At 63.3% G+C, this 112,626-nt stretch carries 114 protein-coding genes and 1 tRNA gene (2 of these 115 cut by a window edge); 76 read left to right on the top strand and 39 right to left on the bottom strand.

Features of this window, described 5'->3' with window-relative positions:
- The 4 genes from LDB26_RS01380 to LDB26_RS01365 all read right to left on the bottom strand — a co-directional run.
- A protein-coding gene (locus LDB26_RS01380; RefSeq protein WP_257539948.1) for an NAD(P)/FAD-dependent oxidoreductase crosses the window boundary here: on the bottom strand, positions 1–441 show its 5' portion. It extends 744 nt beyond the left edge of the window; only the first 441 of its 1,185 coding nucleotides appear in the window; its start codon is at positions 439–441; its stop codon lies off the left edge, out of view.
- Positions 442–449: 8 nt separating this feature from the next.
- Complete coding sequence (locus LDB26_RS01375; protein ID WP_257539946.1) at positions 450–878, bottom strand: TIGR01244 family sulfur transferase; 429 nt, start codon at positions 876–878, stop codon at positions 450–452.
- Between the two features lie 61 nt (positions 879–939).
- On the bottom strand, positions 940–2,712 hold the full coding sequence (recQ, locus tag LDB26_RS01370; RefSeq protein ID WP_257539944.1) for a DNA helicase RecQ: 1,773 nt from the start codon (positions 2,710–2,712) through the stop codon (positions 940–942).
- Between the two features lie 9 nt (positions 2,713–2,721).
- Entirely contained in the window at positions 2,722–3,042 is a 321-nt protein-coding gene (locus LDB26_RS01365) for a hypothetical protein (protein ID WP_257539942.1), read from the bottom strand.
- 127 nt (positions 3,043–3,169) lie between these two features.
- Here LDB26_RS01365 and LDB26_RS01360 point away from each other — a divergent pair, with 127 nt between their 5' ends.
- On the top strand, positions 3,170–4,297 hold the full coding sequence (locus LDB26_RS01360; RefSeq protein ID WP_257539940.1) for a serine hydrolase: 1,128 nt from the start codon (positions 3,170–3,172) through the stop codon (positions 4,295–4,297).
- Here LDB26_RS01360 and LDB26_RS01355 read toward each other — a convergent pair.
- Positions 4,294–5,079, bottom strand: coding sequence for a PhzF family phenazine biosynthesis protein (locus LDB26_RS01355; protein ID WP_257539938.1), 786 nt, complete (start codon positions 5,077–5,079; stop codon positions 4,294–4,296). The genes LDB26_RS01360 and LDB26_RS01355 overlap by 4 nt on opposite strands.
- A 311-nt stretch (positions 5,080–5,390) precedes the next feature.
- On the opposite strand from LDB26_RS01355, the gene LDB26_RS01350 reads away from it, so the two are divergent.
- Together LDB26_RS01350 and rarD are read left to right on the top strand one after the other, a co-directional pair.
- Complete coding sequence (locus LDB26_RS01350; protein WP_257542219.1) at positions 5,391–5,612, top strand: hypothetical protein; 222 nt, start codon at positions 5,391–5,393, stop codon at positions 5,610–5,612.
- Positions 5,609–6,520, top strand: coding sequence for an EamA family transporter RarD (rarD, locus tag LDB26_RS01345; protein WP_257539936.1), 912 nt, complete (start codon positions 5,609–5,611; stop codon positions 6,518–6,520). The genes LDB26_RS01350 and rarD overlap by 4 nt, the downstream gene beginning before the upstream one ends.
- Here rarD and LDB26_RS01340 read toward each other — a convergent pair.
- Complete coding sequence (locus LDB26_RS01340) at positions 6,517–7,848, bottom strand: dihydroorotase (protein WP_257539933.1); 1,332 nt, start codon at positions 7,846–7,848, stop codon at positions 6,517–6,519. The two genes, rarD and LDB26_RS01340, sit on opposite strands and share 4 nt — an antisense overlap.
- 119 nt (positions 7,849–7,967) lie before the next feature.
- On the opposite strand from LDB26_RS01340, the gene LDB26_RS01335 reads away from it, so the two are divergent.
- The 3 genes from LDB26_RS01335 (at position 7,968) to LDB26_RS01325 (ending at position 10,202) form a co-directional block, all read left to right on the top strand.
- Entirely contained in the window at positions 7,968–8,705 is a 738-nt protein-coding gene (locus LDB26_RS01335) for a folate-binding protein YgfZ (RefSeq protein WP_257539931.1), read from the top strand.
- The gene (locus tag LDB26_RS01330; RefSeq protein ID WP_373886153.1) at positions 8,702–9,583 is read left to right on the top strand and encodes a glutaminyl-peptide cyclotransferase; all 882 of its coding nucleotides are present in this window, start codon (positions 8,702–8,704) and stop codon (positions 9,581–9,583) included. Before LDB26_RS01335 ends, LDB26_RS01330 begins: the two co-directional genes overlap by 4 nt.
- A gap of 61 nt (positions 9,584–9,644) precedes the next feature.
- On the top strand, positions 9,645–10,202 hold the full coding sequence (locus tag LDB26_RS01325; protein ID WP_257539928.1) for a cytochrome b: 558 nt from the start codon (positions 9,645–9,647) through the stop codon (positions 10,200–10,202).
- A 7-nt stretch (positions 10,203–10,209) separates the two neighbouring features.
- On the opposite strand, the gene LDB26_RS01320 is transcribed toward LDB26_RS01325, so the two are convergent.
- From LDB26_RS01320 to coxB, 10 genes are all read right to left on the bottom strand, one after another.
- The gene (locus LDB26_RS01320; RefSeq protein WP_257539926.1) at positions 10,210–11,079 is read right to left on the bottom strand and encodes a class I SAM-dependent methyltransferase; all 870 of its coding nucleotides are present in this window, start codon (positions 11,077–11,079) and stop codon (positions 10,210–10,212) included.
- 19 nt (positions 11,080–11,098) lie between these two features.
- Positions 11,099–12,499 carry a threonine synthase gene (thrC, locus tag LDB26_RS01315; RefSeq protein WP_257539924.1) on the bottom strand — a complete coding sequence of 467 codons (1,401 nt, stop codon included), beginning with the start codon at positions 12,497–12,499 and terminating at the stop codon, positions 11,099–11,101.
- 44 nt (positions 12,500–12,543) lie between these two features.
- Positions 12,544–13,188 (bottom strand): SURF1 family cytochrome oxidase biogenesis protein, encoded by a 645-nt coding sequence (locus LDB26_RS01310; protein WP_257539922.1) that lies wholly within the window; start codon positions 13,186–13,188, stop codon positions 12,544–12,546.
- Positions 13,185–13,583: a DUF983 domain-containing protein gene (locus tag LDB26_RS01305; protein ID WP_062068456.1), complete on the bottom strand. Its 399-nt coding sequence runs from the start codon at positions 13,581–13,583 to the stop codon at positions 13,185–13,187. The genes LDB26_RS01310 and LDB26_RS01305 overlap by 4 nt, the downstream gene beginning before the upstream one ends.
- Before the next feature lie 89 nt (positions 13,584–13,672).
- Positions 13,673–14,503 carry a cytochrome c oxidase subunit 3 gene (locus LDB26_RS01300; protein ID WP_062063182.1) on the bottom strand — a complete coding sequence of 277 codons (831 nt, stop codon included), beginning with the start codon at positions 14,501–14,503 and terminating at the stop codon, positions 13,673–13,675.
- Positions 14,504–14,540: 37 nt separating this feature from the next.
- On the bottom strand, positions 14,541–15,116 hold the full coding sequence (locus tag LDB26_RS01295; RefSeq protein WP_062063180.1) for a cytochrome c oxidase assembly protein: 576 nt from the start codon (positions 15,114–15,116) through the stop codon (positions 14,541–14,543).
- Positions 15,116–15,247 carry a hypothetical protein gene (locus tag LDB26_RS01290; protein WP_257539920.1) on the bottom strand — a complete coding sequence of 44 codons (132 nt, stop codon included), beginning with the start codon at positions 15,245–15,247 and terminating at the stop codon, positions 15,116–15,118. The genes LDB26_RS01295 and LDB26_RS01290 overlap by 1 nt, the downstream gene beginning before the upstream one ends.
- On the bottom strand, positions 15,244–16,164 hold the full coding sequence (locus tag LDB26_RS01285) for a heme o synthase (protein WP_257539918.1): 921 nt from the start codon (positions 16,162–16,164) through the stop codon (positions 15,244–15,246). Before LDB26_RS01285 ends, LDB26_RS01290 begins: the two co-directional genes overlap by 4 nt.
- Before the next feature lie 116 nt (positions 16,165–16,280).
- Positions 16,281–17,948: a cytochrome c oxidase subunit I gene (gene ctaD, locus LDB26_RS01280; protein ID WP_062063175.1), complete on the bottom strand. Its 1,668-nt coding sequence runs from the start codon at positions 17,946–17,948 to the stop codon at positions 16,281–16,283.
- Positions 17,949–17,966: 18 nt separating this feature from the next.
- On the bottom strand, positions 17,967–18,962 hold the full coding sequence (gene coxB, locus LDB26_RS01275) for a cytochrome c oxidase subunit II (protein WP_062063173.1): 996 nt from the start codon (positions 18,960–18,962) through the stop codon (positions 17,967–17,969).
- A 282-nt stretch (positions 18,963–19,244) separates the two neighbouring features.
- Between coxB and pyrE the strand changes: the two genes are divergently transcribed.
- The 5 genes from pyrE to LDB26_RS01250 are packed head-to-tail and all read left to right on the top strand — an operon-like array spanning position 19,245 to position 22,999.
- Positions 19,245–19,826: an orotate phosphoribosyltransferase gene (pyrE, locus tag LDB26_RS01270; protein WP_257539916.1), complete on the top strand. Its 582-nt coding sequence runs from the start codon at positions 19,245–19,247 to the stop codon at positions 19,824–19,826.
- A 3-nt stretch (positions 19,827–19,829) separates the two neighbouring features.
- A complete protein-coding gene (locus LDB26_RS01265; protein WP_062063169.1) occupies positions 19,830–20,567 on the top strand; it encodes a pyridoxine 5'-phosphate synthase in 738 nt (245 codons plus the stop codon).
- Positions 20,564–20,998: a holo-ACP synthase gene (gene acpS, locus LDB26_RS01260; RefSeq protein ID WP_062063168.1), complete on the top strand. Its 435-nt coding sequence runs from the start codon at positions 20,564–20,566 to the stop codon at positions 20,996–20,998. The genes LDB26_RS01265 and acpS overlap by 4 nt, the downstream gene beginning before the upstream one ends.
- Positions 20,995–21,891 carry a signal peptidase I gene (gene lepB / locus LDB26_RS01255; RefSeq protein WP_257539914.1) on the top strand — a complete coding sequence of 299 codons (897 nt, stop codon included), beginning with the start codon at positions 20,995–20,997 and terminating at the stop codon, positions 21,889–21,891. The genes acpS and lepB overlap by 4 nt, the downstream gene beginning before the upstream one ends.
- 22 nt (positions 21,892–21,913) lie before the next feature.
- Complete coding sequence (locus tag LDB26_RS01250; protein ID WP_257539912.1) at positions 21,914–22,999, top strand: AI-2E family transporter; 1,086 nt, start codon at positions 21,914–21,916, stop codon at positions 22,997–22,999.
- 53 nt (positions 23,000–23,052) lie between these two features.
- On the opposite strand, the gene LDB26_RS01245 is transcribed toward LDB26_RS01250, so the two are convergent.
- Both LDB26_RS01245 and rpsU read right to left on the bottom strand, forming a co-directional pair.
- Positions 23,053–23,616: an FKBP-type peptidyl-prolyl cis-trans isomerase gene (locus tag LDB26_RS01245; protein WP_062063162.1), complete on the bottom strand. Its 564-nt coding sequence runs from the start codon at positions 23,614–23,616 to the stop codon at positions 23,053–23,055.
- A 72-nt stretch (positions 23,617–23,688) separates the two neighbouring features.
- Entirely contained in the window at positions 23,689–23,895 is a 207-nt protein-coding gene (rpsU, locus tag LDB26_RS01240) for a 30S ribosomal protein S21 (RefSeq protein WP_004208618.1), read from the bottom strand.
- Positions 23,896–24,227: 332 nt separating this feature from the next.
- Between rpsU and LDB26_RS01235 the strand changes: the two genes are divergently transcribed.
- Positions 24,228–24,593, top strand: coding sequence for a hypothetical protein (locus LDB26_RS01235; RefSeq protein ID WP_197413677.1), 366 nt, complete (start codon positions 24,228–24,230; stop codon positions 24,591–24,593).
- 60 nt (positions 24,594–24,653) lie between these two features.
- Complete coding sequence (locus LDB26_RS01230) at positions 24,654–25,118, top strand: hemerythrin domain-containing protein (RefSeq protein WP_062063160.1); 465 nt, start codon at positions 24,654–24,656, stop codon at positions 25,116–25,118.
- Between the two features lie 155 nt (positions 25,119–25,273).
- On the opposite strand, the gene LDB26_RS01225 is transcribed toward LDB26_RS01230, so the two are convergent.
- Both LDB26_RS01225 and LDB26_RS01220 read right to left on the bottom strand, forming a co-directional pair.
- Positions 25,274–26,128, bottom strand: a complete 855-nt coding sequence (locus LDB26_RS01225) for a phasin family protein (RefSeq protein WP_257539910.1) — start codon at positions 26,126–26,128, stop codon at positions 25,274–25,276.
- A gap of 132 nt (positions 26,129–26,260) precedes the next feature.
- Positions 26,261–28,006 (bottom strand): PHA/PHB synthase family protein, encoded by a 1,746-nt coding sequence (locus LDB26_RS01220; protein ID WP_373886150.1) that lies wholly within the window; start codon positions 28,004–28,006, stop codon positions 26,261–26,263.
- A gap of 135 nt (positions 28,007–28,141) precedes the next feature.
- On the opposite strand from LDB26_RS01220, the gene LDB26_RS01215 reads away from it, so the two are divergent.
- From LDB26_RS01215 to LDB26_RS01200, 4 genes are all read left to right on the top strand, one after another.
- Positions 28,142–29,350: an LL-diaminopimelate aminotransferase gene (locus LDB26_RS01215; protein WP_257539906.1), complete on the top strand. Its 1,209-nt coding sequence runs from the start codon at positions 28,142–28,144 to the stop codon at positions 29,348–29,350.
- A 128-nt stretch (positions 29,351–29,478) separates the two neighbouring features.
- Positions 29,479–29,757: a DUF2061 domain-containing protein gene (locus LDB26_RS01210; RefSeq protein ID WP_257539904.1), complete on the top strand. Its 279-nt coding sequence runs from the start codon at positions 29,479–29,481 to the stop codon at positions 29,755–29,757.
- Positions 29,754–30,239: a DUF2721 domain-containing protein gene (locus LDB26_RS01205; RefSeq protein WP_062063150.1), complete on the top strand. Its 486-nt coding sequence runs from the start codon at positions 29,754–29,756 to the stop codon at positions 30,237–30,239. Before LDB26_RS01210 ends, LDB26_RS01205 begins: the two co-directional genes overlap by 4 nt.
- Positions 30,236–30,772, top strand: coding sequence for a (2Fe-2S)-binding protein (locus LDB26_RS01200; RefSeq protein WP_062063148.1), 537 nt, complete (start codon positions 30,236–30,238; stop codon positions 30,770–30,772). The genes LDB26_RS01205 and LDB26_RS01200 overlap by 4 nt, the downstream gene beginning before the upstream one ends.
- A gap of 65 nt (positions 30,773–30,837) precedes the next feature.
- Here LDB26_RS01200 and LDB26_RS01195 read toward each other — a convergent pair whose 3' ends face one another.
- From LDB26_RS01195 to LDB26_RS01185, 3 genes are all read right to left on the bottom strand, one after another.
- Entirely contained in the window at positions 30,838–31,899 is a 1,062-nt protein-coding gene (locus LDB26_RS01195) for a class I SAM-dependent methyltransferase (protein WP_257539902.1), read from the bottom strand.
- Positions 31,900–32,113: 214 nt separating this feature from the next.
- A complete protein-coding gene (locus LDB26_RS01190) occupies positions 32,114–32,557 on the bottom strand; it encodes an NfeD family protein (RefSeq protein ID WP_257539900.1) in 444 nt (147 codons plus the stop codon).
- 12 nt (positions 32,558–32,569) lie between these two features.
- Positions 32,570–33,532 carry an SPFH domain-containing protein gene (locus tag LDB26_RS01185; RefSeq protein WP_062063142.1) on the bottom strand — a complete coding sequence of 321 codons (963 nt, stop codon included), beginning with the start codon at positions 33,530–33,532 and terminating at the stop codon, positions 32,570–32,572.
- 115 nt (positions 33,533–33,647) lie between these two features.
- Here LDB26_RS01185 and LDB26_RS01180 point away from each other — a divergent pair, with 115 nt between their 5' ends.
- Positions 33,648–34,463: a CoA ester lyase gene (locus LDB26_RS01180; RefSeq protein WP_062068453.1), complete on the top strand. Its 816-nt coding sequence runs from the start codon at positions 33,648–33,650 to the stop codon at positions 34,461–34,463.
- A 13-nt stretch (positions 34,464–34,476) separates the two neighbouring features.
- Here LDB26_RS01180 and ubiG read toward each other — a convergent pair whose 3' ends face one another.
- On the bottom strand, positions 34,477–35,232 hold the full coding sequence (gene ubiG, locus LDB26_RS01175) for a bifunctional 2-polyprenyl-6-hydroxyphenol methylase/3-demethylubiquinol 3-O-methyltransferase UbiG (protein WP_062068452.1): 756 nt from the start codon (positions 35,230–35,232) through the stop codon (positions 34,477–34,479).
- 83 nt (positions 35,233–35,315) lie between these two features.
- Here ubiG and LDB26_RS01170 point away from each other — a divergent pair, with 83 nt between their 5' ends.
- The 4 genes from LDB26_RS01170 (at position 35,316) to sugE (ending at position 39,108) form a co-directional block, all read left to right on the top strand.
- Positions 35,316–36,581: an aspartate kinase gene (locus tag LDB26_RS01170; protein ID WP_062063140.1), complete on the top strand. Its 1,266-nt coding sequence runs from the start codon at positions 35,316–35,318 to the stop codon at positions 36,579–36,581.
- Positions 36,582–36,692: 111 nt separating this feature from the next.
- Positions 36,693–37,706, top strand: coding sequence for a nitronate monooxygenase family protein (locus LDB26_RS01165; RefSeq protein WP_257539898.1), 1,014 nt, complete (start codon positions 36,693–36,695; stop codon positions 37,704–37,706).
- 133 nt (positions 37,707–37,839) lie between these two features.
- A complete protein-coding gene (locus LDB26_RS01160; protein WP_062063138.1) occupies positions 37,840–38,670 on the top strand; it encodes a hypothetical protein in 831 nt (276 codons plus the stop codon).
- Positions 38,671–38,787: 117 nt separating this feature from the next.
- Positions 38,788–39,108, top strand: a complete 321-nt coding sequence (gene sugE, locus LDB26_RS01155; RefSeq protein ID WP_062063136.1) for a quaternary ammonium compound efflux SMR transporter SugE — start codon at positions 38,788–38,790, stop codon at positions 39,106–39,108.
- On the opposite strand, the gene LDB26_RS01150 is transcribed toward sugE, so the two are convergent.
- On the bottom strand, positions 39,083–39,763 hold the full coding sequence (locus LDB26_RS01150; protein WP_231746397.1) for a winged helix-turn-helix transcriptional regulator: 681 nt from the start codon (positions 39,761–39,763) through the stop codon (positions 39,083–39,085). The two genes, sugE and LDB26_RS01150, sit on opposite strands and share 26 nt — an antisense overlap.
- A 136-nt stretch (positions 39,764–39,899) precedes the next feature.
- On the opposite strand from LDB26_RS01150, the gene LDB26_RS01145 reads away from it, so the two are divergent.
- The 11 genes from LDB26_RS01145 (at position 39,900) to ftsH (ending at position 50,257) form a co-directional block, all read left to right on the top strand.
- A complete protein-coding gene (locus LDB26_RS01145) occupies positions 39,900–40,346 on the top strand; it encodes a VOC family protein (RefSeq protein ID WP_062063133.1) in 447 nt (148 codons plus the stop codon).
- Positions 40,347–40,376: 30 nt separating this feature from the next.
- Positions 40,377–40,739 carry a DUF1428 domain-containing protein gene (locus tag LDB26_RS01140; RefSeq protein ID WP_257539896.1) on the top strand — a complete coding sequence of 121 codons (363 nt, stop codon included), beginning with the start codon at positions 40,377–40,379 and terminating at the stop codon, positions 40,737–40,739.
- 24 nt (positions 40,740–40,763) lie between these two features.
- A complete protein-coding gene (locus LDB26_RS01135; protein ID WP_257539892.1) occupies positions 40,764–41,555 on the top strand; it encodes a VOC family protein in 792 nt (263 codons plus the stop codon).
- A 15-nt stretch (positions 41,556–41,570) separates the two neighbouring features.
- The gene (locus tag LDB26_RS01130) at positions 41,571–42,062 is read left to right on the top strand and encodes a VOC family protein (protein WP_062063129.1); all 492 of its coding nucleotides are present in this window, start codon (positions 41,571–41,573) and stop codon (positions 42,060–42,062) included.
- Positions 42,059–42,526 carry an SRPBCC domain-containing protein gene (locus LDB26_RS01125; protein WP_062063128.1) on the top strand — a complete coding sequence of 156 codons (468 nt, stop codon included), beginning with the start codon at positions 42,059–42,061 and terminating at the stop codon, positions 42,524–42,526. Before LDB26_RS01130 ends, LDB26_RS01125 begins: the two co-directional genes overlap by 4 nt.
- Before the next feature lie 91 nt (positions 42,527–42,617).
- Complete coding sequence (gene ptsP, locus LDB26_RS01120; RefSeq protein WP_257539890.1) at positions 42,618–44,891, top strand: phosphoenolpyruvate--protein phosphotransferase; 2,274 nt, start codon at positions 42,618–42,620, stop codon at positions 44,889–44,891.
- Between the two features lie 74 nt (positions 44,892–44,965).
- Complete coding sequence (locus LDB26_RS01115) at positions 44,966–45,871, top strand: helix-turn-helix domain-containing protein (protein ID WP_257539888.1); 906 nt, start codon at positions 44,966–44,968, stop codon at positions 45,869–45,871.
- A gap of 196 nt (positions 45,872–46,067) precedes the next feature.
- Positions 46,068–46,967 (top strand): hypothetical protein, encoded by a 900-nt coding sequence (locus LDB26_RS01110; protein ID WP_257539886.1) that lies wholly within the window; start codon positions 46,068–46,070, stop codon positions 46,965–46,967.
- A gap of 6 nt (positions 46,968–46,973) precedes the next feature.
- Positions 46,974–47,927 carry a tRNA lysidine(34) synthetase TilS gene (gene tilS, locus LDB26_RS01105; RefSeq protein ID WP_257539884.1) on the top strand — a complete coding sequence of 318 codons (954 nt, stop codon included), beginning with the start codon at positions 46,974–46,976 and terminating at the stop codon, positions 47,925–47,927.
- 125 nt (positions 47,928–48,052) lie between these two features.
- Positions 48,053–48,244 carry a hypothetical protein gene (locus tag LDB26_RS01100; RefSeq protein ID WP_062063121.1) on the top strand — a complete coding sequence of 64 codons (192 nt, stop codon included), beginning with the start codon at positions 48,053–48,055 and terminating at the stop codon, positions 48,242–48,244.
- 63 nt (positions 48,245–48,307) lie between these two features.
- Positions 48,308–50,257, top strand: coding sequence for an ATP-dependent zinc metalloprotease FtsH (gene ftsH / locus LDB26_RS01095; RefSeq protein WP_062063120.1), 1,950 nt, complete (start codon positions 48,308–48,310; stop codon positions 50,255–50,257).
- A gap of 189 nt (positions 50,258–50,446) precedes the next feature.
- On the opposite strand, the gene LDB26_RS01090 is transcribed toward ftsH, so the two are convergent.
- From LDB26_RS01090 to LDB26_RS01080, 3 genes are all read right to left on the bottom strand, one after another.
- Positions 50,447–51,262 carry a ferredoxin--NADP reductase gene (locus LDB26_RS01090; protein ID WP_062063118.1) on the bottom strand — a complete coding sequence of 272 codons (816 nt, stop codon included), beginning with the start codon at positions 51,260–51,262 and terminating at the stop codon, positions 50,447–50,449.
- A gap of 185 nt (positions 51,263–51,447) precedes the next feature.
- The gene (locus LDB26_RS01085; protein ID WP_257539882.1) at positions 51,448–51,765 is read right to left on the bottom strand and encodes a hypothetical protein; all 318 of its coding nucleotides are present in this window, start codon (positions 51,763–51,765) and stop codon (positions 51,448–51,450) included.
- A gap of 118 nt (positions 51,766–51,883) precedes the next feature.
- A complete protein-coding gene (locus tag LDB26_RS01080; protein WP_257539880.1) occupies positions 51,884–53,482 on the bottom strand; it encodes a phosphoenolpyruvate carboxykinase in 1,599 nt (532 codons plus the stop codon).
- A gap of 283 nt (positions 53,483–53,765) precedes the next feature.
- Between LDB26_RS01080 and LDB26_RS01075 the strand changes: the two genes are divergently transcribed.
- From LDB26_RS01075 to LDB26_RS01040, 8 genes are all read left to right on the top strand, one after another.
- Positions 53,766–54,470: a response regulator transcription factor gene (locus LDB26_RS01075; protein WP_062063114.1), complete on the top strand. Its 705-nt coding sequence runs from the start codon at positions 53,766–53,768 to the stop codon at positions 54,468–54,470.
- A complete protein-coding gene (locus LDB26_RS01070; RefSeq protein WP_062063112.1) occupies positions 54,439–56,031 on the top strand; it encodes an ATP-binding protein in 1,593 nt (530 codons plus the stop codon). The genes LDB26_RS01075 and LDB26_RS01070 overlap by 32 nt, the downstream gene beginning before the upstream one ends.
- 94 nt (positions 56,032–56,125) lie before the next feature.
- The gene (locus LDB26_RS01065; RefSeq protein ID WP_062063111.1) at positions 56,126–56,560 is read left to right on the top strand and encodes an HPr kinase/phosphorylase; all 435 of its coding nucleotides are present in this window, start codon (positions 56,126–56,128) and stop codon (positions 56,558–56,560) included.
- On the top strand, positions 56,557–57,498 hold the full coding sequence (gene rapZ / locus LDB26_RS01060; RefSeq protein WP_257539878.1) for an RNase adapter RapZ: 942 nt from the start codon (positions 56,557–56,559) through the stop codon (positions 57,496–57,498). The genes LDB26_RS01065 and rapZ overlap by 4 nt, the downstream gene beginning before the upstream one ends.
- Positions 57,499–57,520: 22 nt before the next feature.
- Positions 57,521–57,925 (top strand): PTS sugar transporter subunit IIA, encoded by a 405-nt coding sequence (locus tag LDB26_RS01055; protein ID WP_062063108.1) that lies wholly within the window; start codon positions 57,521–57,523, stop codon positions 57,923–57,925.
- Positions 57,922–58,194 (top strand): HPr family phosphocarrier protein, encoded by a 273-nt coding sequence (locus LDB26_RS01050; RefSeq protein WP_062063107.1) that lies wholly within the window; start codon positions 57,922–57,924, stop codon positions 58,192–58,194. The genes LDB26_RS01055 and LDB26_RS01050 overlap by 4 nt, the downstream gene beginning before the upstream one ends.
- Positions 58,195–58,274: 80 nt before the next feature.
- Positions 58,275–59,072 carry an RNA methyltransferase gene (locus tag LDB26_RS01045; protein WP_257539876.1) on the top strand — a complete coding sequence of 266 codons (798 nt, stop codon included), beginning with the start codon at positions 58,275–58,277 and terminating at the stop codon, positions 59,070–59,072.
- 15 nt (positions 59,073–59,087) lie between these two features.
- A complete protein-coding gene (locus tag LDB26_RS01040) occupies positions 59,088–60,365 on the top strand; it encodes an MFS transporter (protein WP_257539874.1) in 1,278 nt (425 codons plus the stop codon).
- 49 nt (positions 60,366–60,414) lie between these two features.
- Here LDB26_RS01040 and LDB26_RS01035 read toward each other — a convergent pair whose 3' ends face one another.
- Entirely contained in the window at positions 60,415–60,813 is a 399-nt protein-coding gene (locus LDB26_RS01035; protein ID WP_062063103.1) for a DUF1489 family protein, read from the bottom strand.
- Positions 60,814–60,835: 22 nt separating this feature from the next.
- Positions 60,836–62,275 (bottom strand): magnesium transporter, encoded by a 1,440-nt coding sequence (mgtE, locus tag LDB26_RS01030; protein ID WP_257539872.1) that lies wholly within the window; start codon positions 62,273–62,275, stop codon positions 60,836–60,838.
- Between the two features lie 169 nt (positions 62,276–62,444).
- Here mgtE and LDB26_RS01025 point away from each other — a divergent pair, with 169 nt between their 5' ends.
- The gene (locus LDB26_RS01025) at positions 62,445–62,897 is read left to right on the top strand and encodes a peptidylprolyl isomerase (protein WP_021245180.1); all 453 of its coding nucleotides are present in this window, start codon (positions 62,445–62,447) and stop codon (positions 62,895–62,897) included.
- Here LDB26_RS01025 and LDB26_RS01020 read toward each other — a convergent pair.
- Positions 62,884–63,582 carry a hypothetical protein gene (locus LDB26_RS01020; protein WP_257539869.1) on the bottom strand — a complete coding sequence of 233 codons (699 nt, stop codon included), beginning with the start codon at positions 63,580–63,582 and terminating at the stop codon, positions 62,884–62,886. The genes LDB26_RS01025 and LDB26_RS01020 overlap by 14 nt on opposite strands.
- Positions 63,583–63,587: 5 nt before the next feature.
- Positions 63,588–64,166, bottom strand: a complete 579-nt coding sequence (locus LDB26_RS01015; protein ID WP_257539867.1) for a peptidase — start codon at positions 64,164–64,166, stop codon at positions 63,588–63,590.
- 311 nt (positions 64,167–64,477) lie between these two features.
- On the opposite strand from LDB26_RS01015, the gene LDB26_RS01010 reads away from it, so the two are divergent.
- Positions 64,478–65,032, top strand: coding sequence for an outer membrane protein (locus tag LDB26_RS01010; protein ID WP_257539865.1), 555 nt, complete (start codon positions 64,478–64,480; stop codon positions 65,030–65,032).
- Between the two features lie 119 nt (positions 65,033–65,151).
- On the opposite strand, the gene ppc is transcribed toward LDB26_RS01010, so the two are convergent.
- The gene (gene ppc / locus LDB26_RS01005) at positions 65,152–67,854 is read right to left on the bottom strand and encodes a phosphoenolpyruvate carboxylase (RefSeq protein WP_257539863.1); all 2,703 of its coding nucleotides are present in this window, start codon (positions 67,852–67,854) and stop codon (positions 65,152–65,154) included.
- 110 nt (positions 67,855–67,964) lie between these two features.
- Here ppc and LDB26_RS01000 point away from each other — a divergent pair, with 110 nt between their 5' ends.
- Both LDB26_RS01000 and LDB26_RS00995 read left to right on the top strand, forming a co-directional pair.
- The gene (locus tag LDB26_RS01000; RefSeq protein ID WP_257539861.1) at positions 67,965–69,419 is read left to right on the top strand and encodes an ATP-binding protein; all 1,455 of its coding nucleotides are present in this window, start codon (positions 67,965–67,967) and stop codon (positions 69,417–69,419) included.
- Positions 69,416–69,889, top strand: a complete 474-nt coding sequence (locus tag LDB26_RS00995; RefSeq protein WP_257539859.1) for a low molecular weight protein-tyrosine-phosphatase — start codon at positions 69,416–69,418, stop codon at positions 69,887–69,889. The genes LDB26_RS01000 and LDB26_RS00995 overlap by 4 nt, the downstream gene beginning before the upstream one ends.
- Positions 69,890–69,928: 39 nt before the next feature.
- Here LDB26_RS00995 and hutC read toward each other — a convergent pair whose 3' ends face one another.
- Positions 69,929–70,648: a histidine utilization repressor gene (gene hutC, locus LDB26_RS00990; RefSeq protein ID WP_062063095.1), complete on the bottom strand. Its 720-nt coding sequence runs from the start codon at positions 70,646–70,648 to the stop codon at positions 69,929–69,931.
- Positions 70,645–72,000, bottom strand: coding sequence for a formimidoylglutamate deiminase (locus LDB26_RS00985; protein WP_257539856.1), 1,356 nt, complete (start codon positions 71,998–72,000; stop codon positions 70,645–70,647). The genes hutC and LDB26_RS00985 overlap by 4 nt, the downstream gene beginning before the upstream one ends.
- A 114-nt stretch (positions 72,001–72,114) precedes the next feature.
- Between LDB26_RS00985 and hutI the strand changes: the two genes are divergently transcribed.
- From hutI to cobA, 13 genes are all read left to right on the top strand, one after another.
- A complete protein-coding gene (gene hutI, locus LDB26_RS00980) occupies positions 72,115–73,287 on the top strand; it encodes an imidazolonepropionase (RefSeq protein WP_373886149.1) in 1,173 nt (390 codons plus the stop codon).
- Positions 73,284–74,810: a histidine ammonia-lyase gene (gene hutH / locus LDB26_RS00975; RefSeq protein ID WP_257539852.1), complete on the top strand. Its 1,527-nt coding sequence runs from the start codon at positions 73,284–73,286 to the stop codon at positions 74,808–74,810. The genes hutI and hutH overlap by 4 nt, the downstream gene beginning before the upstream one ends.
- Entirely contained in the window at positions 74,807–75,625 is an 819-nt protein-coding gene (gene hutG / locus LDB26_RS00970; RefSeq protein ID WP_257539850.1) for an N-formylglutamate deformylase, read from the top strand. Before hutH ends, hutG begins: the two co-directional genes overlap by 4 nt.
- Positions 75,622–77,286, top strand: coding sequence for a urocanate hydratase (gene hutU, locus LDB26_RS00965; RefSeq protein ID WP_257539848.1), 1,665 nt, complete (start codon positions 75,622–75,624; stop codon positions 77,284–77,286). The genes hutG and hutU overlap by 4 nt, the downstream gene beginning before the upstream one ends.
- A 215-nt stretch (positions 77,287–77,501) precedes the next feature.
- Positions 77,502–78,698, top strand: a complete 1,197-nt coding sequence (gene nhaA, locus LDB26_RS00960) for a Na+/H+ antiporter NhaA (RefSeq protein ID WP_062063086.1) — start codon at positions 77,502–77,504, stop codon at positions 78,696–78,698.
- Between the two features lie 142 nt (positions 78,699–78,840).
- Positions 78,841–79,422 (top strand): ANTAR domain-containing response regulator, encoded by a 582-nt coding sequence (locus LDB26_RS00955; protein ID WP_257539846.1) that lies wholly within the window; start codon positions 78,841–78,843, stop codon positions 79,420–79,422.
- The gene (locus tag LDB26_RS00950) at positions 79,419–80,648 is read left to right on the top strand and encodes a CmpA/NrtA family ABC transporter substrate-binding protein (RefSeq protein ID WP_257539844.1); all 1,230 of its coding nucleotides are present in this window, start codon (positions 79,419–79,421) and stop codon (positions 80,646–80,648) included. The genes LDB26_RS00955 and LDB26_RS00950 overlap by 4 nt, the downstream gene beginning before the upstream one ends.
- Before the next feature lie 206 nt (positions 80,649–80,854).
- Positions 80,855–82,099, top strand: coding sequence for a NarK/NasA family nitrate transporter (locus LDB26_RS00945; protein WP_257539842.1), 1,245 nt, complete (start codon positions 80,855–80,857; stop codon positions 82,097–82,099).
- A gap of 81 nt (positions 82,100–82,180) precedes the next feature.
- The gene (locus tag LDB26_RS00940) at positions 82,181–83,386 is read left to right on the top strand and encodes a hypothetical protein (protein WP_257539840.1); all 1,206 of its coding nucleotides are present in this window, start codon (positions 82,181–82,183) and stop codon (positions 83,384–83,386) included.
- Between the two features lie 199 nt (positions 83,387–83,585).
- Complete coding sequence (gene nirB / locus LDB26_RS00935; protein WP_257539837.1) at positions 83,586–86,105, top strand: nitrite reductase large subunit NirB; 2,520 nt, start codon at positions 83,586–83,588, stop codon at positions 86,103–86,105.
- Positions 86,102–86,470, top strand: coding sequence for a nitrite reductase small subunit NirD (gene nirD, locus LDB26_RS00930; RefSeq protein WP_062063078.1), 369 nt, complete (start codon positions 86,102–86,104; stop codon positions 86,468–86,470). Before nirB ends, nirD begins: the two co-directional genes overlap by 4 nt.
- A 5-nt stretch (positions 86,471–86,475) precedes the next feature.
- Positions 86,476–89,085: a nitrate reductase gene (locus LDB26_RS00925; RefSeq protein ID WP_257539835.1), complete on the top strand. Its 2,610-nt coding sequence runs from the start codon at positions 86,476–86,478 to the stop codon at positions 89,083–89,085.
- Complete coding sequence (gene cobA, locus LDB26_RS00920; protein WP_257539833.1) at positions 89,072–89,857, top strand: uroporphyrinogen-III C-methyltransferase; 786 nt, start codon at positions 89,072–89,074, stop codon at positions 89,855–89,857. The genes LDB26_RS00925 and cobA overlap by 14 nt, the downstream gene beginning before the upstream one ends.
- A 52-nt stretch (positions 89,858–89,909) precedes the next feature.
- Here the strand turns inward: cobA and LDB26_RS00915 are convergent, their stop codons facing one another.
- Positions 89,910–90,527: a TetR/AcrR family transcriptional regulator gene (locus tag LDB26_RS00915; RefSeq protein ID WP_257539831.1), complete on the bottom strand. Its 618-nt coding sequence runs from the start codon at positions 90,525–90,527 to the stop codon at positions 89,910–89,912.
- Between the two features lie 149 nt (positions 90,528–90,676).
- Between LDB26_RS00915 and LDB26_RS00910 the strand changes: the two genes are divergently transcribed.
- The 4 genes from LDB26_RS00910 to LDB26_RS00895 all read left to right on the top strand — a co-directional run bounded on the left by LDB26_RS00910 (position 90,677) and on the right by LDB26_RS00895 (position 95,960).
- Positions 90,677–93,031, top strand: coding sequence for an arylsulfatase (locus LDB26_RS00910; RefSeq protein WP_257539829.1), 2,355 nt, complete (start codon positions 90,677–90,679; stop codon positions 93,029–93,031).
- Positions 93,032–93,213: 182 nt separating this feature from the next.
- Positions 93,214–94,122: a formylglycine-generating enzyme family protein gene (locus LDB26_RS00905; RefSeq protein WP_257542215.1), complete on the top strand. Its 909-nt coding sequence runs from the start codon at positions 93,214–93,216 to the stop codon at positions 94,120–94,122.
- A 131-nt stretch (positions 94,123–94,253) separates the two neighbouring features.
- On the top strand, positions 94,254–95,402 hold the full coding sequence (locus LDB26_RS00900; RefSeq protein WP_062063070.1) for a cupin domain-containing protein: 1,149 nt from the start codon (positions 94,254–94,256) through the stop codon (positions 95,400–95,402).
- Positions 95,403–95,408: 6 nt separating this feature from the next.
- On the top strand, positions 95,409–95,960 hold the full coding sequence (locus LDB26_RS00895) for an rRNA large subunit pseudouridine synthase E (protein ID WP_062063068.1): 552 nt from the start codon (positions 95,409–95,411) through the stop codon (positions 95,958–95,960).
- A 45-nt stretch (positions 95,961–96,005) separates the two neighbouring features.
- On the opposite strand, the gene LDB26_RS00890 is transcribed toward LDB26_RS00895, so the two are convergent.
- Entirely contained in the window at positions 96,006–96,521 is a 516-nt protein-coding gene (locus LDB26_RS00890; RefSeq protein ID WP_062068440.1) for an outer membrane protein assembly factor BamE, read from the bottom strand.
- Between the two features lie 163 nt (positions 96,522–96,684).
- Between LDB26_RS00890 and LDB26_RS00885 the strand changes: the two genes are divergently transcribed.
- From LDB26_RS00885 to dinB, 4 genes are read left to right on the top strand one after another with little or no spacing between them, the layout of a single operon-like run.
- Positions 96,685–97,212: a ubiquinol-cytochrome C chaperone family protein gene (locus tag LDB26_RS00885; protein WP_257539827.1), complete on the top strand. Its 528-nt coding sequence runs from the start codon at positions 96,685–96,687 to the stop codon at positions 97,210–97,212.
- Positions 97,209–97,742, top strand: coding sequence for a DUF177 domain-containing protein (locus LDB26_RS00880; protein WP_257539825.1), 534 nt, complete (start codon positions 97,209–97,211; stop codon positions 97,740–97,742). The genes LDB26_RS00885 and LDB26_RS00880 overlap by 4 nt, the downstream gene beginning before the upstream one ends.
- Entirely contained in the window at positions 97,739–98,284 is a 546-nt protein-coding gene (locus LDB26_RS00875; protein ID WP_257539823.1) for a hypothetical protein, read from the top strand. Before LDB26_RS00880 ends, LDB26_RS00875 begins: the two co-directional genes overlap by 4 nt.
- A 42-nt stretch (positions 98,285–98,326) precedes the next feature.
- Positions 98,327–99,409 (top strand): DNA polymerase IV, encoded by a 1,083-nt coding sequence (gene dinB / locus LDB26_RS00870; RefSeq protein ID WP_257539821.1) that lies wholly within the window; start codon positions 98,327–98,329, stop codon positions 99,407–99,409.
- A 7-nt stretch (positions 99,410–99,416) separates the two neighbouring features.
- Here dinB and LDB26_RS00865 read toward each other — a convergent pair whose 3' ends face one another.
- Positions 99,417–100,220, bottom strand: a complete 804-nt coding sequence (locus LDB26_RS00865) for a DUF1134 domain-containing protein (RefSeq protein WP_062063062.1) — start codon at positions 100,218–100,220, stop codon at positions 99,417–99,419.
- Between the two features lie 231 nt (positions 100,221–100,451).
- Here LDB26_RS00865 and LDB26_RS00860 point away from each other — a divergent pair.
- The 10 genes from LDB26_RS00860 to LDB26_RS00815 all read left to right on the top strand — a co-directional run bounded on the left by LDB26_RS00860 (position 100,452) and on the right by LDB26_RS00815 (position 110,318).
- A tRNA-Ser gene (locus LDB26_RS00860) sits at positions 100,452–100,543 on the top strand.
- Positions 100,544–100,803: 260 nt separating this feature from the next.
- Positions 100,804–101,586, top strand: a complete 783-nt coding sequence (locus LDB26_RS00855; protein WP_257539819.1) for a TetR/AcrR family transcriptional regulator — start codon at positions 100,804–100,806, stop codon at positions 101,584–101,586.
- 238 nt (positions 101,587–101,824) lie between these two features.
- On the top strand, positions 101,825–103,192 hold the full coding sequence (locus LDB26_RS00850; protein ID WP_257539815.1) for an aromatic ring-hydroxylating dioxygenase subunit alpha: 1,368 nt from the start codon (positions 101,825–101,827) through the stop codon (positions 103,190–103,192).
- A 29-nt stretch (positions 103,193–103,221) separates the two neighbouring features.
- Positions 103,222–103,569, top strand: a complete 348-nt coding sequence (locus tag LDB26_RS00845; RefSeq protein ID WP_257539813.1) for a hypothetical protein — start codon at positions 103,222–103,224, stop codon at positions 103,567–103,569.
- A gap of 139 nt (positions 103,570–103,708) precedes the next feature.
- On the top strand, positions 103,709–106,135 hold the full coding sequence (locus LDB26_RS00840) for a TonB-dependent receptor (protein WP_257539811.1): 2,427 nt from the start codon (positions 103,709–103,711) through the stop codon (positions 106,133–106,135).
- A gap of 104 nt (positions 106,136–106,239) precedes the next feature.
- Entirely contained in the window at positions 106,240–106,656 is a 417-nt protein-coding gene (locus LDB26_RS00835; protein ID WP_062063055.1) for a limonene-1,2-epoxide hydrolase family protein, read from the top strand.
- A 100-nt stretch (positions 106,657–106,756) separates the two neighbouring features.
- Positions 106,757–107,131, top strand: a complete 375-nt coding sequence (locus LDB26_RS00830) for a hypothetical protein (RefSeq protein ID WP_257539809.1) — start codon at positions 106,757–106,759, stop codon at positions 107,129–107,131.
- 78 nt (positions 107,132–107,209) lie between these two features.
- Positions 107,210–108,568, top strand: coding sequence for a phosphotransferase family protein (locus LDB26_RS00825; protein ID WP_257539807.1), 1,359 nt, complete (start codon positions 107,210–107,212; stop codon positions 108,566–108,568).
- 152 nt (positions 108,569–108,720) lie between these two features.
- Complete coding sequence (locus LDB26_RS00820) at positions 108,721–109,272, top strand: hypothetical protein (protein ID WP_257539805.1); 552 nt, start codon at positions 108,721–108,723, stop codon at positions 109,270–109,272.
- A 98-nt stretch (positions 109,273–109,370) separates the two neighbouring features.
- Positions 109,371–110,318 carry an NADP-dependent oxidoreductase gene (locus tag LDB26_RS00815; protein WP_257539803.1) on the top strand — a complete coding sequence of 316 codons (948 nt, stop codon included), beginning with the start codon at positions 109,371–109,373 and terminating at the stop codon, positions 110,316–110,318.
- Positions 110,319–110,335: 17 nt separating this feature from the next.
- Here LDB26_RS00815 and LDB26_RS00810 read toward each other — a convergent pair whose 3' ends face one another.
- Positions 110,336–112,626: the 3' portion of a membrane-bound PQQ-dependent dehydrogenase, glucose/quinate/shikimate family gene (locus tag LDB26_RS00810; protein WP_257539801.1), read on the bottom strand. 58 nt of this gene lie beyond the right edge of the window; the window shows 2,291 of its 2,349 coding nt (coding positions 59–2,349); the start codon falls outside the window, past its right edge — the gene reads right to left on this strand; its stop codon occupies positions 110,336–110,338.

The following is a 112,626-nucleotide window of genomic DNA, read 5'->3' as shown; positions in this document are numbered from 1 at the left end:
GACGCGATATCGGGCGTCGGCATGGTCTATGGCGGTGATGGGGTGGTCGACGCGGATGTCGACGCCGCCCGCCGCGCATTCGTCCAGCAGCATCGCCACCACCTGCCGCGCGGAGCCGTCGCAGAATAGCTGGCCCAGCGTCTTTTCGTGCCAGGCGATCCTGTGGCGTTCGATGAGGGCGAGGAAATCGGACGGGGTGTAGCGGCCCAGCGCCGACTTGGCGAAATGGGGATTGGCGGAGATATAGCGGTCCGGCGCGGTGTGGATGTTGGTGAAGTTGCAGCGGCCGCCGCCGGAGATGACGATCTTCCTGCCCGCTTCGGGCGCGTGATCGATCAGCAGCACGCGCCTGCCCCGCTGGCCCGCGGTGGCGGCGCATAGCAGCCCGGCCCCGCCCGCGCCGAGGACGATCACGTCATAATGGGTGTCGCTTTGGGGCAATCGGCGGGTCAGTTCGCGGCGAGCGCGTCCATGATCTGGAGCACCGGCGTCACGTCATAGCCCGCATTGGCGGCCTGTTCGGTGAGGGCGGCGGGGTGGTCGCCCGCGCGGGCGCGGGTCAGCGCCCAAAGCAGCGTGCTGCGCGTGCCGGAGCGGCAATAAGCGAGGATCTTGCCTTCGCCCGCCTGCGCGAGGGCGGCGGCCATACCGTCAAGCTGCCACGGGGCGAAGCCGCCATGGGCGACGGGGACGGCGGCGTAGGCGATGCCGGCGGCCTTGGCGGCGGCTTCGATCTCCGCGCCGTTCACCTGGCCCGGCTCCTCGTCATCGGGGCGGTTGTTGATGATGACGGTCACGCCCTGCGCCCTGGCCTGTTCGACATCCGCCACGCTGATCTGCGGCGAAACGAGAATGCTGGGGGTAAGCTGGCGGAACATCGGCGGGACTCCTTTGCGGCCTTCCTTGCGCTTTGGGGCTGCGGGATTCAAGAGGGAAGGATCAGGCGAAGGGTCGGATGGCGGCCAGGAAGGCGTCGCCATAGGCGTCGAGCTTGCGCTGGCCGACGCCGCTGATGTGGCCAAGTTCGGCCAGGGTGGTGGGGCGCTGCTCCGCCATTTCGCGCAGGGTGGAATCGTGGAAGATGACATAGGGCGGCACGCCCGCTTCCTGCGCCAGTTCGCGGCGGCAGGCGCGCAGGGCGTCGAACAGCGGATCGCCCACCGGGTTGGCTTCGCTGCCGTTGCGGGCGTTGCGCTTGCGGCGTTCGCGGCGCGGGGGGAGGATGATGCGGACTTCTTCCTCGCCGCGCAGGATGGGGCGGGCGTTGGGGCCGAGCATCAGGCCGCCATGCTCGGTGGTTTCGAGCGCGTCGCGGACCAGCAAGGCGCGGGAGACGGGGCGGAGGAGCGCCGTCTCATCCCCCTCGACGATGCCGTAGACGGAAATCCTGTCATGGCCGCGCTCGCGGATTTTGTCCGTCGCCGCGCCCGTCAGGACCGATTCGATATGGCCCGCGCCGAAGCTCTGGCCGGTGCGGTAGACGGCGGAGAGGAATTTCTGCGCGGTCTGGGTCGCGTCGATGCTGGCGGGCGGGCTCATGCAATTGTCGCAATTGCCGCAGGTCGCGGGTGGGCTTTCGCCGAAATGGCGGAGCAGGATGGCGCGGCGGCAGGTGCCGGTTTCGACCAGCGCGCCCAGCGCCGCGATGCGGGCGCGCTCGCCCTGCTGGCGGGTGGGATCGAGTTCGGCGATGCGCTGGCGGGCGCGGGCGAAATCCTCCGCGCCCCAATAGAGATGCGCCTGCGCCGGTTCGCCGTCGCGGCCTGCGCGGCCCGATTCCTGATAATAGCCCTCGATCGATTTAGGCAGGCCTGCATGGGCGACGAAGCGCACGTCGGGCTTGTCGATGCCCATGCCGAAGGCGATGGTGGCGACCATCACCATGTCCTCGCTGGCGATGAAGGCGGCCTGGTTGGCGGCGCGGACCTGCGGGTCGAGGCCAGCGTGATAGACGCGGACGGCGCGCCCGGTCCTGGCGAGGCCGTCGGCCAGCTTCTCCGTCGCCGCGCGGGTGGGGGCGTAGACGATGCCGGGGCCGGGATTGGCGGCGGCGAGATCGGCCAACTGGCGCGGCAGGCCGTCGCGGGCGTGGACGGCGTATCGGATATTGGGACGGTCGAAACCCGCGATGATCATGCCTTCGCGCGGGATGCCGAGTTGGACGAGGATGTCTTCCCGCGTGTGCGCGTCGGCGGTGGCGGTGAGCGCGAGGCGGGGAACCGCGGCGAACTCGTCCAGCAGCGGGCGCAGCAGGCGATAGTCGGGGCGGAAATCATGGCCCCATTCGGAGACGCAATGCGCTTCGTCTATGGCGAAGAGGGCGATCTTCGCCAAACGGAGCAGGCTGCGGAAGCCTTCGCCGCTGGCGCGTTCGGGGGCGACGTAGAGCAGGTCGAGATCGCCGCCCCGAAGCCGCTCCTGCGTCTCGCGCCAGTCCGTATCGACGCTGGTGAGGCTGGCGGCGCGGATGCCGACCGCCTGCGCGGCGCGAAGCTGGTCGTGCATGAGGGCGATCAGCGGGGATATGACGACGCAGCAGCCCTCCAGCGCGACGGAGGGCAATTGATAGCAGAGCGACTTGCCCGCGCCGGTCGGCATGATGGCGAGCGTAGCCTGCCCGTCCATGACACGGCCCACCACCTGTTCCTGCACCCCGCGAAAGCCGGGAAAGCCGAATATGTCGTGCAGCAGCGTGGGGATGTCGGGACGCATGGAGACGCCTTAGCGGACGGGGTCGAGCAGGCAACCCCAGCCGGGACGATAGCGGGCGGTGCGCGTCGCGATGAGCGGCACGCTGGCGCTGACGGCGCGCGCATCGGGATGGTCGGTGAGCGCCACCATGCCCGTGCCCGGTTCCTTGTCGCCCTGACAGCTTGGCATGTCGCGCCGCTCAACATAGCGGCAGGAGCAGGCGACGCGCGCGCCATAGGCCGCGCCCAGCGCCGCGCGGGCGTTCAGGGACCGCCAATTCCACGCCAGCAGGGCGAGCAGGACCGCGATGAGGCCCCCCAACCCGTAAATCCATTTGCGGCGCGCGGACATGCTCCCCTTTCCCAAAAACCGTGCAGAGCATTTTCGAGCCACCCATTCATGGGCGGCGACCCGGAAAATGCGGCAAACAAAAATCAGAGCGTTTTCACCGGAAGGGAAAACGCTCTATGCGCGGCTTATGAAGCTCCGTGGGATAAGCGTAAAGCGCCTTGGCGCAGGGGTGGCCTTTTTGTCGCTGATCGGCGTGGCGGGGGCGTGGGCCGTGCGCGCGCAGAACGCCGTCGCGCCGGTCTATAGCGTCGCCAGCGACGACGATGTGAGCGAGGCCATGATCCGATCCGCCGTCGATCCGCTGTTCGAGGATGGCGCGATGGGCGAGACGCGGGCGCTGGTGGTGATGCACCGGGGGCGGATCGTCGCGGAACGCTATGCGCCCGGGTTCGGGCCGGAGACGAAGCTGCTGTCCTGGTCCATCGCCAAGAGCGTGACGGCGGTGCTGGTCGGCCTGATGGTGTCGGACGGACGGCTGGGCATCGATTCGCCGGTGCCGGTCGAGGCATGGGGCCAGCCGGGCGATCCGCGCGGACGAATCACGCTGCGCCAGTTGCTGACCATGACGTCGGGCCTTGACCATGTGGAGGAAATGAAGCCGATCGAGCGCGGCGACACGCCCCGGATGCTGTTCACCGACGGGGCGCAGGACATGGCCGCCTATGCCGAGGCGAAGCCGCTGGCCCATGCGCCCGGTTCGGCCTTTTCCTACAGCACCGGCAGCACGACGATATTGTCGGAACTGATGGCGCAGATGCTGACCAACAGCCGCGATCCCGACGCGCGGCGGCGGGCGATGCAGACATTCATCGACGGCAGGCTGAAGGCGCCCGCGCGGCTGAAGAGCCTGACCGTCGAATATGACCCGGCGGGAACGATGATCGGCGGCAGCTTCCTGCACATGACGGCGCGGGATTATGCGCGCTTCGGGGAATTGCTCCGCAACCATGGCCGGGGCGTGGGCGGGCACCAGATCGTGCCGGAAAAATGGATCGACTTCATGCGCCGCCCTTCGCCGCGCAATCCGGCCTATGGCGCGCATCTGTGGATCAACCGGGCGAGCGAGGAAAGCCCGCTGATGCCGGGGATCGCGCCCGACAGCCTGTTCGGCTGCGTCGGGCATAACGGACAATATATCCTCGTGTCGCCGGGGCAGAAGCTGACCGTGGTGCGGATCGGCATGTCGCCGCGCACGCAGCAGCGGGAGGCGTTGAAGGCGGGGCTGGCCAGGCTGATCGGCCTGTTTCCGGGTTAGAGGGAAAAGCGGCCCTCTATCACCGTGCGGCACGCGCCGGTCAGGATCACGCGGTCGCCCTCCAGCGCGCAGCCGATGCGACCGCCACGCGCCGACGCCTGATGAGCGCTGATCCGATTTCGGCCCAGCCGATTTGCCCAGAAGGGGGTGAGCAGGCCATGCGCCGATCCGGTGACGGGATCTTCATCGACGCCGCCGCCGGGGACGAATACGCGGCTGACGATGTCGCTTTCCTCACCCGCTGCCGTGGCGATCAGCATGATGTCGCCCAATGCCCTGAGGCGCGCGAAATCGGGGGAGAGCGCCCGAACGGCGGCGGCATCGGGGAAGAGGAACAGGCTGTAGCCACCCTCGCGCCAGTGACTTTCGAGCGGCGCGCCGCCAAGGCCCGCCGCCAGATCAGGCAGCGGGCGCGGCTCCATGGTCCATGCCGGCAGCGACAGCGCATAGCCCTGCTCCGTCCGCGACACGGTGAGTATGCCGGCATGGCGCGTGCGGAAGCGGACGCTGTCCCGCTCCATCAGCACATGGCCGCTCGCCAGCGTGGCATGGCCGCATAGCTTCACCTCGACCGCCGGGGTGAACCAGCGCAGGGCATAATCGGCATCCGGATCGTCGGGCGTCGGCACGGTGAAGGCGGTTTCAGACAGGTTGTTTTCCGCGGCGATAGCTTGCAGCACATCGTGGGCAAGCCATTGGCCGAGCGGCATCACCGCGGCGGGATTGCCGGTGAAGGGCGCATCGGCAAAGGCATCGACCTGAACGAAAGGCAGGCTGGTCATGGGTTTCTCCTTGTCGCGCCCGTTTGCCCGGTTGGCGCGCGAGGGGACAGGGCCGGCCGTCAGGGATTGGCTTTTCCCGAGCGGGCGCGGAGAGAATCTATGGTTGAGATGGGCGGGGAACGGAGGGTCTGCTATTCCCATCTCCGTTCGCCCTGAGGTGGGGTGGCGGCTATTGGCCGCTTTCGGTCATCGCCAAGCCTGGTGTTTACAAGCGGCGTGATGCCCGATTCTCTCGGCGATCAGGCCAGTTGCGTTGTAATGGCATGGCCGGGGCGCTTGCCCTGACGCGGCGGAAGGGCCATTTGACGGCCATGCTCAACATTCTGTCAGCCCTGATCGGCCTTGTCACCCTGATCCTGATGATCCCCGCCGTGCTGCCCCTGCTGGGCGCGCTGAACTGGATATTGGTGCCGATGGCGCTGGTCGGTGCGTTCATCGGCATGCTTTCGTCCAAAAATGGTGGACGCAATTTCTGCCTGATCGTCGCGGCCTTCGGCGCTCTGCGGCTATTCATGGGCGGCGGGTTGCTTTGAACGCCGGCCAGCAGCCGGCCGATGAGATACGCAGCGGCCTGCTGGCGGCGCTGGCGGCTTATGGCCTGTGGGGCCTGCTTCCCATCTTCTTCAAGCTGCTTCACCATGTCGGCCCGTTCGAACTGGTGGCGCAGCGGGTCATCTGGTCGCTGGTCCTGATTCTGATATTGCTGGCGGCGCGCCGGGCGCTCGGTCCGCTGTGGGCGGCGCTTTCGACGCCGCGCCTGCTGCTGCCGCTCACGGCCAGTTCGCTCTTCATCGCGATCAACTGGACGACCTATATCTGGGCGGTCAACGACGATCATGTGATCGCCGCGAGCCTGGGCTATTTCCTCAACCCGCTTGTCAATGTCGCGCTGGGCGTGCTGGTGCTCAAGGAAAGGCTGCGGCGGGGGCAGATGCTGGCGATCGGCGTGGCCGCCATCGGCGTCGCGATCATGGCGGCGGCGGCGCTGACGACGCTCTGGATCAGCATCATGCTGGCGCTTTCCTTCGCCTTTTATGGGCTGGTCCGCAAGCTGACGCCGGTTGCGCCGATGGCGGGCCTTGGCGCGGAAACGCTGATCCTGACGCCCGTTGCGCTCGCCTATCTCGGCTGGCTTTCGGGGCATGGTGGGCTGGCGTTCGGTCAGGACAACTTCACCACCGTCATGCTGGTGGTGAGCGGCGCGATGACGACGGTGCCGCTGGTGCTGTTCGCCGTGGCCGCGCATCGCCTGCCCATGGCGACGCTGGGCCTGCTGCAATTCGTCGCGCCGTTATTGCAGTTCCTGTGCGGCGTGCTGCTGTTCGGCGAGACGCTGAGCCATGGCCAGATAGTGAGCTTCGCGCTGATCTGGCTGGGCCTCATCCTGTTCGCCAGCGACAGCATGGCCGCCGCCCGCCGTAACCGGCCGGCGACGGCTTAGGAAAATTCCGTCGCTTCGAAACGGACCGGCTCGCCCACGGCTTCGTTGGCGAGGGCGTCTTCCCACATCACGCGATGGCCGCGAATGATCGTCCCGACCGCCTTGCCGGTGAGGTCCATGCCCTCGAAAGGCGACCAGTCGCAGCGCGAGGCGAGCCAGTCGCTCCCGACCGTCCACCGTTTCTTGAGGTCGACCACGGTGAAGTCGGCGTCATAGCCGAGCGCGATCCGGCCCTTGCCCACCAGCCCGAACACGCGCTGCGGTCCGGAAGAAGTGAGTTCGATGAAGCGACGCAGCGTGAGCCGCCCCTCCGCCACATGGTTGAGCAGCAGCGGCACGAGCGTCTGAACGCCCGGCATCCCGCTGGGCGAGGCGGGATAGACCTTCGCTTTTTCCTCAATGGTATGGGGCGCATGGTCGCTGCCCAGCACATCGGGCACGCCCTGATTGAGCCAGCGCCAGAGACCCTCGCGGTGCGCGCCGGACCGGATCGGCGGGTTCATCTGGGCATGGGTGCCAAGGCGCGGATAGGCATCCTCCGCCGCCAGCGTCAGATGCTGCGGCGTCACCTCGCAGGTCGCGATGTCCTTGTTCTGGCCGATATATTCCAGTTCGGCGGGCGTCGTCACATGCAATATGTGGATGCGCCGCCGCGCCTTGCGGGCAAGGGCGATGATGCGCTTCGTGGCGATCATCGCGCTTTCATCGTCGCGCCAGACGGGATGGGAGGACGGATCGCCCTCGACGCGCAGATCCTTGCGGGCATTCATCCGCGCCTCGTCCTCGGCATGGATGGCGACGCGGCGCCAGCCGCTCGCCAGCACGCGGGAAAGCGCATCGTCGTCGTCCACCAGCAGGCTGCCGGTCGATGCGCCCATGAAGATCTTCACCCCCGCCGTGCCGGGGATGCGCTCCAGTTCCTTCAATTGCTCGGCATTGTCCGCCGTCGCGCCGACATAGAAGGCATGGTCGCACCACATGCGATGATGGGCGCGAGCCAGCTTGTCGCGCACCCGGTCCTCGCTGTCGGTATTGGGATTGGTGTTGGGCATTTCGAACACGGCCGTGACGCCGCCCAACACCGCCGCGCGGCTGCCCGATTCGAGGTCTTCCTTATATTCCAGGCCCGGCTCGCGGAAATGCACCTGGCTGTCGATGCAGCCGGGCAGCACGTCCAGCCCCGCGCAGTCGATCACCTCGCCCGCGTCGCCCAGCGACGTGCCGATGGCGGCGATCCGCCCGCCCCGCACGCCCACATCCACGCTTTCCGCGCCGCCCGGCGTATGCACGGTGCCGTTCTTGAGGATCAGGTCGAAAGTCTGGGGCATGGCGTGATTCCGTTCCATGAAGTCCATGAGGTCGGGCCTTCGCCAAGTTCAGGCGCTGGCTTCGACAAGCTCAGCCCGAACGGGTTGGTAATCGGGCGGAACTGTCCTACCTAAAGCCGATGACCGGCACCACCCTTCGCGACCGCGCGATCTTGAGAATTTCGGGCGAGGACGCCCGCTCCTTCCTTCAGGGGCTGCTGACCCGCGACGTTCTGGGCCTGAAAGAGGGCGAGCCGCGCTGGACCGGCCTGCTGACGCCGCAGGGGAAGGCGCTGTTCGACTTCATCCTGTGGGCGGACGGCGATGATGTGCTGATCGACTGCGAAGGAAGCCAGGCCGACGCGCTGGCGAAACGCCTCACCCTCTACCGCCTGCGCCGCAAGGTGACGATCGCGCGGGAGGAGGGCCTTGCCGTGCATTGGTCGCTCGATGCCGCCGACAGGCCGCTCGATCCGCGCCTGCCCGCGCTCGGCCATCGCTGGCTGGCCGCGCCGGAGGAAGGCGACGCCTCCCCCGCCTTCCGCGCCCATCGGCTGTCGCTGGGCGTGTTCGAGGGCGCGGCGGAACTGGGGCAGGACCAGACGCTCTGGCTGGAAACCAATGCGGAGGACCTGCGCGGCGTCGACTATGACAAGGGCTGCTATGTCGGGCAGGAAAACACCGCGCGGATGCATTACCGCAACAAGGTGAACCGCCGCCTCGTCGCCGTGCCGCTGGGGGAGGCCGACGAAAAGCGCCAGCGCGCCGCCCTGCCGGACCTGGGCCTTTCCATCGAACTGCGGCGGGTGGAGGATCTGGACCCCGCCGCGCTCCCCGACTGGCTTGCCGCCGCCATCGCTGAGCAGGCGGCCGAATGAGCGATGCCATATTCGCTGCCATCCGTTCGTTTCGAGCGCAGTCGATAAACGGATATGTCGCGCCAGCGTGGCTCGACATAGTTTATCCTGAGCACCTGCCGCAGGCGGACAGTCGAAGGGCTCGACACGAACGGAGCCTGTCATGGCTACTGGCTGCGATTCTTTTCCTGCTCGCGTCCCCCGCCCATGCCGATACGCCGTGGAAGCTGGTCAAAAGCTACCCCCATGACCCCACCGCTTTTACGGAGGGCCTCTTCTTCCACGATGGCGCGCTCTATGAGAGCACAGGCCTGGCCGGCCAGTCGGAAATCCGCAAGCTGCGCCTGAAGGACGGCAAGGTTCTCCAACGCCGCGTCATTGAGCGGCCCTATTTCGGCGAAGGCATCGTCAATTGGAAGGACCGGCTCATCAGCCTGACCTGGCAGCATGAACGCGGGTTCGTGTGGAAGCTCGACGATTTTTCGCCCGTTTCCAGCTTCGACTATAAAGGCGAAGGCTGGGGGCTGACGCAGGATGACCGCCACCTCATCATGAGCGACGGGAGCGCGCAGTTACGTTTCCTCGATCCCGATACGCTGGCGGAGGAGCGGCGCATCACCGTCACCTGGAACGGCCGTCCGGTCGAACGGCTCAACGAACTGGAATGGGTGAAGGGGGAGATCTGGGCGAACATCTGGTATGACACCCATATCGCCCGCATCGATCCGCGCACCGGCAGCGTCATCGACTGGATCGACATCGCGCCCTTGCGGAAGGCGGCGGGCGTGCGCGACAGCGAAGCGGTGGCGAACGGCATCGCCTATGACGCGGCGGGCGACCGGCTGTTCGTGACGGGCAAGAACTGGCCGAAACTGTTCGAGATCCGGGTGGAACGATAAGAGCGCGCAACGGGATGGGGCCGGGCGCGTTCTTCCCCCATCGGCACAGGGAGGATGACAGATGCGCGAAGACAGAAGCCGCTATTCCACGGTCTCGATCCTGCTCCACTGGACGATTTTCGTCCTGATCCTTGCCAATGCGACCTTTGGCGGGTGGATGGAGGATGCGACGACGCCTGCCGATGGACTGCGCTATTTCGCCCTTCATAAATCGGTCGGCATCACGATCCTGCTGCTCAGCCTCATCCGGCTCGGCTGGCGTTTCGCGCATCCCTGGCCGCCTTTTCCCGGTGGGATGGCCCAGTGGGAACGCATATTGGCGCGGGGCACGCATATCCTGTTCTATGTGCTGATGATCGGCGCGCCCTTGCTGGGCTGGGCCGCAGCCTCAGCCGGAGGCGCGCCGGAAGTGCCGCTCTATGGCGCGGTGCCTGCACCCAACCTGCCCATCGCGCAGGGCAAGGAACTGTCCGAAGCGCTGGGCGGCGTGCACAAATTGATGGTGAAGGCGATCTATGTCGTGCTGGCCCTGCATGTGCTGGGGGGGCTCAAGCATCATTTTCTGGACCGGGACGAGGTGCTGAGCCGGATGCTGCCGCTTTTCCGCCCGCGCCGCTGAGGCTGTATCAGCGGCTCCAGCGCGCCCAGATGGCCGTCGGCAGCAGCAGGCCGCGCGTTTCCTCCCGCACGGCCAGTTCGCCCGCTTCGACCGTGCCGGGCAGATCGGCAAAGGCCTGTTTCAGGAGTTCCCCGATCGCCAGCGCCGACATCCGCACGGCATAAACGGTCAGGAACAGAAAGCGGCTGTCGGCATCCAGCAACTGCCGGCAATGGGCGATCAGACCGGGCAGATCTTCCTCCAGCCGCCACACTTCGCCATCGGGCCCACGCCCATATTTGGGCGGGTCGAGCAATATGCCGTCATAGCGCCGCCCACGCCGCACCTCGCGCGCCACGAATTTGGCGGCATCGTCCACGATCCAGCGGACGGGACGGTCATCCAGCCCGGAAAGCGCTGCATTGGACCGCGCCTGCGCCACGGATTTCTTGGAAGCGTCGACATGCACCATCTTCGCACCCGCCGCCGCCATCGCCAGCGTGCCCACGCCAGTATAGCCGAACAGGTTCATGACATCGGCTTCGGCCTTGTCCGCCGTCCGCTCGCGCATCCAGTCCCACACCGGCGCCATGTCGGGAAAGAAGCCCAGGTGGCGAAAGGGCGTGCAACTGGACTGGAACGTCACCTCATTCCATGTGAGCGGCCACCCTTCGGCAGGCACCGGACGCTCATAATACCAGCGTCCGCCGCCTTCCTCGTCAGAGCCGGGAACGAACTCCCCATCGGCGCGCCAGTCGTCGGTCGCGGGCGCCCACATCGCCTGCGGTTCAGGACGGATGAAGCGAAAACGGCCATAGCGTTCGAGCTTGCGGCCATGGCCGGAATCGATCAGCCTATAATCGGCCCACGGCTCGCCAACGAGTGTGTGGAGTTCCAAGCCAGCCTCCGCGCTTATTCTATCCCCGGGGCGTCGCACGTTCCGCGACATAGGCGGTCACGGCCTCGAACGTGCCGGGCAGCTTGGCATAGCTTTCCTCGCGCGCGAACAGGTCGCCCACCCGCGCTGGCAAGGGCGGTCGCGTGCCCGTCGCCCGCTCCACCGCGTCGCGAAACTTGGCGGCATGGGCCGTCGCCAGCGTGACCACCGGAATCGACGGATCAAGCTCCATCGTTCGCGCCGCAGCCAGACCGACCGCGCTGTGCGGATCAATCACCTGCCCCGCCGCGTCCAGCGCCCAGCGCATCGCCATGGTCATGCTGTCGGCATCCACGCGCGCCGAGGTGAACAGCTTCGATGCGCCATCCCGCTGGGCGTTGGTGAGGCGCATTGCCCTGCTCGCTTCGAAACCGCGCATCTGATCGGCCAGCGCCTTGCCATCGCGCCCGCCCGCGTCGAACAGCAGCCGCTCGAAATTGGAGCTGACCTGAATGTCCATGCTGGGCGTCACGGTCGGCACCACCTGTCCCTGGCTGTAGTCGCCCTCCGACAGAGCGCGGTGCAGAATGTCGTTGACGTTGGTCGCAACCATCAGCTTCGCGACGGGCAACCCCATCTGCGCCGCTACATAGCCCGCGAACACGTCGCCGAAATTGCCGGTGGGGACGGAGAAGGCGACTTCCCGGTCCGGTGCGCCCAGACGGACGGCGGCGTAGAAATAATAAACCACCTGCGCCATCAGCCGCGCCCAGTTGATGCTGTTGACGGCGGACAGGTTGAAGCGGCGCGAGAAATCCGCGTCGTTGAACATCGCCTTCACCAGCGCCTGCGCGTCATCGAAGCTGCCTTCAATGGCGATATTATAGACATTGGGCGCGCGCACCGTCGTCATCTGCCGCCGCTGAACGTCCGATACGCGGCCATCGGGATGCAGCATGAAGATGTCGATCTTTTCCCGGCCAGCGACCGCATCGATCGCCGCCGACCCGGTGTCGCCCGAGGTCGCGCCGACGATGGTGAGATGATCGTCGCGGCGCGACAGGAAGCGCTCGAACAATTGACCGAGCAATTGCAGCGCCACATCCTTGAACGCCAGCGTGGGACCGTGGAACAGCTCCAGCAGCCAGTTGCGATGATCGAGCTGCACCAGCGGAGTCACGGCATCATGGCTGAACCGGCCATAGGCGGCTTCGCACAGTTCGCGCAGTTCCTCTTCGGAGAGCGATCCGGCCACGAAGGGGGCCATGACGCGCACCGCCGTTTCCACATAGGACAGGCCAGCGAGGGCGCGAATCTGGTCGGGCGAGAAGCTGGGCCAGCTTTCCGGGACATATAGTCCCCCATCGGACGCCAGCCCCGCCAGCGTCACATCTTCAAAACCCAGCGCAGGCGCGCTCCCTCTGGTGCTCACATATTGCATGATGGAGAAGCGCGGTAACGGCGCGCGGCCTTTGGAGCAAGCCTTTACGACGGATCGGCGGGCGGCCTGGCCCGACGCCGAAGCGCAAGAAGGTAGATCGCCACCGCCACCGCCGCGAAGAAGAACCATTGCACCGCATAGGCCAGATGGTTGTTGGGCACGTCCGCGACATTGGGCGGCGCAACCGGTTTCAGGCCTGCCGGTGCTGCGCGGGCGATCAGCATGGGACGAAGCGGCGATACGCGGCGGTCGAGTCGCGACAGGAGCGAGCGATGATCCGGCTCCTCGGAAATCCAGCCCGCGATCTGGCCCCCGTTCCATTGCGGCTTGACGTCGGGACGCTGGCCCACGCCCAGCGCCACTAGGACGCCCGGCCCTTCGGCTCCGGTCGCGCATTGGGCGATATGGCGGTAGCCGGTGGAACCGTCCGCCGCGCGCCCGGCTTCGGTTTGCCAGCCGACGACCCGCAGGCAGTGGACGGAAGATGGGCGAAAGAGGATTTCCGGCGGCACCGGCGGCAGGACAGGAAAGGCGACCGCGGCCCTGGCGGGATTGGCGGCCGCCAGCGCCAGCATCGCCTCCTTTTCATGCCGCCGCTCAAGTTGCCACATGCCAAGGGCGATCATCGCCAGCACGGCGAGGGCGACGATGATCGTTGGGACCAGCGGCAAGGGACGCCGATCGCTCATGCGTCGGACTTGTCCATGATGCGCCCCTCACGCGCCTTGTTGCGATATTCGAGGATCAGCAGCGCCCCCTTCGCAAGGCGCAGGCTTCCCATGACCGCCAGCACAATGAGCGGCGTCCACAGCAGGACATGCAGCCAGAGCGGTGGGTGAACCTTCAGCTCCAGCACCAGCGCAAGCGTGACAATGACCGCGCCCACGATCAGGGTGAGGAAGGCCGCCGGTCCGTCGCCGACGTTGAACTGTTCATAATCCAGCCCGCACTGCCGACAGGAAGACGCAAAACGGACCGGGCCGGCAAAGATGGTGGACGCAGAGCAGCGCGGACACGCTCCTTTGGCCGCCGCTTGCAGGAGCGGCATGGGCAGCGCGGAAGGGGGATCGTTCTGCGTCGTCATGAGCAACCGGCATAGCGCCCGGCGCGGCAAAAGAAAACGGCCGGGAAATGATCCCCGGCCGTTTATTTCGCTGGAAAGGATCGGAACCCTCAGCCGCCGTGAATCGGCGCGCCCCAGCCGCCCCACACATAGATGGCGACGAAGAGGAACAGCCAGACGACGTCTACGAAGTGCCAATACCATGCGGCCGCTTCGAAACCGAAATGCTGCCGGGGCGTGAAGTCGCCCTTATAGGAACGCACCAGATTGACGATCAGGAAGATCGTGCCGACCAGAACGTGGAAGCCGTGGAAGCCGGTCGCCATGTAGAAGGCCGAGCTATAGGGGCTGCCGCCGAACGGGAACGGCGCATGGGCATATTCATAGGCCTGGATCGACGAGAAGAGCAGGCCCAGGATCACGGTGCACCACAGACCCTTCTTGAGGCCCTCGCGGTCGCCGTGGATCAGCGCGTGGTGCGCCCAGGTGACGGTGGTGCCCGAGCAGAGCAGGATCAGCGTGTTGAGCAGCGGAAGCTCGAACGCGTTCATCACCTCAATACCCTTGGACGGGAACAGGCCATCGATCGGGGCAAGCTGGCTGGGGAAAAGCGAGAAGTCGAAAAAGGCCCAGAACCAGCCGACGAAGAACATCACTTCCGACGCGATGAACAGGATCATGCCGTAACGCAGGTGCAATTGCACAACCGGCGTGTGATCCCCCGCATGGGCTTCCCGAATCACGTCGCTCCACCAGCTGAACATGGTGAAGAGAACGCCCGCGACGCCGATGAGGAATACCCAGCCACCGCCCGCGGGCAGCGCATCGGGATGCATCCACATGATCGCCCCGAACGCCATGACCAGCGCCGACAGCGAGCCGAACATCGGCCAGATGCTGGGCGGGAGAATGTGATAATCGTGATTCTTGGCGCCTGCCATGACCTACTCTTCCCTGTTCGCGTTATTGCCTGTTGCCTTAGCTTGGCTTCTTGTCCTGCTCAACAGGATAGAAGGTGTAGCTCAGCGTTATTTCCTGCGTGTCCTTGTTGTCGGGGTCCGACAGGATTTTCGGATCGACATAATAAAGAACCGGCATCCGCACTTCTTCGCCGGGTTTCAGCGTCTGCTGCGTGAAGCAGAAGCATTGGATCTTCGTGAAATAGGCGCCCGCCTGGGTTGGCGTGACGTTGAAACTGGCCGTGCCCGTGACCGGCTTGTCCGACATGTTCTTGGCAATGAAGATCGCCATGTCGCGCGCGCCCACCGTCACGGTGTCGGTCGGATGCTCGGGATAGAATTTCCAGGGCATGCCGGGCTGCACGTTGGAATCGAAGCGGATGGACAGGGTATGACCGACAGCCGCTTTCACCTGGACGTCGGCGGATGCGCGCTGCGTCGTGCCGCCAAAGCCCGTCTGCTGACAGAAAATGCGGTATAGGGGAACCGATGCGAAGCCCAGCCCCAGCATCGCCAGCCCGACGATGGCCATCGTGATGAGCGTCCGCTGGTTACGGCGATCACGATCGAAGGGGGAGGGAGGAAGGCTTGCCATCAATTGCCTCCGCCGATCTTTACGATAGTGATCGCGTAAAAGAGCACCACCAGCGCAGCCAGCAGCACGCCGGTGACAAGGGCGCGGGATTTCTGCCGCGCGCGAATCTGACGGTCTTCCTCGGGCGTCATGCCATCAACCAGCGGTCGACCACGACCGCTCCGAACAGCAGGAACAGATAGAGGATGGAATATTTGAAAAGGCGGCGTTCCGGCCCCATCCGGCTCGGATCGCTTTCCCGGCGGCGGAACACCTGAAAGGCAAAAAACGCGAAGAGCGCCGTCCCCAGCAGCGCCGTGGTGCCGTAAACGGGGCCCGTCAGGCCAAGCAGCACCGGCGCCATGGCGGCCGCCGCCATGATCGCGGTATAGAACCAGATCTGGCGCCGGGTCGCGACCTCGCCCGACACCACGGGCAGCATCGGAATACCGGCGGCGGCATAGTCCGTCTTCACGAACAGGGCCAAGGCCCAGAAATGCGGGGGCGTCCAGAAGAAGATCAGCATGAAGAGCGCAACGGGCAAGGCCGAAATATCGCCCGTGACCGCCGCCCAGCCGATGACGGGCGGAAAAGCGCCGGCCGCCCCACCAATGACGATATTCTGCGCCGTGCGGGGCTTCAGCCAAATAGTGTAGATAAAGACATAGAACAGGATCGATACCGCCAGCACGCCTGCCGCAAGCCAGTTGGTCGCAATCCCCATCAGCAGGACCGAAAAGACGGACAGGCCGACACCGAAATGCAAAGCGGACTGCGGGTCCATGCGGCCTGCGGGAAGCGGGCGATTGGCCGTCCGCTTCATCAGGCCGTCAATATCCTTCTCATACCATTGGTTGAGCGTGGCGGCAGCCCCCGCCCCCAAGGCGATGCACAGGATCGCCGTGAAGGCGAGAACCGGATGAATATGCCCCGGCGCGGCCAACAGTCCGCACAGGCCCGTAAAGACAACGAGCGTCATCACTCTGGGCTTGGTCAACGCCACAAAGTCCCGCCAATGGGCTGGCAAGGTGGGCGAGATGGCCCCGGACATGATCGGCGAACTTGCCATAAACTCCTCATGCGTCAGCCCGGCGCCGATGCAGCGCCGGGACTGAACCCAAGGCCAGGGCTCCAAAGCCCTGCCCATCAGCGCCCCGCCAATTCGGAGCGCTACTTCATCAAGCGTCAGTCGACGACTGGCAGCGTTTCGAACTGGTGGTAGGGCGGCGGGCTGGACAGCGTCCATTCCAGCGTCGTCGCGCCTTCACCCCAAGGATTGTCCGCCGCCTTCTTGCCGGCAGCGAGCGACCAGATCAGGTTGATGAAGAAGATCACCATGCCCGCCGCCATGATTTCATAGCCGTGGCTGGCAACCTGGTTCCAGTAGGCGAAGGCTTCCGGATAATCGGGGTAGCGGCGCGGCATGCCCGACAATCCCAGGAAGTGCATCGGGAAGAACAGCATGTTCACGCCGATGAAGAACACCCAGAAGTGCAGATGGCCGAGGAACTCGTTGTACATCTTCCCCGACATCTTCGGGAACCAGTAATAGAAACCGGCGAACAAGCCGAACACCGCTCCCAGCGAAAGCACATAGTGGAAGTGCGCGACCACATAATAAGTGTCGTGCAGCACGTCGTCCACGCCGCCATTCGCCAGCACGACGCCGGTGACGCCGCCCACGGTGAACAGGAAGATGAAACCCAGCGCCCAGACCATCGGGGTCTTGAAGCTGATCGAACCGCCCCAGATCGTCGCGATCCACGAGAAGATCTTGATACCGGTGGGAACGGCGATGACCATCGTCGCGGCGGTGAAATACATCTTCACGTTGACCGACATGCCCGTGGTGAACATGTGGTGCGCCCAGACGACGAAGCCGACGACGCCGATCGCGACCATGGCATAGGCCATGCCGAGATAGCCGAAGACGGGCTTGCGGCTGAAGGTCGAGACGATCTGACTGATCATACCGAAACCCGGCAGGATCATGATGTAGACTTCAGGGTGGCCGAAGAACCAGAAGAGGTGCTGATACAGCTCGGGATCACCGCCACCAGCGGCGTCATAGAAGGTCGTGCCGAAATTGCGGTCCGTGAGCAGCATGGTGATCGCCGCGGCCAGAACCGGCAAAGCGAGCAGCAGCAGGAAGGCCGTGACCAGCACCGACCAGACGAACAGCGGCATCTTGTGCAGGGTCATGCCCGGCGCGCGCATGTTCAGGATGGTGGTGATGAAGTTGATCGCACCCAGGATCGAGCTGGCGCCCGCGATGTGGAGCGACAGGATCGCCATATCCACCGCCGGGCCCGCCGAACCGCTGGTCGACAGCGGCGCATAGACCGTCCAGCCCGTGCCCGCGCCGTTGCCGGTGCCGCCGGGGACGAAGGTCGACCCGAGCAGCAACGCGAAGGCGGGGATCAACAGCCAGAAGCTGATGTTGTTCATGCGCGGGAAGGCCATGTCCGGCGCGCCGATCATGATCGGCACGAACCAGTTGCCAAAGCCGCCGATCATCGCGGGCATCACCATGAAGAAAACCATGATGAGGCCGTGGGCGGTGATGAGCACGTTCCACAGGTGATAGGCCTGATCCAGCGTAGCCGAGGGACCGTCGCTATACTGCGCCCATGCATGAAGATACTGAATGCCCGGCTGCGCCAGTTCGGCGCGCATCAGACCGGAAATCGCGCCGCCGATGATGCCGGCGATGATGGCGAAGATCAGGTAGAGAGTGCCGATGTCCTTGTGGTTCGTGGACATGAACCAACGCTGGAAAAAGGCCGGTTTGTGATCGGCGTCGTGATGCTCGTGAGCATGATCGCCGTGATGGTCTGCGGTAATGGTGGTCATGGCGTATCTGCCCTTACATCAAATCTTGGCCGGAGCGGCGGCGGGCGCGGGGGCCTCCGCCGTCGCCGGGGCGCCTGCGGCCTTGAGCTTGCCGCCTTGCGATTGCACCCACTGGTCGAACTGCGCGGGAGGCAGCGCCTCGATCGCGATCGGCATGAAGCCGTGACGCGCGCCGCAAAGTTCCGAACACTGGCCGTAATAGACGCCCGGCTTCTCGATGGTGAAGCTCTTCTCATTGAGACGGCCCGGCACGGCGTCCATCTTCACCCAGAGCGAAGGAACCGCAAAGCTGTGGATCACGTCAGCGCCGGTGATGATGAGCTTGATCGGACGGCCCACGGGCAGGACCAGGCGATTGTCGGGCGCCAGCAGATAAGGCTCGCCATTTTCGGCCGCCTTTTCCTTGGTCAGCATGTTCGACACGAATTCGGGGATTTCGTTGTCGGGATATTCATAGCCCCAATACCACTGATAGCCGGTCACCTTGACGGTGATCGCATCCTTGGGCGCGGGCTTATACTGGTCGGCGAGCAAGCCGATCGACGGCACCGCGATCACCAGCAGGATCACGACCGGCACCACCGTCCAGACCACTTCGATCAGGGTATGGTGCGAGGTCTTGGACGGATTCGGGTTCGCGCTGCGGCGGAACCGGAACATCACATAAAGCATGAGGATCAGTACGAAGATCGAAATGATCGTGATGATCGGCAGAAGCATCTTGTCATGCAACCAGCGGGCGGAGTGTCCGGTGGACGTAAACTGCTCCTGAAGGGTGATTTCGCCCGGACGGGGCATGCCGATGCCTTCGGTCGGCTTCATGCGCGGCGGCGCCGCGACCTTGGCGGCGGGCGCCGCTTCGGCGGCATTGGCAACCGATTCGACCGGCGCGGCGGCATTTGCAGCGGCCGGCGCCGCGACGGCATTATCCTGCGCCAGCGCCGGACTGCCCATCGCCAAAGCTGGCGCAAAGGCCAGCATCCCGGCGAGAATGAGCGATTTCACCTTGTTCATAGCGTCTTCTTACCCCGTAACCCCTTCGCGCCCCTGCGGCAAAGACGCACGCGCACATGCTTCGTCCTCGCCCGGTCGGTCTGCGGCGGCTTATAGGCATGGTTTTTTTCAGCCTCAAGCATCCAGGAGCAGATTTTCTTCTCTGTTGCAACGCCTCCCTTGCCCGCCTATTCCGCTCCCGCGCATAGGGGCGCTGTTTCATGGGGCGCGACATGCCCTTTAATAAAGGAGTGTGACGGGCGGGCTTGCCCCGCATTCGCCACGCGAATGGATCTGTATCGAATGACCGACGAGGAAGTATTGGCGGAGTTTCGGGCGGCGGGAGCGCTGCTCGAAGGACATTTCATCCTGTCATCGGGACGCCGCAGCGGCAATTATCTGCAATGCGCGCGCGTGCTGATGAATGCGGAGCGGGCCGGACGGCTCGCCCGGGCGATAGTGCAGCAACTTCCGCGCGAATTGCGGCAGGAAATCGATCTGGTGGTTTCCCCGGCAATGGGAGGCCTTATCATCGGCCATGAGGTCGGCCGGGCGCTCGACAAGGACGCCATCTTCCTGGAACGGCCCGAAGGGACGTTCGAACTGCGGCGCGGCTTTGCCATTGCGCCGGGGCAGAAAGTGCTGATGGTGGAGGATGTGGTCACGACGGGCCTGTCTTCGCGCCAGGCGATCGAGGCCGTGGCGGCGGAAGGCGGCATCGTGATCGCGGAAGCGGCGCTGGTGGACCGTTCGGCGGGCGAGGTCGATCTGGGCGTGCCCTTCTATCCCCTCGTCAGTATCAATTTCCCCGTTTATGAAGCAAATGAGGTGCCGCCCGAACTGGCGGCCATCCCCGCCGAAAAGCCGGGCAGCCGGAAACAGTAGCCAATGACGTCCCCTCCCGCGCATCTTCGCCTTGGCGTCAACATCGACCATGTGGCGACCATCCGCAACGCGCGCGGAGGCGAGCATCCCGACCCGGTGAAAGCCGCCCTTCTGGCGGTCAAGGCCGGGGCGGACGGCATCACGGCGCATCTGCGCGAGGATCGCCGCCATATCCGGGATGAGGATATAGCGACGCTGATCGGCGCGCTCTCCGTGCCGCTGAATCTGGAAATGGCGGCGACGCGGGAAATGCTCGACATTGCGCTCAGGCATCGGCCGCACGCCGCCTGCATCGTGCCCGAAAAGCGCGAGGAACGGACGACCGAGGGCGGGCTGGATGCAGCGGGGCAGATCGAAGCCCTGCGCCCCATCGTTGACACGTTGGGCGAAGCGGGCGTGCGCGTCAGTCTGTTCATCGAACCCGACCCCGCCCAGATCGAAGCAGCCATCCGCCTCGGCGCGCCAGTGGTCGAATTCCATACCGGCCGCTACGCCCATCTGGCCGGCGCGGAACGGACGCAGGAATTGCGGCGCCTGTCGGACGCGGCGGCGCTCGCTGCGAAAAACGGCATAGAACCCCATGCGGGCCACGGCCTGACCTTCGACAATGTGGGGCCGATTGCCGCCATTCCTCAGGTCGCGGAACTCAATATCGGCCATTTCCTGATCGGCGAGGCGATCTTCGGAGGCCTGGAAAACGCCATTCGCGAAATGCGGCGGCAGATGGACCTCGTGCGTTGATCATCGGCCTCGGTTCCGACCTGTGCAATATCGAACGAATCGAAAATTCGCTCAACCGCTTCGGCGACCGTTTCGAACAGCGGGTCTTCACCGATGTTGAACGCGCCAAGGCCAATCGCCGCCCCTTCACCAAGGCCGGGACGCTCGCCAAGCGGTTCGCCGCCAAGGAAGCCTTTTCCAAGGCCGTGGGCACGGGCTTCAAGCGCGGCGTGTTCATGAAGGACATCGGCGTCGTCAACGCGCCCAGCGGAGCGCCGACGCTGGCGCTGACGGGCGGCGCGCTCGCCCGGCTTCAATCGCTGGTTCCGACAGGCTACAAGCCGGTCATTCACCTGACGCTCACGGACGATCATCCATGGGCGCAGGCGTTCGTCATCATCGAAATCCTGCCGCAGGACGTTGCGGCGCCAGAGGCCCGCCCCCACCCATGACGGCACCCGACATGACCGAAAACAGCCCGCCCCCCGCAGACCAGAACCCTGCGCCGCCGGAAGCCGACGCCCGCTCCGGCCCGGTCAACTGGTGGCATGAAGTGCGGAGCATCGCGCTGCTCATTCTGGCGGTGCTGGCCTTTCACAGCTTCGTCGCGAAGCCTTTTTACATTCCGTCGGAGTCGATGATGCCGGTATTGCTGAAAGGCGACCGGCTGGTGGTCAGCAAATTTCCCTATGGCTGGTCCTATGTCTCGCCCAGCTTCCACCCGCTGCCCTTTCTGAAAGGGCGTGTGTTCGGCCATATGCCCCAGCGCGGCGACATCGTGATCGTATCCCCGCAGAACCGGCGGGAGGACTATATCAAGCGCGTGATCGGCCTGCCCGGCGACATATTGGAAGTGCGCGGCGGGCAGATCATCCTGAACGACAGGCCAGTGCCCCAAAAGACACTGAAGCCCGTTCGCGTCCCCATCGACGGCAACGCGCCCTGCCCACCGCTGCAATTCCCCGGCGCGCGGCGGACAGGCCCAGACGGCAAGAGCTATTGCGAACTGCCCGTGAAGCAGGAAGTACTGCCAAACGGCAAAACCTATGTCACCATCGACATGGGGCCGAGCGCGCTGGACTGGTATGGTCCCGTCCGCATACCGCCGCACCATGTCTTCCTGATGGGCGACAATCGCGACAACAGCGCCGACAGCCGCGCACCGCTGGAGGAAAACGGTCTGGGCGGACCGGTGCCATGGGAAGCGATCGGCGGGCGGGCCGAGTTCATCACCTTCTCGCTGGACGGCGACGCCACCTGGAACCCCGTGAGCTGGCTCCATGCCCTGCGGAGCGGGCGCGCCGGGAACAGCCTGCGCCCCCGGAGCGTTACCGTGCCACAATAGACGATTTATCAGGGAGCCGGGTTTGAGCGACAAGCAGATCCATATCGAAGAGCCCGGCCCCAGCGAATATCGCAGTCTTCTTGTCCAGCATGAAATGAAACGCGCCAGCGTGTGGATCGCGATGGGCATCGCGGTTGCGCTGGTCGTGCTGCTGGCCCAGCCCATCATGCTGATCCTGGGCGCGCTGGTCCTGACGACGATGATGGATGGGGGAACCCGCCTGCTGGGCCGCGTGCTGCCCATTGGGCGGGGCTGGCGGCTCGCCATCGTGCTGCTCGCCGCGCTGGCCTTCCTGATCTACACCTTCTTTCTCACCGGATCGAGCCTCGCCGCGCAGGCGCAGGCCATGCGGGTCATCGTCGAGACGCAGGTGACGCGGATCGGCGGATGGATGCAGCAACTCGGGATCACGACGACGCCCGAGGACTTCAAGAACCTGGCGAGCCAGGCGATGAGTTCGCTGGGCCGCGTCACGGCGGCGGTCGGAACGATGGTGGGCGCGCTGACCAGCGGGGTCATGATGCTGGTGCTGGCGATCTTCATCGCCGTCGAGCCGAAGCTCTACGAGCGCGGCGTCGCCTGGATGCTGCCAATGGAAAAGCGCGCGCGTTTCTACAGGATCGCGGACAAGATGGGCTGGACGCTGCGCCGGCTGATGTTCGGGCGGCTGATCGGCATGGCGGTGGAGGGCGTGGGCACATGGCTGCTGCTATGGGCGGGCGGCGTGCCGATGGCGGGTCTGCTCGGCATCTTGACCGGCCTGTTCGCCTTTCTGCCCAATATCGGGTCGATCATATCGGGCATATTGATCGTTCTGGTCGGTTTTTCGGCAGGAGTGGACGCCGGGCTCTATGCTTTTGGCGTTTATCTGGTCGTGCAGATCGTGGACGGCTATCTGATCGTGCCGATGGTCGCCAAGCGCGCGACGGACCTCGCTCCTGCGCTGGTGCTGGCGGCGCAGATCCTGTTCGGCGCGCTGTTCGGCATATTGGGCCTGTTCCTGGCCGACCCGATCGTCGCCATGCTCAAAGTCTATCTGGAGGAACGGTCGAAGGCGCTGGAGGCCGAACGGACGGAAGGCCCCGCCATCCTTCAGGACGCTTCATAAGCAAAGAGGCCCGCAATGGGGCCTCTTCCTTGATCCTGCGATGAGCGCGGCGATCAGTTGCCGGGCAAGGCCTGCGGGGCGCCGCCCTGCTGCTGCATCATCTGCTGCATCTGCATGATTTCCGCGCGTGACTTGAAGTCATGGAGCTGGACGTCGAACACCAGGACCGAATTGGCCGGGATCGGGCCGGCGGCCTGCTCGCCATAGCCAAGCTGCGGCGGAATCCACAGGCGGTATTTGCCGCCCTTCTTCATCTTCTGCAGGCCTTCGGAAAAGCCCGGCACGACGCCATCCACCGGCATTGCCGTCTGCGGGTTCTCATCGAACACCGTGCCATCGAGCAGCGCGCCCTTGTAGCCGACCAGCGCCACATCCTGCCCGGTCGGGCTGGGGCCGGCGCCTTCTTCCAGCACCTTGAACTGCAAGCCCGATTGCGTCGTCTCCACGCCGTCCGCGTTCGCATTCTGCGTCAGGAAGGTCGCGGGCGACGGTTCCAGATTGCGCTGCCCGGCCCAGGCGAGCCCTCCCGCCGCCAGCGCAATCGCGGCGACGCCGATCCAGAGCCGCGTCAGCGACCCCTTGGCGATGGGATGAAGGGGAACAGCCGTCGTGGACATGGGCGCGCGCCTTGCAGTTGGATAAAGACTTTGAAGGAAAAGGCGGCCCTTCGACCGCCCCGTCAGATATGTTTACCGGACGCCGTCACGCTCGGCGCGCTTGCGCTCCAGCTTGCGCGCACGGCGGACCGCCGCAGCCTTTTCACGGGCGCGCTTTTCCGACGGCTTTTCATAATGACGGCGCAGCTTCATCTCGCGATAAACGCCTTCACGCTGGAGCTTCTTCTTGAGCGCGCGAAGAGCCTGATCCACATTGTTATCGCGAACGATGATTTGCATAAGCCAGTCAATCTCCAATCGAAAACGGGCGGTTCGCCAGGAATGAAAAACCCATTCCCGGCGGGCCTCCCGAATATAAATCCATGAGTCGCCGCAAGTCACCCTGCGCCGTGTGGGGCGCGCCCTACCAGCAGAGTCGCGCAAATTCAACCCTAAAGCCGCCCTGTCCCGGCCATTCACCGCATGAATCGCCGTCATCCGGCGAAGCGGAGGGCACACCACCGCTGACCTCCAGCCACGCGGCGGACGATTTTCCGCCCTTTCCCTGCTCTTTGCGGTTGATCGGCGTGGCACTTCATGGTTTTCTTACCCCGGCCGAACGCAAGGGAGGGATGAGGTTGGCAACAATATGGAACAATCACGCCGCGAAGAATGGCCGGGATGCCTCCTTTGCCAAGCGGATCAGTTCGCACCTTGCCGCCGCCCTTGTCGTCTTTTGCCTGCTTCAGATCTTCATCGTCGCAAAAATGGGCGGATCGCTGGTCCTGCATCTGGGCGTGATCATCGCCATTGGCGGCTTTGCGGTGGCCGCGCGAGGGTTGGAACGGCGCTGGCAGATGATCGAACATGCGGGGCTGTCGCATAGCGGGCTGGCGCTGCGGTTCCGACGCGATGTGCTGCAATTGTGGGCGGCCAGCCTGATCGGCGCCCTGCTGTGGATTCCGGTAGCGATCGTCTATCACGCCCTGTTCGGCTGATCCGGGCGGAGCCAAAGCGATCCCTACTTCGTTTCTTCCCGATTGCAGGAGGAACGACCCATGGCCGACGCCACGATTTTCAACCGATTGAAACAGGATCACGACGCCCACCGCCAGTTGCTGGACAAGATCAGCGACGCCAAGAGCGAACCGGACCGGCTGGACAAGCTGTTCGAGCAATTCAAGATCGAGGTGACCGCCCATGCGGCGGCCGAAGAGGAAACGCTCTACGCCACGATGCTGGCGCGACCGGATCTGCGGGAAGACGCCCAGCACAGCGTGTCGGAACATAAGGAAATCGACGATTATCTGGAGGAATTGAGCGAACTTAAGTTCAATGGTGAAGCGTGGAAACGCAAGTTCGCCGAGATGCGAAAACGCTATCTCCACCATATCGACGAGGAGGAAGAGGAGATGTTCCCCGACGCCGCCAAGGAACTGACCGCAGACGAGGAAGAACGGCTCGCGGCCCTTTTCGCCCACCGCAAACCTGCGGAACTCAAGCGGGCCGAAGCGGAGAATTAAAGCAGGGCGATCATATATTATCTGGCGGTGTCAGGCTGCCTGACCTGAACGCGGCGATGTGAAAGAGCCGGATGGTTGCAAACAGCATCCCCAAAAAAAAGGCGCCCCTTCCAATGGAAGGCGCGCCTTTTTTTTGGGTTCTGACCCTGTGCCGCTTAGCGGGCCAGCGTCTTCACCTTGTCGGTGACGATCGATACGCGCGCCGCGAGCGGCTGGGCCACGTCGCCTGCCAGCTTCAGCAGGGTTTCGCTGCCCTTGGCGGCTTCCTTGGCGAAGTCGTCGAAGCTGGTCGCGAAAAGCTGGCTCTGGAGCTGGAAGAACTCGGTCGGGGTCTTCACGGTCGAGAAGCTCTTGAAAGAGGCAGTCGCCTTTTCAAAGCTCTTGCGGCTGTAGTCGACGGCTTCCTGGCCCAAGGTTTCGACACCCTTGGCCGCGATCTTGCCCGATTCGACCAGCGCTTCGACATTGCCCTTGGCAAGGTCGCTGATCTCTTCCATCGCCTTGGTCGACTTTTCAACGCCGGCCTTCGCCTTCTCGTTGAAATCGGCATAGGCGGTTTCGATCTTCGCCTTGGCGTCTTCGGCGAACTTCTTTCCGTTTTCGATAATCTCGTTCATCGTCGCATTTCCTTCCGTAACAGGCAGCAGCTTAGGCGTTTTTTTCACACCGGCAGTCGAAGACGCATCCCTTAGCTTGCCAAAGGTTTCGGCCCCTTCGCTGTTCGGTTCGGGCGCGGCGTCCACTGCCATGACGGCAGCGGCCACAACGGCCGGAGCGGCGTCAGACGCCGGAGTTGCCGGCCTGGTCACGGGCTTCCGCGACGGGGCAGGCTTTGCGGCGGCGGGCTTTGCCGCCGCAGTTGTGGGAGCGGCAGCCTTGGGCGTGGCGCTCCGGGGTTTTTCGCCGATCGCGGTTTCCGCCGCTTTCAGCACGTCCGCGGCGGAAAGGGTCTTGTCGCCGCTTTTCTTGGCGCGCGGCGCGGCACGCCTTGTCCTTGGGGTAACGGCCATCGCCTCTGCCTCCATTTGCTGCATTGCACAATAAGCATTTCCGGGACGCATTGCAAGAGAATTTGTGCACTGCAACAAAAGTGACATGGAGGCGGCCGGGGCACCCGCCCCGCCGGAGAAAATTGCCTTTTACTATCGGGACTTTACATAGGCTCCGGGTGCGTTTTCGATGGCCTTGAGCTTGCCCCCGCCGGGCTTGCGCGCGCCACGCACGGTCACATTTTTTTCGCCATGGCCGCGAATCCATTCGATCCAGTCCGGCCACCAGCTTCCCTTGGTTTCCGTAGCGGCGGCGATGAAATCGTCCAGCGTCGGCTGTGGCGTGTCACAGGACCAATATTGATATTTACCGGCGGCCGGCGGATTGATGACGCCCGCAATATGACCCGAACCCGCGAGCAGGAAGCGCACGGGGCCGGACAGATGCCCCACTATCTTCCACACGCTTTCCACCGGCGCGATATGATCTTCGCGCCCCGCCTGAACATAAGCGGGCGTTTCGATCCGGCTAAGATCGATCGGCGTGCCGTCGATGCTGATCGCGCCGGGCTGGATCAGCAGATTGTCGCGATAGAGCCGCGTCAGATATTCCTTGTGCCAGCGTGCGGGCAGGTTGGTGGTGTCGCCATTCCAGTAGAGCAGGTCGAAGGGCGGATAATCCTGTCCCAGCAGGTAATTGTTGACGACATAGTTCCAGATGAGGTCGCGCCCGCGCAGAAAATTGAAGGTCGCGGCCATGTAGCGCCCGTCCAGATAGCCGCCCGCCGAAAGCTGATCCACCAGCTTCAATTGCTCATCGTCGATGAAGAGGCAGAGGTCGCCCGCCTTGCTGAAATCGACCTGCGCGGTGAAGAAGGTGGCGCTGGCGACCTTGTCCGCTTCGCCGCGCGCGGTGAGCAGGGCCAGCGTGGCCGCCAGCGTCGTGCCCGCGACGCAATAGCCGATGGCGTGGACATGCTTCACGCCGAGAAGGTCGCGCACCGTGTCGATCGCGTCGACCTGCCCTTGCAGGATATAATCGTCCCAGACGAGATCCTTCATGGAAGCGTCAGCGGATTTCCACGAGACCAGAAACACGCTGAGCCCCTGCTCCACCGCCCATTTGACGAAGCTTTTTTCCGGCGCGAGGTCGAGGATGTAGAAACGATTGATCCACGGCGGGAAGATGATGAGGGGCGTTTCCAGCACCTTGTCCGTCGTCGGCTCATAATGGATGAGCTGGTAAAGGGGCGTTTCCTTGATGACCTTGCCGGGCGTGGCGGCGATGTTGCGGCCGACCTCGAACGCGGTGCCGTCGGTGTGGGTGAGCTGGCCCTTTTCCATGTCCGCCAGCATGTGCTGGAGGCCTTTCACCAGATTCTCACCGCCGCTCTGCAACGTCTTTTCCACCACGGTCGGGTTGGTCAGGGGGAAATTGCTGGGCGCAAGGGCGTCAAGGATGCCGCTGGCGGCGAAACGCAGCCTGGCCTTCTGCTTTGGGTCAACGCCGTCCACCGCATCGGTCAGCCGCATCAGATAGTCCGACACCAGGAGATAGCTCTGGCGGATGAGGTCGTAAAAGGGGTGGCTGGTCCAGGCCGGATCGGCGAAGCGGCGATCCTTGCGGGCGGCGGGGCTACCCTCCGGCGCGGGGACAGGCTGGTTACGCAGCATCCCGCCGGTGTCGAGGAAACGCTGCCACAGCGCCATCCCTTCCTTGGCGAAGCTGCTCTGGACATCAGCGACGGTTTGCGGATCGAAGGGCAGATGGCGGCCGGTCGCGCCCGCCGCCTGCTCCAGCATCAATTGCTGTGCGCGGCCGATCACCTGTGTCCATTGCTGCATGTCCTCCAGGCTGGGCATATGAGGTTCGATATTTTCGAGTCTATCCATAGCCATTCTCCTCATCCTGGCCTTGCCGTTCCGCTGCGCTTTTTGTGGCGCGGCGCCGTAGGCCGGTATATAGCCGGGACGGCTCCGCGACGAAGCGCGGCGGCCACTATCCTCCACGGAGCGATTTCAGGAAAGTCTATAATGTCCGAAGAATTCTATCGCATGAAGCGCCTGCCCCCCTATGTCATCGCCGAAGTCAACGCGATGCGGGCCGCGGCGCGCGCGGCAGGAGAGGACATTATCGACCTTGGCATGGGCAATCCCGACCTGCCGCCACCCGACCATGTCATCGCCAAGCTGTGCGAAGTGGCTCAGAAGCCGAGCGCGCACGGCTATTCGCAGTCCATGGGGATTCCCGGCCTCCGCAAAGCGCAGGCGAATTATTATGGCCGCCGCTTCGGGGTCGACCTCGACCCGGAGAGCGAAGTCGTCGTGACCATGGGGTCGAAGGAGGGCCTCGCCAGCCTCGCCACCGCGATCACCGCGCCGGGCGACGTCGTGCTGGCGCCCAATCCAAGCTATCCGATCCACATGTTCGGCTTCATCATCGCGGGAGCGACGATTCGTTCCGTGCCGACGACGCCGGACGAGCATTATTGGCAGGCGCTGGACCGGGCGATGGCCTTCACCGTGCCGCGCCCGTCGATTCTCGTCGTGGGCTATCCCAGCAATCCGACGGCGGAGACGGTGGACCTCGCCTTTTATGAGCGGCTGGTCGCCTGGGCGAAGGAGAACAAGGTCTGGGTGCTGAGCGACCTTGCCTATTCCGAACTCTATTATGACGGAAACCCCACGCCCTCCATCCTTCAGGTGCCCGGCGCCAAGGATGTGGCGGTGGAGTTCACGTCGCTTTCCAAGACCTATAGCATGGCTGGCTGGCGCATCGGCTTCGCGGTCGGCAACCGGCAGTTGATCACGGCGTTGAAGCGCGTCAAAAGCTATCTCGACTATGGCGCGTTCACGCCGATCCAGGCGGCCGCCTGCGCGGCATTGAACGGGCCGCAGGACATCGTGCAGAAGAATCGCGAACTGTATCACAAGCGCCGCGACGTGATGGTGGAAGCCTTCGGCCGCGCCGGGTGGGACATTCCCGCGCCCAAGGCGTCGATGTTCGCCTGGGCGCCCCTGCCCCCCGCGCTCAAGGACATGGGGAGCCTGGAATTTTCCAAGCAGCTCCTGACCCATGCCAAGGTCGCGGTCGCGCCGGGCGTCGGCTATGGCGAGGACGGCGAAGGCTATGTCCGCATCGCCATGGTGGAAAATGAACAGCGGCTGCGGCAGGCGGCACGCAACATCAAGCAATATCTCAAGTCCATGGGCGTCAATACGCCCGCCAAGGGCGCGGCCTGATCCGCCCTTTTCCGCGACGGGGCTGGCATCGGCACGATGGCTGGCCCTTGCCCGCGCGGCAATGATGGTGGATATGCGGGCGCAGCGTCCGGGGGCTGGCGCAGGTTTCGAGGGGATGTGACCGGAATATGCTGTTGTTTCGCGGCAAGGAGTCCAATCCCCGATCGCTGATGAAAGCGATAAGCTGGCGCACACTGGGCAGCATCGACACTTTTGTGCTGGGCCTTCTCTTCACGCACGACGTGAAGGCGGCTGGCGCGATCGCGTCGACCGAGGTGGTCACCAAGATCCTGCTTTATTATTTCCACGAACGCGCATGGGCCCAGGTTGGCTGGGGCCTGCCAAAGGCGGAGCCGGAGGAAGATAAGGGGGACGTGCTGCCCCAACAGGACAGCATACCCACATGATCCCCCTGCCGCAGGTTTCGCAGGTCGCGCAGACGATCCAGCTCGCGCTGGCGCCGGTGTTCCTGCTGGCGGGCATCGGCGCGTTCCTGAACGTGTGCGTGGGACGGCTGGCGCGCATCATCGACCGGGCGCGGATGGTGGAAAAGCTGGTGCTGTCCACGCGCGGCCAGGAACATGACCGGATGGTGAGCGAAATCCGGGTGCTCGACCGGCGGATGAGCGTCGTCAACATCGCGATTTTCCTATCGGTCGCCAGTGCCTGCGCCATCTGCCTGGTCGTCATCCTGCTGTTCGCGGCGGAACTGTTCGACGCGCATCTGGGCAGGATCATCGCGATCCTGTTCAGCCTGGCGATGGTCTTGCTGGCGGCTGCCTTCGCCACTTTCATCCAGGAAATCCGGCTGGCGTCGCGCACCATCCATATTCGCAACGAAGTGCTTTATCACAAGGCCGAGGATGAAGAGGCGGCGGAGGGACAATGACGCGCTTCACAGTGAATGACCGGCCAGTGCAATATCGCATGGACCCCGCCACGCCGCTGCTCTGGGCGCTGCGCGACGCGTCGAACCTGACAGGCACCAAATATGGATGCGGCACCGGCGATTGCGGGGCCTGCACGGTCGACATAGATGGGGAAGCCGTGCGGTCCTGCCAGGTCAGCATCGCCCAAACCGAAGGCCGATTTGTCACCACCATCGAAGCACTTTCGCCCGATCGGGGGCATCCGGTGCAACAGGCTTTCGCGGCGGAGAATGTATCGCAATGCGGATATTGCATTCCCGGCATGGTGATGGCGGCGTCCGTGCTGCTGCGGCGGAACAGCGATCCGAGCGACGAGGAGATCGACGCGGCGATCACCAACCTCTGCCGCTGCGGCATCTATCCCCGGCTGCGCGGCGCGATCCAGCGCGCGGGGCGGATCATGCGCGGCGAAGAACAGGTCGCCGCTGCGCCGCCGCCGGGCATCACGCCGGAAGAAGCCGCGCGCACCGTGCCTGCCCTGCGGAAACCTTGATTCGGCGAAATGGACTTCAAGTTGACGAGGTCATCGCGTCACGTCCACAAAAGCAGAAACCAGCTCTACCGCGCCTCCAGCACCATGTTGAATGGCCCTTCCGCCGCGCGCCGGACATTTTCGAAACCGCCCTCGCGGACGATCTGCGACAACCGGGCTTCCCCGGCCTGCGCGCCCAATGCTTCACCCACTTCCTGATCGAGCGACGTCGGCACGCAGATCATCGTGGACGCATTATAATATAAGCGCCCGACCGGATTGAGATTTTCCTCCGGCCGGTCCCCGGCCACCGGCTCGACGATCATCCAGCTTCCCCCCGGCGCCAATATCCGCCGCATATGAGCCGCGCAGCCGCGCGGGTCGCCCATGTCGTGCAAACAGTCATACATGGTGACAAGGTCGAAATCCCGCCCCGCCACATCCTTCGCGGTCGACACCTCGAAACGCACCCGGTCGCCCAAGCCATGCGCCTGTGCATGACGCCGCGCTTCCTCAATGGACGGTTCGTGGAAATCATAGCCGGTGAAGCGGCTTTGTGGATAAGCCTGCGCCATCAGCAGCGTCGAAAAGCCCACGCCGCACCCGACATCAGCGACCTTCGCGCCTTCCCGCAGCCTCGCTTCCACGCCATCGAGCGCGGGAATCCACGTCTGGACGATATTATTGAGGTAACCGGGCCGGAAGAAAGCGCCCGTCGCGCAGAACAGGCATCCCGCATGATCGCCCCAGCGCACGCCGGTTCCGTGACGGAAACATTCCTCCACCTTAGGCTCCGCCTCGATCATCGCGGCCACCATCTCGAACGCCGCGATCAGATAGACGGGGCTATCGGGATCATGGAACACCATCGCCTGTTCGGGCGACAGGCTAAACTGTTCCGTGGCCGGGTCATAATCGACATAGCCGTTCGCCGCCTGCGCCAGCGCCCATTCTCGCACATAGCGCTCATGCAGGCCGCCCGCTCGCCGCGCCAGTTCAGCAGCGGTGGCGGGTGCCTGCGCCAGCGCATCGAACAGCCCCAGCCGCGCACCCAGCCGCACCGTCGGCACGCTCATCGCGCCACCCAGATCGCCCAGCATCTTTCCGACAAAGGCGTGAAGTTTCGTTTCGTCGATCGGTGCGGACATGGCTGCGCTCCTCTCGTCACGTCCGACTCTGGCGGCCGGGCGATGGCGGCGGGAAAATAGCATATCGCGCGCGCACCCGCGATGGCCGCATTCCTACAGCGGTAGCGTCATGCCCGTATCCGTCCGGCTCTTTGGTATAGTCGGCCCTCGCGTCTCATCCGAAAGTCGCATAGAATCGGGGCCACGCGAATTATACGAAATGAACCGCTGCTGCTCAGGCCAGTTCCACCTGAAGCACGGAGGCGTCCGCGCCGACGATCCTTACCCGCGCTCCCGCTGGCGCTTCCGGGCCACGGCACGACCATACGCCGTCCCCCACCTTCACGCGCCCTCGCCCGTTGTCGATCGCTTCGACCACGATCACGACCTCTCCGATCAGCCGGGCGGTGCGGTCATTGAGCAACGGGTCTTCCGACGACACTGGATTGGCCGCATACCATCGCCGTCCGCCCCACACCGCAATCAGGCAAAGCAGCGCGAAAATCAGGAACTGCAACGGCACCCCGATCGGCAGTGCCAGCGCCGCCAGCCCCGTGATCGCCGCCGCGATTGCGATCCAGATCAGGAACACGCCGGGCAACAACACCTCGCCGATACCCAGCAGCGCGGCGAAGATCAGCCACCACCAATGGTCCTCCAGCATCGCCAACATATCCATCGGCTCCGCTCCTTATTCGAACGGCCCGCGGCGCGGCGCGGGCGGAGGCGGCGGAGGGGGCGTCCTGTCACCGCCCAGCGCGTCGCGCGCCAGTTCGCCGATTCCGCCCAGCGTTCCGATCAACTGCGTGGCTTCGACCGGGAACAGGATCGTCTTGGCATTGGGTGACGTGGCGAACTGGCCGACCGCTTCCACATATTTCTGGGCGATGAAATAGTTGATTGCCTGTGCGTTGCCATTGGCGATGGCGTCGGACACCATCTGCGTCGCCTTGGCCTCCGCTTCAGCCTCGCGCTCGCGGGCCTCGGCATCGCGGAAAGCGGCTTCGCGGCGGCCTTCGGCCTCAAGGATCTGGCTTTGCTTCTGTCCCTCCGCTTTCAGGATCTCCGACGCGCGCAAGCCTTCCGATTCCAGGATGAGGGCGCGCTTCTCGCGCTCGGCCTTCATCTGCCGGCCCATGGCGTTGACGATATCGGCGGGGGGGCGAATGTCCTTGAGTTCCACTCGGGTGATCTTGATGCCCCAGGCGTTAGTCGCATGATCGACCACGGACAGCAGCCGCGCATTGATCTCGTCACGTTTGGAGAGGGTCTCATCCAGGTCCATCGACCCCATGACGGTCCGCAAATTGGTCGTCGCAAGCTGCATGATCGCGACATAGAGTTCGGACACTTCATAGGCTGCCTTGGCCGCGTCCAGCACCTGAAAGAACACCACCCCGTCAACCGACACCATGGCGTTATCCTTGGTGATGATCTCCTGCCCTGGAATGTCGACGACCTGCTCCATCATGTTGATCTTGCGACCGACAGCGTAAAAGAAGGCGGGATAGAAATTAAGACCGGGCTTCGCCACCTCGGTGAAACGGCCAAAGCGTTCGATCGTATATTGATAGCCCTGCCGCACTACCTTGATACTGGCCGCCAGATAGAACAGCACCAGCAAGGTTACCGTGAGCGCGAATGTCGTCACCATAGGTCCTCCCCTCAAACCCGAACAAAATTGACTATGACGTGAAAAGATTAACGGGGGAAGCCAATCCGGCTAAACCCGCCGCAAGAACCGTTCTTCCATGGAGTCGATTGCCGCCATGTTGCTTCGCCACGCCCGCTCGCTGCTGTTTCTGCCTGCGTCCAATGCTCGCGCCATTGCCAAGGTCCGGACCTTGCCCTGCGATCTCGTGATCCTGGACCTGGAGGACGCAGTGCCCGGCGACAGAAAGGCAGAGGCGCGCGCCGGCGCTCTGGAAGCCTTGGCGGAGGGGTTCGGAAATCGGCTGACGGCGCTGCGGATCAATGTCGAGGGCACGCCCTGGCACGGCATGGAAATGATCGCCGCCAAGCAGTCCGGCGTCGACTATGTCGTGCTGCCCAAGGTGGAAAATTCCAAACAGGTGAAGGACGTATTCAGCGTCACGCAAAAGCCGGTCATCGCCATGATCGAAAGCGCCAAGGGCGTACTGGCCGCGTCCCAAATCGCGGCGGGGGAAGGCACGGCAGCACTGTTCATGGGCACCAACGACCTGCGGCAAGACATCGGCATCCCCGCATCGGCGAACCGCGAGGGGCTCGCGCTGGCCCTGCAATCCGTAATTCTCGCTGCCCGCGCGGCCGGGATCGCCGTGTTCGATGGCGTGTTCAACCGACTGGACGACGAAGCGGGGTTCGAGGCGGAATGCGTCGCGGGTCATACCCTGGGGTTCGACGGCAAGACGCTGATCCATCCCAGCCAGGTGCCAGTCGCCAATCAGGTGTTCGGCCCGGACGCACAGGCCGTCGCAGACGCCCGCCGCCTGATCGAAGCGGCGACCGGCGGCGCCGAACGCTTCGAAGGGCGCATGATCGAATCCATGCATGTGGCGGAGGCGAAGGCCTTGGTCGCCCGCGCCGAAGCGGTAGGGTTGTAGCCCCTCCCGTTTCTCAGCCGTTCTCCTGACGGTGACGGGCGGTCAGCAGATAGTTGATCGCCTTGTTCTCCGTCAGCACAAAGCCCTTACGCGGATCGAAGCTGAGGCCGCTCGAATCGATCACCTCCAGCCCGACATCTTCCAGCAGCGCGGTCAGCTCGTCGGGCGTGAGGAACCTGTTCCAGTCATGCGTGCCCTTGGGAATGCCGCCAACGCTTTCGCCGATGGTAATCATGGCGACGCGGGAAAGGGGCGTGCGATTGGGCGTCGAAAGGATCATCAGGCCATCGGGCGCCAGCTTGTCCGCCACCGCTTCCACAAACACGGCGGGATCGGCCACATGTTCGATCACTTCCATGGAGGTGACGAGATCGAATCCGCCCTCCGCCAATTGCTCCACCGGAGTCGCGCGATAGTCGATGGAAAGACCCTGCGGCTGTGCATGGGCTATTGCCGCGGCGATATTTTCCTCGGCCGCATCCAGCGCCGTCACCGCCCCGCCCATGCGTGCCAACGGCTCCGCCAGCAGACCCGCACCGCACCCCACATCCAGCACCCGTTTGCCAGCAAGCGGCTGAAAAGAATGATCCTTTCCCGGCCAATGCCGGTCGATGGCTTCCCGGATATAGCGCAACCGCACCGGGTTCAGCTTGTGCAGCATGGCGCTACTGCCATTCGGATCCCACCACTCGGCAGCCATCGCGCCGAAATGCGCGGCCTCCTTCGGATCGATTGTCCCGTTGATCGCTGTGTCTGGGCTGCTTGCCATATCCGTATCCGCTGCTAAGAGAAGCGCCGTTTCGCCCTTTTGGGACATTTTCTTTCTTACCAGCAGGCAGGCTCGACAAGCAAATGGCGCGCATCGTGATGAAGTTCGGCGGCACCTCCATGGCGGGGATGGAGCGGATTCGCAATGTGGCCGCCCGCGTCAAGCATGTGGTCGAGCAGGGAAATGAAGTCGCGGTCGTCGTTTCCGCCATGGCGGGCGAGACTGACCGGCTGGTCGGCTTCTGCAAGGAAGCCTCGGCGCTTTACGATCCGGCAGAATATGACGTGGTCGTCGCCAGCGGCGAGCAGGTGACGAGCGGCCTGCTGGCCATGACGCTCAAAGCCATGGGCGTGAACGCGCGCAGTTGGCTCGGCTGGCAGCTTCCGATCCGCACGAACGAAGCGCATAGCAAGGCGCGGATCGGGGAAATCGACACCAGCGATCTCCTGGCGTCCATGGGTTCGGGCACGGTCGCGGTGATCCCCGGCTTTCAGGGCATGATGGAAGATGGCCGCATCTCCACGCTGGGCCGTGGCGGGTCCGACACCTCGGCGGTCGCGGTGGCCGCGGCGCTCAAGGCCGATCGCTGCGACATCTACACCGATGTGGACGGCGTCTACACCACCGACCCCCGCATCGTGGCGCGGGCGCGCAAGCTCGATCTCGTCACCTATGAGGAAATGCTGGAACTGGCGTCGGTCGGCGCCAAGGTGCTCCAGACCCGCTCAGTCGGCCTCGCCATGAAGGAAGGCGTGGTCGTGCAGGTGCTTTCCTCCTTCGATGATCCCACCCAGGAAGACCTCCCCGGCACGCTGATCGTCAGCGAGGAGGAACTGGAAGCCAAGCTCAAGGAAAACCAGATGGAACGTCAGCTCATCACCGGCATCGCCCATGACAAGAATGAGGCGAAGGTCACCATCACCCGCGTGCCCGATCGTCCCGGCGCGGTGGCCCATATCTTCGGCCCGCTGGCCGAAGCGGCGATCAATGTAGACATGATCATCCAGAATGTCGGCCGCGACAAGGGGGAGACGGATGTGACCTTCACCGTGCCGGGCGCTGACCTTGCGCGGGCGCTGGACGTACTGGAAAGCCAGAAGGAAACCATCGGTTTCAATCGCATCATTCCCGATACGAAGGTTACGAAGATCAGTGTCGTGGGCGTTGGCATGAAGAGCCACGCTGGTGTGGCTTCCACCATGTTCCAGTCGCTGGCAGATCGCGGCATCAACATCCTCGCCATCTCCACCAGCGAGATCAAGGTCAGCGTGCTGATCGACGAGGACGAGACGGAGCTGGCAGTGCGCGTGCTGCACACGGCCTACGGTCTTGATGCGCCGGTAGCTTGACCGGAGGATTTCTCCGCTTCAGAGAATATCAACCGGTGACGGCTTTGGGTCGTTGCCATCCCAAACCCCTCCCTTCACACGGGAGGGGCTTTTGATTCGATGGAACACGATATGACGAACGCCAAGCTCCAGTCCCTCATGGCACGCGGCACCGAATTTCTGGGCTGTGAAACCGCAATCCTTTGCGGAGCGATGAGCTGGGTGTCCGAACGCCATCTCGTTTCGGCCATTTCCAATGCAGGCGGCTTTGGCGTGATCGCCTGTGGCGCGATGACGCCCGACCTGCTCGACAAGGAAATCGCGGCGACCAAGGCGCTGACGGACAAGCCTTTCGGCGTGAACCTCATAACCATGCATCCCCAGCTTTTCGAACTGATCGAGGTTTGTTCGAAGTATGATGTGGGGCATGTCGTGCTGGCCGGCGGCCTGCCACCCAAAGGCAGCATCGAGGCGATCAAGGCCAAGGGCGCGAAGCTGCTCTGCTTTGCCCCCGCCTTGTCGCTGGCGAAGAAGCTGGCGCGCTCGGGCGTCGATGCGCTCATCATCGAGGGGATGGAGGCGGGTGGCCATATCGGCCCGGTCGCGACCAGCGTGCTGGCACAGGAGATATTGCCGGAAATGTCGCCGCAACTTCCCGTGTTCGTCGCTGGCGGCATCGGCCGGGGCGAAGCGATTGCGGGCTATCTGGAAATGGGCGCGGCTGGCGTGCAGCTTGGCACCCGCTTCGCCTGCGCGAGCGAGAGCATCGCCCATCCCGCGTTCAAGAAGGCTTTCTTCCGCGCCTCCGCCCGCGACGCCATCGCCAGCGTCCAGATCGACGCGCGCCTGCCGGTCATCCCGGTGCGCGCGCTCAAAAATGCGGGCACCGAAGCCTTCACCGCCAAGCAGCGGGAAGTCGCCAACCTGCTGGATAGCGGCGCGGTCGATATGAATGAGGCGCAGTTGCAGATCGAGCATTACTGGGCCGGTGCGCTCCGCCGCGCCGTGATCGATGGCGATGTGGAGGGCGGATCGCTAATGGCCGGTCAGTCGGTCGGCATGGTCAGCAAGGAAGAACCGGTCGCCGCCATTATCGCGCAATTGATGGAAGAAGCGGCCTTCGCGCTCGAACGTCGGGCGGCCTGACACCGCCTGCCAATCCAAACGGGACGAACCGAATCCCTTTCTGGACGAAGCGAGTCCGGCGCAGTCGTCAGGAACTCCAGCATTTGGCATGAGTTTCTGCTGTCTGGATAATATAGGGAAAAAGGGGATACGGGTGCCGCCGCGTACCGCATTTCGTCGCTTCTGTTCAGTGGCGTCCCTGACGACGCTCGCGCTGATCGCGGGCTGTGCCACCCCGAAGAAGGAGGTCGTGACCCCGCCTCCGGTCATTGAAACCATAAGGCCCGTTCCGCCGATGGGCGCGGTGGCTGGCATGAGCGTGCCGGATGTCGGGCCAGACGGGAAGCGGCTGACGCCCAATCGCGGCGTCACGTCCAACACGGCTTTGTGGCATGTTCGCATGGCGCTGAATGTCGCGGCTCTTTCCTGTCATGGGGCGGGCGATCTGGCGCGGATGCAATATAATCAGATGCTGCATGTCCATAAAGCGGCATTGGGCGCGGCGAACGCCGCTGTCGACCGCAACTACCAGTTCGAATATGGCAGCACCGGGATCGCCCGGCGCGAACAGCTCAACACCGTCGTCTATAATTTCTTCTCGCTGCCGCCAGTGCAACCCACCTTCTGCAAAGCAGCCGTCGAAGTCGGGGCGAAGATGCTGTCCATGCCTTCCGCTTCGCTGCTGACCTATGCGCCAGAGGCATTGGCGGCGTTGGAAAAGCCGTTCCAGGATTTTTACGAAGCCTATGCCGACTATCTGCGGCGACTGGCGGAATGGCAGGCCCGTTTTGGCGCGAGCGTGACGGTGGTCGTGTCGCCCACTCCCCTGCCGCCTCCGCCGGTGCCGCCGGGCGAAGCGCCGCCACCGGGTTTCAAGCCGACCCTGCCCGCTGTGGCGGCTCCGGCACCTCGCATCGCGACGCCACCCGCGCCGTCGGCATCGCCCGTGCCCGTCGTGCCGACCCTGCCTTCCGGACAACGCTGACCTTGCCCATCCGGAGCGGCGGGCCTATCTGAGCGGCAAGCGAGGCCAGGTCCTCCCCCGCCTGACGCGGGCATAAGTCCGGGACGGCCCGGCTCTCTTTGCGAAAGGAGGGCCTTTATGGCCTGGGTATATTTGGTCGCCGCCGGTCTGCTGGAAATCGTCTGGGCTTTTGCGATGAAGCAGTCCCAGGGCTTTTCGCGCCTCACGCCCACCATCATCACTCTGGTCGCGATGATCGGCAGTTTCGCCCTGCTGTCCGTATCGATGAAAAGCCTGCCACTCGGCACGGCCTATACGATCTGGACCGGGATCGGTGCGGTCGGCGCGTTTCTGGTCGGCATCGCCGTTCTGGGAGAAGCCGCGTCGGCCATGCGTCTGGTCGCAGCCGCGCTGATCCTTGGCGGCCTCCTCCTCATGAAGCTGTCGTCTCCGGCGTAACGGTCGAGGGGGCCTTGGGTGGCAGGGGAAACAGCCGGATGAAGCGTTCGGCAAGTTCCCTGTCGCCCTCCACCGTCAGGACGTCCGCCACATCCTCGAACCGCGCACCGCCGTAAACCACCGCGACGAGCGCATTCTGGTCGCCGGAGAAGATGACGTCGGCATCCTCCGTTTCGCCCCGATGGATGATGAAATCCCCGCTCTTCAAGGTGGCGCGGAACACCTCCTCGCCGAAGCGCATACCGATGGCGGCATCCATGTCGCCGATCCGGCCGCGGTCGATCATGGTCCGCATCGACAGGATCACCGACACATTGCTCATCGGCTGACCCGGCTGCATCGTGGGAGAGCGGCACGCCCAGCGGCCCAGCACCTGAAACAGGATTTCCGACTCGCGGCCCCAATCGGTCAACTCATAGATCTGGCTGGCGGCGGGCGGGGGCAGGCGGCGGCGGATCAATATGCTGGCCGCTTCCAGTTCCTCCAGCCGCTGCGTCAGCACATTGGCGCTGATTCCGGGCAGGCTGGCGCGCAGATCGGTAAAGCGCTTCGGTCCCAGCATCAATTCCCGCATGATCGGCATGGCCCAGCGATCTCCGATGATGTCGAGCGCATGGGCAACCGCGCATCCGTCCAGATAGGCTCGTTTTTTCACGTTTGAGAATCCATAGTTATATTTTATAACTTGTCTGTTGCATAACATAAGCTATGAGTGCAAAAAGTTCAAGTCGGCGATTCGCCTGTTCAGGTCAGATGCGATGCCGGACCAGATAATCCCGAGGAGATATGTGATGTCGAATGCCCCTGCTCCCAAGATGATATTCGTGAACCTGCCGGTGAAGAATCTTTCCGCCTCGATAGCCTTTTATGAGGCGGTCGGCGCGGTCCGGAACAATGATTTTGCCGATGATAACGCGCAGATGATGAGCTTTTCCGACACGATCCACGCCATGCTGCTGACGCATGAGCGGTTTAGCAGCTTTACACCGCGCAAAATTCCCGATGCCCATGAAACCGCGCAGATGCTGCTGGCGCTCAGCGAAGCGAACCGCCCGGATGTCGATGCGACTGTGGAAAGGGCGCTTGCCGCGGGCGGAACGGAGCCTAATCCAAAGCAAGATCATGGTTTCATGTATGGCCGCAATTTTGCGGATCTGGACGGCCATATCTGGGAGGTGACGTGGATGGATATGGAGGCCGCCCTGGCGACCGGACAGGGCGAGCCTGCGGCTGCCTGAGACCCGCACAGGGCAATTAGGAGAGAGACGATGAGCTATATGGACGGTTTCGTGGTGCCTGTGCCAAAAGAGAACAAGCAGGCCTACAAGGACGCGGCGGCCTATGCCGCGCCGATCTTCATCGAACATGGCGCGACCCGCGTGGTCGAATGCTGGGGCGATGACATCAAGGAAGGGAAGATCAACGATTTCCGAACCTGCGTCATTGCGGAGCAGAATGAGGAAGTCGTCTTTTCCTGGATCGAATGGCCTTCGAAGGAGGCTCGCGTCGCGGGCATGGCGAAAGTGATGGCCGATGAGCGCATGAAGCCACAGGAGGGACAGGACATGCCCTTTTCTGGCGCCCGGATGGTCTATGGCGGCTTTTCGGTGCTGCTGGACGAGCGCGCCTGACGGCCCGCAATCAGGAGACGGACGATGACCAATCTGACTGGCCAATTCTTCTGGTATGAACTGATGACCAGCGATCCGCAGGCAGCCCTTGCCTTTTACGGCGACGTGGTTGGGTGGAGCGCGCAGGCATTCGAAGGCGGCGATCACAGCTATCATGTGATTTCGGGCAGCACCGGGCCGCTGGGCGGGATCATGGCGATCCCGGCGGAAGCAGGGGCGTGCGGCATGAGTCCCTGGTGGGGCGGCTATATCGGGTCGGCGGACGTCGATGCCGATGCGAGGCGCCTTTCGGAAGCGGGCGCCAAGGTGCAGCGCGCGCCGGAGGATATTCCGGGCGTGGGACGCTTTGCGGTGATGGGCGATCCCGGCGGCGCGACCTTCCTGCTGCTCAAAGGCTCCAGCCCTGAAGGGATGGATGCCTCCTCATCCATGGCAAAAGGTCATGTCGGCTGGCATGAACTCTATTCCGGCGATTTCGACGCGGACCTTGCCTTCTACACATCCCAGTTCGGATGGGGAAAGGGCGACGCCATGGATATGGGCGAGATGGGCAGCTATCAGCTTTTTTCCCTGTCCGGCGGCACGGATTTCAACAACATGTCCGGCGGCATGATGAAGAAGCCCGCGGAAATGCCGCAGCCGCTCTGGCTGTTCTACTTCGTGGTAGGCGACATCGACGAGGCAGTGGACAAGGTGAAGGCGGGCGGCGGAACCCTGCTCAACGGCCCGATGGAGGTGCCCGGCGGCGCGTGGATCATCCAGGCGACAGACCCGCAGGGCGCGATGTTCGCGCTGGTCGGCATGCGCGCAAGCTGAGGGAGGTGGATCATCATGTCGAAGATTTCCCCATGCCTGTGGTTCGACGGACAGGCCGAGGAAGCCGCGCGCTTCTATGTTTCCGTTTTCGGCGGATCGGTGGACGGCATCAGCTATTATCCGCCCGGCACATCATCACCCTCCCCCTTCAAGGAAGGGGATGTTCTGGTGGCGGAGTTCACTGTGTTCGGCCAGAGCTATCAGGCGCTGAACGGCGGGCCGCATTTCCGCTTCAACGAAGCGGTTTCGCTGTCCGTATCCTGCAAGGATCAGGCGGAAGTAGACCGCTGGCATGAAGCGCTGACGGCGGACGGCGGGGAGCCGGGGCCATGCGGCTGGCTCAAAGACAAATATGGTCTTTCCTGGCAGATCGTGCCGGAGGAGATACTTGCCCTGCAAAAGAGCGACGACACGCAGGCGGTCGGTCGCATGATGGGCGCGCTCATGACCATGGGCAAGCTGGACATCGCTGCGCTGAAAGCCGCTTTCAAGGGAGAAACCGTATGAGCGGCGCGGAACATGAGCTTTCAGTGACGCGGCATGTGAATGCGCCGCGCGGAATTGCCTGGAAAGTGTGGGTCGACCTCAAGGACGAATGGTTCTGTCCCAAGCCCTGGCGCGCCGAGGTGGTGGAGGAAGATCTGCGCCCCGGCGGCCGCAGCGCCGTCCGCATGTATGGCCCGGACGGAGAGGATACCGGCCCGATGGAGGGCATATTCCTGGAAGTCGTGCCGCATGAGCGGATCGTCACCACCGATGCCTATGCCGTTGGCTGGGTGCCGCAAACCCCCTTCATGACCGCGATCTGGAGCTTTGCCGACGAAGGAGAAGGCACGCGCTTTACTGCGACGGCGCGCCACTGGGACGCGGAAACGCTCAACAAACATCTGGAAATGGGCTTCCATCCCGGCTGGGACCAGATGGCGGATCAGTTCAAGGCGCTTTGCGAAACCTCCGCCGCGAGCGCCTGACGACAGTGCGCGGCGGCGGCGAAAACGGCTTTGTCGGTTTCAATACGAAATCGCATTGGACGTGGCCTGTCTATCTGATAGCGCATAGCTTATGTCCAGCACGCCCGCCGCCGCCGCCCGCATGATCCTCACCAGTTTGCAAGAGGTCATGGCAGCGCGTTCGAGCGCACAGGCCAAGCTGAACAAGGTGGTCGACATCATCGGCCAGTCCCTGTCGAGCGAAGTTTGCTCCATCTATCTGGTGCGCGAAGGCGTGCTCGAACTTTTCGCGACGCGCGGCCTCAAGCAGGACGCGGTCCATGTCACCCGCATGGCGATGGGGGAAGGACTGGTCGGCCTTATCGCCACCAATGTCGAAACGCTGAACCTGGATGAGGCGGCATCGCATCCCGACTATGCCTATCGCCCCGAAACCGGCGAAGAATTGTTCCACAGCTTCGCGGGCGTGCCCATTGTCCGGCGTGAGCGCGCCATCGGCGTGCTGTGCGTCCAGCATGTCGAACCGCGCCGGTATGAAGAGGTGGAGATAGAGGCGCTTCAGACCGTCGCCATGGTGCTGGCGGAACTGATCGCCAATGCGGAACTGGCTGATGATGGCCCCGTCGACCAGCGCGAGCAGGAAACCGGCACGGTCGTCCTGCACGGCCTGCAACTGGTGATGGGCATGGCACGCGGCCATGCGGTATTCCACCAGCCCCGCGTCCATATCGAACATACCGTCGCGGAAGATGTGGAGGCCGAGCGCCAGCGCCTTCTTTCCGCCTTCGCGAAGATGCGCGAGCAGGTCGACCGCATGACCGGGGCAATCGATTTCGGCATGGAGGGCGAGCATCAGGAGGTTCTCGAAACCTACAAGATGTTCGCCTATGACGAAGGCTGGATTCGCCGGATCAACGAAGCGATCGACAGCGGCCTCACCGCCGAAGCCGCTATCGAGCGGGTGCAGCAGCGCACCCGGATGCGGATGCGCCAGATCGACGATCCGTTGTTGCAGGACCGGATGCACGATCTGGAGGACCTGTCCAACCGCCTGTTGCGGATCGTGTCGGGTCAGCTTGGCACGGCGGCGCAACTGGGCCTGCGGCAGGACGCCATCCTGATCGCCCGCAATCTCGGCCCGGCCGAACTGCTAGAATATGACCGGCGACGGCTGAAAGGGGTGATCCTGGAGGAAGGATCGCTGACCGCCCATGTCACCATTGTCGCGCGCGCCATGGGCGTGCCGGTGCTGGGCCGGGTGCGCGACATCCGGCATCAGGTGAACGAAGGCGACCTGTTGCTCATGGACGTGGCCGCCAACGCGCTGCTCATCCGCCCGACGCCCGACATGGACGAGGGGTTCGAGAACAAGCTGCATATCACGCAGAAACGCCGCGCCGAATTTGCCGCCATGCGCGATCTGCCTTCCGTCACGCAGGACGGGGCGCGGATCGAATTGATGGTCAATGCCGGCTTGCGCGACGACGCGCAGGCGCTCGATGTGGTGGGGGCGGACGGCATCGGCCTGTTCCGCACGGAATTCCAGTTTCTCGTGTCCTCCACCCTGCCGCAGCGGGAAAAGCAGCAGCGGCTCTATAAGGATGTGCTGGACGCGGCGGGTGATCGCCCCGTCATTTTCCGCACCGTCGACATCGGTGGGGACAAGGCGCTGCCTTATATGCAGCGGGCCGATGAGGAGTTGGAGGATAATCCGGCGATGGGCTGGCGCGCCCTGCGATTGGCTCTGGACCGCGATGGGCTGATGAAGGCGCAGGCCCGCGCCCTGCTGGAGGCGGCGGCTGGCAAGGTGCTGCACATCATGTTCCCGATGGTGTCGGAGCCCTGGGAATATGAACAGGCCCGCATTCTGGTCGAACATCAGCGCGAATGGCTGGTGAAGCAGCGCAAGAAGATGCCGATCGCCGTTCGCTACGGCGCGATGCTGGAGGTTCCCGCGCTTGCCGAAGTGCTGGACCTGCTGCTGCCGCGCATCGACTTCCTGTCCATAGGCACCAATGACCTGACGCAATTCCTGTTCGCGGCGGACCGGGCCCATCCTCGGCTGGCGGAACGCTATGACTGGCTCAGCATCGCCATCGTCCGCTTCCTCGACCGGGTCGTGCGCGCCTGCGACGCGCATAAAGTGCCCGTCGGCGTATGTGGTGAGATGGGCGGGCGCACGCTGGAGGCCATGGCCCTGATCGGCCTTGGCGTGCGGCGTCTGTCGATCACCCCGGCGTCCGTTGGTCCGGTGAAAGCGATGATCCGATCCGTCGATGTCGGCGAATTGCAGGCGTTCATGCGGAACGTGCTGGAACGCGCCGTCGTCGACATTCGCGGCAGCCTCAGCCAGTGGGCAGCGGACAAGGGCGTGGAACTGAGCTGAACTATTCGTCCCGGCGTTGACAATCCCCGTCCCACAATGAGACAAGGCCGACCCATCCTAGGTCGCGGAGCAGCATGGCAGAAGAACCGGAAATCGAAACCGGCGCGGTCGACGCGCAGGAGAGCCAATCCGCCACACCCGGCGCGAAGCTGCGTGCTGCACGAGAAGCGCAGGGGCTTTCGATACAGGATGTGGCGACTCGCACGCGTATCGCCCAACGCCAGCTCGAAGCCATTGAAAAGGATGATTATACCGCGCTTCCGGGCATTCCCTACGCCGTGGGGTTCGCCCGCGCCTATGCCCGCGCGATTGACATGGACGAGGTGGCTATTGCCGCCGAGGTACGCCACGCCGTCCATAATTCCGATCTGGGCTCAAACCGCTATGAAGTGTTCGAGCCGGTCGATCCAACCCGCGTGCCATCCCGGGCGCTGGCCTGGACAGCCGCAGTCATCGCCATTTTGGTGGTGGTCGGTTTCGCGCTGTGGCGTTCGCAGCTCCTAACGCCGCCCACGACCGAGGAAATCGCGCAGCAAGAGGGTGCCGCTCTCACCGCGCCGCAGCAACCGGCGAGCGCAGCGCCCGCCGCGCCGGTCAATCAGACCGTGGTCTTCACGGCGAATGACGATGTCTGGCTGCGTATCTATGACGAAGCGGGCGAGCGTTTGAAGGATGGCCTGATGAAGAAGGGTGAAAGCTTCACCCTGCCCGCCGACGCGCATAATCCGATGATCCTGACCGGGCGTCCACAGGCGCTGACCGTGACGGTGGGCGGCAAGCCCGTTCCGCCCCTTGGCGCCGCCGACCGCACCATCGCGGACGTGCCCGTCAGCGCAGAAGCGCTGTTGTCGCGCGCCGCGCCTTCGTCCGTTTCCACAATTCCGGTGCCGGCCGCCGCTCCGCCCTCCGCTCAAGGGGGAGGCGGCGTTGCTCCGGCCCCTGTCCCCGCACCGTCGCCGGCAGAGGCGCCCGGTACATAGAGCGAGTTCGAACCGGACGGCATCATCCGGGTCGCCCGAAAATCGCTGGAGGCAAACAGGAGTAGGCCATGATCCGATTCCAACCGGTCGGATGATGCTCCAGCCTGGGACACACGGCTCAGGCCGATGAAAGTCGCGCTTTACGGCGCGGAATATCGCCTTATGGTTAAGGCGAAGGATTTAGTCGGGGATAATCATGCGTAACGCCTTTTTTGCGACCTCCGCATTGGCTTTGGGGGCGTCGGCATCGATGCTCTTTGCCATGCCCGCGGCCGCCCAATCCGTGTCGCTCGACACGCGAGTGGACCGCATCGAAAAGGAACTGCGCGCCGTCCAGCGCAAGGTGTTCCCTGCCGGCACGCCCGTCGAGCCGGAAATCACCCGGCCCGCCACCACGACGCCGCCGCCGGGAACCCCGTCCTCCGCACCCATCGCGGACCTGACCGCGCGGGTGGGAGCATTGGAATCGCAGCTTGCGTCCATCACGGGGCAGGTGGAGGAGAACAGCTACAAGCTGAAGCAGCTTGAGGAAGCGTTCAACAAATATAAAGCGGAGCAGACGAACGTCGCCGCCCCCGCCGCTCCACCGGCCGCCAGATCCACGGTATCCGCGCCCGCCGCCGGAACCCGGCCCGCGGCACCGGCGGCTGAGGCGAGCGACACGCGCAAGGCGGCTGTCGCGGCGATCGAACGGCCCGAGACGGGAGATGCCGCCGGGGATGCCTATACATATGGCTTCCGCCTGTGGGACGCGAAATTCTACCCGGAGGCGCAGGCACAGCTTAAAGCCACGGTGGACAAATATAGCGACACGTCCGTCGCCAGCCGCGCGCAGAACCTGCTGGGCCGCGCCTATCTGGACGACGGCAAACCCGCATTGGCATCGGTCGCCCTGTATGAAAATTACCAGAAGCGGCCGCGCGGGGACCGGGCGCCCGACAGCCTGGCCTATCTGGGTGAAGCTTTGATCCAGCTCAAGAAGCCTGCCGACGCTTGCAAGGTCTATGCGGAACTGGAACAGGTCTATGGCGCGACCCTGTCCGCCGGCCTGCGCGGCATGATGGAAAAGGGCCGGACCAAAGCCAAATGTAGCTGATCGGCGATGGCTGAACCCTTGACGGATGCGACCGCGCTGGAGACGTCTCTGCGCGAGGCGGTCAAGGGGCTGGCGGTGGACATCGACCAGGCCCGCTTCGGGATTGCCGTATCGGGCGGACCGGACAGCATGGCGCTGCTGCATGTGTCGGCCTGCGCCTTTCCGGGGCGGGTGGAGGCGGCTACGGTTGATCACGGCCTGCGCCCCGAATCCGCCGATGAAGCGGCCATGGTCGCACGGTGGTGCGCGGCGCACGGTATCGCGCATGCCATCCTGCACCCGGTCGCGCCAAGGACGGGCAACCTGCATGATTGGGGCCGCACCCAACGCTACACGCTATTGGAAGCATGGCGTGTGGAGCGGAAGCTGGATTGGCTGTTTACCGCGCATCATGCCGACGATCAGCTTGAAACGATGCTGATGCGGCTCAACCGGGGAGCGGGCATTGGCGGGCTGGCAGGCGTCCGGCCCCAGATGGGCCATGTGCTGCGCCCGCTGCTGGGCGTGCGGAAGTCCGTGCTTCAAGCATTGGTCGACACGGAAGGATTGCCACATGTGCAAGACCCATCCAATGCCGACCCCCGTTTCGACCGATCGCTGATGCGGTCGGCTCTGGCAGATGCAAATTGGCTTGATCCGCTGGCGGCGGCGCGGAGCGCGGCGGCGTTGGGGGAGGCCGAGGAAGCGCTGGGCTGGACAGTCGATTCGCTGGCGGATCGCCATCTGCGGCGCGAAGGGAATGGCTGGCGGCTGGAGAAAAGCGACTTTCCCCATGAATTGCAGCGTCGCCTTCTGCTGCGGATGCTCGCGCAGGCAGCGCCCGCTGCGTCGCCGCCGCGGGGCGATTCGGTCGATCGTGCCATCGCCGCTGCCATGACAGGGCAAAAGGCGAGTTTGGGAGACTGGCTGCTGATCGGCGGTGCGGAATGGATACTGATTCCGGCACCTCCGCGCCGATAGGGCTGGCAAGGTTCCACAGATTGGCCCGTCCCTTCCACGGCCTGTCGCTTTGGTGCGATGCAATGACCTTTTCTTAACGGCCATCATGGTTAATCCCCGCCTCTTCATGGCAGGATTATCGAGATATGATGGAATTTGCGGCGCTGACCTACGGCTTGCTGGCCAGCGTCATTCTTTCGGCGGCGCAGCGTAACCGCAAGCTGGCGCGCCCCCATCCGCCGTTGCTGCTGTATGTCGGTTATCTGCTCTGCGGCGTGTCGACGGGCATCGCGCTGGTGCTTGCCTATATGGCACTCACCCTCCTCACTGGAGGCTGAGCGGTCGAGGCCGCTTGCGATTTTACCCGCGCACCTTATCTTGCAGGGGGAAAGTGAGTATCGATGAACGACGAGAAAGACCCGCAGGGCAATCCCTGGATCAAAAGCGCCATGATTTGGGCGGGGGTGATTATCGCCCTGCTGCTTTTCGTCTCCATGTTCGACAGCCGCACGGCATCGACCGCGGGCACTGGCATCGCCTATTCCGAATTCCGTTCCAAGGTGCAGGAAGGCCAGGTGAAGGATGTCGCCATCGCCCCTGACCGCATCAGCGGCACCTTGTCGAGCGGACAGAAGTTCAACACTGTCCCGGTCAACGATCCGGGTCTTACCGGCTTGCTGGACGACTATAACGTCAAATATTCCGGTCAGCCGGAGGAGCAACCGAGCTTCTGGCTGATCCTCGTCTACCAGTCGCTCCCGTTCCTGCTGATCCTGGGCATCGCCTTCTTCGTGCTGCGCCAGATGCAGAAGGGCGGCGGCGCGGGCGGCGCCATGGGCTTTGGCAAGTCCAAGGCGAAGCTGCTCACCGAAAAACATGGCAAGGTGACGTTCGATGATGTCGCCGGCATCGACGAAGCGCGCGAGGAATTGCAGGAAATCGTCGAATTCCTGAAAGACCCGACCAAGTTCGCGCGTCTGGGCGGCAAGATTCCCAAGGGCGCGCTGCTGGTCGGTTCGCCCGGCACCGGCAAGACGCTGCTCGCCCGCGCCATCGCGGGGGAGGCGGGCGTGCCCTTCTTCACCATTTCCGGTTCGGACTTCGTGGAAATGTTTGTCGGCGTCGGCGCGAGCCGCGTGCGCGACATGTTCGAGCAGGCGAAGAAGAACGCCCCCTGCATCGTCTTTATCGACGAAATCGATGCGGTCGGCCGCCATCGCGGCGCGGGCCTGGGCAACGGCAATGACGAGCGCGAACAGACGCTGAACCAGCTTCTGGTCGAAATGGACGGCTTCGAATCGAACGAGGGCATCATCATCGTTGCGGCCACCAACCGTCCCGACGTGCTCGATCCCGCGCTGCTGCGTCCGGGCCGCTTCGATCGGCAGGTCGTGGTGCCGCGCCCCGACATTGAGGGCCGCGAGAAGATCCTGGCCGTGCACATGAAGAAGGTGCCGCTGGCCCCCGATGTAAACCCGCGCACCATCGCGCGCGGCACACCGGGTTTCTCAGGCGCGGATCTCGCCAACCTCGTCAACGAAGCCGCGCTGATGGCGGCGCGCCGGGGCAAGCGCCTGGTCGCCATGGACGAGTTCGAAGCGGCGAAGGACAAGGTCATGATGGGCAGCGAGCGCCGCTCCATGGTCATGACCGAGGACGAGAAGAAGATGACCGCCTATCATGAGGCGGGCCATGCCATCGTCGCGGTCCATGAACCCGCGTCCGATCCGATCCACAAGGCGACGATCATCCCGCGCGGCCGTGCGCTAGGCATGGTGATGCGCTTGCCGGAACGGGACAGCTACAGCTATCACCGCGACAAGATGCACGCGAACATGGCCGTCGCCATGGGCGGCCGCGTCGCTGAGGAGATCATCTTCGGCTATGACAAGGTGTCGTCGGGCGCTTCGGGCGACATCCAGTACGCCACCAAGCTGGCGCGCGACATGGTCACCCAGTGGGGCATGTCGGACAAGTTGGGGCCACTGCAATATGAGGAGCAGCAGGGCGAAACCTTCCTCGGCTATTCGCAGAGCCAGCGCGTCCATATGTCGGACGAGACGGCAAAGCTGATCGACAAGGAAATTCGCGGGCTGGTCGAGCAGGGCTATGCCCGGGCGCAGGAAGTGCTGCAAACCCATGAGGACCAGCTGCACCTGCTCGCCAATGCGATGCTGGAATATGAGACGCTCTCCGGCGAGGAAATCAAGACGCTGCTCGACAAGGGCGAGATCACCCGCGACGACGGGACGACGATCAAGCCATCCGTCATTCCGGCGGCAGGATCGTCGATTCCTAAGACGCGCAAGCGCAAGGGCCCCTTCGGCGACCCTGCTCCCGCAGGCGCCTGACCGGGATCAACAAGATGATGAGAAGGAGAGGCGCGGTATCTTCCGCGCCTTTCTTTTATCGATGCGAGTTTGGTAGATTGGCGGTCAAAGGATGGCCGCAATGCCGCCGTCATCCATTTTCTGGGCAATATTATCGCCACAAAAAAGGGCCGCGCGAGCGACCCTTTCCTTGAACGGATGCGTATTCGATCAACCCACGAAGGCGCGTTCGATCACATAGGCGCCAGGCGCGGCGTTGGAGCCTTCGGCAAAGCCGTTCTCCTCGAACCAGGCACCGAATTGCTTGATCATCTCCATGCTGCCACACATCATGATCCGGTCAGTCTCCGGGTCGAACTTCGGCGCGCCGGCAATGCCCTCGAACAGCTTGCCATTCTCAATCAGCGCATCGATGCGGACATTGTTACGGAAAGCCTCGCGCGTGACGGTCGGCACATAATGGAACTGCTTGGCCGCTTGCTCGGCGACCAGCGGGTCATCAGCCAGCTTGCCCGTCAGTTCGTCATGGAACGCAAGATCGCTGACTCGTCGAACCGAATGGACGATCACCACTTCCTCATAGAATTCGTAGACGTCCGGATCGCGCGACAGGCTGAGAAAGGGCGCAAGGCCCGTGCCGGTGGACAACATGAAAAGGCGCTTGCCCGGCAACAACGCATCGGTGACGAGCGTGCCGGTCGGTTTGCGGCCAAGATAGATCTGGTCGCCCGGCTGGATCAGCTGGAGCCTGGACGTGAGCGGGCCGTCCTGCACTTTGATCGACAGGAATTCCAGTTCCTCGTCCCAGGACGGGCTGGCGACCGAATAGGCCCGCAGCAGCGGCTTGCCATTGTCGCCCTGAAGCCCGATCATCACGAATTCGCCGGAGCGGAAGCGGAAGCTGGCGGGCCGCGTGATACGGAAGCTGAAAAGATGTTCGTTCCAGTGCCGCACCGACAGCACCGTTTCCACGCTCAGCGCGCCCGTCGGTTCCAACACCGGCTTTTCGATCGTCACTTCGCTCAAGACCTTTATCCTTGCCAATCCATGCCAAAAGCCAGCGCACAATGACGCCAGTTGCATATCGTTCGCAATAAATGATGCGTCTGCGAAATGGCGCGTGCGGGCCGCGATGGCAAGGCCAAAAAAACTTTTGGCGGGGAAAGCTGGTGCAGGGGATGCCAAACGCCTGACCAGCTTTTTTGCCTGCCCTAGCCGAACAGCCCCTTGGCGATGCTGCCCAGTTCACCGAGTGGATTGCCATCACCGTCACGATCGAAGAGGCCACCCAGCTTGCCGAGAATCGCTTCGGGGCCGCCGAACTGTCCAAGCAGTTCCTGCAGCTTGTCGGCCGATACGCCATGTTCCGCCGCCGTTTCCGCGAGCGCGGACACGCTGGTTTCGCCTCCGCCTATCTTACCGCCAATCTCGGTCATCAGGGCCTGCATCTGTTCAGGCGAGACGCCGATTTTTGCGGCAATGGCTTCCAGCCCGCCCACACTGCCTAGAAGTTCATCAAACATGCCCATGTACGACTCCCGCTATAAATCAAATCCAGATTAGCATCTCTATGAGGCCGCAGAAAGCAAAAGAGCCGGGAAAGGTCTCCCCTTCCCGGCTCTTTCGCGAATCTGTCGCGGGCGCCTGTCAGACGGCGGCGGTCAGCGCCGCGCCGCGCACGGATTCATCGACATGATCCTCGAACTGCGCGAAGTTGTCGACGAACTGCTTGACCAGCTTGCCAGCCGTTTCGTCATAGGCTGCCTTGTCGGCCCAGGTCGCACGCGGATCGAGGATCGCGGTTTCCACACCTGGTACGGCGACCGGCACTTCAAAGCCGAAATTCGGATCGGTGCGGAATTCGGCATTGTTGAGGCTGCCGTCGAGCGCGGCGTTGAGCAGCGCCCGCGTGACCTTGATCGGCATACGCTTGCCCACGCCATATTTACCGCCGGTCCAGCCGGTGTTGACCAGCCAGCAGGTGACGCCGCCCTTGTTGATCCGTTCCTTCAGCAGATTGCCGTAGACCGACGGATGACGGGGCATGAAAGGCGCGCCGAAGCAGGTGGAGAAGGTGGCGGAAGGCTCCGTCACGCCGATTTCCGTGCCCGCAACGCGCGCGGTGTAGCCGGACAGGAAGTGATACATCGCCTGATCCGGGGTCAGCCGCGCGATCGGAGGCAGCACGCCATAGGCGTCGGCGGTCAGGAAGATGATGTTCTTGGGCACCGGCCCCAGATTGTCCTTCGACGCATTGGGGATGAAGTCGATGGGATAGGAACCGCGGCTGTTTTCCGCGAGACTGTTGTCGTCCAGGTCGATGACGCGGGTTTCCTCGTCGATCACGACATTTTCCAGCACCGTGCCGAATCGCTTGGTGGTGGCGAAGATCTCCGGCTCCGCCTCGGCCGACAGGTTGATCATCTTGGCGTAGCAGCCGCCCTCGAAATTGAAGACAGCGGTGTCCGACCAGCCATGCTCGTCATCGCCGATCAACGTGCGGCTGGCGTCGGCTGACAGGGTGGTCTTGCCGGTCCCCGACAGGCCGAAGAACACAGCAGTGTCGCCGTTCGGGCCGATATTGGCCGAACAATGCATCGGCATCACGCCCTTGGTCGGAAGCAGATAGTTGAGGATGCCGAAAACCGACTTCTTCATCTCGCCGGCATAGGCGGTGCCGCCGATCAGGATCAGCTTTTCGGTGAAGTTGACCGCGATCACGGTTTCGCTGCGGCTGCCGTGACGGGCCGGATCGGCGCGGAAGGTCGGCAGATCGATGATGGTGTATTCGGGCGCAAAGCCGGCCAGTTCCTCCGCCGTCGGGCGGACCAGCAGGGTGCGGATGAACAGGTTGTGCCAGGCGCGTTCGTTGATGACGCGGACATTGACGCGATGTTCAGCCTGCGAGCCGCCATAGAGGTCAGCGACGTAAAGCGTCGCCTTTTCGCCCAGCGCCTTGAAGAAATCAGCCTTTAATGCGGCAAAATGTTCCGGCGTCATGGGGACATTGGTCTTGCCCCACCAAACGGTGTTTTCCGTTTCCGCATCCTTGACGATGAACTTGTCGTTCGCACTGCGGCCAGTGTGCTTGCCGGTCTTGACGACCAAAGGGCCGTCCTTTGACAGGACGCCTTCGCCATTGCGGATGGCGGCTTCCACCAGCGGCGCGGTGCCGAGATTCCAGAATTGCGTTGCGTTTGTTGAAATACCTTGTTTTTCCAAGGTGATAGCGGATTTGGCCTGCACGCCTTTGCTCCTGAATATAAGTCCATGCCACCGTCATCATGTGGAGGCGGCCGATCCTCTCCGCTCAGGCGCACCGATCACTGCCGGCAGACGTCCCTCGTGGTGGATGGAGTCGGCATTAGGCGGTCGGATAGAAACCGTCAAACCCCCGAAAGGCTGAGTTTGTCCCGAAAATCGACGGTCATGCCGCATAATGATGGGATATGGCGACTTCCTTGCAGCCGGGGCAGGCATCGTCTAACGATTGCGCCCATTGCCCTTTGCGCCATTACCGGGATGATGCATGACCGCCACCATCGCCCTTGTGGATGATGACAAGAATATTCTGACCTCCGTGTCGATCGCGCTTCAGGCCGAAGGCTTCGTGACGCGCATCTATTCGGACCCGGACGCCGCGTTGAAGGCCCTGCTCGACAATCCGGCGGACCTGGCGGTGTTCGATATCAAGATGCCGCAGATGGACGGGCTGGAACTGCTGCGGCGGCTGCGGGAAAGGAACCAGATGCCCGTCATCTTCCTGACGTCCAAGGTGGATGAGCTGGACGAGGCACTGGGTCTTGCGATGGGGGCGGACGACTATATCGCCAAGCCCTTTTCCCAGCGGCTGCTGATCGCGCGCATCCGCGCCATATTGCGCCGCGCGGAAGTCAGCCGCACGCCCCCTGCCGCCGACGAGCCAGCGATCGACCCGATCGTGCGCGGGCGGCTGGAGATGGACCCGGCCCGCCATCGCGTCAAATGGGACGGGAAGGATGTGACGCTGACCGTCACCGAATTCCTGATCCTGGAAACGCTGGCCGCGCGCCCCGGCGTGGTCAAGAACCGCAATCAGTTGATGGACGCTGCCTATCAGGACGATGTCTATGTCGACGACCGAACGATCGACAGCCATATCAAGAGGCTGCGTCGCAAATTCCGCGAGGTGGATTCCGATTTCAACGCAATCGATACGCTCTATGGCGCCGGATACCGATTCTCGGAAGAATGACGCACCGCTGGCGGTGCGCTGGTCGGGCCGCATCAGCCTGACGCTGCGTATCCTGGCGGTGAATGTCTTTGCGCTGGCGCTGCTGGCGGGGGGATTCTTCTATCTCGACAGCTATCGCACACGGATCGTCGACGACCGGCTGGAACAGTCCGCGCGCGAGTTGAAATTGCTTGCCATCGGCCTCGAAAACGCGCCGCCCGAGCTGCATGACAGGCTGATCGCGGCCTATGCGCGACAGACCGATGATCGGGTGCGCCGCTATGCGCCCGACGGGCGGCTGGTCGCCGACAGCTTCACCATGGATGCGCCGCGCTATCGCCTGCGCCTGCCGTCCGAAGAGGAATTGAAGCGGCATGTCGCCCGCTTCCTCGACAAGATGATGGACCGCATCGTGTTCGCCGACCGGCCGCCCAATTTCGAGGAACCGGCGGTCGACCGGGCGCAGGCATGGCCCGAAATCATATTGGCCGACCGGACCGGCAAGCCGCAGGCAACCAACCGCTACGCGCCCGACCGCACTTTCATGATTTCCGCCGCCGTGAAGATGAAGGACGGCACCAGCCTGCTGTCCACAGAGAACGCTCGCGACATCACGCGCATCGTCCGCGCCGAGCGTTTGCGGCTGGGCATCGTGCTGGCCGCCGCGGTGCTGGCTTCGGTGCTGCTGTCGCTGTTTCTGGCGCGCACGATCGTGCAGCCCATCCAGAGCCTTGCCCGCGCCGCCGTGCGCGTGCGCCTGGGCCGGGCGCGGGAGGTGATGGTGCCTCGCCTGCCCGAACGGCGGGACGAGATCGGGATGTTGGCCCGCGCCCTTTCCGACATGAGCCATGCGCTGCGTCAGCGGATCGACGCCACCGACGCCTTCGCGGCCGATGTGAGTCATGAGCTGAAAAACCCCATCGCTTCGCTCCGCTCCGCGCTGGACGCGCTGGACCGGGTGGAGCAGCCCAACCTGCGCGAACAGCTCATGGACATCTGCAGGGAGGATGTGCGGCGGCTGGACCGGCTTGTCACCGACATCGCCGAAGCTTCCCGCATCGACGCCCAGCTTTCGCGCACACGCTTCGAGCCGATTGACCTGGGGCTGCTGATCGAGAGGATGGTGATCGCCCGCGAGGCGCGCGGCGTGCCGCGTGGCGTGCGCCTCGCCTTCGCCCGCCCGCGCAAGGACGTGGCCGTAGTGCTGGGCGAGGAACAGCGGCTGATCCGCGTGCTCGACAATCTGATCGACAATGCCGTGTCTTTTTCACCCGAAGGCGGGCTGGTCCAGATCATCGCGACCGTGGCCGACAATGAAGTGCTGGTCAGCGTCGAGGATGAAGGGCCGGGCGTGCCGGAATCGGAGCGCGAGCATGTGTTCCGCCGCTTCCATAGCGTGCGGCCCGAAAACGAAGCCTTCGGAAAACATTCCGGTCTTGGCCTCGCCATCGCCCGATCCATCGTGGAAGGGCATCAGGGCAAGGTCAGCATCGCCGACCGCGAGGACGCGCAGACCGGCGCGCGCTTCATCGTCCGCCTGCCCATGGCGGTGGAGCGCGATCCCGGCCTCGTATCGGAATAGCGCCTCTACGTCCCCTCTCGGGACAGTTTTTGGGCGCGCGGGCCTTTCCTTCGTATCTTCCCTTCGCGACTGGGGTTAGAAGGGTGACAGGATCATGACGGGCGCGACTTCACATCAGACACTTCATGCAACGAGCGTCGCCATCGGCGGGCGCGCCGTCCTGCTCCATGGGCCGAGCGGTGCGGGGAAATCCGACCTTGCTCTGCGCCTGATCGACCGGGGGGCTGTGCTGGTGAGCGATGATTATACGATCCTGACGGCAGAGGGCGGCCAGTTGATCGCCACCGCACCCGCCACCATCGCAGACAAGATGGAAGTGCGCGGCATCGGGGTCGTCGACATGCCTCACGCCGATAGCGTGCCGGTCGCGCTGATCGCGCATCTGGGCGATGTAACGGAACGGCTGCCCGCCGAAGGAGCAAGCCGCCGGATCGCCGGCATCGATATTCCGCTGGTCCGCATCGCGCCGCTGGAAGCCTCCGCCCCGATCAAGGTCGAACTCGCGCTCAGGGAACTGGGCCGGACATGACATCCACTCCTGCGCCCAAGACGATCCTGCTGGTGTCGGGCCTCTCCGGCGCTGGCAAGACGACCGCGCTCAAGACGCTGGAGGATATGGGCTGGGAAGTGGTGGACAACCTGCCGCTGGTCCTGCTCGACCGGCTGCTCGACACGCCTTTGCCCGCCGGGCACAGCGATGCGGACGAACGCCCGCTCGCCATTGGCATCGACGCGCGCACGCGGGGTTTCGACGCCAACGCCATCGTCCGCCGGATCAAGGCTTTGCGCGAAAAGCATGGCCATGATGTCGAAACGCTGTTCCTCGATTGTTCGGGCAGCGAGTTGGAGCGGCGTTTTGCCGAGACGCGGCGGCGGCATCCGCTGGCGCTCGACCGCCCCGCCGCCGACGGCATATCGCGGGAACGGGAATTGACCGAGCCACTGCGCCGCTGGGCCAGCCAGGTCATCGACACGACAGCGTTCAGCAGCAATGCGCTGCAACAGGAAATCCGCAATCGCTACACGCGCGAACGGTTGTCCGACCCGGTGCTGACGATCCTGTCCTTCGGCTTTTCGCGCGGCATGCCCCGCAATGCCGACCTGATGTTCGACATGCGCTATCTGCGTAACCCGCATTGGGACGACGCGCTGCGGCCCAAGACCGGCCTTGATCCCGATGTCGCCGCCTATATCGCGCAAGACCCGGCCTATGAGGATACGGTGAGCCGGATCGAGGCGCTGCTCACCACCCTGCTGCCGCGCTATGCGGAGGGCGGGAAAACATACATCACCGTGGCGTTCGGCTGCACCGGCGGGCGGCACAGATCAGTGCATGTGGCCGAGCGTGTCGCCAGATACTTGCAAGATGCGGGCTTTTCGCCCACGGTCAGCCACAGAAACATGGAATCAGCGCCCCAGGACGCCCTGGAGAAGCGCAGACCGGGAGGCCCGAAAGCACAATCATGAAACAGGTGGGCCGTTAGCGCAGATGATTGGACTCGTACTCGTCACTCATGGGTCGCTGGCGACGGAATTCGTCGTCGCGATGGAGCATGTCGTGGGGCCGCAGCAGCAGATCGAAACGATCTGCATCGGGCCGGAAGATGACATGGAATTGCGCCGCGCGGACATCTCCGCCGCGGTCGAGCGCGTGAACGACGGGTCGGGCGTGATCCTGCTGACGGACCTGTTCGGGGGCACCCCGTCTAACCTGGCCATATCTCTGCTGCGTGCGGGTGAAATCGAAGTGATCGCAGGCATCAACCTGCCCATGCTCATCCGCCTGGAAAGCGCCCGCAAGGTGATGGACGTGCGGTCCGCCGTCGCCGCCGCGCGCGAGGCAGGCCAGAAATATATCAGCGTAGCGTCGGAACTGTTGGGTAGCACTCCATGAACGAAATCAGCCAGGAAGTCCGGATCAGCAACAAGCGCGGCCTCCACGCCCGCGCCAGCGCCAAGTTCGTCACCCTGGCCAGCGGTCTTCCTTCGCAGATCACCGTCAGGAAAGACGGCAATGAAGTCACCGGCACGTCGATCATGGGCCTGATGATGCTGGGCGCGGCAATGGGCGATTCGATCGTCATCAGCGCAGCAGGGCCGGAAGCGCAGGATTCGCTGATCCAGCTGGTGACGCTGGTGGAGGACAAGTTCGGGGAGGATTAGGGCAAAATACAGCCCTACCCTTTTCCGCATTGCCCCTATAGAGAAGCCGCTTCATTCGCTTTCGAAGAACAGGCACGGGCGTGGCACGCGAGATCACCGGATTTTCCAACCCTCTGGTCAAGCGCGTCCGGTCCCTGCGTGAGAAGAAATTCCGCAAGGCCGAAGGACTGTTCCTTGCCGAAGGGCTTCGTATCCTGACCGAAGCGCGTGAGGAAGGCGTGCTGCCCGAAATGCTGTTCCATGCCGGGTCCACACATCCGCTGGCCATGGACCTGATCGCGGCGATGGAGGCGGCGGGCGGCGACGTTATCGAGACTACGCCGGACATTCTTTCCAAGATTTCGGGCAAGGACAATCCGCAGGCCGTGGTCGGCGTCTATCGCGACCGGCTGGTGCCGCTGGCGAAACTCGACAGGACGAAGGCCGACATCTGGATCGTCGCGCAGTCGCTGCGCGATCCGGGCAATCTGGGGACGATCCTGCGGACGGGCGACGCGGTCGGCGCAGGCGGATTGATCCTGATCGACGATTGCGTGGACCCTTTTTCCGTCGAAGCGGTGCGGGCGAGCATGGGGGCGCTCTTCACCCAGTCGATCACGCAGGCGCGCTGGGGCGAGTTCATGACATGGTTGCGCGCCGGTCCCGGCGAACTGATCGGCACCAGCCTGAAAGCCACGCAGGATTATCAGGAACCGCGCTACCACAGCCCGTCCTTCCTCCTCGTCGGAAACGAGGCGCAGGGATTGCCGGAAGCCTATGAAGCCGAGTGCGACTTGCTGGTGAAGATGCCGATGCTGGGCAAGGCGGACAGCCTGAACGCCGCCGTCGCCTGCGCGGTGATGGCCTATGAATTGCTGAACCAGAAGCGGAAAAGATAAACGGGGGGAGCGGAAATGGGGAATGAAAACGGCATCGGCGCGATCTGGCGCAATCGGCGGGTGCTAGGGGCCAGCCTGGTCGGCACGGCGGTCGAATTTTACGACTTCTACATTTATGCGACGGCGGCGAGCCTGATCTTTCCCGCGCTGTTCTTCCCGGCATCCTCTCCCACGGCGCAGCTTATGGCGTCCTATGGCAGCCTATCGCTCGCCTTCTTCGCGCGCCCCCTGGGCGCGGCGGTGTTCGGCCATTATGGCGACCGCATCGGGCGCAAGGTGACGCTGGTCATATCGCTGATGCTGATGGGCGGATCGACGCTCGCCATCGGGTTCCTGCCGACTTACCAGATGATCGGCTGGTGGGCGCCGCTGATCCTGTGCATCCTGCGGTTCGGCCAAGGCCTGGGCCTTGGCGGGGAATGGGGCGGCGCGGCCTTGCTGGCGGTGGAGAATGCGCCGCCGGGATGGCGTGCCCGCTTCGGCATGTTCCCACAGCTGGGCGCACCGGTCGGTTTCCTCGCCGCCAACGGCATGTTCCTGCTGCTGGGGTTGTGGCTGAGCGACGAGGAGTTTTTCGCCTGGGGCTGGCGCCTGCCGTTCCTGGGCAGCGCGGTGCTGGTGTTCGTTGGCCTGTGGGTTCGTCTTAAGCTCACCGAAACGCCGGAATTTGCCGCCGCGCAGGCGGAAGCGCCACCGCCCGCCGTACCGCTCGCCACGCTATTTCAAAGCCATTTGGGCGCGGCAATTGCGGGCACCTTCGCCGTGGTTGCCTGCTTTGCCATTTATTATATCGCGACCGCCTTTGCGCTGGGCTATGGCACGACGATATTGAAGATCGACCGTGAGATATTCCTCTCGGTCCAGTTGGGCGCGATCATCTTCATGGCGATCAGCATCGTCCTGGCCGGATGGTGGGCTGACAAGACCAGCCCGACGCGCGTGCTGGTCGTGGGGTGCATCGGCACCGTGCTGATGGGCGTCGCCTTCGGGCCCGCTATGGGCACGGGCGCATTGCTGCCGATCTTCCTGATCCTGAGCCTTGCCCTCTTCATGATGGGTTTTGTCTACGGGCCGCTGGGCGCCTATCTGCCCGCCCTGTTCCCGGTCCAGCTACGCTATACCGGCGCGTCCTTCTCCTTCAATCTGGGCGGGATCATTGGCGGCGCGCTGGCCCCCATCGTCGCGACATGGCTGATCGCGGCGCAGGGCGTGGAACTGGTCGGCCTCTACATGGCGGCAGCGGCGGCGATCAGCCTGCTAGGCCTGTGGTGGACCAGCCGCCACGGATACTGATGCCGCCAAGGCCGGCAGAGAGGTTGGTTCGCCTGCCGGGCAAACAGGATCACACCAGTCCCAGTTTCGACAATTCCCCCAGCAGCGCGGGCGGCATGGCGTCGAGATCGTCCGCTTCCCCCGATCCGAGGTCGGGCGGAGCATCCTTTGCTTCCAGATAGCGCCAGCCCTGATGGGGGCGCTTGGGCATAGCGCGCACGGGGATGAGACGCGGTTCCAGACGTATCCAGAAACGACCCTGCCCTGTTTCCTCAAAACCCAATATCGCGCTGCGCCCTACAAGCTGGCTGCTGTGTATCCAGTAAAGGGAGCCGCCCGCCAGTTCCTCGAAACGCTTGGGCATGTAACGGGTGCTGGTCCGCGCTTCGTCTGCCTGGCTTTCCAGCCAGGCGCGCAGGGTGGCGGGACTTTCAGCGCCAAAGGCGATCTTGGTGAGGTGAAGGGACATATCGTCAAGATGGGCGCGAAACTCAGCCCGTCAATCCCGCTGCCGTCGCCAGGCCCAGGAAAGCGAGAAAGCCCATCGAATCAGTAATCATGGTGACAAAGATGGAGGATGCCACCGCCGGATCGAGGTTCATCCGGTCGAAGGCCAAAGGCACCGCAGCCCCAGCAAAACCCGCCGTCAATATGTTGGTCATCATCGCCGCCGCGATCACGCCCCCCAGATGGACGTTTTGGAACACCAGCGCGACGCCGATGCCCAGCACGACCGCCACGGTCGCGCCATTGAGCAGCGCCACGCGGATCTCGCGCAATATGGTGCGGCGCGTGTTGGTCCCGGTGATCTGGTTGGTGGCGAGCGCGCGGACGGTAACGGCCATGGTCTGGCTGCCCGCATTGCCGCCCACGCCCGCGACGATCGGCATCAGCGTGGCGAGCGCCACCATCTTTTCGATCGTGCCTTCGAAAATGCCGATGATGGTGGAGGCGACCAGCGCGGTCAGCAGATTGGTGAGCAGCCAGCGCACTCTAGCGCGATAGCTGTCCATCACGGGCTCGTTGATGTCGCCTTCGCCCGCGCCCGACAGGCGCAGGATGTCCTCGCCCGCTTCCTCGGAAATGATGTGGACGATGTCATCGACCGTTATCATGCCCACCAGCCGTCCGCTGCCATCCACCACCGCGGCGGAGATCAGCGCATATTTCTGGAAGCGCAGGGCGACTTCCTCCTGATCCATGTCGACCGGGATCAGCGTCTGTTCCCGCTTCATGAGGTCGGCCATGGCGACGGAACGCGGGCAGGTGAGAATCCACGAAAGCTGGCAAGTGCCGATAGGCTTGTGCTGCTCGTCCACCACGAAGATTTCCCAGAAATCGGTGGTGAGGTCGCTATTGTCGCGGAGGTAGTCGATCACCTGCCCGACCGTCATATGCTCGGGCACCGCGATCAGGTCGCGCTGCATCAGGCGACCGGCTGATTCCTCCGGATAGGAAAGCGCGTTTTCGATGGCGGCGCGATCTTCGGGATCGAGCGCGTCGAGGACGGCCTGCTGATCGGCGTCGTCCATGTCCTCGATGATGGCGACGGCGTCGTCGGTATCCAGTTCGGACGCAAATTCGGCGACCTGTTCGGGCGCGAGCGAATCGAGCAGATCGTCGCGCACATAGTCGTTGAGCTCGGAAAGCACCTCCGCGCCGACAAGGTCGCCCAGCGCTGCGGCGACTTCCCCGCGCCGTTCGGAGGGGGTGAGTTCCAGAAGGTCGGCAATATCGGCCGGGTGCAGCGGCGAAACGAGTTCGCGCGCGCGTTCGCTCTCGCCCTCCTCCACCGCGTCGAGCACGGCGGATACGAAGTCGGTTTTCAGCCGGTCATCCTCGTCATGACGGGAATCCGCCTGATCGACGGTCGTTTCGTCAATAGGCTGCTCGTCCGGCCGGGGTTCGGCCACGTCGCCGTGCTCGCTCATCGCGTCCCCTACTGTCCGGTTCCTGTAACATCCGGCCGCTTTCGCTCATGCGGAATCGAATTGCAATGGGGTTCGGGGGAGGAACGGAGCGTCATGTCCCTAAATGCTTCCATCCCGGTCCCAAGCCTTTATATGACGGCCATCGACCCTTCCCTACAAAGAGGACATCATGGCCGACGAAACGCTTACCCTCACCCTCGACAGCGGCGGCGACGTCGTCATCAAGCTGCGCCCCGATCTGGCCCCGGGCCATGTGGAGCGCATCACGTCGCTCGCCAAGGACGGCTTTTACGACGGCGTGGTGTTCCACCGCGTCATCCCCGGCTTCATGGCGCAGGGCGGCGATCCGACCGGCACCGGCATGGGCGGGTCCAAGCTGCCCGACATCAAGGCCGAGTTCAGCCGTGAACCGCATGTTCGCGGCGTTTGCTCCATGGCCCGCGCGACGAACCCGAACAGCGCCAACAGCCAGTTCTTCATCTGCTTCGACGACGCGACCTTCCTCGACGGGCAATATACCGTCTGGGGCGAAGTCACGTCCGGCATGGAGCATGTCGACGCCCTGCCCAAGGGCGAACCGCCGGCAACCCCCGGCAAGATCGTGAAGGCTACGGTTTCCTGACCATGCCGTCGGTGGGGGAGATGGCGTTGGCCGCCGCTTCCCCCGCCGGTTCTTCGGGCGCAGTATAAGGCCCGATCGATTCGATGTGCCAGCGGCGGTCGGCTTCCGACGATCCGGGCACGTCGTTGACGCGGCGCAGCGTCACCTGCCGCAAGGTATACCAGGGCTTGCCGGTGGCGGCGACGCGGCCATAGACCTGCACCGGGACCGTCACATAGAGGGAGCCTGCCGCGCCCTCCGCTTCGCCGGGCGCGCCGACATTGGCATGAATTTCGCTAAATCCCCGGAAGCGGGCAGCGAAAAGAACATCTTCCTCCGATCCGATCGCGCCGTTCTCGTTCCAGAGATCCTGCGCGTCATTATACCGCTTTTCCTCCAGCAGGCCGTAATAGCCCTGCACGACCTGCGCTGCGCCCTGCGCGCTGTCGGGATCGATGGCGTCCTCGTCGATCGGCGGTTCCGAGAGGACGGGAAGGCCGCCGGGTGATCCGGGCAGCGGCGGGGCCAGCGGTTCCATCAGCGCCTGCGCTTCAGCCCTTACATTATTCTGCACCTGCGCCGCATTGGCGCCGTTCGCCAGATTGTCGATCGCGCTTTCCTCACGCCCGTCACAGGCGGCCAGCGCCATAACTCCCAGAAAAAGAACCGTTCCCTTTTGCCATCCCATCAGTCCGTCGCTCTCCATATTATTCAGTTCGGATTCTGCCTTCTTCCGGCACGCGGCTGGCGTTGGCCTCCATCGGAGCGGGGCACCCGCGCTTCCGGACGCGCTTGCGGCCGGGGCGAGGTTACGGCATCCCGGCCGCCGCGCCAACGGCCTCGATCGCCGTCATTCGTTTGCGGGCGCGTGGTCTGCGGGCGTTGGGGCCGATTGTTCCAGTTACCATCCCGACGCCCGTCATGGTCGCGATTCTGCCAACGATCCCGGTTGCCCCCCTGCCAGCGATCGCGATCCTGGCCACGCCACCGGTCATCGTTGCGATGCTCAGCATGGCGCTTTTCCCAATAGCGGCGCTGTCCGTCATTCCAGCGGTGGCGCTTGCCGCCGCGATCATAGACATAATAGCCGCTGCCCGGATAATAATAGCCGTCATTCCAGCCATATCCATAGCCTGAGCCATAATAACCGGAATCCCAATAGTCGCCGCCATAATAGCCACTGCCGACACCGACGCCGCCATAATAGCCATCATCATAGGCACAGCCAGCCACCATGAGGGCTCCGGCAAGGCTCATCGCCGCGAGCAAAGGCCGTTTAAACAAGGCCATCGCCTTTCTCCTTAAACAATATTGCCAACACCCTAACGCGCGTTGGTTGAATTGGTTGTGAATGGGCCGGCAGATCGAAGAGTTATTTATCGGAGGTTCAGAAAAACCGCACTCCGTTCACCGGGCTGACAGAAACCGTTGTATTTGTGCCGCAATTTCGGTGGATCGACCGGATTTTGCGTTTGTTCAGGAAACTTTCAAGGCCTCTGGCGGATTTCCTTATGTGCCCTTGGCCGCTTTGAGCGCACCGGGCACGACGGGGGTCCAAACCCCGGACGCGATTTTTTCACCAACAACAAAAAGGGTCACCCATGAACAAACTGCTTTTCGCGGCGGTCGCCGCTGCGTCCTTCATTCCCGCTGCCGCCATGGCGCAGGACGAGGCAGGCTCCACCCGCCGCATCGAACCCTATGTCGGCGTAATGGGCGGCGTGGATAACTATGACAGCGAAACCGGCAAAGAGGGCATTCCGCCCGTCGGCTATAAGGGCCGGATGGTCGAAGGCGTCGCGGGCGTGAACTATAATGTCGCCGGGCCGATCGTCATCGGCGTCGAAGGCACGGCGTCCAAGGGCGTCAGCGGCGATGTCGACTGGGAATATGGCGTGGCCGGCCGCGCAGGCGTGAAGGCGGGCAAGGACAGTCTGATCTTCGGCAAGGTCGGCTATCGCTGGGTCAATTTCGACGCACTGGGTTCCGACAGCCCGGACTTCCACGGCACCACCTATGGCGCGGGCGTGGAGTTGTCGGCCGCCGACCTTGGCAGCACGGCGGCGAGCAGCCCCATCCGCCTGCGTTTTCAGGCCGACACTCTGGGGAATTTCCGTTCCATCCGTCCGATGGCGGGCGTGGTCGCCAAATTCTGACCTGAACAGCGCATAAGGTTTGGGCGGACATTCCCTTGCGTCCGCCCACCCCCTTCCTCTCCGGAGGAGTTGAGGACGGGTCAGCCATTTGGACTGCAGGCTGGCTCGTCCTCTTCATATCAACCGCTGTTGCGGAGCGCGGTCGCGATGGCGTTGATCGACAATTCGATGCCTTCCCTGATGCGGGGATCTTCTTCGCCGGCGCGATGGCGTTTCAGCAGTTCTACCTGAAGCAGGTTCAGCGGCTCGATATAAGGCAGGCGTAGACGGATGGATTCGTCAAGCTTCGGATTCTTTTCCAGCAGACGCGACTGACCGGTGGCAGCGAGCAGGCCGTCATGGGTCATAGCCCAGCCATCGCGGATGCGGGCGAAAATCGCCTCGGCCCTTGCCTGATCCTCGACCAGCGGCAGATAGCGCGCGGCGATGCCGAGATCGGATTTCGCCAGCACCATCTCCAGATTGTCGAAAGCGGAATCGAGGAAAGACCAGCTTTGCGCCATATCGGCGAGCAGCGCCTTGTCCTCGAACGCGGCAAGCGCGTGACCGACGCCATACCAGCCCGGCAGCATCACCCGCGCCTGCGACCAGCTGAACACCCAGGGGATGGCGCGCAGATCCTCGATCCGCGTGCTCTGGGTGCGGCTGGCAGGGCGGGAGCCGATCTTGAGCCCGGAGATTTCCTGAATGGGCGTCAGCTCGCGGAAAAATTCCTTGAACCCCTCTGTTTTGTAAACAAGGTCACGATAGGCGGTGAAAGCCATCTGCGACAGTTCGTCCATCGCGGCAGCGAAGCGGGCTGCATCGCGCCGGGAAATGCCCTCCGGCTCCAGGCTGGCAAGCAGGGTCGCGCTGGTCATCGCCTCCAGATTGGCCATGGCGACGTCGCGCGTGCCATATTTGGCGGCAATCACCTCGCCTTGTTCGGTGATGCGGATGCGGCCCTGCACCGTGCCCCTGGGCTGGGCCTGAATGGCGGCGAAGGAGGAGCCGCCACCGCGCCCGACCGCGCCGCCCCGGCCATGGAATAGCTGCATCGCCGCGCCTGCCTCGGCAAAGACCGGCTCCAGCGCCTTGCTCGCCTTGAACAGGCCCCAGGTGGAGGTGATGTAGCCGCCGTCCTTGTTGCTGTCCGAATAGCCGATCATCACTTCCTGATGGCCGCGCGCCTGCACCACGCCGGAAATCTCCGGCAGACCGAAATAGGCGGACATGATCTTAGGCGCGGCTTCAAGGTCGGCGATGGTTTCGAACAACGGCACCGCCATGATGGCGGCCTGTGGGGGATCACCGTCCGCGCCCACGCGCCAGAGGCCCGCCTCCTTCAGGAGGATATTGACCTCCAGCAGGTCCGAAACGCTTTCCGCCTTGGAAATGATATAGTGGGTGATGCATTGCGGGCCGTAGATGCGGTGCGCCTCCGCCGCCGCCTCCACGATGGCGAGTTCGGAAGCGGTTTCCTCCGAATAGTCGGAAAAGCGGGTGCCGAGCGGACGGTTGCTCGCCAGTTCCCGGCGCAAGAGGGCGATGCGCGCAAATTCGTCGAGATTTCCATAGTCGTCCTCGACGCCCGCCTTCTTCAACAATTCCGCGACGACGCGCTGATGCACGTCGCTATTCTGCCGCATGTCGAGCGTGGCGAGGTGGAAGCCGAACGTCTCGACCGCCCGGATCAGGCGGCCCAGCGCACCGCCGGTCGCCAGCGCGCCATCGCCTTCGCTCGCAAGGCCCTGCGCGACGGTGACGAGATCGCGGCGCAGTTCGGCAGGACTGGCATAGGGATCGCCGCTCAGCGTCGAAGGGCGCGGCGGCGCATGACCCATATGCGCGGCATAGGTCGCGGCAAGACGAGCATAGATGCCGGAAATAGCGCGGCGATAGGGTTCATCTTGCCGGCTGGGGGAATCGTCGCCGCTCGCTTGCGCCAGGTCCAGCACCGGCTGGGGCACATGGGCGAGTTCAGTGGAGAGCGAGAGTTCCGCGCCCAACGCATGCATGGCTTCCAGATAATAGCCCAGCGCCGCCTGGCAGGCGCGCGACAGGGCGAAGCGAAGCTGCGGCGCCTGAACGAAGGGATTACCGTCGCGGTCGCCGCCGATCCACGATCCCACGCGCAGGAAACTGTGCGGACGCCCCTCCAGCACCCGCTCCCACCGGGCGTAGAGCGCTGGCAAGGTGGGAAGGAAGATGTCGCGCAGATAGGTCAGGACATTTTCGATCTCGTCCGCGACGAACAGCTTTTCCCGGCGCAGCGGACGCGTCTGCCACAGCAGGGCGATCTGGCGGAAGATCGCCTCATCCAGATTTTCGCCCTCGTCGGTTTCGGCGCGCCCCGCGTCGCGCAGGCGCATGAGGTCGGCGATGCGGTTGCGATGGTCGATCATGCTCTTGCGCCGCACCTCGGTCGGATGCGCGGTCAGCACCGGCACGACCAGCGCATGATCCAGCAGCTTCATCACGGCATCATGGCCGATGCCCTCGCTTTCCAGCCGCTTGAGGGCGGAGGCGACATCCGCGCCCGGCTCTGCGGCGACGCCCTGCCTGTCCTCTGCCAGATTGGCGAGCATCGAAAACAGCATGAAACCGCGCACGAAGGAGAGCGTATCGTCCAGGCTCAAGGCATCGAGGCCGGTGTCGGTGACATCCGCGCCCTGAATCCCCCGCGCCCGGTCCACCGAGGCGGAGCGGATATATTCGGTCTGCTTGTAAAGCTTGTCCCCGCCATAAGCGCGGATGACATCGCCCAGCAAACGGCCAAGATAGCGGATATCGGGGTTTTGCGTGATCGCCGGAGCGCCCGTCGAAGATACAGGAGTCGCCATGGAAGGGATGCTGCATCGCACCATGGGGCGGGTCAAGGGAAACATCCCTTTATGTCCCTTCGATGCGGCAGGGCTTGCGCCGGGGACGCAGGCTGGGCCAAAGGACATGCGTGACCGCCAGTATCAGCATAGGAACAGACGGCTCGGGAAACCCCGTGCTGGTCGATGTGGAAGAATTGCTCGCCACCCGCCTGCTCGTGCAAGGCAATTCGGGGTCGGGCAAGTCGCATCTGCTGCGTCGGCTGCTGGAGGAAAGCGCCCCGCTGGTGCAGCAGGTGGTGATCGATCCGGAGGGCGATTTCGTCACGCTGGCCGATGAATATGGCCATGTGGTGATCGATGCGGGCGACTATAATGAGCGCGAGATCGTCACGATGGCGACCCGGATTCGCGAACATCGCGCTTCCGTCGTGCTCAGTCTCGAATCGCTGGAACTGGAAGCGCAGATGAAATGCGCCGCGACATTCCTGTCCACCCTGTTCGACGCGCCGCGCGATCACTGGTATCCCGCGCTCGTCGTGGTCGATGAAGCGCAGATGTTCGCGCCGGTGGCCGCAGGCGACGTATCGGACGAGGCGCGGCGACTGTCGCTGGCGGCGATGACAAACCTCATGTGCCGGGGGCGCAAGCGCGGGCTGGCTGGCGTGATCGCGACGCAGCGGCTGGCGAAGCTCGCCAAGAATGTGGCGGCCGAAGCGTCGAACTTCCTGATGGGGCGCACCTTCCTCGACATCGACATGGCGCGCGCCGCCGACCTGCTCGGCATGGAGCGGCGGCAGGCGGAGCAGATTCGTGATCTGGAACGCGGACGGTTTCTCGCGCTGGGTCCGGCGATCTGCCGCCGTCCGGTCGCAGTCAAGATCGGTTCGGTCAAGACCAGCACGCGCGGCGGCACGCACAAGCTGATGCCGCCGCCCGCCGCCGCGACCGGCGACATGCAGGAATTGTTGTTCGCACAGGTGGAGGAGGAGAGCGCGCTACCCCCGCCGCCGTCCCGGCCCGAACCCGTGCCGCTGCCCGCCGAAGAGGTGATGCGCGCCCTTGCCGCCGCGCCTTCCGCCAAGCCGGTGGAGCCGGAGTTCGACATGGGCGAATCCGACGGCGTCATCGTCGCGGTGCTGGAGGATATCGTCGCCGACCTTGGGGAAGCGCAGCCAAGCGTGTCGACGCTCTATCAGGACTTCACCGTGCGCTGCCGGATGAAGGGACTGAAGCGCGCGCCCATCGATCTGCCCGCCTTCCGCAAGCGCTTCGCCATGGCGCAGGCGGGGATGGCCGATGCCGCCGACCCACGCTGGGAGGATGCGCTGCGGGCGGCCGACCCTCTGCCGGAGGATATGCTGGCCCCCTTCCTGCTGATCGCGCGTGCGGCGATGCAGGGGCTACCCTGCCCCGATGACGCGGAGCTGGCGCGAGCCTATGGCACCAGTTCGCCGGGTCGGGTGCGGCGGCTGATCGACTATATGGAGAAGCTGGGCGTGATCGTGGCGCGGACGGATTTTGGCGGGCGGCGGTCCATCGGCGTGCCGCAACTCGGACTTTCGACAGCGGCGGCGGAAGGATGAGCAAGCCTTCCGTCCTGTTCGTGTGCCTTGGCAATATCTGCCGTTCGCCGCTTGCCGAAGCCGCGTTCCGCGAACAGGCAGCACTGGCGCGGCTGGCGGCGGAGGCGGATTCGGCTGGGACAGGCGACTGGCATATTGGGTCGCCCCCTGATCCGCGCGCGCAGGCGGTGGCGCTGCGTCATGGGATCGACATCAGCACCTATCGCGGGCGGCAGGTGCAGGCAGAGGATTTCCATCGCTTCGAGCATATTTTCGCGCTCGACGGAGAAAATCTACGCGACCTGCGCCGCATTCGCCCGGCGGACGGAACGGCGCATCTAGCGCTGTTGATGGACCTTGTGCCGGGGCGGGAGGGGACGAACGTAACCGATCCCTATTTCGGCGATGCGGAGGGGTTCGATGTGACGTGGAGCGATGTGACGATAGCAGCGGCCAACTTGGTGGAAAAGCTGCTGGAACGTCAAGATTGACGTACCCTGTTCCCGCGAAAGCAGGAGCACAGGAAAATGTTATGCCCGAAAATGTGCAACCAGCGCATAGCGTTCGCCTGGATAAACCTGTCGCGCATAGGTAATCCGTTCATCCCCGCGCCACGTCCAGCGTTCGAGCGAGATGCAGGCGTGGCCCGTGGCGACACCCAGTTGCGCGGCAGCGGCGGCATCCACGTTGATCGCGGTGATGCGATGTTCGGCCTCCGTCCACGGGACATGGCCCAGCAGCCACGAACCGGGCGGTTCAGTGGAAAAATCGACTCCAGCCGCCTCGGGCACGGCATCAAGGTTGATGAGGCGATGTTCCAACGCATAGGGTTGGTCATCCGCGAAATGGCGACATTTTATGGCGAGGATGTCGCCGCCTGAAACCTGAAGCAGCGCCTTGTCCCCGTCATCGGCATGACGGCGCTCGCAGCGGATGAGTTCGATGCGATAGGCCAATCCCTGCTCAGCCACTTCAGCGCGGATGTCGGGAATTTCGAGCGCGGCGCGGTGGAAGCGGGGCGCCGCGACAAAAGTGCCCGCGCGTCTGCGGCTTTCCAGCAGCCCCGCCTGGACCAGCGAGCGCAGCGCCTTGTTCACCGTCATACGGGAACAACCGTAAAGCGCCATCCACTCATGTTCATAAGGAATGCGGTGGCCCGGGCGCCATTCACCCGACATGATGCGCGTTTCGATATCCTGCCGGATACGGCTGTGGATCGCTTGCGCGCTTTTGTTCTTCTGCTCCGTCAATCCAGATAGGCCCCCAATGTCCGGCGATAGCGTGCCTCGATCGCGGAGCGCGCCAGGTGGCGGCCTTCGCTAACGCGCCTGCGGCCATGACGCCAGACGCTATCGACCAGCGCCTTCCCGCCCGCAAAAATCCAGCTGTCGAGGATCGCATCCTCGCGGCGTTCCACCAACACACTATGGTCCGGCCGGAAGGCGACGATGTCGGCGGGCGCGCCCACCGCCAGTCCATGCGGCTGTTGCCCGCTGGCCTGTGCTCCGCCGCCTTGAACGGCGCGAAAGAGGCTGCCGCCGGTGGACTGGCCCGGCCCTCCCGCCAGAAGGTTGCGGCCCCGATGCTGGAGGCGCTGGCCATATTCGAGCAGGCGTAGTTCCGCTGCCGCATCGATCTCCACATTGGAATCGGAGCCAACGCCGATCCGCCCGCCCTTGTTTAGGAAGGCGCGTGCGGGAAAGATGCCATCGCCCAGATTGGCCTCGGTAATGGGACACAGACCGACGACCGCTTGCCTATCGGCGATCCGGCCCAGTTCTTCGGGCGTAACATGGGTTGCGTGGACAAGGCACCAGCGCCTGTCCACCGATGCATGGTCGAACAGCCATTCCACCGGACGCTGGCCGCTCCACGCAAGGCAGTCGTCCACCTCCGCCATCTGCTCGGCGATGTGGATGTGGACCGGGCCTTGCAGAAGCAGCGCCGTAATCTGGGAGAGTTCCTCCGGCAGGACGGCGCGCAGGCTATGCGGCGCGACGCCCAGCACCGCGCCTTCAAGGTCAGCGATCACCTTACCCGCCGCCTCCAGCAGGGTGGCATAGCCGTCGAGGTCGTGGACGAAGCGCCTCTGCCCCTGCGTGGGCGGCGTCCCGCCAAACCCTGCATGCGCGTAGAATACGGGGAGCAGCGTCAGCGCAATGCCGCTTTCGCGCGCCGCCTCGGCGATGGCGCAGGACATGGCTGCACGGTCGGCATAGCGTTGGCCGTCGCGATCATGGTGCAGATAATGGAACTCGCCAACACGGGTGAAGCCGCTTTCCAGCATCTCGACATAGGCAAGAGCAGCGATGGCGCGCAGCCCTTCCGGATCGAGCCGGTCGACGAAGCGATACATGGCCTCCCGCCATGTCCAGAAACTGTCGGAGCCGCTTCCCGCCCGCTCGGTCAGACCCGCGATGCCGCGCTGGAAAGCATGGCTGTGCAGATTGGCAAGGCCAGGAATCGCTGGGCCATGGCGTTCGTCATCTGGAGCCGGGAGCGTGTCCGGCAAAACCTGCACGATCAGGCCGTCCGCCACCGTGACCCGGACATGATCCCGCCACCCTTCAGGCAACAGGGCCGCTTCGAACCAAAGCCGCATTCTTTCCCTTCCGTCTGGACAAGCGCCGACTTGTCCAATTAAGTATATACATTATTGAGTCGGCGCCAGAGGCAAAAGGACCGGGCCGTGCTATGTGACAGGATCTGGACCAACATGCGGATCGCGACATTGCGCGCGGACGCACCGGGCCTGGGCTGCATCGAGCGCGGCGCGGTGGGCGCGGTCGAAGGAAACATCGACTTTGTAGGGCCTGCCGCCGACGCGCCGGACGCAAAGGAGATCATCGACTGCCACGGCCGCTGGGCCACGCCGGGATTGATCGACTGCCACACGCACCTGATCCACGGCGGCAATCGCGCGCGTGAGTTCGAAATGCGGCTGGAAGGCGCGTCTTATGAGGAGATCGCGCGGGCAGGCGGCGGCATTATCTCCACCATGAAGGCGACGCGGGCGGCAAGCGAGGCGGAGTTGGTGGCGTCCGCCCTCCCCCGGCTGGATGCGCTGATAGCCGAGGGCGTGACCACGATCGAGGTGAAGTCGGGATATGGTCTCGACCCCGGAACGGAGATCCGGATGCTGCGCGCGGCGCGGCGACTGGGTGCGGAAAGGCTGGTCCGGGTCGAGACGAGCTTTCTGGGCGCTCATGCGCTGCCGCCGGAATTTGCAGGCGATGCGGACGGCTATATCGCCATGCTGTGCGAGGAAGTGATACCGCAAGTGGCTGCGAGTGGACTGGCCGACGCGGTGGACGCCTTTTGCGAGAGCATCGGTTTCACGCCGGAGCAGACGCGGCGGCTGTTCGAGGCGGCCACGCGGTTCGAACTGCCGGTGAAGCTTCATGCCGAGCAGCTTTCCAACCTGCACGGCGCGGCGCTGGCGGCGGCGTTCGGCGCGCTGTCCGCCGATCATCTGGAATATCTGGATGAGAATGGAATCGCGGCGATGGCGCAGGCCGGAACGGTCGCCACTCTACTGCCCGGCGCTTATTATTTCATGCGGGAGACGAAGCTGCCGCCGATTGAAGGACTGCGCCGGGCGGGCGTACCGATCGCGCTGGCGACGGACTGCAATCCGGGCACCTCGCCACTCACCTCGCTGCTGCTGGTCATGAATATGGGGGCGACGCTGTTCCGGCTGACGGTCGCGGAATGTCTGGCGGGCGTCACCCGCAACGCCGCCCGGGCATTGGGGCTGGGCGACCGGATCGGCACCATCGAGGTCGGCAAGAGTTGCGACCTTGCCATCTGGGACATCGAAAGCCCCGCCGAACTTGTCTATCGCATGGGGTTCAACCCCCTCCATGCCCGCATCTGGAGTGGCCAATGATCGACGTCCTGCTTTGCCCCGGCGACGTAGCCCTGGCGGAATGGCGCGCAATCTATCGCGGCGCGGCGGTGCGGCTCGACCCGGCCCATGCCGAGCGCGTGGCAGAAAGCGCGGCGGCGGTGGCGCGCATATTGGCGAAGGGCGATCCCGTCTACGGCATCAACACCGGCTTTGGAAAGCTCGCCAGCGTCCGCATCGGCGACGACGATCTGGCGAGGTTACAGCGTAATATCGTGCTGAGCCATGCGGCGGGCGTGGGCGCGCCCGCGCCTGTGCCGGTGGTGCGGCTGATGATGGCGCTGAAGCTCGCCAGTCTGGCGCAGGGCGCTTCGGGCGTGCGACCGGAAACGGTCGCGCTGCTGGAGGCTATGCTGGCCCAGGGACTGACGCCGGTAATTCCCGCGCAGGGTTCGGTGGGGGCAAGCGGCGACCTTGCGCCGCTGGCGCATATGGCCGCGACGATGATCGGCGTGGGCGAGATTTTCGCCGATGGCGTTCGGATGCCTGCTTCCGACGCCTTGAGGCAGGCAGGGCTCTCACCAGTCGAACTGGGGCCGAAGGAGGGGCTGGCGCTGCTCAATGGGACGCAGTTTTCGTGCAGCCTTGCGCTGGCCGGACTGTTCGAGGCGGAACGGCTGTTCCAGTCCGCGCTGGTGACAGGCGCGCTTTCGACCGAGGCGGCCAGGGGTTCCGACACGCCTTTCGACCCGCGCATCCATGATCTTCGTCGACACAGGGGACAGATTGAGGTCGCCGCGACCCTGCGTGCGCTGATGGCCGGATCGCCGATCCGCGCGAGCCATCTGGAAGGCGATGCGCGGGTGCAGGACCCCTATTGCCTGCGCTGCCAGCCGCAGGTGATGGGCGCGGCACTGGATATGCTGCGGCAGGCGGCGGCCACGCTGGAGATCGAAGCGAACGGCGTTTCGGACAATCCGCTGATCTTCCCCGATACCGATGAGGCGCTATCGGGCGGCAATTTCCATGCCGAGCCGGTCGCTTTCGCCGCCGACATGATCGCGCTGGCGATCTGCGAGATCGGCTCCATCGCGGAGCGGCGCATCGCCATGCTGGTGGACCCGGCACTGTCGGGCCTGCCTGCTTTCCTGACGCCCAGACCCGGCCTCAATTCGGGTTTCATGATCCCGCAGGTGACGGCGGCTGCCCTCGTTTCCGAGAACAAGCAGCGCGCCACTCCTGCCAGCGTCGATTCCATCCCGACATCGGCCAATCAGGAGGATCATGTATCCATGGCCGCCCATGGCGCGCGCCGCCTGCTGGACATGACGGAGAATGCGATGGCGGTGATCGGGATCGAATGGCTCGCCGCCGCGCAGGGCGTGGATTTCCATGCGCCGCTGGCATCAAGCGAACCGTTGGAAGCCGCTCGCGCCTGCTTGCGAAACGAGGTGCCGCCGCTGACCGACGACCGGCATTTCCATCCGGACATGGAGCGGGCCAACGCGCTGATCCGATCAGGCGCGCTGCTTGCCGTCGTCCATGATTTGCCGGGGGTTGCATGACTGACTGGCTGGAAATCACGCGGGGCGACGCGCCGCTGATCGTCGCCTTTCCCCATACAGGTATGGAATTGGCCGATGTGGAGGGAGCTTTCCGGTCGCCATGGCTGGCGCGGCGGGATGCCGACTGGTGGGTGGACCGGCTTTACGGCTTTGCGCGGGGATTGGGCGCGACGACCGTTCGCAGCCGCATTTCCCGCAGCGTGATCGACCTCAATCGCGACCCTTCCGGCGTCTCGCTTTATCCGGGACAGACGACGACAGAGCTTTGCCCGACCTCGACCTTCGACGGCGATCCGCTTTATACCGGCACGACGCCCGGCGATGCGGAGATCGCGCGGCGCAGGGCCATCTGGTTCGCCCCCTATCATGCGGCACTGGAAGGAGAAATCGTTCGGCTGCGAACGCTGCATCCGCGCATCGTCCTCTATGACGCCCATTCGGTCCGCAGCCATGTCCCGCGCCTGTTCGACGGCGAATTGCCACAATTCAATATCGGCACCAATGGCGGCGTCACCTGCGATCCGGCGCTGGAGGCAGCGGTGACGGGCATTTGCGCGGAAGGCCCCTTCAGCCATGTGCTGAACGGGCGTTTCCGGGGCGGGTGGACGACGCGCCATTATGGCCGCCCCGAAAACAGCGTCCACGCGATCCAGATGGAACTGGCCATGCGCGGCTACATGGATGAGCCGGATATTCTCGATGAGGGCAATTGGCCGCCCCCTTTCAATCCGGCGCGCGCCGCCGCTATCGTCCCGATCCTCACCCGCATATTGCAGGCCTGCATCACCTTCGCCCGGCAGGAATCCAGATCATGACCCGCATCGACAACAGCCGCATCATCAAGGCTCCGACCGGTATGGCGCTTTCCGCCAAAAGCTGGCTGACCGAAGCACCGCTGCGGATGCTGATGAACAACCTCCATCCCGACGTGGCGGAACGGCCGGAGGAACTGGTCGTCTATGGCGGCATCGGCCGGGCCGCACGCGACTGGGAGAGTTATGACCGGATTATCGAGACTCTGAAGCGGCTGGAGGACGACCAGACCCTGCTCATCCAGTCAGGCAAGCCCGTGGGCGTGTTCCGCACGCATGAAGATGCGCCCCGCGTCCTCATCGCCAACTCCAACCTCGTCCCGCACTGGGCGAATTGGGAGCATTTCAACGAACTCGATAAGCGCGGCCTCGCCATGTACGGACAGATGACGGCAGGCTCATGGATTTATATCGGCACGCAGGGCATCGTGCAGGGCACCTATGAAACTTTCGTCGAGATGGGCCGCCAGCATTATGGCGGCGACCTTGGCGGCAAATGGTTGCTGACGGCGGGTCTGGGCGGCATGGGCGGCGCACAACCGCTCGCCGCCGTGATGGCCGGTGCATCCTGCCTGGCCATCGAATGCCAGCCGAGCCGGATCGATATGCGCCTGCGGACGGGCTATCTGGATGTCGCCGCCTCCACCATTGAGGAAGCGATGGCGATCATCGGGAAAAGCTGCGCCGACAGGAAGCCGGTGTCGGTCGGCCTGCTAGGCAATGCAGCGGAAATCCTGCCGGAGCTTTACCGGCGCGGTATCCGGCCGGACCTGCTCACCGACCAGACCAGCGCGCATGATCCGGTGAACGGCTACCTCCCTATCGGCTGGACCGTCGCGCAATGGATCGAGCGGCGCGAGCGCGAGCCCGCAGCCGTGGCGAAGGCGGCGAAAGCCTCCATGGCCGTTCATGTCCGCGCCATGCTCGACTTCCAGGCGGCGGGCGTGCCGACCACCGACTATGGCAACAACATCCGGCAGATGGCGAAGGATGAGGGGGTGGAGAATGCCTTCGACTTTCCCGGCTTCGTGCCCGCCTATATCCGGCCGCTATTCTGCCGGGGCATAGGGCCTTTTCGCTGGGCGGCCCTGTCAGGCGATCCGGAGGATATCTATCGAACCGACGCCAGGGTGAAGGAATTGCTGCCCGACAATACCCATCTCCACAACTGGCTCGACATGGCGCGAGAGAAAATCCGGTTTCAGGGCCTACCCGCGCGCATTTGCTGGGTGGGGCTGGGCGACCGGCACCGGCTGGGCCTCGCCTTCAACGAGATGGTGGCGAAGGGGGAGTTGAAGGCGCCGGTGGTCATCGGACGCGACCATCTGGACAGCGGATCGGTCGCTTCCCCCAATCGCGAAACGGAAGCGATGAAGGACGGTAGCGACGCCGTCAGCGACTGGCCGCTACTCAACGCATTGCTCAACACCGCTTCGGGCGCGACCTGGGTATCGGTGCACCATGGCGGAGGCGTGGGGATGGGTTTTTCCCAACATAGCGGCATGGTCATCGTTGCCGACGGCACGGCGAAAACGGCAGAGCGGCTGGAGCGGGTGTTGTGGAACGATCCGGCGACGGGCGTGATGCGGCACGCTGATGCGGGGTATGAAATCGCACGCGATTGTGCGGTGGACAAGGGACTGGACCTGCCGGCCATCCTGTAGGAACGGGAAAGGCGGACTATTCGCGCTCAATATCCATCCACGGCGGCGCACGCCGTGGATTTATTCATACAAGGATGGAAAAGTCCCTGTATATCGTTACAAAAAGGGGCTTCCCCTCCTCTTCCCGGTAACGTGGACATGCCTGACAAATCACTTCCTTCCATCGGCCCGTCATTTCGCGCGCCCTTCCCAGCCGTCACGACGGGCACTCGGCCATGAGGGTCACGCGCCCTTCGGCACTGCGGAATTTCCTTCAGAGCGAAGCTGCCGGAGGCATCATCCTGATGGCGGCGGCGGCATTGGCGATGATCGTGGCCAACAGCCCGCTTGCCGACGGCTATTTCCATGTCCTGCATGTCAAGATCGGCCCGATGTCCGTGCTGCACTGGATCAATGACGGGCTGATGATGCTTTTTTTCCTGCTCGTCGGGCTGGAGATCAAGCGGGAATTTGTCGACGGGCATCTGGCAAGCTGGTCGGACCGGGCGCTTCCCGCCATCGCGGCTGCGGGCGGCATGGCGGTACCGGCTCTGGTCTATCTAGCCTTTGCCGGGTCGACGCCGGGCCTGGCGAGAGGCTGGGCCATACCGGCGGCCACAGATATAGCCTTCGCCATCGGTGTCATGGCCCTGCTGGGATCACGGGTTCCCACCTCGCTCAAGCTGTTCCTGACCACCGTCGCCATAGTGGACGACATGGGCGCCGTGGCGATCATAGCGCTCGCCTATACAAATGAGATCCGGGGCCTTGCCCTGCTTTCGGCCGCTCTCGTCATGGGGGCCATGTTCATTCTCAACCGGGTGGGGGTAAAACAGCTCTGGCCCTATCTGATACTGGCTTTCCTGTTGTGGCTAGCGGTGCTGCTGTCCGGCGTTCATGCCACCATCGCCGGGGTGCTGGCCGCCGCCCTCATCCCGATCCGCGCCACGCCTGGCGCCCCGGACGCCGCCGATTCCCCGCTTCACCGGCTGGAACACGGGCTGCATCCTTATGTCGCTTATGGCATCATTCCCTTGTTCGGCTTTGCCAATGCGGGCGTTGCGTTCGCGGGTCTTGGCATGGGCGACCTGATAGCGCCCTTGCCTCTCGGCGTTGCCGCAGGACTGTTCTTGGGCAAGCAGGCAGGGGTCTTTGCCGCCCTCTGGCTATGCGTTCGTTCCGGGCTGGCTGGCAAGCCAAGCGGCGCGAACTGGACGCAGATCTATGGCGTATGCGTCCTGTGCGGCATCGGTTTCACCATGAGCCTGTTCATTGGCGGACTGGCCTTTCCCGATCCCATATTGATGGATGAAGTGAAAATCGGCGTGCTCGGTGGATCGCTCCTGTCCGCACTGGCAGGCTATGCGCTGCTACTGAGCGCGGGAAAGCGCAAGGAGCGCGAACAGCTATCCGGGATGGCCGCCGGGAACTAGACGGTCCATCGCGGTCGTTCGGGCCTGTCATGCCATCGCTGCGCCCCGCACGCCTACATGAATGTTCCGGTAACAATCGCGGGGCATTGACGGGGGGAGGACTGTCGGCAATGGCGTGACAGGGGCGACAGGGTGTGGCTGGATGAGAATCGTCATCATCGATGACAGCGGGTTGCGGGCCACGGTCCTGGAGGAAGGACTGCGCGAAGCGGGCTATGACGACATTCACATCGTCCCACCGCGCGGCGCTTTTGTCGCGCGTCTTGAACGCATGGCGCCCGATGTTGTCCTGATGGATCTTGGCAGCCCGAGCCGCGATACGCTGGAGGAGATGTTGACGGTCAGCCGCGCGCTCGCCCGTCCTATCGCCATGTTCGTGGACCAATCGGACGAAGCAATGATCGGCGCGGCCATCGATGCTGGCATATCCGCCTATGTGGTCGACGGGCTTCGGAAGGAACGGGTGAAGCCGGTGTTGGAACTGGCGGTCCGGCGCTTCAACGCCTTTGCTCGCATACAGACCGAGTTGGAGGAAGCACGCACCGCCCTGTCCGACCGCAAGATCATCGACCGGGCCAAATCCATATTGATGCACCAACGCGGCCTCAGCGAACCGGATGCCTATGCACTGCTGCGGACCAGCGCGATGAATCAGGGGAAGAAGATCGTGGATGTCGCCCAGGCTCTCGTCACCGCCAGCGACCTGCTCGGGGGACCGGCATGATGACGACGCTGCGTATCGCATTCCTGCCCCTGACCGATGTCGCCGTGCTGGCGGTCGCGCGGGAACGGGGCTTTGCCGAAGAAGAAGGCATTTCGCTCGACCTCGTCCGCACGACCAGCTGGGCAACATTGCGCGACCGGCTGATCTTCGGCCAGGTGCAGGCGGCGCATATGCTGGCTCCGCTGGCCGTGGCGGTGACATTGGGCCTCAGCCAGCAGGGCGCATCTCTGGCCGCGCCCTATAAACTCAGCGTCAACGGCAACATGCTGGTGATGGCACGCGATTTCGCGCAGGCGCTGGACCCGGACATCGCCCGGCGTCTCCACGATCCGCTGGGCACCGCCCATGATTTTGCCGCCGCCATCGGCCTTTGGCGGCGCAAACCGGTGATCGGCGTCGTCCACCGCTTTTCCAGTCATGCGATCATGCTCCGCTATTGGCTGGCGAGCGCGGGCGTGGACCCGGATCGCGATGTCATATTGCGGGTGCTGCCGCCGTCGCTGACGACTGAAGCGATGAGAGCCGGGGAAATTGACGGCTTTATCGCCGGTGAGCCATGGGGCAGCGCGGCGGTCGAGGTTGGTCTGGCTGAAGCGGTGGCCGTGGGCGAACGTATCTGGCAGCGGGGCGTGGAGAAAGTGCTGACCTTCCGCACGGATTGGCTGGAGGCAAATCCCTCCATCGCGGATCGGCTGCTGCGTGCGCTCGCAAGGTCGGCCGCCTGGTGCGACGACGCCTCCAATCACGCGGCGCTGGCGCATCTGCTGTCCGATCCGCGCTATGTCGATCAGCCTGCGGAGCTGATCCAGCGCGCCATGTCCGGGCAAATTGTCGCCCGGATGGGCATGGCGCCGCTTTCCATGCCCGATTTCATGCTCTTTTCGCGGGAAGCGACTGCCTTTCCATGGCGCAGTCAGGCGCTGTGGATCTATTCCCAGCTGGTGCGCTGGAAGATGGTCGACCACAGCCCCGCCAACATGGCGAACGCGGCGGGCGTTTTCCGCCCGGACGTCTTCCGCCGTGCGCTGGCGGACAGCGACGTCGCCTTGCCCGGCGCCAGCATGAAGGTCGAAGGGGCGGTCAATACGCCGTTAGCGGTGGGATCGAAGCGCGGGGAACTGACTCTGGGGCCGGACCGCTTCTTTGATGGGCGCGTCTTCGACCCGGAACGAATCGACGATTTTCTCGCCGGTTTTGATGCGGCGCGGCAAGATTTCGCCCCGTAAATTGTGCCTTGCAACATGGTTGCAATCGCGAGATAAGATAAGAGTCGCGCGACGAAGCGCGTTTTTACAGGACGAGCCCTCCCAACGCCGGGACTAAGCTCTCCCCCTAATATTTTGCAGCAAAGCCGCTGGCCGGACTTCGGAAAAAACGAGGTTCGGAGAGCGGCTTTTTTCGTGTCCATTTCACAAGATTGAAGGACGTCATCATGGCAACTGCTTATTGGGATCGCCCGTCCGACGGCGAAGGGGAAGCCAGCCCGACCAGCTTCTGGAAAGCTGGTCATACGCCGACCTTGATCGCCGCCTTTCTCTATTTCGACCTGGCTTTCATGGTCTGGGTGCTGCTGGGACCGCTTGCTCCCTCCATCGCCAGTGCGCTGGCGCTGACCCCCGCCGAAAAGGGGCTGATGGTCGCGACGCCCACGCTGATGGGCGCGCTTCTGCGTGTCGTGAACGGCCTGCTGGTCGATCGGATCGGGCCGAAACGGTCGGGCGCGATCAGCCAGATCATCGTCATCGCCGGACTGTTTACCGCCTGGATGATGGGCGTCAACAGCTTCGGCGGCACGCTGGCGCTGGGTGTGATCCTTGGCTTTGCGGGAGCAAGCTTCGCCATCGCGCTGCCGCTGGCGAGCCGCTGGTATCCGCCCGAACATCAGGGCAAGGCGATGGGCCTTGCCGGCATGGGCAATTCGGGCACGGTGCTCGCCTCGCTCTTCGCGCCGGGGCTGGCCAAGCTGTTCGGCTGGAACGCGGTGCTGGGGCTTGCCTGCATCCCGCTTTCGATCGTGTTCGTGGTGTATATGCTGATGGCGAAAGACGCGCCCAACGCACCGCCGCCCAAGCGGCTGGCCGATTATTTCCATCCCCTCAAAACCGCCGACGCCTGGTGGCTGATGGCCTTCTATGCCGTCACATTCGGCGGTTTCGTGGGTTTGGCCGCATCGCTGCCGATCTATTTCACCGACCAGTTCGGATTGAGCCCCGTCACCGCTGGATATTGCACCGCAGCATGCGTTTTCGCGGGATCGCTGGTGCGGCCCATGGGCGGCGCGCTGGCCGACCGGATCGGCGGAGTGCGGGCTTTGATGATCGTCTATCTGGTCGCGGCGCTGGCGCTGTCCGCCGTCGCTTATGCTTCGACATTGGCGGCCGCGCTTTGCTTCTTCGTGGCGGCGATGCTGGCGCTGGGCGTGGGCAACGGCGCGGTGTTCCAGCTCGTCCCGCAGCGGTTCCAGGAGGAAATCGGCGTCATGACCGGCCTTGTCGGCATGGCGGGCGGGATAGGCGGTTTCTATCTTGCTTCGTCGCTCGGCATCGCCAAGCAGATGACGGGCAGTTTCGCGGCGGGTTTTCTGATCTTCGCAGCGTTGGCCGTGCTGGCTTTCCTCGGCATCGCCATGGTGCGCGGCCGCTGGCGCGCGACCTGGAGCAGCGGCGCGCGAATCTGAAATGGGAGAGGGAAAGGCGGCGGCCCATGAGGGCAGCCGCCCTTCCCATGCATCACATCGTCCGAAGGGGGACAATCTTCCATGAAACTGTTTCTTGCATCGGCGGCCGCGCTGGCCGTCGCAGGCCCCGCTTGCGCCCAGCAACTGACGCTGAGGCCCATCGCCGAAGCCCGGCTGCGTTATGAGCATGTCGATCAGGACGACCTTGCCAGACAAGCAGACGCGCTCACTATCCGCGCGCGGGCAGGACTGGCCGCCCGCAGCGGCGCGATCAGCGCGACAATAGTCGGGCAGGGAACGCTGGCCATGATCGACCATTATTATGACGGGTTGAACGGCGCTCCAACCCGGCCGCTGGTGGCCGATCCGCAGAATGTTGCGCTCGTCATCGCGCAGCTTCAATATGCGACGAAAGACCTGACATTGACCGCCGGACGGCAGAAGATCGCTCTGGATGATGAACGCTTCGTCGGCAATGTTCCCTTCCGCGACAATGCCCAGACCTTCGATGCCATCCGAGTCGAACTCATGCCTCTGCCGAAACTGAAGCTGGATGTCGCCTATGCCTGGAGCGTGCGGTCGATCTGGGGCATTGACGGCAATGGGGCGCGGCAACAGGCGGTGAGCGGCGATAATATCCTTGCCAACCTGTCCTATGTCACGCCGGTCGGCACGCTGACGGGCTTTGCCTATCTGATCGATCAGGATGAAGCGGCGGTGCAGGGTTTTCGCCTGTCCAGCCAGACTTACGGCGCGCGGCTGGCGGGAAGCCGCGCCCTCTCAAGCATCGCAAAGATCGGCTATCAGTTCAGCTATGCGCGGCAATCCGACTATCGCGCCAATCCCAGTCGCTATGCGGCGGATTATTGGCTGGCCGACGCGACGCTGGACGTAAAGGGATGGAAACTCAACGTCGGATATGAGGTGCTGGGCGCCGACAGGGGCGCGGCGCTCACCAGTTTCCAGACGCCGCTCGGCAGCAACTTCAAATTTCAGGGCTGGGCGGACAAGTTGCTGACGACTCCGCCTAACGGCGTGCGCGATTTCCATGTTGGCGGCGGCTATGGCTGGAAACAGCTGGGGCCGCTTTCCGCCGTGGCGCTGCAAGCAACATGGCATCGGTTCGACAGTGACCGGCTAAGCCTGCATTATGGCGATGAGATCAATCTTCTCGCATCCGCGAAGATCGAAAAGACCGCGTTTTCGATCCGCTACGCACATTATGAGGCCGATGATCTGGCTAGCGATACCGACAAATTCTGGTTCCAGGTCGACTGGAGTCTCTAAGGCGCAGGAATCGCTTGACCGCAAAGCGATTCGGCATATGCTGCGATGCAAAGGACAGGGTAGTCCTCTTATTTCATAGCCAAAGCGGTCCATCGGCGGGCCGTCCAGGCGCGAATGATGGCAAGGCCGCCATCCAGACTTCGGGTTTCAAATCCCGGGGTCCGGATGGCGGCCTTTTTCTTTTCTGGAGAAACCGGGGATGGAATTTCAGGACGGGATCAGTCCGGCGGCGGAGAATGAAGAAAACATCTTCATGCCGCCGCATGATGATCGGGAACATCTGGTCGTCGTGGGCAACGGCATGGCCGGTTGCCGCGCGGTCGAGGAACTGCTGGCGCGGGATGCGGGGCGTTATCGCGTCACCATCTTCGGCGCAGAGCCTTATGTGAACTATAACCGGATCATGCTTTCGCCGGTTCTGGCGGGCGAAAAGACGTTCGACGACATCATTATCAACAGCCGCCAATGGTATGATGACAATGGCATCGAACTGATCGCGGGCGATCCGGTGATGGCCATCGACCGCACCGGCAGGACCGTCACCAGCCAGTCGGGCCGCGCCGTCGGCTATGACAAGCTGCTGATCGCTACCGGATCGGACCCCTTCATCATCCCGGTGCCGGGGAAGGATCTGCCCGGCGTCATCAGCTTCCGCGACATGAAGGATGTCGACACCATGCTGGAAGCCGCTGCGAATGGCGGCGGCGCGGTGGTGATCGGCGGCGGCCTGCTCGGCCTTGAAGCGGCGCACGGCCTGACGCTGCGCGGCATGAAGGTGACGGTCATCCATTTGATGCCCACGCTGATGGAGCGCCAGTTGGACGAGGCGGCGGGCTGGTTGCTCAAGACCGCGCTGGAAGAACGCGGCCAGACCATCCTGACCGGCGCGGATACCGCTGAAATCTATGGCGACGGCAAGGTCGAGGGCGTTCGCCTGAAGGACGGCCGCGAAATCCCGGCAAATCTGGTGGTGATGGCGGTGGGCATCCGTCCCTCGGTCGCTCTGGCGCGTGAGGCGGGGCTCGATATCGGGCGCGGCATCAAGGTCGACGATCATATGGTGACGAGCGACCCCGACATCCTCGCCGTCGGCGAATGCGTTGAACATGACGGCAATGTCTACGGCCTTGTCGCGCCGCTGTGGGACATGTGCCGCAGCCTCGCCGACGGCCTGACCGATCAGCACACGGGCTATAAGGGTTCGGTCACGTCGACCAAGCTGAAGGTCGCAGGCCTCGACGTTTTCTCCGCTGGCGACTTCTCCGGCGGGGAAGGCTGCGAGGATATCGTCCTGCGCGACGCTTCGCGCGGGGTCTATAAGCGGGTCATCGTCAGGGACGACCGGATCGTGGGGGCGGTGCTCTATGGCGACACGGCGGACGGCGGTTGGTATTTCGACCTGCTCAGGAAAGGCGATGACGTCTCCGAAATTCGCGACCTGCTGATCTTCGGTCAGGCTTTCGCCTCCGGGGGTGGGCAGGCGGACCCTAAGGCGGCCGTTGCGGCGCTCTCGGATGATGCCGAGATCTGCGGCTGCAACGGCGTCAGCAAGGGGCAAGTCGTCGCCTGCGTCGAGGCGGGCAATGGCACGCTGGACGCGGTGCGCGCAACCTGCAAGGCATCTGCAAGCTGCGGCTCCTGCACCGGCCTTGTCGAAACCCTGCTCGCGGTGACGCTGGGCGACGATTATTCGGGGGAGCGCGCCACCAGGACGGTCTGTAAATGCACCAGCTTCGGCCATGACGATGTCCGCCGCGAAATCGTCGCGCAGGGCATGAAGTCGATCCCGGAAATCATGCAGAAGCTGCATTGGTCGACGCCCGATGGCTGCTCCTCCTGCCGTCCAGCGCTCAATTACTATCTGCTCTGCGCGCTGCCCGGCGATTATGAGGACGACCAGCAGAGCCGCTTCGTCAATGAACGGATGCACGCCAATATCCAAAAGGATGGCACCTATTCGGTCGTGCCGCGCATGTGGGGCGGTCTCACCAACCCTCGCGAGTTGCGCGCGATCGCCGATGTAGTTGAGAAATATAACGCCCCCATGGTGAAAGTGACCGGCGGCCAGCGGCTCGACATTTTCGGCATCAGGAAGGAAGACCTGCCCGCCGTCTGGGCCGATCTCAATGCCGCGGGCATGGTGTCGGGCCATGCCTATGGCAAGTCGCTCCGCACGGTGAAGACGTGCGTGGGCAGTGAATGGTGCCGCTTCGGCACGCAGGATTCGACCGGCCTTGGCGTCAAGATCGAGCGGATGACCTGGGGTTCGTGGATGCCCCACAAGTTCAAGATCGCGGCATCGGGCTGCCCTCGCAACTGCGCGGAGGCGACGATCAAGGACTTCGGCGTGGTCTGCGTGGATAGCGGCTATGAACTGCATGTCGGCGGCAATGGCGGCATCCATGTCCGCGCCACCGACCTGCTCTGCAAGGTCGCGACCGAGCAGGAGGCGCTCGATTACTGCGCCGCCTTCATCCAGCTCTACCGCGAGGAAGCGCGTTACCTCGAACGCACCGCGCCGTGGATCGAACGCGTCGGCGTCGACTATGTAAAGAGCCGCATCGTCGATGACGAGGAAGGCCGCGAGGCGCTTCGTGCCCGCTTCCTCTTCTCCCAAAGCTTCAGTCAGGAAGACCCCTGGGCGCGCCGCGCCGCGGGCGAAGACGCCGAACTGCATCAACACCTCGCCGAAGTGCGCCCCATGGAGTTTGCCGCATGACCGTCTCGAACAATGTCGGAGATTGGCTGGATATCGGCCCGGTGAGCCAGATTTCGCCCGGCAACGCCCGGACCCTGCCGGTGCGCGGCGGGGAGGAGATCGCGATATTCCACACGCTGGACAACCAATTTTATGCGCTGGTCAACAAATGCCCGCACAAACAGGGACCGCTGAGCCAGGGCATCGTCCATGGCAATGTCGTCGCCTGTCCGCTGCACAACTGGAACATCTCGCTCAAAACCGGCGAGGCGCTGGGCAGCGACGAAGGGTGCGTGCCGACCATCCCGCTCAAGGTCGACGCTGGCCGCATCTACCTGCTGCGCGATGCGGTGATACCGGCCCGGACGACGAGGAAGGCGGCCTGAAGACGATGGGGCAACCGATCCGCACCACTTGCGCCTATTGCGGTGTCGGCTGCGGCATATCGGCCACGCCGACCGGCCCGCGGTCCGTGCAGATCAAGGGGGATGAAGCGCATCCGGCCAATGCCGGGCGGCTATGTTCCAAGGGCACGCATCTGGGCGAAACGGTGAGCCTGCAAGGCCGCCTGCTCCATCCGATGATCGGCCAAAGGCGGGCAAGCTGGGACAAGGCGCTGGACCTTGTGGCTAAACGCTTTCGCGAAACGATCGACCGCCACGGCCCCGACAGCGTGGCCTTCTATGTCTCCGGCCAGTTGCTGACCGAGGATTATTATGTCGCCAACAAGCTGATGAAGGGCTTCATCGGCTCGGCTAATATCGACACCAATTCGCGCTTGTGCATGTCGAGCGCAGTCGCGGGCCATACCCGCGCTTTCGGCGAGGATGTCGTGCCCGCCAGCTATGGCGATCTGGCGGAAGCGGACCTGATCGTCCTGGTCGGCTCCAACACCGCATGGTGCCATCCGATCGTCTATCAGCGCATCCAGGCCGCCCGCGCCGCGCGTGGCACGAAACTGGTGGTGATCGACCCGCGCCGTACCGAAACCTGCGAAGGCGCGGACCTGCATCTGCCCGTGAAGCCCGGCACCGATGTGGCGCTGATGAACGGGCTGCTCGCCTGGGTGGATCAGGCGGGCGTCACCGACCCCGCTTTCCTGGCCGGGCATGTCAACGCGCCGGAGGGCTTCTGGGAACATATCCGCACCGGCCACGATCTGTGGACCGTCGCGAAAACCTGCGACATCGCCCCTGCTCTGCTCCAGCAGTTTTTCGAGCTGTTCGCCGCGACCCCGCGCACCGTCACCCTGTTCAGCCAGGGCATCAACCAGTCGATCCGCGGCACCGATCAGGTCAATGCGATCATCAACGTCCACCTCGCCACGGGACGCATCGGCAAGCCTGGCGCGGCGCCATTTTCGATCACCGGACAGCCCAACGCCATGGGCGGGCGCGAAGTCGGGGGCCTCGCATCGACATTGGCGGCGCATATGGACTTCGCGCCGGAGAATGTGGAACGGGTGGGCCGTTTCTGGGCCGCGCCCGCCATGGCGGCCAAGCCGGGCCTGAAAGCCGTCGACCTGTTCCGTGCGATGGGCGAGGGCCGGATCAAGGCGCTCTGGGTGATGGCGACCAATCCCGCCGTCTCGCTTCCCGATGCAGGTCGCGTGCGCGATGCGATGGAAGCGTGCCCCTTCGTCGTCGTTTCGGATGTGATCGCCGACACGGACAGCGCCGCTTATGCCCATGTTCGCCTGCCCGCCGCCGCATGGGGGGAAAAGGACGGGACCGTCACCAATTCGGATCGCACCGTCAGCCGCCAGCGTGCGCTCCTCCCGCTCCCCGGCGAAACCAGACCCGACTGGTGGATCATCAAGGAGGTCGCCCGCCGCATGGGTTGGCGCAATGCTTTCGCCTATGACCGGCCAGCCGAAATCTGGCGCGAACATGCGCGCCTGACCGCTTATCAGAATGACGGCGCGCGCGTGCTGAACCTGCGATCCCATGCCACCATCGGCAATGATGCCTATGAAGCGATGGAACCGTTCCGCTGGGGCGGCGCAGCTTTCGCCGATGGCCTCTTTCCCACGGCCGACGGCAAGGCGCGGCTGGTGCCGGTCAGGCAGATGGAGGTGCAGGCGCCGCTCAAGGACTGGCCGATGACGCTCAACACCGGGCGCTATCGCGATCAATGGCACACGATGACCCGCACCGGCCTTTCCCCCAAATTGGCCCGGCATCGGGAAGAACCGCTGGTCGAAATCCATCCGCGGGACGCACGGGCGCTCGAACTGGAGGAAGGCGACCTCGCTCGTGTTTCCACGCCGCAAGGCGACAGCCTGTTTCGCGTGATGTTCAACGAAGGCCAGCGACCCGGAGAGATATTCACGCCGATCCACTGGACCGATCAGACATCGACCGGCGGCCGCACCGGCCTGTTGCCGCGCCCACTCACCGACCCTCATTCCGGCCAGCCCGGCTTCAAGTCGACGCCTGCCCGCGTCGAACGGCAAGCGGTGGAATGGAAAGGCTTCCTCATCCTTCGCGGCACAGACCCGGTGCGCCTCCCCTGCCTCTGGGCGACGCGCGTCACCGTGCCATCCGGTGCGCTATACGAGGTCGCGGGCAATGGCGATCCCTCGCGGTTGGAGGCATGCCTGCCCAAAGGCGACAGGGTGGAGGCCATCGACGTTACGCGCGGCACCCGCCGTGTGGCCATTATCAGCGATGGCCAACTGGCTGGCGTGCTGTTCGTCACGCGCAGCGGCATCCTCCCTTCGCGCGACTGGCTGATCGACCAGCTTCAGGCGCCCGCCGTCGGCGCTTCGGTCCTCGCCGCGCGGGGGCCGGGGAACCAGCCGGACAAGGGCGCAACCATCTGCGTCTGTTTCGACATCGGCCTTAATCAGATCGTGGCGGCCATCCGCGAACAGCAGCTGGTCGATGTGCCCGCGATCGGCAAAGCGTTGGGCGCGGGGACCAATTGCGGCTCCTGCCGTCCGGCGCTCGCCAGCATCCTCGCCCAGAGCAAGCAGGAGACGCTCCATGCAGCAGAATGAGCTTATCGCCCCCGGTGAGGTCTGGCTGGTCGGCGCCGGACCGGGCGACCCGGACCTGCTCACCCGAAAAGCCGAAAAGCTGATCGTGGCGGCGGAGATTGTCTTTTACGACGCGCTGGTGGGACCGGGTGTGCTGGACCTCGTACCGGACGGCACGGAAGTGGTGAGCGTCGGCAAGCGCTCCGGCCGCCACAGCAAGGCACAGGAAAGCATCAATGACCTGCTGCTCGTCGCGGCGAAAGCGGGCAAGCGCGTCGTGCGCCTCAAGGGCGGCGATCCATCGGTCTTCGGACGATCGGCGGAAGAAATGGCATATTTGGCAGAGGAAGGGATTCCAGTCCGCATCTGTCCCGGCATCACCACCGCCAGCGCGGCGGCGGCAAGCGGCAACGCCTCGCTTACCTTGCGGGGTGTGGCGCGCGGACTGACGCTGGTGACGGCGCATCTCAAGGCGGGCCAACCGCTGCAACTCGACTGGGACGTGCTGGCGCGCGCCGGCGGCACGCTGGGCATCTATATGGGCCGCGCGGCCGCGAGCGAGATCAGCCGTTCCCTGATCGCCGCCGGACGCGATCCCGAAACGCCAGTGATGGTGGCAGTCAATGTGTCGCTACCCAATGAACGGCTTATCCGGGGCAAGCTCTCGGCGCTTGCCTTCCTCGTCGCGACGATCAGCGATGAAGATCCAACGCTGCTTCTGATCGGCGAAGCCGTTGCGGGCTTCGCGCAGGAGCATGAGGTGGGCAAGCACCTATATTGCACAACCGAATGAGAGCTGCGGCCAAGAACCGCTGAAACCACGAAATGCCGGGGAATCCGCTAACTCAAGGGGCTCCCAGCGCGGCGGCGGCCATGCGTACCGCATCCATGAATTTCGCTTCAAAGGCGCGGGCGTCGCATCCATCCTCGTCGGCCAGATATATGGCTTGCAGCATCAATATATTCACGAGCTGGAGCCGGAAAACGAGCTTTTCCTTGCTCAGCGCCGGGCAAAGCCGGGCTTGTTCCTGGGTGATTTCCGCCACGGAAGGCACGAGCGAGCGCACCTCCGTCCAGTGATGGGCCGACCGCTTGTCGTTGACGATCTGCGCCAGGAAACGCGCATAGCTGCGACGCCCATTTTCGTCGACTTCTTCGATGATGGGCCGAAAGGTCGCCTCGATCAGCTTTTCCAGATCAAAACCAGCAGGCCGGGCTTCTTCCAGCATGCGCCGGCGACGGTTTTCCACAAAGGGAAGGCGCCGTTCGAATATCGCCCGGATCAGCCCGTCCTTGTCGCCGAAATGATATTGGACGGCGAAATTGTTCACCTGGCTGGCGGCGGTCGCGATGTGACGCAACGATATGGAGGACACCCCCTCCTCACCGAAGAGGCGTTCCGCCGCGCGGATGATATCATCCGCCGCGCTGCCGCTTTTTTTCTTAAGGGGCAAACGGGCCATATGTCTCTCAGCGCCTATCCAGCAATGCTTGACTCTTCCTGATCCCAATATTAGCAGACTGTCAATTAATAAGGCATGTGCCTGAAAAAATAGACGGTCGATTGATTTGCTGATCAGATGAAAAATCGCCGTCATAAGGGAGGATAGCAATGATGCGAACGTCGATGCTGGCGATGGCAATGACCCTGGCGAGCGCGCCGGGCATGGTAGGCACGGCCCATGCCACCTCATCAGATACGGCGTCGCGCGATATCCTGCCTGTTCCCGTCCCGTCCTTCAGCGGGACCATGGAACCTTCGCTCAGGGAATCGAAACCGGTCTGGGCGGAAAAGGTCAAGGCGCCCGCAGGCGCGCCCAATATCCTGTTGGTGCTGACCGACGATGTCGGTTTCGGCGCGTCCAGTACCTTCGGCGGGCCGATTCCGACCCCCAATCTCGACCGGCTGGCGAAACAAGGCGCGCGTTATAATAATTTCCATACCACCGCCATGTGCTCGCCGACGCGCGCGGCGTTGCTGACGGGACGCAATCATCATGGCGTGGGCACTGGCGCGTTGACCGACATCGCCATGGGCTTTCCGGGTTATAATGGCGAACTGCCTGCGACCTCCGCCACGATTGGCCGCATATTGCAAGGCAATGGTTACAGCACGGCCTGGTTTGGCAAGCACCACAATGTGCCGGGCGACGAATCGGGCGAAACCGGCCCCTTCACGCGCTGGCCGACGGGCCTGGGTTTCGAGGAGTTTTATGGCTTCGTGGGACCAGAGACGGACCAATTCCGCCCGACGCTCTATCACGGAACCCAACCGGTCAGCCTGGAAGGCCGCGATCCGACGATGCTGCTGGACCGGGATTTGATCGACCATGCGATCGGCTGGCTGCACAGCCAACAGGCCGCCACGCCCGACAAGCCCTTCTTTCTCTATTATGCACCCGGTTCCGCCCACGCGCCTCATCAGGCGCCTCCCGAATGGATGGCCCGGTTCAAGGGCAAGTTCAACGATGGCTGGGATGCAGAACGCGCCAGAACGGTCGCGCGGCAGCAAGAGATGGGCATCATTCCCAAGGGGACGGCGGTGTCACCCCGCCCTCAGGCGCTGCCAGCATGGGACAGTCTCGACGCCGATCATCAGCGCCTCTATGGCCGCTATATGGAAGCCTATGCGGCCATGCTGGCCTATCAGGACCATGAATTTGGGCGATTGCTGGACGAATTGGAGCGCACCGGCACGCTTGCCAATACATTGATCATCTTCATCGAGGGCGACAATGGAGCCAGCGGCGAAGGCGGCCCCGAAGGCAGCGTCAACGAACTCGCCAAGCTGACCGGACAGCCGGACCAGAGCTTCGAGGAACAGCTCCGCAATATCGACAAGCTTGGAGGCCCCGACAGCTATCAGGTCTATCCGGCCGGCTGGGCTTGGGCCATGAACGCCCCCTTCCCCCTGTTCAAGCAGATCGCTTCCCATCTGGGCGGCACGCGCAATGGACTGGTCGTTGCATGGCCCAATCATATCGGCCAGCCGCAGCAAATGCGCGAGCAGTTCCATCACGTCAACGACATCCTGCCGACCGTGCTGGAGGCTACCGGCATACCGGCGCCGAAATTCGTCGACGGCGCCCCTCAGCATAGCCTGGACGGGGTAAGCATGGCCTACAGCTTTACGGGCCCCTCCCTCCCCAGCCGCCATGCCGTCCAATATTTCGAACTATTGGGCAATCGCGCAATCTATCGTGACGGATGGCTGGCTGCGACCAATCCGGGCCGGATGCCTTGGCAGCAGAAATCGGCAACCGAACCGCAAGACTTCACATGGTCGCTCTATAATCTCAAAAGCGATTTCGCGCAGGCAAAGGACCTGGCGGCAACCGAACCGAAGCGGCTGGCCGAGATGCAGGCGCTGTTCGATGCGGAAGCGCGTCGCAACAATGTCTATCCCTTGCGCGCCAATCTGGACCCGGTCGAATCCGCGCGCATGCGGCGGCCGGAAACCCCAAGATTGAACTATGTCTTCTGGGGAGAGCTGAGTCTGCCCTGGGCAAAGCAACCGATGCTGGCCCGCGGCTTCACGATCGACTGCGATGTCACGCTGTCCAACGCTTCCAATGGCGCGCTTGTCGCCACCGGCAGCAACCTGGGCGGTTGGTCCTTTGGCCTGGACAAGGGCATCCCCTTCGCCATCCACGCCGCATCCAGCGCGGAAGCGGACCAGTATCATATCACTGCCACCTCTCCTCTCCCGGCCGGAAAGCAGACCCTGACATTCTCTTTCGTGCCGGATGCGCCCAGGCCGGGAGCCCCCGGCCTTCTCACCATCGCCGCCAATGGCCGCACTATCGGCCAGGGCCGGATCGACCGGGTCGGCATGATGCCCGCTGGCCCCGGTGAAACCTTCGATGTGGGTGACGATCGTGGCCGCCCGGTAACCGATTATGCAGGAACACCGCATTTTGACGGACGCATTGAACGCATCGGCATCACTCTGGGCATGAAGCAGTGAATCGGGAGCGGCGTCCAAGAACAGGGTCAGCCTTTGGGATGGGTGGCGGCGCCTGTTCCAGGATAGATTGCCCAATGCGGCGGTTCTGACCTACGGTTGCATCAGCCCCACTTATGCGAAAGCCTGTGACGGAATGAATAATGCCTGTTCAAATTGAGCCGCAAGCCAACGACAGGCCCGGCATGACCTTCATTGCGGGGGACGCCTTTTGGATGGGCTCGGACGAACATTATCCTGAAGAGGCGCCCGCCCGTCAGGTTCGCGTCGATGATTTCTGGATCGACACCCTGCCTGTGACCAATCGGCAGTTCAAGCAATTCGTGGCGACCACAGGCTATGTAACGCTCGCGGAAATGGCCCCCGACCCAGCGGATTATCCTGATGCCCCACCCCATATGCTGCGGGCCGGCTCATCGCTATTCGTTCCTCCTGAAAAAAAGGTAAGCTTATCCAACAGCCTGCAATGGTGGACCTTTTGCTTTGGCGCGGATTGGCGGCATCCCGCTGGACCGGACAGTTCGATCGACGCATTGCTCGACCATCCGGTCGTCCATATCGCCTATGCCGATGCCAGCGCCTATGCGACATGGGTGGGTAAGGATCTGCCAACTGAGGCCGAATGGGAATTTGCCGCCCGTGGCGGGCTGGATCGCGCGGCTTTTGCCTGGGGCGACGCACTGACGCCGGACGGAAAGATGATGGCCAATTATTGGCAAGGGGCCTTTCCAACGGAAAATCTCATGACCGATGGCTATGCCGGGACATCTCCGGTGGGCGCCTTTCCACCCAATGGCTATGGGCTTTACGACATGATCGGCAATGTCTGGGAATGGACAGCCGACTGGTACAGCGCCGGCGCCAAGGGAAAGGATTCGCCATCCTGTTGCATTCCCAGCAACCCGCGCGGTGGGGATGAAAGGGGCAGCCATGATCCTTCCGATCCCGGAGCAGCCTTTCCCCGCAAAACCCTCAAGGGCGGGTCGCATCTCTGCGCGGAAAATTATTGCCAGCGTTATCGCCCTGCGGCGCGCTATCCCCAGACAATCGACACGTCTACGTCTCATATCGGATTCCGATGCGTAGTGCGTTGAGAAAGCTGGAAAATATCTGGTCTTGAAATCGGGAAGGAACAGGCCGCGCCGCGCGCCCTGGCAGTTCTGGTCGCCCCCCGGGAAAGCGATAGATTTTTGACAGCGGACGCCTATGGGCGCATGGGCGAGGCATGCAAATTGCCGATTTCGACGTCGACCTGTTCCTGCGCGACCATTGGCAGAAACGCCCGCTGCTGATCCGCAACCCATGGAAAGAGTGGCGTAATCCGCTCGACCCGGACGAATTGGCGGGCCTCGCCTGCGAAGAGGGCGTGGAATCACGCCTCATCACACGCGACGCAGGCCGTCTGGCGGCGGAAAGCGGTCCGCTGGCCGAAACCCGCTTCGGCGAACTCGACAGCAACCCCTGGACGCTGCTGGTGCAGGCCGTGGACCATCATGCGCCCGAGGTAGCCGAACTGGTCGAACCGTTCCGTTTCGTGCCTGACTGGCGCATCGACGATGTGATGGTCAGCTATGCCACGGACGGAGGCGGGGTCGGGCCGCATTACGACCAATATGACGTGTTTCTGGTGCAGGGACTGGGCAAGCGGCGATGGCGCGTAGGACCGCGATGCGATTCCGCGACGCCGCTGCTGCCGCACGACGACCTGCGCCTGATTGCCGATTTCGAAGCGACGGGCGACTGGATACTCGAACCCGGCGATATTCTCTATGTCCCGCCCTGTTTCGCACATGAAGGGGTGGCGGTCAGCGACGATTGCATGACCTATTCAATCGGTTTTCGCGCACCGTCGCGCGCCGAGCTGATCGAAAGCTGGTGCGAGCATCAGGCCGACGGATTGCCGGATGAGGATCGCTATACCGATCCCGACCTGACGCTACAGGCCAATCCCGGCGAAATCGCCACGTCGGCCATCGACCGTCTGCACGAAATGGTGATGGAGGCTCTGTCCGATCGCGATGCCTTCGCCCGTTGGTTCGGGCTTTACAACAGCCTGCCCAAATATGCCGAAACGGACTGGCGGCCGGAAGAGGCGATCGGGCAGCAGGCCGTGCGCGCGCTGCTGGCCGAAAGCGTACCGCTCAGCCGCAACCCGGCCAGCCGCTTTTCCTTCATCCGGCAGAAGGAAGAAACGCTCCTGCTATTCGTGGACGGCCATTGCTTCGACTGCGCGGGCGATACGGCCTTGCTGGCCGAACGGTTATGCGCGGGATCGACCATAATGGACCCGGCCCTTGCCGCATCGGCTCCTGCCGCTGTGCTGATTGCGGCCCTGATCGACCAGGGCAGCCTGGCGTTTGATGACGAGGACTGAGGCGCGATGACGCTCATCCTGTTCAACAAGCCCTATGGCGTGTTGTGCCAGTTCACCGACGAAAGCACCGGCCCGCCCCGTCCGACGCTGGCCGCGTTCATCGACATGCCGGGCGTCTATCCCGCCGGGCGGCTGGACCTCGACAGCGAAGGGTTGTTGCTGCTGACCGACGATGGCCGGTTACAGGCGCGGATCGCCGATCCCCGCTTCAAGGTGCCGAAAACCTATCTGGTGCAGGTTGAAGGTGATCCCGACAAGGCTGCGCTGGAATCATTGCGGGGCGGCCTGCGCCTCAAGGATGGCCCGACTTTGCCAGCTCAGGTCGAACGCATCGAAGAACCGGCGCTCTGGCCGCGCGATCCACCGGTTCGGTTTCGCAAGACCGTGCCGGATTGCTGGCTGCGACTGACGATCCGCGAAGGGCGCAACCGGCAAGTGCGGCGCATGACGGCAGCAGTCGGGCATCCGACGCTGCGGCTGGTGCGCTGGCGTATCGGCGACTGGACGCTCGATGGAATTGGACAGGGCCAATGGCGCGAAGCGGAAAAGATCGGCTAGGCGCGCGAACGATGCCTGTCATGATGGCATCGAGGCCGCGGCAGCTCAGCTACCGTTAGGGCCACCGCCCGGACTGGTCGCGCCACCGCCGCCGCCCATGCCGCCAGCGCCCACCGCCCCGATATTGCCGAAGATTTCCTGGAACAGGCTGCGATGACGGCCCAGCGTCGGGGTCTTTTCACCCCAGGGCTTCACCTTCGCCACATCTTCAAGGCCCATGCGGTCGACCGCCACGACGTTGCCGGCCGGGTCGAATCGCACATGCAGGACGGTCTGCGCCACAGGCTTGGGGTTGGAAAAGGCCAGCGACCGCATGTCGCGGGACACATAATACCAGTCCTGATCGCCGAACTGTGCCGCGAAACTGGGGCGGCCCAACGTGCCTTCCACCGATGCGCGGTTGTCGATGCCCGGCTGCACCGAATCGACCAGCAGTTTGTCAACCTGATACCCCTGATGCGTACGAATCCGCGTGCAGCCCGACGTGCCCAGAAGCAGCGCGCAAAGGCCGACCGCGAGCATGATCCGCCCGCTGCGGGATTGGCGGCTGAACTGGCGCATGAACTTCTCCTGCGGGGATCGGCCCCCAAACCCAAGAAACATCAAGCCGCCATTGCATCGGGCGGCGCGCCGATCAATATGGAAATGCATGGGCCTCGGCAAGGGGCCGCAGCACGGGCGGCTAAAAACCGCCTTTCAACCGATCGTGAAAAGCAGGCAGATCATGTCCATACCCGCCCCGTCCTTCCTCCAGCGCCTGTTCGGGCGGCGCGATCCCAAAGAAGGGCTGATGCCGCTTTATCACGCCGTCGTGGCGGAGGGCCGCCAGCCGCACTGGTATGCGAAAGGCGCGGTTCCCGATACGCTGGACGGACGTTTCGATATGATCGTCGCCATATTGGCGCAGGTGCTGATCCGGCTGGAGCAGCAGGGGGCCAAGCAGGAAAGCGTGTGGCTGACCGAATTGTTCGTGGACGACATGGACGGCCAGCTCCGGCAGGAAGGGATAGGCGACGTCGTCGTCGGCAAGCATATCGGTCGCATGGTGAGCGCGCTGGGTGGGCGCCTGGCGGCCTATCGCGCCGCGTTGGAAGGGGACGGCGACCTTGGCGAAGCGTTGCGCCGCAACCTCTATCGCGGGGCCGAGCCTTCGACCGATGCCCTCGCCCATGTCGAGGGCACATTGCGCGAACGCTGGATACGGCTGGGCTGCCTGTCCCGCGATGCGCTGCTAACGGGAGACCTTGGATGAACGACAACACGGCACCTGAATTTTCGCGGCCCGTGCGGCTCGATCAGCTTGGCCGCCACGCCGATCCCACGGCCATCGTCGCGAACGAGGCGGAACGCGAAGCATTGGCGCGCCGTTTCAACCTGCTCGCGCTCGACCGGCTGCAAGCGGATTATGCGCTGGCGCAAGAGGATGGCGCGATCATCGCGCGGGGCCATGTGAAGGCCGATCTGGCCCAGCCCTGCGTCGCCACTGGCGTGCCCGTGCCAGAGACGATCGACAGCGATTTCCTGCTGCGCTTCGTGGCCGAGGACCAGATGCAGCCCGAAGGCGAGGAACTGGAACTCGATGCGGAGGATTGCGACACCATCGGCTATACCGGCAACGTCATCGACATGGGCGAAGCAGTCGCGGAAACGGTGGCGCTGGCGATGACGCCCTATCCCCGCTCACCGCAGGCAGACATCCATCTGCGCGAAGCGGGTGTCATGTCGGAGGAGCAGGCCAGTCCCTTCGCGGCCCTTCTTTCGATCAAGGGCGCCAAGGAATGAAGGCGTTCCTTTCTGCGGCCCTGTTCCTGCCCGGCTTCACGCTGCCCGCTCTGGCCGCCGAACCGTCCACCTTGATCGGCGAAAGGCGCGCGCGCGTCGAATGGGCGAAAGCGGAAAACCGCAAGGACTGCGCCCCGCTGGCGCTGGCGGCATCGAGCCAGCCGGAAGGCGCTCCACGCTCCGCTTATTTCGGTGGGGGCTGGGGTGTCGCCTTCGACCTGCCAGACCAGCGTAGCGCCTATGGCTTCGCCGGTACGGGCCTTTTGCCGGACGATGACGCGGACGTGGCTGTCCAGCGGGACAGGCTCTATCGCCAGTGGCCCTATTTCCGCGACCTCGCGCAATTTCCCGGCGCTTCCTTCGCGGGCTATGGACAGGAAGGGGCGGAACCTTATCCCGCCGCAAACCGCGAAGGCGTGGCCCTGCAATCGCTTGCCTATGTGCGGATCGCGGGGCAGCGGTGCACCTATAATGTGTGGAGCCGGATCAGCCGCGCTCATCTCGAATGGATGCTCGACAATTTGCGGGTCGTGACCGACTGACTCTGTTTCCCTTTCGTTCCCGGCATGGCATAAGGTCGCGCCATGGAATCCTCGCCGCCACAGCCGCGCAAGATCATCCATATCGACATGGATGCCTTTTACGCGTCGGTTGAACAGCGCGACGATCCCACGCTCCGGGGAAAGCCGATCGCGGTCGGCGGAGGCGGGCCGCGCGGCGTGGTGGCAACCGCCAGCTATGAAGCGCGAACCTTCGGCGTGCGCTCCGCCATGCCTGGCGCGCGGGCGCGGCGGCTATGCCCCGGTCTCATTTTCGTGCCGCCCCGTTTCGAAGCCTATCGCGCCGTTTCCGCGCAGGTGCGGGACATATTTTTCCGCTTCACCGACGTCGTCCAGCCGCTTTCGCTGGACGAAGCCTATCTGGACGTCACCGCGAACAAGCCGGGCATCACCTCCGCCACCCGCGTTGCGGAGGAAATCCGCCGCATCATCCGCGAGGAAACCGGCCTTACCGCTTCGGCGGGCGTGTCCTACAACAAGTTGATCGCCAAGCTCGCGTCGGATCAGAACAAGCCCGATGGCCTGTGCGTGGTCCGTCCGCAGGAGGGCGCGGCCTTTATCGCGAAGATGCCGGTCCGGCGAATACACGGCATCGGCCCGGTCACGGCCCGGCGGATGCAGGCGCTGGGCATCGAAACCGGCGCGGACCTGCGGGCGCGCGACCTTGCTTTCCTTCAGGCGCATTTCGGCAGCGCGGCGCTGTTCTATTATCGGGCGGCGCGCGGTCAGGACGACCGTCCAGTCCATGAACGGCAGGGACGCAAGTCCATCAGCGTCGAGGACACCTTCTTCGACGATCTGACAGAGGAAGCGCGGCTGATCGAGGAGATGGATCGGATCGCGGTCAATCTCTGGAGCCGGGTCGAGAAATCCGGCGGTTATGGCCGGACCGTGGTGCTCAAGATCAAATTCGCCGATTTCCGCATCATCACCCGGTCCCGCAGCTTTCCGTCTGCCCTGCGCTCGGCGGACCTGCTGGCGGAAACGGGGCGCATGTTGCTGCGCGCCCAGCTCCCGCTACGAATGGGCGCGCGTTTGCTGGGGCTGGGCGTGCATAATCTGGAAGGCGATGCGGAAGAGGGCGATCAGCTCGCCCTCGCCCTTTGAAACCCGTTCAGAAGGGCAGCCAATTCCGCTTTTCCGTGAACTTCATATAGCCCGCGTTGATGCCCAGCCGGTATCCCACGCCCATGCGGATCGGGATCAGCACGACGCTGCCCCAGCGCAGATAGCTGGCATTGAAACCCCCGACCAGATAGGCCGTACCTTCGGCCGCGGGGAAGCGGTGGTAAAGGTCCTGCGTGTCGTAGAGATTATAGACCAGCACGAAGGTGTTACCCGCATTGCCGCCGACATCGAAGCCGATCGACGGCCCGGTCCAGTAAACTTCCCGCTTGCCCTCGATCTTGTGATTGAGCGTGCCTGATCCATAGCGCAGCCCGACCACCAGCGCGCCCGACGCTTCGCGCCCTGCGATATAGGCATTGGGGCGGCCCTGATCCTTCAGGATTTTTTCGATGAGTCCAGCCAACCCTTCGGCGCCCTTGCCGAAAACGCCCTCGGCCGCGCCGATCAGGTCATCCTCCTGATAGGAATCGCTGGGCGAAGGCGCGGGTGGAGGAGAATTGGCCGTGACAGGGGCGCCCGTCGCGGTGGCGGCGGTGGTGGAGGCGTTGCCGCCGGTCTGGTCGTTATAGACGCCGCTGTCGGGGGCGACCGTGGTGTCCACGCCCGGATCGGTCGGCGCGTTGCTGGCCGGGGGCGGCGGGGCGAGATCGGCATCGATCGCCGTGTTGGGGTCCACAGTGCGGATCTGTGCCTGCGCGGCAAGCGGCGTCAGCGCCATACCCGCCATTGCCGCGACAAGCGTGCCGCCGCGCGCAAAGCGGGTCACGACCCGCGCCAAAGTCCCGATCATGCCTTAAGGCTCCCCGCATTCCCGCATTTATCCATTCCGCAGATTATCAGCATCGAAGCTGAAACGGCAATGAACGAACGCCCACCTGAGTCGATTCTGCGCCGGAACGAATCCGGCCCGTTTTTCTGATCGCGGGGATCGCAAATATGGCCGTTGCCACAAGGCTGGAGCATCGCTATAGGCCGGTTCCAGCCAAGCCACTGCCCGCCTTTTTGCGGTGGGCATGATTGCGGAGACGTGGGTGAGTGGCTGAAACCAGCGGTTTGCTAAACCGTCGTGCCCTGAATGGGGCACCCCGGGTTCGAATCCCGGCGTCTCCGCCAAGCTCTTCGAAAAGAGCCGTAATCCTCCCTATCTCTAGACTGGCCCAATGCCGGGCTAAGGCCACGACGGCACGGACAAAGGCGTCTGCCGCGAACTTTGATGCCCCCGCTAGATCGGAAGAGAAGAAATCGCGGGAGAACGGAAATAGCTTTTTCGTACTGCTGGAAGGCAGAAATTTTCTTGTGACGACCTACAGGCACGAATTCCTTGCCAGCAAAGGCAGATCTTCCCGCCTGCAAGCCTGCCCTCGCAAAGCATTATGGTTGCGTCCTCAATTCGCGTGAACGGGTTAGATCCATATTTCCCGTTCTCATACCGAGCGCCACATGGAGTTGACCGCGACATCAATGGACTTGGCACGTACAGGAAATGGCAGCATGACGTTCTCATGCTCAAAAGTCTCGAAACCTATAGCAAGGGTGGACAGCGCCTGCTCGTCACTGCCGAAAAGCTCTTTGGGCAACATGGCTTGGATGGAGTTTCGCTTCGCCAGATTTCGGTTGCCGCAAGACATGCAAACAGTTCGGCGGTGCATCATCATTTCGGATCTAAGGCTGGTTTGATACAGGCTGTCTACGAAATGCGTCTGCCCATGATCGAAGCGGCCCGGAAGGCGCATCTGGACCGCCTCCTGATACAGCCTCAAATCAGCTTTGAAGATCTGATAGGCGCCCTGTTATTGCCCATCATCCTCATGCCTGAACTGGAGCGCGAAACCTATTCGCGGTTCATGCTGGCCCTGATGCCGCTACCTCTCGCCGAACAGCCCTTCTTTATCACCCAGTTCAACTCGCCGGCATCGGCCGAGATAAACCGCCGCATTATGAATTTCTGGCCCGACATGCCTGCGGATGTCATCGAACGGCGCTTTCGGCTAGCCGCGAATATATTTCTGATAGCGGTGGCCTATCCGGAACCGCCCAAAGTTCGCCAGCACCCGCCCTATGATGCCGGATCCATTTATTGGCAGGATATATTGCAGGCGGTTGTCGCCATCTTCCTCATGCCCTACCCTCCCCGGCAAATCGCATTGAATCCTTGAAGTTGCTGGCCCGCAACCATGCCGACCTCACGCTCATCGGAATCGCTAGATGGCCGCGCACGCGATTTTGCGCGCCAGATGAGAGACATGCCGCCGCTATCGGCTTTTCCTCACACCCCTTGGGTCAAGCGTCCCCCGGGCACAGAACTGTCACAAACACCCATAAGCGCGACGAACCACGACCTGCCGGGATTTTCATATGTGAACTGTATCAGGCCGCAACGCCTTGGAGCAAAGCTTGACATTGCCTGGGTTGCACCATATCGCCGACCTAGATAATTCATATGAATTACATGCGTTGGGGAATGCCGTGAGATCCTTCGACGAACCCTTGCTATCTCCTTTCGACATCGGCTTCGGCCCAACCTTACCAAAGCGCGAGACGGTGGAGAACGGCATCGCGCCGGCTGACGTCTATTTCTCCCCCGAACGCTTCGATGCAGAGCGCGAAATTTTCAGCAAGGTGTGGCTATTTGCGGGTCGGGTGGAAGAGGTCGCCCAGCCGGGGGACTGGTTCGTCAAGGATGTGGAAATTTGCGATGCATCCGTGATCATCGTCAATGATCGAAGCGAAGGCATCAAAGCATTTCACAATGTCTGCCTGCATCGCGGAATGAAGCTCCTGTGGGAACCGCGCGGCCATAACGGACTGTTCACCTGCCCTTATCACGCCTGGAGTTTTGCCACCGATGGCACCCTCAAGGCACTGCCCGATGAGGAGAATTTCCCGCAAGTCTGCAAACGCGAACAAAAGCTGAAACCGGTCAGCGTCGACAGTTGGGCCGGTTTTCTCTTCATCAACCTGGATCCGCACCCGCAGCAGACGCTGGAGCAGTTTCTCGGCCCTATTTCGAACAAGCTGATCGATGCGCCATTCGACGCATATCCGCGCTCGGCATCCCTCACTTCACCAATGGACGCGAACTGGAAGCTCGGCAATGAAGCTTCGGGCGAAGGTTATCATGTCTCGTCCCTCCACCGGAAATCCGCCAAGGGTTGGGCATTGCCGGAGGACAATCCCCATTCGCATTCCCTCGGTTGGGAACAGGTGGGCCCGCACCTCATCACGACGCTGCCGTCCAACCCCGATTTCACGGTCGATCTGACCGCGCGTCCGGTCCAGGCATTCGCATTCATGAATCAGGCGCAGATCACGTCCAATTCGGACGATGCGCCGGATCAGGAAGCGCAACCCAGCTTTAGCGACCACCCCGATCTCAATCGGCCAAAGGCGAAGAATTGGGGCGGCGACGGCTTTTTTCTTTTCCCTACGGGCCAGATTGGCGTGTTCCCCAATGGCTGGTGGTTTAACAGCTACTGGCCAGTGGCAGTCGACAAATCCCGCTGGTACGCACGATGGTATTTCTGTGCGCCGAAAACGCGTCGTCAGCGCTTCGCCCAGGAATGCATGATGGCGATGTACCGCGATGTACTGACGGAAGATAATTTCAGTATTAACGGCCAGCATCAGGGACTGGCATCCGGCGCGCTGGAGCAGGTTTATTTCGGCTATCCGGAAATTCTTCTGCGGCACATGTCGGGCATCATGCAGGCGGCGGTGGATGACCGACTGGGCGGAGAGCCGGAGCGTCTCGCCGCTGAATAACGATATGATAGGTCGATGGGGGTGGAAAGATGAGTATTACGAAGCTTCCCGACCAGTTTTCAGCGCTTGAGCCATTTGCAGAGAAATGGGGTCAATTGGAAACGGCCTCTGAGCGATATCTGCTGCGCCAGTCGCTAACGATGGACGAGCTACGCACATTTCACGATGCTGCGGCCAACCGGCTGGACGAGATTTTCACCTATCTCGACAGTTTCCCGGACGGCGACCTGCCGGAAGCCGAAGCGCGCTTGTACCGCACTGTCATGGGGCTCAGCGAAGTGATGCAGGCTGTCGAAATTTTCGGCGCGCCGCGCGTCAAGAATGCACCCTATCCGCACCATATCGATACAATCTGGACGCAATCTGGTAGCAAATAGCCTGTTACCACCAAGAAATGACTGATACAATTTACTATACAAAATTATATTTTTCAATTAAAATGATAAAGTATTCGACCAATTTATAATAAAAAAATACAATATCATAGAGTTAAATATATAAATTGAGGGGATAGTCATGCGCGGATCGCAAAAATTATATCTATTGCTGGGAACCGGCTTGCTTGTCATGGCCACGACTGGCGCGGCACTTGCTCAATCCAGCGGGGAAAGCCAGTCACGGGCTCAAGAACCGGATCATGCCCTGGCCTCAACCGGATCGCTCGACGAGATTGTGGTGACCGCGCGTCGCTCGGCGGAAAGCATCCAGTCGACACCCGTTAGCGTCACCGCCTTTAACGCTGACATGCTCCGCCAGGCATCCATTCAGAACACCCAGGATTTGATCGTGAAAACGCCAGGCATCTTCCTGGCCGGGTCCGGCGGACGTGAAAACACGATCTACGCTATTCGCGGGCAATCCAAGGCGCTCTCGGGCAATAGCGCCCCCGGCGTGATCCCCTATTTCGCCGAGGTTCCTTCACCCGTTGTCGGTGCCGGCATTCCTACCTACGACCTGTCCTCGGTTCAGGTATTGAAAGGGCCGCAAGGAACCCTGTTTGGCCGCAACACCACGGGCGGCGCGATTTTATATTATCCAACGGCCCCCAACTATGAACTGGGTGGTTACATCCAGGGCGCATACGGAAATTATGACGATCGGCAGTTCGAAGGCGTGCTCAATCTTCCGATCGTTGCAAACAAGGTCGCGTTGCGCCTCAGCGGACAATATCAGAAGCGTGACGGCTATACCCGAACGATCGGCGTTGGACGCGACCCCGATAACGTCAACTCCCGCGGTTACAGGGCTTCGCTTCTGCTTGAGCCGGTGGAGGGGTTTACCAACACAACGATCTACGATTATTCGAGAAACCGAACGGCGGGCGATGCATCGGTGCTGGTCGATGTTGACAGAAACTCACCGCTGCTCGCCACACTCGGCCTCCTACAACCGATCGTGGATGTTCTGGAAGCCCAGCAGCGCCGTGGCCCGCGCGTTGTCGATACCGATATCGGGCAGTTCCAGAATGTATCACGCCGCGGCCTTACCAATCGCACGGAGATCGATCTGGCGGACGACATTCATCTCATCAACATCTTTGGCTATCGCCGTAACAAGCTCGATTATTTCGCGAGTTCCGATGGCCTGCCTACCATTGTGGCGGATGGCACAGGCGTTTTTCCAGTCGGCACGCCAGTCACCGTGGTCAATGGCCGCCAGACGCAGAATGTCCAGCAGCTAAGTGACGAGGTCCAATTGCGTGGTGAGGCGATGGACGGCAATCTCGACTGGCTGGTCGGAGGCTTCTACCTGAAGAGCAAGCCCAAAGGACCGAGCGGCACCTATGTCCCGATCTTCACCATTCCCGGCATCACGGACGTCCCTTTCTCCTATAATTTCTACGACGAGACCAGCAAGGCCCTGTTCGCCAATATCGGGCTCAAGCTCGACTCGGTGGTCGAAGGCCTCCGTTTCAACGCTGGTTTTCGTTATACCTGGGACAAGATCGAGGCATGCGTCGGCAGCGGCGTCACCAGCAGGCCAGACGTCAGACCCGCGGACTGCGCGCGCGGCGCTTCAAACATCGTGAACGCAAGCGTCCAGAGAACATCATCCAAGGCGCCGACCTGGACGATCGGCCTCGATTGGCAGGCGACGAAGGACGTGTTCTTGTATGCCGTCACGCGGCGTGGCTATCGAACCGGCGGCGTCAACAGCCCAACGCTGGCAGGCCGTCTCACGCCTTATCAATCGTTCGCGCCGGAAAAGGTCACTGATGTGGAAATCGGCGCCAGGACCGAATGGCGCGCCGGTGAGGTCCGGGGACGGGTGAACGTGTCTGCCTTCTCCGGTTGGTACAATGGCGTGCAAATCCCGCTGTCAGGACTGGCGACGCCTGCGGCTGGCTGCAGCACCACAACGCCGGGGGGCACCGCGCCGGGGCTGTCACCAGACGGGGATTGCGATCCTGGCAACGATCCCACCGGCGGAACCCTGCTGGTCAATGCCGGTAAGACTCGAGTGAGCGGGATTGATTTCGATACGCTTGTTTCGCCGATACAGGGATTGTCGTTCACTGCGGCCGGAACGTTGTTGGACACCAAAACGCGGGAATTGACGCTTCCGGCCGTATTGCAGCCCTACCTCGCATCCCCTGAGGTGCCGTTCAACCTGACGGCGAAGTTTACCTTCTCGGGCGGCGCTCGATATGCCGTAGAATTGGGCAGCGCCGGTGAACTGGCGGCGAGCCTGGACTATTACCATACCAGCAAAGTCCCTATTACCGACGTTAAACTGCCGGGCTACGACCTTTTCAACGGTCGGATTGATCTGAACAATGTTGGCGGCCTTCCCATGGATATTGGGGTTTTCATGCGTAATCTGTTCAACAAGAAATATTATGCCAGCGGCACTGTGACATCGGCACTGCTGGGCATCACCAGTGCGATATATGGTGAACCTCGCATGTATGGCGTGCAGCTTCGCTACCGCTTCGGAAGCTGATCGCCGAAACAGGCCAAGGACAATCGCGGTCGAAACCGTGTCCATATATCAACAGGCTTAACGTCGAGGCATTTTGGACCTGACGAATATGGGAGAGGGATAATATGATTGATGCCGAAAAGATTGTGCGCGATTTCTGCGCTGCCTGGGGTGAGGGCAAGATCGAGAAGCCCGACCCGGATATCATCGCCAGCTATTTTGCGACGGAAGGGGAATGGCACATGTGGGTGCCCGGCCAGGTCGTGCGGGGCCAAAAGGCAATCCATGCTGAAGTCAAACGCCAGCGTGAGTTCTCGACCTTCATGGAATGCGGGATCGTTAAACTAGTTTCTGCCGGATTGACCGTGATGACCGAACGCCTGGATTATTTCACGATGCACGGGGTCCGCGTCTCTCATGCCCTCGTCGCCGTTTATGATCTCGATGCAGAGGGCAAGATTGTGAGCTGGAGAGAATATTTCGATACAGCCGATCTGGGCAAGCAACTCGGCATGAAGCCCGAAGCCGTCATAGCCGGCTAGCCTTGCCATGCGGGGCCGGGCGCCTTTCTATTGACGGAAGACCATCTCCCTTTCCTGCACATCGCAGCGTCGCGGACCCTGACCCATCAAAGGAGCCAGCATGAGCATCCCATCATCCAGGACCATTCACAGCTTCCTCGACGAGCAGACCCGGATCTTCAACGACAAGAGCCGCAAAGACGATTTCATGGCCCTTTACCGCCAGATCGCACCTGGCGGCTACTCGCTCGAATGGCCGGCAAATGGAGAGGTTTTCAAGGGTTGGGACCATCTCGAGCGCATGTGGGAGGACGGCATCAACGTGCAATCCCGCCTTGTGTCCGCGATGGTCGCCAATGGCGAAGCCGCGACCTATTTCACGCACAAGCTGGTTCAGGACGGAAAGACCATCGAACTCGAGTCGATTGAAACATATTTGTTTCGGGAGGACGGCTCGCTGCATTCGCGCTTCTGGCCTCAGACACCTGATCTTTGAGCGGCTCGCTTCTTTGCTGACCGGGAATGGCAGCTCACTCGATGAAGACGCGCCCTTCATCCGGGGACGGGGATGAACATGAACCATGCTATAGTTAAGGACGACATGACCGAACGGCTGGCACGGCAGATCGAGCGGCTGGTGGGTGGACGCGTGACGATGCTGGATCGGCAACCGCGATGGCGTACGAGCTGGTATGCGGAGGTCAGTCGCGACGATCGCACGATCCCGCTCTATGTCCGCGGCGACAAGGGAATCGACGCGGAGACATTTCCTGGCCTGGCGCGCGAGGCCGGGATTCTCCGGCTGCTTGAGCAAGGAGGCATTCCGGTGCCTCACGTCTATGGCATGAGCCACGATCCAGAGGGGATCATCATGGATCGCGTCCCGGGAACACGGGATGTCACCGAAGCAGCCAACGCCGCAGAGGCGCAGCGGATAGCCGAGGAAAGCGTCGAGATCCTAGCGCGCATCCACAGCCTGGACACCGCGCCTTTTGTCGCGGCAGGCATGGTTCAGCCCCAGTCTCCAAGGGAGATCGCATTCTCCTATCTCACCCCGAACATAGCAATCTTCCGCCGGCTCAAGAAAACGCCGCAGCCGATGATGGAATGGGCTCTGCGTTGGGTAGAGCGAAACGTTCCGCAGCATCGCACCCGAACATGCGTTTTGCATGGCGATCCGGGGCAGTTCCTTTTCCAGAATGGCAAGATCACTACCCTGTATGATTTCGAGGCCACGCACATTGGCGATCCCATGCATGATCTGGCAGCGCTTAGGCTGCGACATCCGACCGAGCCTCTGGGCGCTGATCCTAATCATCTGGTTCGCCACTATGCCCGCACGACTGGAATGGAGATTGATCAGAAGGCGTTCAGCTATCACACCGCGACTTTCATGCTCGCTTCGTCCATGACGCTGGCTGCTCCCATGGCGAACCCGGGGCCGGTGGACATGCAATATGAATATATTGTGTGGGATATTCTATGCCGTCGGGCGCTGCTCTGGGCCATTGCCGAGCACATGGACGTCACTATTCCCACGTCTGCCCCCTCCGAACCTGCGGACAGCCGCTCTCGGATCGTGTGGGAGATTCTGGAAGCAACGGTCGCCAGGATCGATACGGGAAACTCCGAGCTTGGCGAGAACGATAGGCGCTCAGCAGAGAAGCTGGTCCAATGGGCGCGAGCGGAAGCCGCGATGCGGCAAGAGCATGGCGCGGCCGATCTCGATCGTGCTGCCGCGTTCCTGGGCTATCGTCCTGCGGACTGGCGAGAGGCTGATGCCGCGGTTGAGAACTTCGTCCAGACAGCGGGGCCGGACCATGATGCGATCTTGCTCGACTATTTTGCGAGGCAGGTCGATGACCGCATGGCAGAGGCATTGCCGGCGCGGGAACGTCTCACGCAATATGCCTTGCAACCATTCGTGCCTTGACGGTGGTTCTGCTCTCACTCGTCATGCTGACAATATCCGAAATGATGGGTTAAGTTGTTTCAATGTTCATTTTGACATCGGGATATAATCTCACTGGATGATGCAGATGTCGAAGGCACGAAAAAATCCCAATCCTGACAAAGAGAGCGCAAATGATCGAAATTCCCACCGTCAGCGACGCGATGCGCCGTATCAATGCAAATATTGGCAATCTGGAGAATCCACGCGACCGTATCATGCTGGAAGTGTACCGCGATCACTGGATCGCCGAGGTTCGGAACGACCTTGCGGCAATCATGACAACATTGCCGGAGAAGGAAGTAACATACCGCTTTGACGGAATCGGACTTCTCATTCCCCATTACTGGGAATTCAAGACCACCGAAGAGGCCCGTTCCCTTTATCAGGGCGCAGCCGAAGGTGATCTGCCTATGGCAGGACCATTTATAGAAGAGCGCTGGGCGTTTGCCGACTGGGGCATGATGTTCGAGGGCATCAACACGGCGATCATCCGCGGAAAATCTCTTCACATTCAACCCTATCCGCTTGATCCGGAGGGGTATTATTTTATCCGATGGCGCTCGATGAGCAGCCATCCCATCGATGTGGAGCGCCGGCTGATGCTGGGCGAACATGTTTTCGGCGGCAAGCTGATGGATGTGACAGTGGTCGAACGCGATGCCGTAGACCGGATGCTCGCTTGACCTCACGCCCCAACTGCCTCGACAATATAGCTGCTTCAAGGCAGGTGCCCCGCGCCGTCCCTGAACATGATCTGGCGGCCTGAAAAAGGAAAGCGGTGATGCGTGCAGTGCGCTTTCATGATTATAGCGGTTTGACCGGAGTCCGGATCGACCATATCCCAACCCCTCCGGTCGATCCGGGAGCGCTGCTCGTCCGCGTTCACGCCGCCGGCGTCAATCCGTTCGATCGCTACGCGGTCGAAGGATATGTCAACGCCTTCGTCTCCTTCACTCTTCCTGCGGTTCTGGGCCGTGATTTTTCAGGAGTCGTCGAAGCGGTCGGCAAGGAAGTCGCAGGGTTCCGGACAGGGGACGCCGTTTTTGGGCAGGCGGCGGCAGACGCGGAAGGGACATTCGCGGATTATGTGACGATCCCTTGCGACCGCGCCGCCCGGAAACCGGAAAAGCTATCACACATCGAGGCCGCATCTCTCCCCAATGTGCTGATGGCGGCGTGGGACGGACTGTTCTCGACAGCACGTGGCCTCGATGTTCAACCTGGGCAGACGATCCTTATCAACGGAGCAGCGGGCGGCATCGGCAGCGTCGCGGTACAACTCGCGCGATGGCGCGGAGCGCGGGTGATCGGAACGGCATCGGCGGGCAATCTCGATCTCGTCCGTCAGCTCGGCGCTGAACCGCGAGACTATGCGGCGTCCGACTGGCTGGACGATCTTGGCCAGATCGATGGCGTTCTGGATAGCGCGGACGGCAGCAACGCGGATACTCTCTGTGAAAAGGTGCGTTCCGGCGGCCGCTATGTCGCGCTCCGCGGCTTACCCTCTGCCGGTTTTGCGGAACGCTGGGCTGCCAAGGATATCGCCTGCCGTGTCGCGAGCGGCCCGGACAGTGCCGGCGCGTGGCCGGACATGGCGAAGGTGGTCGCTGAGGGAACCATCCGGCCGGTGGTGACGGAGATCTATCCGCTCGAACAATTCGGCGATGCGCTGGCTGCGCTCGGAAGTGGTCATGCGCGCGGCAAAACGGTGCTGGTCGTCCGGGACTGACAGCTTTTCAAGACTGGCTATTTGCGCTGAGCGCGGGCTGGAAGGGCATAGGCAATGACATAGTCGCCGCCTTTCGTGCCCAGTCCGGGATGGCCACCCGCGGCGATGACCACGAACTCCCGCCCGGTACGCGGCGAGCGAAACATCATCGGCGTCGCCTGTCCTCCAGCGGGCAGCCGCCCACGCCACAGTTCGCGCCCGGTTCGCGTCTCGATGGAGCGAAGATATCGATCGTGCGTCGCGCCGATAAAAGTCAGTCCCGATGCGGTGGCGATCGATCCGCCGGTATTGGGAACGCCCATCGTGAACGGCAGTTGCGATCCTATCCCGAAGGGACCGCTGTCCCGCCCGGTGCCGAGCGGGCGGTTCCAGAGCAGCCGTCGGGATTGCAGGTCGACCGCCGCGATCATCCCCCAGGGCGGCCTCTGGCATGGTACGCCGATCGGTGAGATCAGGGGTTTCAGATCCGCTGCATAGGGGAGCCCTTCCTGCGCGACGGCCCCCGCCGCGCCGCCATGACTGTTCACCGAAAGCGGGACAATCCCGCGCCGCCGGGCGGCATCGCGCGTGATCAGTTGCACCAGATTGCCGACGCGGTTGCTGTTCACGATCATGATCCCGCGCGCGACGTCTATCGAAACCCCGCCCCAATTGATGCCGCCGCCATAGCCTGGATAGATCAGGCTCGGCCGGTCCAGTCCCGGTGGCGTCAATGGCCCGTCATATCGGGCGCGGCGGAAAGCGGCGCGGCACAGCGCCTGGTCGATCGGCGTCAGGCCCCACATGTCCGCCTCGGTCAGCGTCTCTCCGGCAAAGCTCGGCATTCCGCTGGAAAAGGGCTGCGTGGGCGCTGCCCGCTCACCGGGCACGGTGCTCCGCGGAACCGCGCGCTCCTCCACCGGGGCGATCGGTCGTCCCGTGCGTCGATCGAGCACGAAAATCTCGCCGCGCTTGGTCGGCTGGATCAGGGCGGGCACGCCATTGATGTCCGTCAGCGTGGGCTGGCTGGCGACGTCATAATCCCATAGATCGTGATGCACCGTCTGGAATACCCAGCGCACGGCTCCGGTCGCGGCATCCAGCGCCACCACAGCGCTCGAAAAACGATCATCGAACGGTCGCCGGCTGGCGCCATAATAATCGGGCGTCGCGTTGCCGGTCGGTACGTAGACCATGCCCAGGCCCTCGTCGGCGCTCATCGGTGCCCAGCTATTGGGCGTCCCCGGCGTATATTGCTCTCCGGGTGGAGGCGGACCGCGGCGGTCCGGGCGTCCTGCATCGAAGGCCCAGGCAAGAGCGCCGGAATGCACATCGAAGGCACGGACCACGCCCGACGGTTCACCCACATATTGGCCGTCGACCACCCATCCGCCCACGACCGCGCGATTGCCGATGATCTGCGGCGGGGAGGTGACGAAATAATAGCCCTTGTCGACCCTGCCCAGCCCGGCGCGGAGGTCGACCGCACCGTCGATACCGAACCCGGCGCAAGGCCGGCCATTGCTGGCATCCAATGCGATCAATCGGGCATCCATCGTCGCGGTCAATATCCGCTCGGCGCATGGACCTGCGGCATTTGGCTGGCGATGGTAGGCGACGCCGCGGCAGGATGCGATCGGCACACCCCGGCCATCGGCGCGCGCGCGAAAGCGCCACAATTGACGGCCACTGTCACCGTCGAGCGCGATCACGTCATTGTCGCCGGTGCACAGGAACAATCGCCCCGCCACCGCAAGCGGCGTGGTTTCCAGCGTGACGGGCGCCGCCACTGCCGAAGGACCGAAACGAAACGTCCATGCCGGCTCCAGCGCGGCGACATTCATGGGGCCGATTTGCCCCAGCGGTGAAAAGCGGGTGCCGCCAGCGTCGTTACCATAATGCCGCCAGTCGCCGGAGACCGCGGCACTGGCTCCCATCCCGTCCGGAACGCTTGGCTCTGCGCGCCACGCGCTCGCCTCAACCCAGACGACGCCCAGCAGCAAAACTCCGACCCCGGCGAGAACGGCGCCCCGGCGGCCGCGTGGCCAGACCCCTGCGAGAAACGGCAGGCCGAGCATGATCGGCACGCCCAGACGCGGCAACAGCGCCCAGGGTTCGAACCCCACTTCCCAAACTGACCAGATCAAGGTCGCCAGCAGAAAGATACCATAGACGACAGGCGCGCGGCCACTACGCCGCCACACCAGCACGGCAGTGACGAGCGACACGAGCGCCGCCAGCATATACCAGGGCGATCCGCCCACTCGCGCCAGAGCTGTCGCTGGCCCGGCGAGCGCCAACCCGAATATGGCCAGCAACAGCGCATGAA

This window comes from Sphingobium sp. CFD-1, assembly GCF_024611115.1.
GTDB lineage: Bacteria > Pseudomonadota > Alphaproteobacteria > Sphingomonadales > Sphingomonadaceae > Sphingobium > Sphingobium baderi_A.
This window is presented reverse-complemented; position numbering and strand designations above follow the sequence as displayed.

Bases quoted from the DNA above. Each gene is read 5' to 3' on its own strand.
- ptsP (WP_257539890.1), top strand. From the start codon at position 42,618: ATGTCCAGCACGCCCGCCGCCGCCGCCCGCATGATCCTCACCAGTTTG.
- LDB26_RS01210 (WP_257539904.1), top strand. From the start codon at position 29,479: ATGCTGTTGTTTCGCGGCAAGGAGTCCAATCCCCGATCGCTGATGAAA.
- LDB26_RS00890 (WP_062068440.1), bottom strand. From the start codon at position 96,521: ATGCGCCAGTTCAGCCGCCAATCCCGCAGCGGGCGGATCATGCTCGCG.
- cobA (WP_257539833.1), top strand. From the start codon at position 89,072: ATGCAGCAGAATGAGCTTATCGCCCCCGGTGAGGTCTGGCTGGTCGGC.
- LDB26_RS00910 (WP_257539829.1), top strand. From the start codon at position 90,677: ATGATGCGAACGTCGATGCTGGCGATGGCAATGACCCTGGCGAGCGCG.
- LDB26_RS00950 (WP_257539844.1), top strand. From the start codon at position 79,419: ATGATGACGACGCTGCGTATCGCATTCCTGCCCCTGACCGATGTCGCC.
- LDB26_RS01365 (WP_257539942.1), bottom strand. From the start codon at position 3,042: ATGTCCGCGCGCCGCAAATGGATTTACGGGTTGGGGGGCCTCATCGCG.
- LDB26_RS01305 (WP_062068456.1), bottom strand. From the start codon at position 13,583: ATGACGACGCAGAACGATCCCCCTTCCGCGCTGCCCATGCCGCTCCTG.
- LDB26_RS00995 (WP_257539859.1), top strand. From the start codon at position 69,416: ATGAGCAAGCCTTCCGTCCTGTTCGTGTGCCTTGGCAATATCTGCCGT.
- LDB26_RS00845 (WP_257539813.1), top strand. From the start codon at position 103,222: ATGAGTATTACGAAGCTTCCCGACCAGTTTTCAGCGCTTGAGCCATTT.
- hutI (WP_373886149.1), top strand. From the start codon at position 72,115: ATGCGGATCGCGACATTGCGCGCGGACGCACCGGGCCTGGGCTGCATC.
- LDB26_RS01185 (WP_062063142.1), bottom strand. From the start codon at position 33,532: ATGGTGACGACATTCGCGCTCACGGTAACCTTGCTGGTGCTGTTCTAT.
- LDB26_RS01070 (WP_062063112.1), top strand. From the start codon at position 54,439: ATGGCGCCGGATACCGATTCTCGGAAGAATGACGCACCGCTGGCGGTG.
- LDB26_RS01065 (WP_062063111.1), top strand. From the start codon at position 56,126: ATGACGGGCGCGACTTCACATCAGACACTTCATGCAACGAGCGTCGCC.
- LDB26_RS01335 (WP_257539931.1), top strand. From the start codon at position 7,968: ATGACCGGCACCACCCTTCGCGACCGCGCGATCTTGAGAATTTCGGGC.
- LDB26_RS01015 (WP_257539867.1), bottom strand. From the start codon at position 64,166: ATGGCCTTGTTTAAACGGCCTTTGCTCGCGGCGATGAGCCTTGCCGGA.
- LDB26_RS01355 (WP_257539938.1), bottom strand. From the start codon at position 5,079: ATGACCAGCCTGCCTTTCGTTCAGGTCGATGCCTTTGCCGATGCGCCC.
- pyrE (WP_257539916.1), top strand. From the start codon at position 19,245: ATGACCGACGAGGAAGTATTGGCGGAGTTTCGGGCGGCGGGAGCGCTG.
- LDB26_RS01295 (WP_062063180.1), bottom strand. From the start codon at position 15,116: ATGGCAAGCCTTCCTCCCTCCCCCTTCGATCGTGATCGCCGTAACCAG.
- LDB26_RS00895 (WP_062063068.1), top strand. From the start codon at position 95,409: ATGACGCTCATCCTGTTCAACAAGCCCTATGGCGTGTTGTGCCAGTTC.
- LDB26_RS00900 (WP_062063070.1), top strand. From the start codon at position 94,254: ATGCAAATTGCCGATTTCGACGTCGACCTGTTCCTGCGCGACCATTGG.
- LDB26_RS00940 (WP_257539840.1), top strand. From the start codon at position 82,181: ATGAAACTGTTTCTTGCATCGGCGGCCGCGCTGGCCGTCGCAGGCCCC.
- ctaD (WP_062063175.1), bottom strand. From the start codon at position 17,948: ATGACCACCATTACCGCAGACCATCACGGCGATCATGCTCACGAGCAT.
- LDB26_RS01050 (WP_062063107.1), top strand. From the start codon at position 57,922: ATGAACGAAATCAGCCAGGAAGTCCGGATCAGCAACAAGCGCGGCCTC.
- LDB26_RS01165 (WP_257539898.1), top strand. From the start codon at position 36,693: ATGACGAACGCCAAGCTCCAGTCCCTCATGGCACGCGGCACCGAATTT.
- LDB26_RS01145 (WP_062063133.1), top strand. From the start codon at position 39,900: ATGTCGAATGCCCCTGCTCCCAAGATGATATTCGTGAACCTGCCGGTG.
- LDB26_RS01170 (WP_062063140.1), top strand. From the start codon at position 35,316: ATGGCGCGCATCGTGATGAAGTTCGGCGGCACCTCCATGGCGGGGATG.
- LDB26_RS01195 (WP_257539902.1), bottom strand. From the start codon at position 31,899: ATGTCCGCACCGATCGACGAAACGAAACTTCACGCCTTTGTCGGAAAG.
- LDB26_RS01310 (WP_257539922.1), bottom strand. From the start codon at position 13,188: ATGAGCGATCGGCGTCCCTTGCCGCTGGTCCCAACGATCATCGTCGCC.
- LDB26_RS01075 (WP_062063114.1), top strand. From the start codon at position 53,766: ATGACCGCCACCATCGCCCTTGTGGATGATGACAAGAATATTCTGACC.
- rpsU (WP_004208618.1), bottom strand. From the start codon at position 23,895: ATGCAAATCATCGTTCGCGATAACAATGTGGATCAGGCTCTTCGCGCG.
- LDB26_RS01290 (WP_257539920.1), bottom strand. From the start codon at position 15,247: ATGACGCCCGAGGAAGACCGTCAGATTCGCGCGCGGCAGAAATCCCGC.
- LDB26_RS00945 (WP_257539842.1), top strand. From the start codon at position 80,855: ATGGCAACTGCTTATTGGGATCGCCCGTCCGACGGCGAAGGGGAAGCC.
- LDB26_RS01360 (WP_257539940.1), top strand. From the start codon at position 3,170: ATGAAGCTCCGTGGGATAAGCGTAAAGCGCCTTGGCGCAGGGGTGGCC.
- LDB26_RS01375 (WP_257539946.1), bottom strand. From the start codon at position 878: ATGTTCCGCCAGCTTACCCCCAGCATTCTCGTTTCGCCGCAGATCAGC.
- LDB26_RS01235 (WP_197413677.1), top strand. From the start codon at position 24,228: ATGAGGTTGGCAACAATATGGAACAATCACGCCGCGAAGAATGGCCGG.
- nirD (WP_062063078.1), top strand. From the start codon at position 86,102: ATGACCGTCTCGAACAATGTCGGAGATTGGCTGGATATCGGCCCGGTG.
- LDB26_RS00885 (WP_257539827.1), top strand. From the start codon at position 96,685: ATGTCCATACCCGCCCCGTCCTTCCTCCAGCGCCTGTTCGGGCGGCGC.
- LDB26_RS01140 (WP_257539896.1), top strand. From the start codon at position 40,377: ATGAGCTATATGGACGGTTTCGTGGTGCCTGTGCCAAAAGAGAACAAG.
- LDB26_RS00840 (WP_257539811.1), top strand. From the start codon at position 103,709: ATGCGCGGATCGCAAAAATTATATCTATTGCTGGGAACCGGCTTGCTT.
- LDB26_RS01205 (WP_062063150.1), top strand. From the start codon at position 29,754: ATGATCCCCCTGCCGCAGGTTTCGCAGGTCGCGCAGACGATCCAGCTC.
- LDB26_RS01125 (WP_062063128.1), top strand. From the start codon at position 42,059: ATGAGCGGCGCGGAACATGAGCTTTCAGTGACGCGGCATGTGAATGCG.
- LDB26_RS01200 (WP_062063148.1), top strand. From the start codon at position 30,236: ATGACGCGCTTCACAGTGAATGACCGGCCAGTGCAATATCGCATGGAC.
- LDB26_RS01115 (WP_257539888.1), top strand. From the start codon at position 44,966: ATGGCAGAAGAACCGGAAATCGAAACCGGCGCGGTCGACGCGCAGGAG.
- LDB26_RS00915 (WP_257539831.1), bottom strand. From the start codon at position 90,527: ATGGCCCGTTTGCCCCTTAAGAAAAAAAGCGGCAGCGCGGCGGATGAT.
- LDB26_RS00880 (WP_257539825.1), top strand. From the start codon at position 97,209: ATGAACGACAACACGGCACCTGAATTTTCGCGGCCCGTGCGGCTCGAT.
- LDB26_RS01130 (WP_062063129.1), top strand. From the start codon at position 41,571: ATGTCGAAGATTTCCCCATGCCTGTGGTTCGACGGACAGGCCGAGGAA.
- LDB26_RS01215 (WP_257539906.1), top strand. From the start codon at position 28,142: ATGTCCGAAGAATTCTATCGCATGAAGCGCCTGCCCCCCTATGTCATC.
- ppc (WP_257539863.1), bottom strand. From the start codon at position 67,854: ATGGCGACTCCTGTATCTTCGACGGGCGCTCCGGCGATCACGCAAAAC.
- LDB26_RS01020 (WP_257539869.1), bottom strand. From the start codon at position 63,582: ATGGAGAGCGACGGACTGATGGGATGGCAAAAGGGAACGGTTCTTTTT.
- LDB26_RS00985 (WP_257539856.1), bottom strand. From the start codon at position 72,000: ATGCGGCTTTGGTTCGAAGCGGCCCTGTTGCCTGAAGGGTGGCGGGAT.
- LDB26_RS00820 (WP_257539805.1), top strand. From the start codon at position 108,721: ATGATCGAAATTCCCACCGTCAGCGACGCGATGCGCCGTATCAATGCA.
- LDB26_RS01350 (WP_257542219.1), top strand. From the start codon at position 5,391: ATGCTCAACATTCTGTCAGCCCTGATCGGCCTTGTCACCCTGATCCTG.
- hutG (WP_257539850.1), top strand. From the start codon at position 74,807: ATGACTGACTGGCTGGAAATCACGCGGGGCGACGCGCCGCTGATCGTC.
- dinB (WP_257539821.1), top strand. From the start codon at position 98,327: ATGGAATCCTCGCCGCCACAGCCGCGCAAGATCATCCATATCGACATG.
- LDB26_RS01230 (WP_062063160.1), top strand. From the start codon at position 24,654: ATGGCCGACGCCACGATTTTCAACCGATTGAAACAGGATCACGACGCC.
- LDB26_RS01100 (WP_062063121.1), top strand. From the start codon at position 48,053: ATGATGGAATTTGCGGCGCTGACCTACGGCTTGCTGGCCAGCGTCATT.
- LDB26_RS01035 (WP_062063103.1), bottom strand. From the start codon at position 60,813: ATGTCCCTTCACCTCACCAAGATCGCCTTTGGCGCTGAAAGTCCCGCC.
- LDB26_RS01010 (WP_257539865.1), top strand. From the start codon at position 64,478: ATGAACAAACTGCTTTTCGCGGCGGTCGCCGCTGCGTCCTTCATTCCC.
- LDB26_RS01220 (WP_373886150.1), bottom strand. From the start codon at position 28,006: ATGGCTATGGATAGACTCGAAAATATCGAACCTCATATGCCCAGCCTG.
- LDB26_RS01135 (WP_257539892.1), top strand. From the start codon at position 40,764: ATGACCAATCTGACTGGCCAATTCTTCTGGTATGAACTGATGACCAGC.
- LDB26_RS00905 (WP_257542215.1), top strand. From the start codon at position 93,214: ATGACCTTCATTGCGGGGGACGCCTTTTGGATGGGCTCGGACGAACAT.
- LDB26_RS01180 (WP_062068453.1), top strand. From the start codon at position 33,648: ATGTTGCTTCGCCACGCCCGCTCGCTGCTGTTTCTGCCTGCGTCCAAT.
- LDB26_RS01325 (WP_257539928.1), top strand. From the start codon at position 9,645: ATGCGCGAAGACAGAAGCCGCTATTCCACGGTCTCGATCCTGCTCCAC.
- LDB26_RS00855 (WP_257539819.1), top strand. From the start codon at position 100,804: ATGGTTGCGTCCTCAATTCGCGTGAACGGGTTAGATCCATATTTCCCG.
- recQ (WP_257539944.1), bottom strand. From the start codon at position 2,712: ATGCGTCCCGACATCCCCACGCTGCTGCACGACATATTCGGCTTTCCC.
- LDB26_RS00835 (WP_062063055.1), top strand. From the start codon at position 106,240: ATGATTGATGCCGAAAAGATTGTGCGCGATTTCTGCGCTGCCTGGGGT.
- lepB (WP_257539914.1), top strand. From the start codon at position 20,995: ATGACGGCACCCGACATGACCGAAAACAGCCCGCCCCCCGCAGACCAG.
- LDB26_RS01025 (WP_021245180.1), top strand. From the start codon at position 62,445: ATGGCCGACGAAACGCTTACCCTCACCCTCGACAGCGGCGGCGACGTC.
- ubiG (WP_062068452.1), bottom strand. From the start codon at position 35,232: ATGGCAAGCAGCCCAGACACAGCGATCAACGGGACAATCGATCCGAAG.
- nirB (WP_257539837.1), top strand. From the start codon at position 83,586: ATGGAATTTCAGGACGGGATCAGTCCGGCGGCGGAGAATGAAGAAAAC.
- LDB26_RS01265 (WP_062063169.1), top strand. From the start codon at position 19,830: ATGACGTCCCCTCCCGCGCATCTTCGCCTTGGCGTCAACATCGACCAT.
- LDB26_RS01190 (WP_257539900.1), bottom strand. From the start codon at position 32,557: ATGGATATGTTGGCGATGCTGGAGGACCATTGGTGGTGGCTGATCTTC.
- LDB26_RS00955 (WP_257539846.1), top strand. From the start codon at position 78,841: ATGAGAATCGTCATCATCGATGACAGCGGGTTGCGGGCCACGGTCCTG.
- sugE (WP_062063136.1), top strand. From the start codon at position 38,788: ATGGCCTGGGTATATTTGGTCGCCGCCGGTCTGCTGGAAATCGTCTGG.
- LDB26_RS01040 (WP_257539874.1), top strand. From the start codon at position 59,088: ATGGGGAATGAAAACGGCATCGGCGCGATCTGGCGCAATCGGCGGGTG.
- LDB26_RS01055 (WP_062063108.1), top strand. From the start codon at position 57,521: ATGATTGGACTCGTACTCGTCACTCATGGGTCGCTGGCGACGGAATTC.
- LDB26_RS01340 (WP_257539933.1), bottom strand. From the start codon at position 7,848: ATGCCCCAGACTTTCGACCTGATCCTCAAGAACGGCACCGTGCATACG.
- LDB26_RS01225 (WP_257539910.1), bottom strand. From the start codon at position 26,128: ATGGCCGTTACCCCAAGGACAAGGCGTGCCGCGCCGCGCGCCAAGAAA.
- LDB26_RS00815 (WP_257539803.1), top strand. From the start codon at position 109,371: ATGCGTGCAGTGCGCTTTCATGATTATAGCGGTTTGACCGGAGTCCGG.
- thrC (WP_257539924.1), bottom strand. From the start codon at position 12,499: ATGCAATATGTGAGCACCAGAGGGAGCGCGCCTGCGCTGGGTTTTGAA.
- ftsH (WP_062063120.1), top strand. From the start codon at position 48,308: ATGAACGACGAGAAAGACCCGCAGGGCAATCCCTGGATCAAAAGCGCC.
- nhaA (WP_062063086.1), top strand. From the start codon at position 77,502: ATGAGGGTCACGCGCCCTTCGGCACTGCGGAATTTCCTTCAGAGCGAA.
- LDB26_RS00865 (WP_062063062.1), bottom strand. From the start codon at position 100,220: ATGATCGGGACTTTGGCGCGGGTCGTGACCCGCTTTGCGCGCGGCGGC.
- LDB26_RS01245 (WP_062063162.1), bottom strand. From the start codon at position 23,616: ATGTCCACGACGGCTGTTCCCCTTCATCCCATCGCCAAGGGGTCGCTG.
- LDB26_RS00925 (WP_257539835.1), top strand. From the start codon at position 86,476: ATGGGGCAACCGATCCGCACCACTTGCGCCTATTGCGGTGTCGGCTGC.
- tilS (WP_257539884.1), top strand. From the start codon at position 46,974: ATGGCTGAACCCTTGACGGATGCGACCGCGCTGGAGACGTCTCTGCGC.
- hutU (WP_257539848.1), top strand. From the start codon at position 75,622: ATGACCCGCATCGACAACAGCCGCATCATCAAGGCTCCGACCGGTATG.
- LDB26_RS01110 (WP_257539886.1), top strand. From the start codon at position 46,068: ATGCGTAACGCCTTTTTTGCGACCTCCGCATTGGCTTTGGGGGCGTCG.
- hutH (WP_257539852.1), top strand. From the start codon at position 73,284: ATGATCGACGTCCTGCTTTGCCCCGGCGACGTAGCCCTGGCGGAATGG.
- LDB26_RS00830 (WP_257539809.1), top strand. From the start codon at position 106,757: ATGAGCATCCCATCATCCAGGACCATTCACAGCTTCCTCGACGAGCAG.
- LDB26_RS01330 (WP_373886153.1), top strand. From the start codon at position 8,702: ATGAGCGATGCCATATTCGCTGCCATCCGTTCGTTTCGAGCGCAGTCG.
- LDB26_RS01085 (WP_257539882.1), bottom strand. From the start codon at position 51,765: ATGGGCATGTTTGATGAACTTCTAGGCAGTGTGGGCGGGCTGGAAGCC.
- mgtE (WP_257539872.1), bottom strand. From the start codon at position 62,275: ATGAGCGAGCACGGCGACGTGGCCGAACCCCGGCCGGACGAGCAGCCT.
- coxB (WP_062063173.1), bottom strand. From the start codon at position 18,962: ATGAACAAGGTGAAATCGCTCATTCTCGCCGGGATGCTGGCCTTTGCG.
- LDB26_RS01300 (WP_062063182.1), bottom strand. From the start codon at position 14,503: ATGGCAGGCGCCAAGAATCACGATTATCACATTCTCCCGCCCAGCATC.
- LDB26_RS00875 (WP_257539823.1), top strand. From the start codon at position 97,739: ATGAAGGCGTTCCTTTCTGCGGCCCTGTTCCTGCCCGGCTTCACGCTG.
- LDB26_RS01285 (WP_257539918.1), bottom strand. From the start codon at position 16,164: ATGGCAAGTTCGCCGATCATGTCCGGGGCCATCTCGCCCACCTTGCCA.
- LDB26_RS00825 (WP_257539807.1), top strand. From the start codon at position 107,210: ATGAACCATGCTATAGTTAAGGACGACATGACCGAACGGCTGGCACGG.
- rapZ (WP_257539878.1), top strand. From the start codon at position 56,557: ATGACATCCACTCCTGCGCCCAAGACGATCCTGCTGGTGTCGGGCCTC.